The organism is Mycobacterium sp., assembly GCF_965229265.1.
Lineage (GTDB): Bacteria > Actinomycetota > Actinomycetes > Mycobacteriales > Mycobacteriaceae > Mycobacterium.
This window is the reverse complement of record NZ_CBDDIY010000010.1, coordinates 1-115,343: the sequence shown is the minus strand read 5'-3', so window position 1 is coordinate 115,343 and position 115,343 is coordinate 1. Positions and strand designations below refer to the sequence as shown.

Genomic DNA, 115,343 nt, shown 5'->3' with positions numbered 1-115,343 from the left:
GGGCCGGGCAGTTCGGGCATCGCGATGTTGTGCTCGAGGCCCTTGCCGGCGGACAGGTAGGACACCAGCGCGGTGGCCAGCAGCTTGCCGTCCTGTATCGCGTCGACGCGGCGGTTGGCGAAGCGCCGCTCGTCGCGCAGCCGCACCACATGGAACTCGATGTCGGCGGTCGGGTCACCGCCGGCGATGAAGTGCACCGACAGCGCGCTGGGCGGCAGGTCGTGCACCAGGGTGCGGGTCGCCGCGACGTAGGCCTGCGCCATCAGCTGGCCGCCGAAGGTGCGGACCGGGTTCTTGCGGGGATGGGCGCCGGCGAACAGGTCGTCGCCGATCGGGGAAAGGTCGAGAATGGCCAGCAGGTCGTCGAGATCCGCTTTGGCCACGTGCCGTCTCTCCCTTAGTGGTCGTCCTCGCCGATTCGGTGGACGTGAATCAGGTTCGTCGAGCCTACTGTGCCCGGCGGCGCGCCCGCGACGATGACCACCAGGTCGCCCCGCTTGTAGCGGCCCAGCTCCAGCAGCGAGTGGTCGACCTGTCGGATCATGTCGTCGGTCTGCTTCATGTGCGGAACGATGAACGTCTCGGTTCCCCAGGTCAGCGCGAGCTGGCTGCGCACCTCGGGCAGCGCCGTGAACGCCAGCAGCGGCAGCGGGGTATGCAGCCGGGCCAGCCGCTTCACGGTGTCGCCGGACTGGGTGAAGGCCACCAGCGCCTTGGCGTCGAGCCGCTCGCCGATGTCGCGGGCGGCGTAGGAGATGACGCCGCGCTTGGTGCGGGGCACGTGCGTCAGCGGCGGCGCGGCCGTCGAATTCTCCTCGACCGCGGAGATGATTCGGGCCATCGTGCGCACCGCCTCCAGCGGGAACTTGCCCACCGAGGTCTCCCCCGACAGCATCACCGCGTCGGCCCCGTCGAGCACGGCGTTGGCGACGTCGGATGCCTCAGCCCGGGTCGGCCGGGAATTCTCGATCATCGACTCGAGCATCTGGGTCGCCACGATCACCGGCTTGGCGTTCTCCCGGGCCATCTGGATGGCCCGCTTCTGCACCAGCGGCACCTCCTCGAGCGGCAGCTCCACGCCCAGGTCACCGCGGGCCACCATCACGGCATCGAAGGCCAGCACGATCGCCTCGAGGTTGTCGATCGCCTCCGGCTTCTCCAGCTTGGCGATCACCGGGACCCGCCGCCCGACCCGGTCCATCACCTCGTGGACCAGTTCGGCATCGGCCGGCGAACGGACGAAGGACAGCGCCACCAGGTCGACGCCGAGACGCAGCGCAAACTCCAGGTCCTCGATGTCCTTCTCCGACAGCGCCGGCACCGAGACGTTCATGCCCGGCAGGGACAGACCCTTGTTGTTGCTGACCGGGCCGCCCTCGGTGACGGTGCACACCACGTCGTCGCCATCGATGTGCTCGACGATCAGGGCGACCTTGCCGTCGTCGACCAGCAGCCGGTCGCCGGGCTGGGCGTCCTTGGCCAGGTGCTTGTAGGTGGTCGACACCCGGTCATGGGTGCCTACGCACTCCTCGACGGTAATGCGCACCGTCTCGCCGTTGGCCCAGTAGGTGGGCCCCTCGGCGAAGCGGCCCAACCGGATCTTCGGGCCCTGCAGATCGGCCAGGATGCCGACGGCCCGACCGGTGGAATCCGACGCCTTGCGCACCCGCACATACGCGGCTTCGTGGTCGACGTAGTCGCCATGGCTGAAGTTCAGGCGGGCGACATCCATGCCGGCGTCGACCAGAGCTTTGACCGATTCATCGGTGCTGGTGGCCGGGCCGAGGGTACAGACAATCTTGCCGCGTCTAGTCACGACGCCTCAGCATAGTCGCGGTTCATGGGCATCTCGACCGATACAGATGGGGGTGGGTCGCTGTTCACTCAGACGACGGCCAACGGCAATTGGTTCGGCCGTACCGGTTCGGGTAGATCCGAATCACCCATCAGGAACGCGTCGACCGCATGCGCGGCGGCTCGGCCTTCGGCGATCGCCCAGACCACCAGCGACGCCCCGCGGTGGGCGTCGCCGCAGACGAACACGCCGGGCGCGTCGGTCTGCCAGTCCGATCCACAACTGATGACACCCCGCGGGCTCAGGGTGATGCCGAGATCGTCGAGCAGCGCCATGTGCTCGACACCCTCGAAGCCGATCGCCAACAAGGCCAGGTCGCAGGGAAGCTCCAGCGATTCGCCGACCGGGGTGATGACGCGGCGCCCGTCGACCCGCTCCACCTTTACCTCCGCGATCACCATGGCGCGCAGGTTGCCGTCGTCGTCGCCGACGAAACGTTGCACAGCCACCTGGTAGTGCACGGTGCCGCCCTCGGCGTGCGCCGGTGATGGCCGCAGCACCAGTGGCCACGTCGGCCACGGGGAGACCTCGTCGTTGCGGACATCGGGCGGCTGCGGGTTGTAGTCGAGCTGGGTGACCGAGGCCGCGCCCTGCCGGTGCGCGGTGCCCAGACAGTCCGCGCCGGTGTCGCCGCCGCCGATGATCACCACGTGCTTGCCGGCGGCGGAGATGGGCGAGGCGCCGTCACCCTCGCACTCGCGGTTGGCCGGGACCAGGTGCTCCATCGCCAGGTGCACACCGTTGAGATGGCGGCCCTCGACCTCGCTGTCCCGCCCGCGCAGCGCGCCGACGGCCAGCACCACGGCATCGAACCGGCTGCGCAGCTCGTCCACCGAGACGTCCACCCCGACCTCGCAGTCGGTGACGAAACGTGTTCCCTCGGCCCGCATCTGGGCCAGCCGTTGATTGAGGGTGGCCTTCTCCAGTTTGTACTCGGGGATGCCGTAGCGCAGCAGGCCGCCGAGGCGGTCGTCGCGCTCGTAGACCGTGACATGGTGTCCCGCGCGGGTCAGCTGTTGGGCGGCGGCCAGTCCCGCGGGCCCGGAGCCGACGACGGCGACGCTCTTGCCGGTGCCGATGGCGGCCGGTTGCGCCTCGACGATGCCCAGCCGCCAGGCCTGATCGGCGATGGTGTTCTCGATGCGTTTGATAGTCACACTGCCACCGGTCTGATCCTCGGCGATCGACAGCACACAGGCAGCTTCACACGGTGCCGGGCACAGCCGGCCGGTGAACTCCGGGAAGTTGTTGGTGGCGTGCAGGCGTTCACTGGCGGCGTCCCAACGCCCACGGCGCACCAGGTCGTTCCATTCCGGGATCAGGTTGCCCAGCGGACAACCCGCAGTTCCGGAGTGGCAGAACGGGATTCCGCAGTCCATGCAACGCCGGGCCTGCTGCGAGACCTCGTTCGCCCGTTGCTGCGGCTGCTGGCGCTCGTACACCTCGCGCCAGTCGCCGATGCGCTCGTCGACCGCCCGCTTGCTCGCCTCGATTTTGGGGACCTTCAGGAATCCGGTCGGGTCAGCCACGGGTTGCCTCCATGATCGCGGTGTCGACGTCGCGCCCCTCCGCCTTGGCCATCCGGGTGGCCTCCAGCACCCGCTGGTAGTCGGTGGGCATGATCTTGGTGAATTGGGCGCTGCGCCGCGGCCAGTCGGAGAGCACCGACTTGGCAAGCGTGCTGCCGGTGACGTGAGCGTGCCGAGCGACGACCTCGTGCAGCCATGTCAGGTCGTCGGGCTCCAGCTTCTGCAGCTCGACCATCGCGGTGTTCACCATCGCCGGGTTCAGGCCCAGCACGTAGGCGATGCCGCCGGACATGCCCGCGGCCATGTTGCGCCCGGTGCGGCCCAACACCACCACCCGGCCACCGGTCATGTACTCGCAGGCGTGGTCGCCGACCCCCTCGGCCACCGCCAGGGCGCCGGAGTTGCGGGCGGCGAACCGTTCCCCGGCCCGGCCGCGCAGATACACCTCACCGGAGGTGGCCCCGTAGAGCAGGGTGTTGCCGGCGATCACGTTGTCCTCGGGCAGGAACAGGACGTCGTCGGGCGGGCGGACGTACACCCGGCCACCGGAAAGGCCTTTGCCCACATAGTCGTTGGCGTCACCGATGAGTTCAAGGGTGATACCCGGGGGCAGGAACGCCCCCAGCGACTGGCCGGCCGAGCCGGTCAGCGTGATGTGGATGGTGTCGTCGGGCAGCCCTTGGGCGCCGTAGCGGCGGGTGACCTCCGAACCCAGGAGGGTGCCGACGGTTCGGTTGACGTTGCGCACCGGCAGTTCCAGCCGCACCGGGTGCGCGTCCTCCAAGGCACCCTCCGCCAGCGCGATCAAGGTCTGGTCCAGCGCCTGGTCCAGACCGTGGTCCTGGTCGCGCAGCCGCCGGCGCTGGGTCAGCGGCTCGCCGTGGGCGTCGGTGGGCACGGTGAAGACCGGGCTCAGGTCCAGCCCTTTGCTCTTCCAGTGCGCCACGCCGTCGTCGGTGTCGAGCATCTCGGCGTGGCCGACCGCCTCGTCGATACTGCGGAAGCCCAGCTCGGCCAGCATGGTGCGAACGTCCTCGGCGATGAACCGGAAGAAGTTCTCGACGAACTCCGGCTTGCCGTTGAACCGCGCACGCAGTTCCGGGTTCTGGGTGGCCACCCCGACCGGGCAGGTATCCAGATGGCAGACCCGCATCATGATGCAGCCGGCGACCACCAGCGGGGCGGTGGAGAAGCCGAACTCCTCGGCGCCGAGCAGGGCGGCGACCATCACGTCGCGCGCAGTGCGCAGGCCGCCGTCGCACTGCACCGTGATGCGGTCGCGAAGTCCGTTGAGCATCAACGTCTGCTGGGTGTCGGCCAGGCCGATCTCCCAGGGCGCGCCGGCGTGTTTGAGGCTGGTCAGCGGCGCCGCGCCGGTGCCGCCGTCATACCCCGAGATCAGCACGACATCGGCGTGCGCCTTGGACACCCCGGCCGCCACCGTTCCGACGCCGACCGAGCTGACCAGCTTGACGTGGATGCGCGCTTGGGAGTTGGCGTTCTTGAGGTCGTGGATCAGCTGCGCGAGATCCTCGATGGAGTAGATGTCGTGGTGCGGGGGCGGCGAGATCAGCCCGACCCCGGGTGTGGAGTGCCGGGTCTTGGCGATGTTGGGATACACCTTGAAACCGGGCAGCTGCCCACCCTCACCGGGCTTGGCGCCCTGGGCCATCTTGATCTGGATGTCGGTCGCGTTGACCAGGTAGTCACTGGTCACCCCGAACCGGCCGGAGGCGACCTGCTTCACCGCGCTGCGCCGGCGCGGGTCATAGAGCCGATCGGCATCCTCGCCACCCTCGCCGCTGTTGGACCGGCCGCCGAGGTTGTTCATCGCGATCGCCATGGTCTCGTGGGCCTCTTGGGAGATCGACCCGTAGCTCATCGCGCCAGTGTTGAATCGGGCGCAGATCGCGTCGACGGACTCGACCTCGTGCAGCGGGACCGGCGGGCGCAGGCCCTTCCGGAAGGTGAACAGGCCGCGCAGAGCGCCGCCCTCCCGGGCCAGCCGGTTGACCTCATCGGAGTACTTGGCGAACACGTCGTTGCGTCCGGTGCGCGTCGAATGCTGCAGCAGGAAAACGGTTTCCGGGGTGAACAGGTGCAGTTCACCCTCCCGCCGGAACTGGTACTCGCCGCCGACCTCGAGCCGACGGTGCACCCGCTCGGTGGGGTTCTCCGGGTAGGCCCGGCGGTGGCGCTGCTTGACCTCCTCGGCCAGCACGTCCAGGCCGACGCCGCCGAGCTGGCTCACGGTTCCGGTCAGGTATTCGTCGACGACGTCCTTGCTCAGCCCGATCGCCTCGAAAGCCTGTGCCGCCGTGTAGGACCCGACGGTGGAGATGCCCATCTTGCTCATCACCTTCATGACGCCCTTGCCCAGCGCCTTGAGGTAGTTGCGCACCGCCGTTCCGGCCTCGATACCGGTGAGCTCCCCCTCCCGGATCAGGTCCTCGATCGACTCGAAGGCCAGGTACGGGTTGACCGCGGCAGCGCCGTAGCCGATCAGCAGCGCGATGTGGTGCACCTCGCGGGCATCGCCGCTTTCCACCACCAGCGCCACCATGGTGCGCTGCTTGGTCCGCACCAGGTGGTGGTGCACCGCGGAGACCGCCAGCAACGACGGGATGGGCGCCTTGGTGTGATCGGAGTCGCGATCCGAGATCACCAGTGTGCGAGCGCCTTTGGCGATCGCCTCGGAGGCGCGGTGACGCAGCTCCTCGATGGCGTCGGCCAGCCCCTCCCCGCCGCGTTCCACGTCGTAGAGCGCCCGCAGGACCGCAGTCTTGAGGCCGGGCTGCTCACCGTCGTCGTTGATGTGGACGATCCGGTTCAGCTCGTCGTTATCCAGAACGGGCCAATGCAGCAGGATCTGGCGACACGACGCGGCGGTGGGCTCCAGCAGATTCTGCTCCGGGCCCATGACGCGTGCCATCGACGTGACGATCTCCTCGCGGATGGCGTCCAGCGGCGGGTTGGTGACCTGGGCGAACAACTCGACGAAGTAGTCGTAGAGCAGCTTGGAGCGTTGCGAGAGCACGGCCACCGGGGTGTCGGTGCCCATCGAGCCCAGCGGCTCCTGACCGGAGGCGGCCATCGGCGTGAGCAGGATGCGCAGGTCCTCTTCGGTGTAGCCGAAGGCGATCTGACGGCGGACCACCGATTCGTGGTTCGGCGCGACCCGGATGCGTGCGGGCAGGGTCGTGATGTCGAGCAGTCCGGCGTGCAGCCATTCGCCGTAGGGAACCCCAGCGGCGAGCTGATCCTTGATCTCGTCGTCGGACACGATGCGCCCCGCGGCGGTGTCGATCAGGAACATCTTGCCCGGTTCCAGGCGGCCCTTGGCGACGACTTCGCCCGGCGGGATGTCCAGCACACCGCTCTCGCTAGCCAGGATCACCCGGTCGTCGATCGTGCGCCACCACCGGCCCGGACGTAATCCGTTGCGGTCCAACACCGCTCCCACGACGGTACCGTCGGTGAAGGTCACACACGCCGGCCCGTCCCAGGGTTCCATGACCGACGCGTGGTACTGGCAGAAGGCCCGGCGGGCCGGATCCAGCGTCGCGTTGTTCTCCCAGGCCTCCGGGATCATCATCATCACCGCGTGCGGCAGGCTGCGACCGCCAAGGTGCAGCAGCTCGAGCACCTGGTCGAACGATGCCGAGTCGGAGGCGCCCGGGGTGCAGATCGGCGAGAGCCGGCTCAGGTCGCCGGGGATCTTCGAGCTGGCCAGCATGGCTTCGCGGGCGTGCATCCGGTTGCGGTTGCCGCGCACGGTGTTGATCTCGCCGTTGTGGGCCACAAAGCGGAACGGGTGCGCCAGCGGCCAGGACGGGAAGGTGTTGGTGGAGAAGCGGCTGTGCACGATCGCGATCGCACTCATGCAGCGCTCGTCGCGCAGGTCGGCGAAGTATTTGGGCAGCTGCATCGTGGTGAGCATGCCCTTGTAGGCAATCGTGCGGCTGGACAGCGACGGGAAGTACACCTCGCCCTGCTCGGCGCGCTTGCGCAGCGGGTAGACCAGGCGGTCCAGGTCGATTCCACTGGGGCGGTTGCCGTTTCGTTCGAGTGCGGTCACGAAGAGCATCGACATATAGGGCATACAACCCAGCGCGGTCGCGCCGACCTCGGCGCCGTCGGGATCGACCGGCACCGGCCGCCAGCCCAGCACCTCCAGGCCCTCGTCTACCGCGACGCGCTCGACCCACTCGATCGCCGACCGCCGGGCCACCGGGTCCTGGGGCATGAAGCAGATGCCGGCGGCGAAGGCGTTCGCGTCGCCAACCGATGCGGGCAGCTCGAAATCGACGACGGCGCGCAGCAGTTCGACCGGCAGCTGCAGCAGGATCCCGGCACCATCGCCGCTGTTGGGCTCGGCGCCGGCGGCACCGCGGTGCTCGAGGTGCTCCAGGGCGATGAGGCCGTCGGCGACGATCTGGTGCGACCGTCGGCCCTGAATGTCGGCCACCATTGCCACGCCACACGAGTCGGACTCGTGCTGGGGGTCGTAGAGGCCCTGGGCTTCGGGAAGTGCTGAGAACAGCATTCCACGCTCCTCCGCGGTCGGTCATGCGGCGGGAAAGCTGCCTGCGCGCGACGCGCTGGAGAGGTGTGGCCCTGCCGCAGTCTGACGGGTGATGTCTGGGACTGCGCCGGCCCGATGATTCGGCACGAACATCCGTCGCGCCGAACTCCGAGTGTATCAGCGCAGGCGGGCGCCTACTGTCCGAGAAGTGTGGGGACCAGCGGGAAGCCGGGCAGATTGCGGACCACTGTCCAGCCGACGGCGGCGACCGCAATCACGACGATGGCGGGCAGCGTCCATGCCTGCTCGCCGCGTTTGATCCGCCAGATCACCCAGAACGCCAGCAGCGGCAGGCCGACCAATAGGAAGACGTTGTCGACGACGGCGGCAGCCACGTCACCGTGCAGTAGGTCGTGGGTCATTCGGAGGCCGCCGCAGGCTGGACAGTTCCAGCCGGTGAGCAGCTTGAACGGGCAGGGCGGGAACAGCGAGCCGGGTCGGTGCGGGTCGGCCAATCCGATGTAAGCGAGGGCGCCGAGCGTCAGCGCACCCGTGCCTAGAGCAGCGGCACTACGTTCCATCACGCAACGGACGGCCCGCGGGGTCACGCACCTTGTCGGTCAGGATCAGCACCGCATCGACGATGCCCCAGATGACCGCGCCGATGCCGCACGTGACGAGGCCGACGAGCAGCTGCGCGACGCCCAGGCCGGTGTAGCCCAGATAGATACGGCCGATGCCGACGATCCCGAACAGGCCGAGGAGCTGCAGCAAGCCGGCGACGACCTTGGACTTGTCGGAGAAGGGTTCGCCGGTCAGCGGATGGCGGCCGAACGGGGCCGCCGGGTCCAGGTAGGCGCCGGGCGCGGGGTACTGCGGTGGGAGCGGGTACTGGCCGGGCGGCGGGTAGCTGGGCGGGGGCGGGTAGTTGGGCGGCGGCGTGCTGCCTTCGGTGCCTCCGAACTGCGGCTCGGTCATGTGCACAGCATGCCAGAGCCGGCCGCAACCTAGAAGGGCGGCGCGTCGTCGGAACGCGGCGGGCCCGACCCCGACCGGGTCGTTGCCGCCGGAATGCGTTGCGCTCGGTTGTGCGCGCGCTCGGCGGCAATGCGGTGTGCTCGGTTATGTGCTCGGGTGGTCGAACGTTTGGGCATCATGGCCGACCGGTCGGCGTGGTCTTGGGATGAATCCACCACCGCCGTCGGCGCCGCGCCGGTCGGTCTGGCCAGGGTGGGAAACAGCCAGGCGCTACCGGGTGTCGTGACATAGGTGTGCCGATTCGGAAGTGTCCAGATGACGGTGCCGTCGGCGAGCTGCTGGTCCTTCCAGCCCCAGAACGTCTTCAGGATGTGGTGTTCGCGGCAGAGACATTTCAGGTTGGAGGCCCGCGTCGGCCCGTTCGGCCACGGGACGGTGTGGTCGATATCGCAGCCGGTCGCGGGCCGGTCGCAGCCGGGAGCACGGCAGGTGAGATCGCGAGCCCGAACAAAGTCGGCCAGCGCGCGGGAGGGACGGTAACCGGGCTCGGCCGGTGTGTCGGCGGGGAAGGTCAACGGGCGCTTCCGGGCCGTGGCCGCCAGTTGGGCCAGCAGTTCCGGCGCGATCAGTGCACCCGTGTCCAGCAGATACGCCGGCTCGTTGGCCGTGCCATCGAGGGTCGCCTGGCCGGCAACGACGTGGATGACCACCGAGGGGGCCGGCGACTCCGCCGCCGGGCATTCGGCGTGACCGCAGCGGCAGGCCAATCGATCCGCGCCGGTGGCCAGTGCGCCCAGGGCATCGGCCCGGCGCTCGTTGACCGTGCGCGGGTCCGCCTCGCACACCGACTTCGCCATCGCGTGCAGCCGCCTGTCCAGGGCCGCCGCATCGGTGGCGAAGAGCCTGCCGGACACATCGGCACAGCCCTCGGTTGAGGCCCAGACCGTCACCTCCCGGCCGCGGGCGCGCTCCTGCAGGCGGCCCACCGCGTCGGGGTCGTGCTTGCCCACGATGCGGTCGATCTCGGTGGCCAGCCGGCCTCGCGTCATTGACGGCCAACGCGGGACGCGGGCGGCGAGGTCGGCATCGACCGCGGCAGCGGCGCCGGAATCGGAGGTGAGGTGCGTCCGGAAGACGATGGCCTGAAAGACCTGGTAGTCGATGTCACCGGCGGCGAAGACGGCAGAGACCTTGGGCAGCCGACGCATGGCCAGCGCGTAGTTCATGTAGCTGCCGGCCTTCGCCAGGCTGACCCGCAGCGCGGCGGCCACCTCAGCACCCACCGCCGCCCAGGTATCAACCGCCCAGTCTTCTCGTTCGCCCCGTTCGTTTCGGCGTAGCTCGAAGAGTTCGGCGATCGCGCTTAGCCGCCGGGCGGCGGCGCGGTTCTCTTCCCGCGAAGCGGATGCGAGCTGGTCGATCAGATCCCGCGACTGCGCCGTATCGGACGGCTCAAAGTAGTCGCACAGATCATCGAACATGTGTTCGAGTATGCCATTGGCCTACGACATTTCTGCGCGCGCGCAAACCTCAGTCACGGTGGACGTCGACGCCCCAGAGCACTCGCCGCACAACCGCCTGGAAGGAACGGCGCTGCGCTGCGGGTTCGGGCGTGGGCTCCGGCGTGGGCTCCGGTTCCGGCGCGGGCTCCGGTTCCGGCGCGGGCTCCGGCTCCGGTTCCGGCGTGGGCTCCGGCGTGGGCTCGGGTTCGGGCGTGGGCTCCGGCGTGGGCTCGGGTTCGGGCTCGGCCGCCGCCTCGGGTTCGGGCGTAGCCTCCGGCTCAGGCTCGGCTACCGCCTCGGATTCGGGCTCTGGCTCGGCTGCCGCTTCGGGTTCGGGCGTAGCCTCCGGCTCAGGCTCAGGCTCGGGCTCAGGCTCAGGCTCGGGCTCGGGCTCCGGTTCGGGCGTGGGCTCAGGCTCGGCTACCGCCTCCGGCTCGGGCTCGGGCTCGGGCTGAGCCTCAGTCTCGGCCTGCTCCTCTACGTCGCCGACGGCGGCGGCGTCTTCGCTTTCATGCTGACCGGCCACGGTCGCGGCGGCGAGGATCCCGCCGCCGGTGGCCACGGCCACCAGATCCTCGACCATTTCCTCGGCGGGCGACTCGTGCTCGGGCCCTGCGGCGGGCTGGTTGCCGGCCAACGATGCGGGATCTTCGCGGCCCTTGGGCGCCAGCAGGATATAGACGATGGCGCCGATGAACACGAACATCGACGTGAACGAGTTGACGCGGATACCAGCGATATGGGTCGCGGTGTCGTCACGCAGCAGTTCCACCCAGAACCGGCCGACGCAGTAGGCCGCGACGTAGGCCGCGAACAACCGGCCGTGGCCCATCGTGAAGCGCCGGTCGAGCCACAGCAGAAAGACGAACACCAGGACGTTCCACACCAGCTCGTACAGGAACGTCGGCTGAACGACCGCCGCGACCTGGCCGGTGGACACCCCGTCCAAGGAATGCACATCGACCATGCCCGACGAATCGCGCCGGTAGAAGATCTCCATCCCCCACGGCATGGTCGTCTCGCGGCCGTACAACTCCTGGTTGAAGTAGTTACCCAACCGACCGATCGCCTGCGCCAGAATAATGCCCGGCGCGATCGCGTCACCGAATGCCGGCAGCGGAATTCCCCTGCGCCGGCAGGCGATCCACGCGCCGACCCCGCCGAGTGCCACCGCACCCCAGATCCCCAGACCGCCGTCCCAGATCCGCAGTGCCGCGCCCAGACCGGCGCCGCCTTCACCCCAATAGGTTCGCCAGTCCGTCAACAGGTGGTAGAGCCGGCCACCGATCAGCCCGAACGGCACCGCCCACAGCGCGATGTCGTAAATGACGCCGCGCTCACCGCCTCGTGCCTCCCACCGGCGATCCCCGATGACCAGCGCGGCGATGATGCCGGCGATGATGCACAGCGCATACGCCCGAAGCGGGATCGGGCCGAGATGCCACACGCCCTGCGGCGGGCTCGGGAAGTAGGCCAAGACGGTCGTCGTCACGAAGCAGGCACCTTCTGTCGCACACCCACAGCCAATTCTTCGGTCAACGCCCGCACCGCCGACACCCCGTCAGTCAGCGCCGACACCAACGCCGAACCGACGATGACACCGTCGGCAAACGCCGCGATCTCGGCAGCCTGTTCGCCGGAGCGCACACCCAGGCCGACTCCCACCGGGATGTCGGAGATCTCCTTGACGCGGCGCACCAATTCCGGGGCAGCACTGGACACCGCGTCACGCGCACCCGTGACACCCATGGTCGAGGCCGCGTAGACGAATCCCCGCGAGGCCTGCACCGTCTTGGCCAGCCGCTCCGGCGTCGAGGACGGCGCCACCAGGAAGATCCGGTCCAGATTGTGAGCATCGGAGGCGGCGATCCACTGCTCAGCCTCTTCCGGAATGAGATCGGGAGTGATCATGCCCAGTCCCCCGGCGGCGGCCAGGTCACGAGCCCAGGCATCAATTCCGTAGTGCAACATCAGGTTCCAGTAGGTCATCACCACCGGGCTTCCACCCGCGGCGCTGATGGCCTCGACCGCGCGCAAGGTGTCGCGCACCCGCACACCGCCTTGTAGCGCAACGTTGGTGGCGGTCGCGATCACCGGGCCGTCCATCCCGGGGTCGGAGTACGGCACCCCGACTTCGACGATGTCGCAACCGGATTCAGTTAGCGCCACCATCGCGTCGATCGAGGTCGCGACGTCGGGATAGCCGGTGGGCAGATAGCCAATCAGCGCCGCGCGCCCCTGTGCGTGACACGCGCCGAAAATCCCGCCCAGTCGACCAGACTGGCTGTGCTCGACGGTCATGAAGCTCCCGGGCCCGCGTTGTCCATCAGGCCGAACCATTTGGCTGCCGTCTCCACGTCTTTGTCGCCGCGTCCGGACAGGTTGATCACAATGATGGAGCCCGGCCCCAGCTCGGCAGCCAACTTCACCGCTCCCGCGACGGCGTGGGCCGATTCAATGGCGGGAATGATGCCCTCCAGCCGGCACAGCAACCGGAAGGCGTCCATCGCCTCGACATCGGTGATCGGCCGATACTCGGTGCGGCCGATGTCCTTGAGGAACGCGTGCTCGGGGCCGACGCCCGGATAGTCCAGCCCGGCCGAGATCGAGTGCGACTCGATGGTCTGGCCGTCCTCGTTCTGCAACAGATAGGAGTAGGAGCCCTGAAAAGCCCCTGGCGTGCCACCAGCGAAAGTTGCTGCGTGTCTTCCTGTTTCAACACCGTCACCGGCGGCCTCGAAACCCACCAGGCGCACGTCGGCGTCATCGATGAACGGATGGAAGATGCCGATCGCATTGGAGCCGCCACCCACGCACGCAACCACCGCGTCCGGTAGCCGGCCGGCCTGGGCCAGGATCTGGACGCGGGTTTCGAGTCCGATGACGCGCTGGAAGTCACGCACCATCATCGGGAACGGGTGCGGCCCGGCTGCGGTGCCGAAGCAGTAGTACGTGCTGTCCGCGTTGGTCACCCAGTCGCGGAAGGCGTCGTTGATGGCGTCCTTGAGCGTTTTCGAGCCGGACTCCACCGACACCACCTCAGCACCCAACAGCCGCATCCGCGCCACGTTGAGGGCTTGGCGGGCGGTGTCGACGGCGCCCATGTAGATCACGCACTCCAGGCCCAGCAGCGCACACGCGGTCGCCGTCGCCACACCGTGCTGGCCGGCGCCGGTCTCGGCGATCACCCGGGTCTTGCCCATCTGTTTGGCCAGCAACGCCTGGCCCAGCACGTTGTTGATCTTGTGCGATCCGGTGTGGTTGAGGTCCTCGCGCTTGAGGAAGACCCGCGCCCCGCCGAGATGCTCGGAGAGCCGGGTTGCCTCGTAGAGCGGCGATGGCCGGCCGGCGTAGTGCGTCTGCAGGTTGTCGAGCCGGTCCAGGAACTCCTGATCGGTGCGGGCCTTCTCGTAGGCGGCGGTCACCTCTTCGATGACGGCCATCAGCGCCTCGGCCACGTAGCGCCCGCCATACGCCCCGAAGTGACCGCGCGCGTCGGGTTCGTGGGTGGTCGGCTCGGCGACGGCCGCGCTGGTGCGCGGCACGTTCGGAGTGGAGGTGTCAGCCACGACTCAGCGTGCGGGTTTCGGGCACGACGGATGGGCCCCCGCGGTCACCAGGTCAGCCACCGCGCTGCGGGGATCCCCGCTGGTGACCAGGCCCTCGCCCACGAGCACGGCGTCAGCCCCCGCACCGGCGTAGGCCAGCAGGTCGGCGGTGCCGCGCACGCCCGACTCGGCCACCCGGATGATGTCCGAGGGCAGCCCCGGCGCGATCCGCGCGAAGCAGTCCCGGTCCACCTCCAAGGTCTTGAGGTCGCGAGCGTTGACCCCAATCACCTTGGCACCGGCCTGCAGGGCGCGGTCGGCTTCCTCCTCGGTGTGCACCTCGACCAGCGGAGTCATACCGAGCGACTCGGTGCGCTCCAGCAGCGACTCCAGGGCCGGCTGCTCGAGGGCGGCCACGATCAGTAGCAGCATGTCGGCGCCGTGGGCCCTGGCCTCGTGGATCTGGTAGGGCCGCACAATGAAGTCTTTGCGGAGCACCGGGATCGTGACGGCGGCGCGCACCGCGTCGAGATCGGCCAGCGAGCCGTGGAACCGCCGCTCCTCGGTGAGCACGCTGATCACCCGCGCACCGCCGCTTTGGTAGGCGCGAGCCAGCTCGGCGGGATCGGCGATGTTGGCGAGTTGGCCCCGGGATGGGCTGGCGCGCTTGACTTCGGCGATCACCGCGATGCCCGGCGCGCGCAGTGCCGCCAGCACGTCCAGCGGCGGCGGCGCACTCTCGGCGGCTGCCTTCACCTCCGCCAGGCTCACGATCTCCTCGCGGGCGGCAACGTCAGCCCGGACACCCTCGATGATGGAGTCGAGCACGGTTGCCGAACTCATGCCAACCGACTCCCTTCTCCCGCGATGACCATCTCGCTTATGTCTTAGGAAGGGTAGCCGTCCTGTACCGCGCACCCGTCACCGACCCTCGGTGTCGACGGATCGCTCGGTGGGATCGCGCCCCTCGTCGAGGGCGTCCCACATGCCGCGCTCGGAGATCGCTGTGCCAGCGTCTTCGTCGCGCGCGGCACTGCGGCGCGCGGCCGGTGCGGCGTATTTGGCCGCGGTGTGCCGTCCAGAGGCCGCCGAGCGCATCAGCAGCACCGCCGCGACCAGCGCACACACCGCCGCGGCGACCGTCAGCGCCGCGCCGGCGTAGTGCCGCTCGCTGGCGACCAGGGTCATCACCGGGACCTGCGCCAGTTCGGCGGCCCGGGGCCCCACGTCGGGCATCACCATCAGGCTGACCCCGAGATAGCTCAGCAACAGACTGACCAAGGCCACCAGCACGGCCACCACTCGCAGCCCCCAGCCCCGCACGGCCAGCCCGGCCACCGCGGCGGCCAGCACCAGCACCGCCAGCGGCAGCAGCGCGTTGGACCAGCTCGACCCGGTCAATGTCACGGTCTTGGGGTGCCCCAGCCCGTCGAAGGACGTCACCGCCACCCACGGCAGCCGCGAGGCCACCCACAGGCTGAGCGCCGAGACGACCAGCAGCAGTTGCCCGATGCGGATCACGGCGCGCCCAGAGTTTCGGCCGCGGCGATGGCGTTGAGGACCGCCTTGGCCTTGTTGGCGGCCTCGGTGTATTCGTAGGGGCCATTGGAGTCGGCTACTACCCCGCCACCGGCCTGCACGTAGGCGGTGCCGGCTCGCATCAGGGCGGTACGGATGGCGATGGCGAAGTCGGCGTTGCCGGCGAAGTCCAGATAGCCGACGACGCCGCCGTAGAGGCCTCGGCGGGTTTTCTCGACCTCCTCGATGAGCTCCATCGCGCGGACCTTCGGTGCGCCCGATAGGGTGCCGGCCGGGAAGCAGGCGGTGACCGCGTCCAGCGGTGTGCGGCCCTGCGCGAGCAGCCCGGTCACCGTCGAGACCAGATGCATGACGTGGCTGTAGCGCTCGATGTGGCTGTAGTCCTCAACCCGCACCGTGCCCGGGACGCATACCCGGCCGAGGTCGTTGCGGCCGAGATCGACCAGCATCAGGTGCTCGGCGCGTTCCTTCTCGTCGGCCAGCAGCTCCTTTTCCAGCAGCTGGTCTTCCTCCTCGGTGTCCCCGCGCCAGCGGGTCCCGGCGATCGGATGGGTTGTGGCCCAGCCGCCCTTGACCGTCACCAAGGCCTCCGGGCTGGACCCGACAATCGAAAACGCCGTTCCCCCAACCTCATCGGGGATGTGCATCAGATACATGTACGGGCTGGGATTGGTCACCCGCAGCATCCGGTAGACATCGATGGGATCAGCTGCGGTGTCCATCTCGAAGCGTTGCGACGGCACCACCTGGAAGGCCTCGCCGGCCTCGATCTCCTTCACCAGCCGCTCCACCACCGCGCTGTACTCCTGCTCGGTGCGCTGTGCGCGGTGTACCGGGGCGGGTCTGGCGAAGGTGGCCACCGTCGACGGCAGGGCTTGCCCCAGCGCCGTGGTCATGACGTCGAGGCGGGCGACCGCGTCCTCGTAGGCCCAGTCGACCCGCTCGTCGGTGCCGTTCCAGTTCACCGCGTTGGCAATCAGGGTGATGGTGCCCTCGTGGTGGTCGACGGCAGCCAGATCGGTGGCCAGCAGCAGGAGCATGTCGGGCAGTCCGAGATCGTCGACGGCCAACTCGGGGAGGCGCTCGAGGCGCCGGACGAAGTCGTAGGCGAAGTAGCCCACCATGCCGCCCGAAAGCGGCGGAACCCCGGCCAGCGGACCGGTGGAGAGCAGTTCCATCGTCGCGCGCAGCGCCTGCAGCGGATCACCACCGGTCGGGGCGTCCTGGGGAGTGGCGCCCAGCCATACCGCTTCGCCGTCGCGCACCGTCAGTGCTGACGGTGAACCCGCCCCGATGAACGACCATCGCGACCACGAGCGGCCGTTCTCGGCGGACTCGAGCAGGAAGGTCCCGGGGCGGTTGGCGGCCAGTTTGCGGTACGCCGACAGCGGGGTCTCGCTGTCCGCGAGCACCTTGCGGGTCACCGGCACCACCCGGTGCTCGGCGGCCAGCGCCCGGAACTCGTCGCGCGTCGTGGTAGCCGCGAGGTTGGATTGCACGCGTACATCCTCCCAGACCCGTCGACAGGTCTTGACCGGCGTAGCCTGGTGCCCCATGAAACGTGGTGACCGTGTTGCGGACTTCGAACTGCCGGACCAGACCGGCACCGTACGCTCGCTGACCAGCCTGCTCGCCGACGGGCCCATCGTGTTGTTCTTCTACCCGGCGGCGATGACTCCGGGCTGCACTAAAGAAGCCTGTCATTTCCGGGACCTGGCCGCCGAGTTCGCCGCAGCGGGCGCGACCCGAGTCGGTATCAGCACCGACCCGGTGGACAAGCAGGCCAAGTTCGCCGACTCACAGAGCTTCGACTACCCACTGCTATCCGACGCCGACGGCGCAGTGGCAACCGCATTCGGCGTCAAGCGTGGTCTGCTGGGCAAGTTCCTCCCGGTGAAGCGCACGACGTTCGTCATCGACGCTGACCGCACCGTGCTCGAGGTCATCGCCAGCGAGGTCAACATGGACACCCACGCCGACAAGGCTCTCGAGGTGCTCAAGTCGCGACCCGCGTAGGGATCACGACGTTGACCCCCGTTCTACAACTGGACGACGTGACTTTCCGTCGCGACGGAAAGCAGATCATCGACGGCATCTCGCTCACGGTGAATGCCGGCGAGCACTGGGCGCTACTCGGACCCAACGGCGCCGGCAAGAGCACCCTGCTCGGGTTCTGTGCGGCGGTGACCTTTCCGACCACCGGCGCCGTGCGGATACTCGGGAGCCGCATGGGACGCACCGACCTGGCCGCCTTGCGCCGGTCGATCGGGCACGTGAATCCCCGTCACCGGCTGCAGTATTCACTGACCGTGCGCCAGGTGGTCTGCACCGGTATCACCGCCACCATCGACATCCCGATGCGCTGGGCACCGAGCCCCGCCGAGGCAGACCGGGCCGAGGCGATGATTGCCGCGGTCGGCCTGACCCACAAAGCCGACGCCGTGTGGCCGACGCTCTCGCAGGGCGAGCGGGGCCGCACTCTCATTGCCCGCGCGCTGGTTTCGGAACCCGAGCTGCTGTTGCTCGACGAGCCGACCACCGGGTTGGACGTCGCCGCACGCGAGCAGCTCCTCGAAACGATCGACTCGCTCGACCAGACCCACCCCGAGGTGGCCTCGATCCTGGTGACCCACCACCTGGAAGAACTGCCGACGACCACGACACACGCACTGCTGATCGCCGACGGCCGCACGGTGGCCAGCGGCCCGGCCCGCGACACTATCACCACCGAGCACGTCACGGCCGCGTTCGCGCACCCGATTTCGGTCGGCTACGACCACGGGCGCTGGACGGCACGGGCCAAGGCGACGGCAATCGACGTGTAGCGCCTAGCCTTCCGGGCCCAACAGCTGGTCGGCATCGAAGCAGCTGTGATCGCCGGTGTGGCACGCCCCGCCCACCTGGTCGACCTCCAGCAGCACGGCGTCGCCGTCGCAGTCCAGCCGCACCGAGTGCACGTGCTGGGTATGCCCCGACGTCGCGCCCTTGACCCAGTATTCGCCACGCGAGCGCGAATAGTAGGTCGCCTCCCGGGTGGCCAGGGTGCGCGACAGCGCCTCATCGTCCATCCACGCCACCATCAACACCGTGCCGGTGCCGCGTTCCTGGGCGATGGCCGCGAACAACCCGTTGGCGTCACGCTTGAGCCGGCTGGCAATATCGGGGTCGAGCGCGCTCATCGAACGGTGATCCCCTCGGCGGCCATCGCGGCCTTCACCTGACCGATGGTCAGCTCACGGAAGTGGAAGACGCTGGCCGCCAACACCGCATCCGCGCCGGCGGCCACGGCCGGCGCGAAGTCATCCACCGTGCCGGCGCCGCCGCTGGCGATCACCGGCACCGTGACGGCCTTGCGCACCGCCCGCAGCATCGTCAGGTCGAATCCAGCCTTGGTGCCGTCGGCGTCCATCGAGTTGAGCAGGATCTCGCCGACGCCGAGTTCGGCTCCGCGCGTTGCCCATTCGACCGCATCGATGCCGGTCCCCTGTCGTCCGCCGTGGGTGGTGACTTCCCAACCCGACGGGGTAGGCGCCGAGCCTGGGGGCACCCTGCGGGCATCCACCGACAACACGATGCACTGCGACCCGAATTGCCGCGACAGTTCGGCCAACAGCTCCGGGCGAGCGATCGCGGCGGTATTCACCGAGACCTTGTCGGCACCGGCCCGCAGCAGCGCGTCGACGTCGGCCACCGAGCGCACACCACCGCCGACGGTCAGCGGGATGAAGACCTGTTCGGCGGTGCGGCGCACCACGTCGAGCATGGTCGCCCGGCCCGAGGACGACGCTGTGACGTCCAGAAACGTCAGCTCGTCGGCGCCCTCGGCGTCGTAGGCGGCGGCAAGCTCGACGGGATCGCCTGCGTCACGCAGGTTTTCGAAGTTCACGCCCTTGACGACGCGTCCGGCGTCGACGTCCAGGCAGGGGATGACCCGTACTGCAACATCCATTACCGGTACTCCTCCGGTGAGCCGACCCGCTCCAAGATCTCCATCACGTGCTCGTGCACACCGGGCGCGGCGGCCAGCGCCGAGCGCGAGGACGGCGTCCACTGCTGTCCGGACAGGTCGGTGACGATTCCCCCGGCCGCGCGCACCAGCGCGACACCGGCGGCGTGGTCCCAGATGTGGTCGCCGAAACTGATGGCTGCACCGAGGATTCCGGCCGACACATAGGCGATGTCGATACCGGTGGCGCCGTGCATCCGCAGCTTCGAGCAGACCCGGCTCAGGTTCTCCAGCACCGCCAGCCGGTACCGGCCGGGGAAGCGGCCCTTCCAGTCGACGTTGAAGGTGCCGATGCCGATGACACACTGCCCGATGTCGCTGCGGCCGATCGCCGGCTGGGCGACGCCGTTGTAGTACACCGGCCCACCCAGCACCGCGGTGTAGCGCTGGTCGGTGAACGGCAGCCAGGTAAGCCCGGCCACCGGCTCACCATCACGAAGCAGCCCCAGCAGGATCGCGGCCATCGGAGAACCAGCGGCGTAGTTGAAGGTGCCGTCGATCGGGTCGAGCACCCACACCAGCGAGGATTCGATGTCGGCGCCGCCGAATTCCTCGCCGTGCACCCCGATGCCGGTGGCCGACTCCAGCGCCGCAACGACCTGTCGTTCGATGGCCAGGTCCACCTCGGTGGCGAAGTCGTTGCCCTTCTTCTGCACCGCGGAGTCCGCCCGGTGCCCGGCGATGAACGGTTTGGACGCCTCATCCAGGATCACCGCGGCTTGGGCCACCAGGGCTTCGAGGTCTCCCGACTGCACAGCCATCGGCGTTACTGGCTCACCGCGGCCAGCGCCTCCGGCAGCGTGAATCGGCCCGCGTAGAGCGCCTTTCCGACGATCGCGCCCTCCACGCCGCTGTCGGTTAGGGTCGCGATCGCCCGCAGATCATCCAGGCTGGACACCCCGCCGGATGCGATCACCGGCGCGTCGGTGCATTCGGCGACCCCCTCGAGCAGGTCGAGGTTGGGGCCGGTCAACGTGCCGTCCTTGGTGACGTCGGTGACGACGAACCGCGAGCAGCCCTCGCTATCAAGGCGTTCGAGCACCTGCCACAGATCCCCGCCATCGGTCTCCCAGCCGCGCCCGCGCAGCCGGTGCTCGCCCTCGACGATCTGGACGTCGAGACCGACCGCTACCTTGTCGCCGTACTCGGCGATCGCCGCCGCGCACCACAGCGGGTTCTCCAGCGCCGCGGTGCCGATGTTGACCCTGGTGCAGCCGGTCGCCAGGGCGGCCTTGAGCGACTCGTCGTCGCGGATACCGCCGGAGAGTTCGACTTTCACGTCGAGCGAGCCGACCACCTCGGCGAGCAGCTCCCGGTTGGAGCCCCGCCCGAACGCGGCGTCGAGGTCCACCAGGTGGATCCACTCCGCTCCGTCGCGCTGCCAGGTCAGCGCCGCGTCCAGCGCCGAGCCGTACTCGGTTTCACTACCGGCCTTGCCCTGCACCAGACGCACCGCGCGTCCCTCGACCACGTCGACGGCAGGAAGAAGAATCAATGGCACTGTTACAGCCCCTCAACCCAATTGGCGAGCAGTGCCGCGCCGGCGTCACCGCTCTTCTCCGGATGAAATTGTGTCGCCGACAGCGGACCGTCCTCGACGGCAGCCAGGAACCGCACGTGATGGGTGGCCCAGGTCAGCAGCGCATCGGGTGCACCCTCCCACGTCTGCGCGGCGTAGGAGTGCACGAAGTAGAACCGGGTGTCGGCGTCCAGCCCCTTGAACAGCAGGCTGCCCGGGGCCGCCTGCACGACGTTCCAGCCCATGTGCGGGATCACCGGCGCATCCAGCCGGGTGACCGAACCCGGCCACTGGCCGCAACCGGCGGACTCGACACCGAACTCCACCCCGCGGGCGAACAAGATCTGCATGCCCACGCACACCCCGAGTACCGGGCGCCCGGCCGCGACCCGGTCGGCGATGATGCGTTCCCCGCCGATGCCACGCAGTCCGGTCATGCAGGCCTCGAAGGCGCCGACACCGGGGACCACCAGACCATCGGCAGCCAGGGCGCGGTCACGGTCGGCGGTCACCTCGACGTCGGCGCCAACGCGTTCCAGCGCCCGCTGCGCCGAGCGCAGGTTGCCCGAGCCGTAGTCGAGGACCACGACGGATCTAGCTGTCACAGCGAGCCTTTGGTGGACGGCACGCCGGATACCCGCGGATCCGGTTCGACGGCCTGCCGCAGGGCACGGGCCACCGCCTTGTACTGGGCCTCGGTGATGTGGTGCGGGTCGCGCCCGTAGATGGTGCGCACGTGCAGCGAGATGCGGGCGTTGAAGGCCAGTGATTCGAAGACGTGCCGGTTGACCACGGTGTGGTAGGGCACAGCCGATCCGGCGATGGTGAAGTCGACAAGATAGTCCGGTTCGCCGGTGTGCACGAAGTACGGCCGGCCCGAGACGTCGACGGCGGCGTGGGCCAGCGTCTCGTCCATCGGGATGAAGGCGTCACCGAAGCGGCGGATGCCCTTCTTGTCGCCGAGCGCCTGGCCCAGCGCGGTGCCCAGCACGATCGCGGTGTCCTCGATGGTGTGGTGGCCCTCGATGTCGACGTCGCCCTGCGCGCTGATCGCCAAATCGAAGCTGGCGTGCGTGCCCAGCGAGGTCAGCATGTGGTCGAAGAACGGTACCCCGGTGTGCACGCTGACGTCCCCGGTGCCGTCGAGATTGAGCTCGACCACGATGTCGGACTCGCGAGTCTTGCGCTCCACCCTTGCGATGCGGCTCATGTCGCTCCTAGTTGGGCCAGTTCAGCGGGGGCCAGCCGGGCACTGGCAGCCAGGAAGGCGTCGTTCTCGTCGGCCAATCCGATTGTGGTGCGCAGATATCCGGGGATGCCGACGTCGCGGATCAGGATGCCGGCGTTCAGGTAGTGCTGCCAGGCGGTGGCGGCGTCGGCGAACTCGCCGAACAACACGAAGTTGGCGTCACTGGGGATGACCCGGAACCCGAGTTCGCGCAGCGCGGCACTGACCCGCTCCCGCTCGGCGATCAGCGTAGCGACGCTGCCCAGCGTGTCGTCGGCGTGCCGCAGCGCGGCCCGCGCGGCGGCCTGGGTGACCACCGAGAGGTGGTAGGGCAGGCGAACCAGCAGCACGGCGTCGATGATCGCCGGCGCGGCCACCAGATAGCCCAGCCGTCCGCCGGCGAACGCGAACGCCTTGCTCATGGTGCGGGAGACGACGAGCCGGGCGGGATAGTCGTCGATGAGCGCGATAGCGCTGGGCTGGCTGGAGAACTCGCCGTAGGCCTCATCGACGATCAGCACGCCGTGCGACATGGCATCCAGGATGCGCCGCAGGTCGGCCAGCGGAATGCTCTGTCCCGTTGGGTTATTGGGGCTGGTGACGAAGACCACGTCGGGTTGCCGGTCGGCGATCACGGCCTCCGCCGCGGCCACATCGAGGCTGAAGTCGGCAGCCCGCGCCGACTCGATCCACTCGGTCTGGGTGCCTACCGAAATGATCGGGTGCATCGAGTAGGACGGCACGAAGCCGATGGCGCTGCGTCCGGGGCCGCCGAACGCCTGCAGGAGCTGCTGCAGGATCTCGTTGGATCCGTTTGCTGCCCAGACGTTTTCGAAGCCGACCGCGACCCCGGTCTGGGCGCTCAGGTAGGCGGCCAGATCGCGACGCAGCTCGACGGCGTCGCGGTCGGGATAACGGTGCAGGTCGGCCGCGGCCCGCTCGACCGATCGCGCGACGTCGTCCACCAGCGCCTGGCTGGGCGGGTGCGGGTTCTCGTTGGTGTTCAGCCGCACCGGGACATCCAGTTGCGGGGCCCCATAGGGGGATTTGCCGCGCAGGTCGTCCCGCAGCGGAAGGTCGGCCAGCGTTACGCCGGCACCGGGCAGCCTCACCGCTCGAACCTGCGGCGGACCGCCTCGCCGTGGGCCGGCAGATCCTCGGCCTTGGCCAGCGTGATGACATGGCCGGCAACGTCTTTCAGAGCCGCCTCGGTGTAGTCCACGACATGGATGCCGCGCAGGAAGGTCTGCACTGACAAGCCGCTGGAGTGCCGCGCGCAGCCCGCCGTCGGCAGCACGTGGTTGGAGCCGGCGCAGTAGTCGCCGAGGCTGACCGGCGACCACGGTCCCACGAAGATCGCCCCGGCGGCCCGGATGCGGCCTGCCACCTCGTTCGCGTCGGCGGTCTGGATCTCCAGGTGCTCGGCGGCATAGGCGTTGACCACCCGTACCCCGGTGTCGATGTCGTCGACCAGCACGATGCCCGACTGGCGCCCGAGCAACGCCTCGGTGACGCGCTCCCGGTGCTTGGTGGTGGTCAACTGCACGGCCAACTCCGCATCGGTGGCCTCGGCCAGTGCGAGGCTGTCGGTGACCAGGACGCTGGCAGCCATCACGTCGTGTTCGGCCTGGCTGATCAGGTCGGCGGCGACGTGCACCGGGTCTGCGGTGTCGTCGGCCAGGATCGCGATCTCGGTGGGCCCGGCCTCGGCGTCGATGCCGACCTGCGAGCGGCAGATTCGTTTGGCGGCGGTGACGTAGATATTGCCCGGGCCGGTGACCATGTCGACCGGGGCCAGTTCGGCGCCGTCGGTATCGGTGCCACCGAACGCCAGCAGCGCCACCGCCTGGGCACCGCCGACCGCCCACACCTCGTCGACGCCCAGCAGCCGGGCGGCGGCCAGGATCGTCGGATGCGGCAGGCCCCCGAACTGGGCCTGCGGCGGGCTGGCCACCACAAGCGACTCGACGCCGGCGGCCTGAGCGGGCACCACGTTCATCACGACACTCGACGGGTAGACGGCGTTGCCGCCGGGCACGTAGAGGCCCACCCGCTCGACCGGCACCCAACGCTCGGTCACCGCGGCGCCGGAGTCGAACAGCGTGGTGGTGTCGGTGCGACGCTGATCGGCATGCACGGCGCGGGTGCGGTCGATGGCCAGCTCGAGCGCGGTCCGCACCGCGGGATCCAGCGCCGCCAGTGCGGACTCGAGATCACCCACCGGAACCCGGACCGCCGCCGGGCGTACCCGGTCGAACTTCTCGCCGTACTCCAGGGCGGCCACCGCACCCCGCGCGGCGACGTCGTCGACGATCGGGCGCACCGTGGGCACCACGGCGTCGACGTCCACACCCCCGCGCGGCAACGCCGAGCGCAGCTGGGCCGCGGTCAGCGCACGCCCACGCAGATCGATCCGGTTCATCGCGAAGCTGGTCATCGGTTCAATTGTCCCTGATCAGTGCATCCGATTAAAAATCGATTGAACAGGGCTGCGAATCGCCGGGATACTGCGGCCATGCAATGGGACCTGTGGCTGGCCTTCATCGGCGCCTCGATCGCGATCAGCGTCTCCCCCGGCGCCGGTGCCATCCAGTCCATGGCCACCGGCCTGACCTGTGGTCTCCGCCGTGGTTACTGGAGCATCACCGGGTTGGAGATCGGCCTGATGGTTCAACTGGCGGCCGTCGCCGTGGGGCTGGGCGCCGCCGTGGCGCAGTCCGTGGTGGCGTTCACCGTCATCAAGTGGATCGGCGTGGTGTACCTGGTCTACCTGGCCGTGCGCCAGTGGCGCACCGCCCCCGGTGACCTCGGCGAACAACTCAGCGCCACCACCAGCAATGGGCGGCTGGCGCTGCTGATGCGCGGGTTCCTGGTCAATGTGACCAACCCGAAGGGATTGGTGTTCCTGCTGGCCGTGCTGCCGCAGTTCGTGGTGCCGACCGCACCGCTGCTCCCGCAATACCTGGCCATCGCGGCGACCATGGTGGTGGTCGACCTGGTGGTGATGGGCGCCTACACCGGGCTGGCGGCCCGGCTGCTGGGCTGGCTGCACACCCCGCGTCAACAGAGGCTGCTGAACCGGACGTTCTCCGGGCTGTTCGCCGCTGCGGCGGTGGTGCTGTCGCTGGTGCGCCGCGCAGCCACGGCGTAGACCGCCAACACTCGATACAGTTCAACATCGAAAAGCACCACACGATCGAGACCCCGGGGGCCCTCACCGTGTCAACGACCGCCGCAGACGACGTCGAGCACGTTCCAGTACCGAAGCCGCGGCGCCGTCGACGCCTCGTCCAAAAACCTGCGGCCTTCACGATCGGCGCGCTGATGCTCGCCGTACCGCTGGTGCCGATGATCGTCGACGCCGCCCTGCCGGAGCGGCCGTGGAACCCCGCGGAGACCTCCGCGGAAGAGGTCTCCGCCACCACCGACGGGGGCAACGTGGTCGTCATCGAGACCCCTCAGGGCTGGGAGGCGCTGGACCAGGGCGACACCGCGGTCCTGCGGCACGACGGTGCGACGGTTCTGGTCGAGGCGTTCGACCTGGGTGAACGCGACCCCGAGGCGGTGGCCGAAAGACTCATCCGGCTCCATCGCATTCAGGGCATCACTTCGACGCTCGACGGCGGCACCATCGAGACCTCCGACGGCGCCTTCGGCGGCAACACCTGCGTGGTGGTGACGCCGTCCGCTACCGGCACCTGCGCATTCCTGCACGACAACGACGTCATCATCTCGGTGGTGTCGTTGAGCGAGCCGGGGCAGCCGGCACCCCCGATCGACCAGGTGATCGATCTCGTGAGCCGAGGACAGCAATGACCACCACCGTGCACGCGCACCGGACCGCGACACCCACGCGCCGCCCGGTGATCTATCGCCCTGAGTCCGCGGTGTTCTGGCTCTACGTCATCGCCGTGGTCATCGGCACCTTTGGCCTGCTGCTCGAATACGGCGGAGCCGTCCACGAGACGATGGTCGCCCAGACCTTGCTCGGGCCGGTGTGGCTGGCGTTCATCGTGTTCCTGATCTGGCTGATGTACAAGTTCGACCCCTACCGCAGCGTCCGCCACTACCCGCAGGCTCTGGTGGCCGGCACCGCCCTGGGCGGCACGATCGCCTTGCTGATGGCGATGAACGGCAACACGGCACTCGCGTCGATCCTGGCACGCTATATCGACCCCGACACCCTCACGCTGTGGGCGCCGGCCCTGACGGCACCCTTCATCGAGGAGGCGGCCAAAGGGTTGTGCGCAGCGCTGATCCTGGTGTTGTGCGCCGGAACGTTCACCCGGCTCTCGCAGGCATTGCTGGTCGGCATGTTCGTCGGCTTCGGGTTCGACGTGGTGGAGGACGTCACTTACACGACCAACGAAGCGCTGAGCAGCCTGGATTCGGACCTCACCGGGGCGGGCGGCAACCTCGTGGTGCGCATCATCACCGCGGTCCCGGCGCATTGGGCGTACACATCGCTGGTCACGGTGGGCATCTTGATCGTGCTGCCGACCTTCGCTGACCGCGCTACCTGGACGTGGCGGCGGCGCATTCTGGTCGCCGCACTGCTGCTGATCTCCGGGCCGTTCATGCACTTCATCTGGGACGCCCCGGTGCCCGGCATCCTGGCCAAGTTCGCCATCAACATCGCGGTGTTCGGCCTCGCCGTGGCTCTGTTGCTGCGCTACGAGCGGCGCCAGCTCACCGATTTCATCGCCGCCGCGCGCAACGACGAACCGCTGGCCGGCCTCGACCCCGAGCTGCTGGATTCGTTGACCACCGCCCGATCGCGGCGCGCGTTCCGCCGGGCCGCCCGCCGCCGCGGCGGGCGCGCCGCACGTAAGGCCGCGAAGTGGCAGCAGCGCGACGGGCTGGACCTGCTGCAGTCCACGCGGGCCGCCTATGCCGACTCCGCCGCGACGGCATAGGTTTCCACTATGTCGTCGACGAAGGATCACCCCAACAACGCCCCCGGCGTTCCCATGAAATTCCCGGTCTGGTTCGAGAACTTCCAGATCAAGTACTTCAACCCGGCAGTCAAGCCGCTGGCCAAATACATGCCGGGCATGTCGGTCATCTCCCATCGCGGCCGCACCTCGGGCAAGCAGTACGAGACGGTGGTCTCGGCCTTCCGCAAGGGCGACACCCTCGCCGTCATGCTGGGCCACGGCAAGACCAACTGGGTCAAGAACATCCTGGCTGCCGGCGAGGCCGACATCCGCCACGGACGCCACACCCTGCACTTGGTCAACCCGCGGGTGGTGCCCGCAGGCACCGACGATCCGTCCCTGCCCGGGGTGGCCCGCCGGGGCGTCAAGCGCGGAGTCGGCGCCTTCGTGGCCGATATCGCCTAAGCCGCTTACAGATCCAGGCCGATGTCGAGTACCCGGACTGAATGGGTCAAGGCGCCGACGGCCAGATAGTCGACCCCGGTGCCGGCGTACTCCGCGGCCGAGTCCAGGCTCAGCCCGCCGGAGGACTCCAGCTGCACGGCCGGTGCGCGGGAATCACGGCGCTGCACGGCGATCTGGGTCTGCCAGACCGGGAAGTTGTCCAGCAGAACCAGCTGGACATCCTCGGCGAGGACCTCGTCGAGCTGCTCGAGGGTGTCGACTTCGACCTCGCACGGCAGCTCCGGGGCGGCGGCCCGCACGGCGCGCAGCGCCGCGACCACCGACCCGGCGGCAGCCACGTGGTTGTCCTTGATCAGCGCCGCGTCGCCCAGCCCCATCCGGTGGTTGGCCCCACCGCCGACCCGCACGGCGTACTTCTGCAGCGCGCGCAGGCCCGGCAGGGTCTTGCGGGTGTCGCGGACCCTGGCCTTGGTCCCCTCCACGGCCGCTACCCAGGCCGCGGTGGCCGTGGCGATGCCCGACAGGTGACACACCAGGTTGAGCAGGGTGCGCTCGGCGGTGAGCAGACCGCGGGTGGGTGCCTCCACCCGCAGCAGCACCGAGCCGGCCGCCAGCCGGGCGCCGTCGTCCACCCGGTCGACAACCCGGTAGCCGTCGGGGCCGAGCACCTCGTCGAGCACCAGCAGCGCCACGTCGATGCCGGCCGCCACGCCGGGCTCGCGCGCGACCAGCGCGGCCACCGTGTGAGCGTCTTCGGGCACGGTGGCCAGCGTGGTGACGTCGGGTCCGTAACGCAGGTCCTCGTCGAGGCCGCGCGCGATGGTGGCGCGCGCCTCGGCCAGTTCGGTGGCGGTGAGGGTCATCGCAGGCACGCCTCGGCTGCTTCACCGTGCAGGGTCCGACTGAAGGCCTGCGCGGGGTCGGCGTCGGGATAGTCGCCGCGGTGGTGGCAGCCGCGGGACTCGGTCCGGGTCAGCGCGGCGGCTGCTACCGCACGGGCGCTCGCCGTCAGCGCGATGTCCTCGACGTCGGCGCGGGTGGCCATCGCCCGCGGTGCCGCCTCGGCGAGGGTGTCGGCAAGCGCCCGCAATCCGTCGGCGTCGCGGACGACCGAGGCCCAGCGCGTCATCGCGGTCTGCAACCGCGCCCGGTCCAGCGCGGCGTACCGGCGCGGTTCGACCTTGGCCATCGGCGCTGACGAACCGCCGGCGTGCTCGGCGGCGGCGCGGCCGGCGCGCGCGCCGACGACCAAGCCTTCGAGCAGGCTGTTGGAGGCCAGCCGGTTGGCGCCGTGCATCCCGGTACGGGCCACCTCGCCGGCCGCGAACAACCCGGCGAGTTCGGTACGGCCGTGCACATCGGTGCGCACGCCGCCGCAGCTGTAGTGCGCGCCTGGGACGACGGGGATCGGTTCCCGAGTGGGGTCGACTCCCGCGGCGAGGCAGGCGGCGGTGACGGTCGGGAACCGTTGGGCGAACCGGTCGATGGACCGGGCGTCGAGGAACACACACTCGTCGCCGGAGCGCTGCAGCCGCGCCTCGATGGCCGCGGCCACCACATCGCGCGGGGCCAGGTCACCCATGGGGTGCACCCCGGCCGTGACCGACTCGCCCCGGGCATCGCGCAGCACGGCCCCTTCGCCGCGCAGCGCCTCGGTGATCAGCGGCCGGCGACCGGAGCCGTCGCGGTCGAACAGCATTGTCGGGTGGAACTGGACGAACTCGATATCGGTGACCCCGACACCGGCCCACAGCGCCAGCGCGACACCGTCGCCGGTGGAGCCTTCGGGATTGGTGGTGGCGCTGTAGAGATGGCCCAGGCCGCCGGTGGCGAGGATGACCGCGGGCGCGTGCACCACACCCAGCCCGTCCCCGTTGCGGACCAGCACCCCGGTGACCGCGGCCCCGTCGTGCAGGATCTGCAGCGCGACGTGGTTGCGCCGGATGTCGAGGGTGGCCGCGGCATGGTCGAGCGCGCGCTGCACCTCGGCACCGGTGGCATCACCGCCGGCGTGGATGATCCGCCGCCGGGAGTGGCCGCCCTCGCGGGTCAGCGCCCATTGGCCGGGTGCACTCTCGTCGAAGCGGGCGCCGTCGTTGACCAGGTCGACCACCGCACGGTGGCCGTCGGCGACGATTGAGCGCACCGCGTCCGGGTCGCATAGGCCGGCGCCGGCGGCCAGCGTGTCGCGCACGTGGGCGTCAACGGAGTCGTCGGTGTCGGGCAGCACCACCGCGATGCCCCCCTGGGCGTAGAACGTGGCGGTGTCGTCGGCCTTGCTGAGAATGACGGTGCGGCGGCCTTGTCGGTGTGCGGCCAGCGCGGCGGCCAGGCCGGCGACGCCGGTCCCGATCACCACGACGTCGGCGCGCTGCTGCCAGTCCACGCCTGCGGTGTTCAACCCGCAGGCGAAGCGCCGGGTCATTCTCCGCCGCCGGGCTGGCCGATCTCGATCATCCGCTGCACGCTGGCGCGGGCCAGTCGGGCGGTTTCGGGATCGACGTGAACCTCGTCGGCGCCGTCGACCAAGCTGCGCAGCAGCGCGGCCGGCGTGATCATCTTCATGTACCGGCACGATGCCCGGTCGTTGACGGCCTGGAAGTCGATACCCGGCGCGGCACGGCGCAACTGGTGCAGCATGCCGACCTCGGTGGCCACCAGTACCTGCTTGGCGTGGGAAGCCTTCGCCGCATCCAGCATGCCGCCGGTGGACAGGATCTTCACCCGGTCCGCCGGGAAAGCGCCCTCACCGGCCAGGTACAAAGCCGAAGTGGCGCAACCACATTCGGGATGAACGAACAGCTCGGCGCCGGGGTGGCTGCGGGCCTGCTCGGCCAGTTCCTCGCCGTTGATGCCCGCGTGCACGTGGCACTCACCGGCCCAGATGTGCAGGTTGTCCCGCCCGGTCATCCGGCGGACGTGGGCGCCGAGGAACTGGTCGGGGCAGAACAGCACCTCCCGGTCGGCGGGGATGGAGGCCACCACCTCGACGGCGTTGGATGAGGTGCAGCAGATGTCGGTCAGCGCTTTGACGGCGGCGGTGGTGTTGACGTAGGACACCACGACGGCGTCGGGATGCTCGTCCTTCCAGGCCCGCAGATCCTCGGCGGTGATGGAGTCGGCCAACGAGCAGCCGGCGCGCTGATCCGGAATCAGCACGGTCTTGTCCGGGCTGAGGATCTTGGCGGTCTCGGCCATGAAGTGCACTCCGCAGAACACGATGGTGCCCTCTGGAGCCTCGGCGGCGATACGGGACAGCGCCAGCGAGTCGCCGACGTGATCGGCCACGTCCTGAATGGCCGGCAGCTGGTAGTTGTGCGCCAGGATGGTCGCGTTGCGCAGGGTGGCCAGCCGGCGGACCTCGGCGGCCCACTCTTCGTCGCCGATCACGCCGCCATAGCCACCCGGGCCGTCGGTGATGAGCGCGGCCAGGCCGGACCCCACAGCGTCATCGAGGGCATCTGCACGATCCAAGACGGTCATCGCCGGCTCCTGTCTTGCGGAATAGGTTTTCGACTTATAATCGAAAACGTGAGTCATACTAGCACTGAACACGAAGTGCTCGCCGTCGTATTCCAGGTTGGCGACGCACACTCCCGGAAACCCACGCTTAACGTGCTGTTATGGCAACGAGCCCTGGCCCCCGAACGGGGCAGGTGGGCACTGCCCGGGGGGCGTGTACGCACCGACGAGGACCTGACCACTTCGGTCCGGCGCCAGCTCGCCGAGAAGGTCGACGTGCGTGAGATCGCCCACCTGGAGCAGCTCGCGGTCTTCTCCGATCCCGCCCGAATCCCCGGCGTGCGCACTATCGCCTCGACCTTCCTGGGGCTGGTGCCGTCGGTCGCCACCCCGGAGCTGCCGTCCGACACCCGCTGGCACCCGGTCAACGCGCTGCCACCAATGGCCTTCGATCACGGCCCGATGGTCGAGTACGCGCGCACCAGGCTGGTGGCCAAGCTGTCCTACACCAATATCGGATTCGCCTTGGCGCCGCGGGAGTTCGCGCTGTCGACATTGCGTGACATCTACGGTGCCGCACTGGGTTATCAGGTGGACGCGACCAACCTGCAGCGTGTGCTGGGCCGGCGCGGAGTCATCACCCCGACCGGGACGACCGCACATCCGGGGCGCAGCGGCGGGCGACCGGCCGCCCTCTACCGCTTCACCGATTCGCAGTTGCGGGTCACCGACGAGTTCGCTGCATTGCGGCCACCTGGGTGAGCCGACTGGATTCTTAGACCCTTCTTAAGGTATGAAGGGAGCGATGAACCCGCAAAGTGCCGTCGGGACCCCAAGTCCCGAATGGATCGGCGCCGCCCCGCACGAGGAGCTCGAGCGCGGCGCGCGTCCTGTGCTGCCGGCACGAGATCCGTTCTACGAGGCACCCGCGGGCTTCGAACACGCCGAGCCGGGCACCGTGTTGCGCTCCCGCGACGTCGAACTCGGATTTCTGGGACTGATCCCCCAGCGCGTCCGGGCCACCCAACTCCTCTTCCGCACCACCGACCTGAACGGATTGCCGCAGACCACCGTTACGACGGTGTTGCTGCCCGCCGGCCATTCCCCCGACCAGGTTCGCAACGTGGTGTCCTACCAGTGCGCGATCGACGCGCTGACCTCGCGTTGCTTCCCGTCGTATGCGCTGCGCCGGCGCGCCAAGGCCGTCGGCTCCCTGGCGCAGCTGGAATACCTGCTGATTGCCGCGGCCCTGGCCGAGGGCTGGGTCGTCTCGGTTCCCGACCACGAAGGTCCCGACGGGATGTGGGGCGCCCCGCAGGAACCCGGCTACTTCGTCCTGGACGGCCTACGTGCGGCGCTGAGCTTCGAGTCGTTCGGGCTCTCCGGCGACAGCCAGATCGGCCTGTGGGGCTACTCCGGCGGCGGGCTGGCCAGCGCGTGGGCCGCCCAGGTCCACGCCGACTACGCCCCGGAACTCAACATCGTCGGCGCCGTGCTCGGCTCGCCGGTCGGCGACCTGGGCAACACGTTCCGCCGGCTCAACGGCTCCTACCTGGCGGCACTGCCCGCGCTGGTGGTATCGGCGCTGACCAAGACCTACCCGGAGCTGAACCGGGTCATCGAGGAACACGCCACCGAGGACGGCCTGGCGCTGCTTCGCCGGCTGGAGCGAATGACCACTGTCGAGGCCATCATCCGGCTGTTCAAGACCGACATGGACCATCTGGTGCGCCCGCCGCTGGACGAGGTGCTGGCGATGCCCGAGGTGCAGTACGTGTTCGACGAGATCAAACTCGGCGGGGCGGTCCCCACTCCCCCGCTGCTGATCGTCCAGGCGGTGCACGACTCGGTGATCGCCGTCGAGGACATCGACAACCTGGCGCACACCTATTCGTCAGGCGGGGCGCAGGTCACCTATCACCGGGACATGTTCAGCGAGCACATGCTGCTGCACCCGATGTCGGCGCCGATGACGCTGCGCTGGTTGACCGACCGCTTCGCCGGCCGGCCGATCGACGAGCACATCGTGCGGACCACGTGGCCGACGCTGCTCAACCCGATGACCTATGCCGGGATGTGGCGCCTCGGTGGAATCGTGGCCCGGGTCATGTCCGGCGGCCGGGTTCCGTTCCGCCCGCTCTGATCAGGTCGGGACGCGCAGCGGTGCGTGTTCCAGCGGCGGCCAGGCACCCAGGTCGTCACGGGGGGTGGCCACCGCCATCAGCGCATAGACCAGCGCTCCGATCGCGGCCGGGAACAATAGCGTCGTCGCGATCTGCAGCGGGCCGTGCGCGAAGAACGCCGGCGGCGCCTCGGAGTAGTAGAAGACCCGGTTCTGCGGCGTCACCGGGGCGGTGTCAAAGGGGTTAGCCCCGTAGTGCCAGTGCACCAGCGCTGCACCGATGCCGGACGCCGCCGCCGCGGCGGCGACCAGGCCGAGCCAGAGCGCCGTCGCGATGACCGGCCCGCGATGGGCCCGCCACTGCCACACCAGCACGGCGGCCACGACGGCCAGCGACGTCAACAGCCCGATCAGCATCGCCGGCGCGACGAACAGATGGTCGGACTCGCTGCCCAGGTACGCCTGCACGCGCTGCCCGGACTTGGTCAGGGCGACCACCGCATGCGCGGGCGGGGCCATCCAGGACCACAGCACCCCCACCAGCGCGCCCATGAGTGCGAGCCCGGCAACGACGAACACCGCCGCACGCCGCCGAGACAGCCGCGGCTGGGCAGCCGGGATCATCGCTGCGCCTCGAGGTCGTGGGAGTCGACCCGACCGTGCCGGGAACATTTAGCCCACCAGCCGTCCGGCCGAACCTGCACCACCATCCGGCGGCCGCACTCCGCACAGAACCGCGGCGGCTCGAGTCCCAGCTGCGCCGCCGTGGGCACCACACTGCCGGCGGCGGCGCCGGTGTAGACGTTGTAGACCCCGGCACCTACCGGTGCGGGCAGCTGTTCGACCATCACCTTGCCCTTTGTACAGATGATCGGGCTACAGGCTGGCGTTGAGGGCCTTGATCGGCATCTGCAGATCCTCGAGCAATTCGAGGTCCGCCTCAGCCGGCCGGCCCAGCGTGGTCAGGTAATTCCCGACGATCACGGCATTGATGCCGCCAAGGATGCCCTGCTTGGCGCCCAGGTCGCCGAGGGTGATCTCGCGACCGCCGGCAAACCGCAGCATGGTGCGCGGCAGCGCCAGGCGGAAGGCGGCCACCGCCTTGAGCGCCTCGGCGGCGGGCAACACCTCGAGATCGCCGAACGGCGTTCCGGGCCGCGGGTTCAGGAAGTTCAGCGGCACCTCGTGCGGATCGAGTTCGGCCAGGTTCGCGGCGAATTCGGCGCGCTGCTCCAGCGTCTCGCCCATCCCGAGGATGCCGCCGCAGCACACCTCCATGCCGGCATCACGCACCATCTGCAGGGTGCCCCAGCGCTCCTCCCAGGTGTGGGTGGTGACCACGTTGGGGAAGAACGACTTCGCGGTTTCGAGGTTGTGGTTGTAGCGGTGCACACCCATCTCGGCGAGCCGGTCGACCTGCTCCTGGGTGAGCATGCCCAGCGAGCAGGCGATGTGGATCTCGACCTCGTTGCGGATGGCCTCGATACCGGCGGCCACCTGCGCCAGCAGCCGCTCGTCGGGTCCGCGTACGGCCGCCACGATGCAGAACTCGGTGGCGCCGGATTTCGCAGTCTGCTTGGCGGCCTCGACCAGGCTCGGGATGTCCAACCAGGCACTGCGCACCGGTGAGGCGAACAGGCCCGACTGCGAGCAGAAGTGGCAATCCTCCGGGCAGCCACCGGTTTTCAGGCTGATGATGCCCTCGACCTCGACCTCCGGGCCGCACCAGCGCATGCGCACCTCATGGGCCAGCGCCAGCAGCTCGTCGAGCCGGTCGTCGGAAAGCTGCAGCACCTCCAACACCTGATCACGGGACAGGCCTTCGCCGCGCTCGAGCACCTGCTCCCGGGCCAGTGCCAATACGTCCACAGCTGCCTGGGTCACCCGCGGTCCTCCTGAGATGGTCGAACTTGAACAGTGTTCAGGTTAGAGTAACCGCGTGCAGCTGCACAAACGCGACGTGGTCGCCAAGGCCGCGGCGATCCTGGACGACTACGGGATCGCCGATCTGACCATGCGCCGGCTGGCGCGCGAACTCGCCGTCACCCCCGGCGCGTTGTACTGGCATTTCGCCAACAAGCAGGAGTTACTCGGCGCGGTCGCCGATCAGGTTCTGTCACCGGCCTGCGCGGACCTGTCCACCGCCAGCTGGCGGGAACGCATCGACGGGGTGTGCCGGGCCCTGCGGGACGCGTTGCTGTCCCACACCGACGGGGCCGAGCTGGTCTCGGCCAGCTTCGCCGCCGGCCAGTCCCGCGCCGTCGAACAGATCCTGGCCGTCCTGGCCGAGGCGGCCGGCGAGGCCGGTGTCGACGACGAGCACCGGATGCAGGCCGCCCGCACCGTGCTGCACTACGTGCTCGGCGCCACCGCCGACGAGCAGTCCCGGCTGCAATGGGATGCCGCCGGTGCCGCCCTGCCCGAACACCAGTCGGCGCTGTCCGCGCAGCCGTCGGCCGGATTCGCCTTTGGCCTGCGGCTACTCACCGACGGGCTGGCCGCGCAGCGCGCGTTGAGCGACGACCGGCTCAGCTGACCACGAGGCGCTCGACCCGCGCGTCGCCGTCCCAGCGGCGCAACCCAACCACGGTCGCCTCGATGTCGGCGGTGATCCCGTCGACCCGGGCCAACGCCTCCCCGACCTCGGCCGGGGTGAACCGCCGCCCCAGCGTGACATGCGGGGTCCAGTTGCCGGGCCGGCTGTGGGCGAACAGGCCCGACACGAACGGCCGGCACAGTCCGTAGATCTCGTCGTGCAGGGCCAGCAGGGTCTTCGAGGCGACGACCAGGCGGGCCAGAGTCAGGCGCCCGCCACCGAAGACCAGCGGGGCTCCCAGCGGGGCACGCAGGGGAAAGTCGTCGACCAGCCCAGCCAGCCGGCCGTCGACGGCAGGGGCGATCCGTTCGGCGGCGACCAGCGTGATGTGCGGACGGTTGGTCTCGGACTGCACCCGCAGCTGGCTGGGCAGCCCGGCCGCGGCCAGGGCCTGCCACAGCTGCCGGATCGCGGTCTCGCCGCGATCGTCGAGGAGCAGCTCAACCGAATGGGCCATCTCAGATCAGGCCGGCGACCCAATCCGGGTCGAACGCCCGCGCACTGAACAGCTCGAAATCAACCGGCGACACCGCGGCGACACCGGATGGCAGCGCGGCGCGCACCGCACCCAGCCGGGCCAACGCGTCACGGTTGGACTTCTCGGCGGCGCCCGGCTGCGCCGGCCAGCTGCCGATCACCAGGCCGGCGCACGGAACACCCTTGGCAGCAAGGCCTTCCAGCGTCAGCGCGGTGTGGTTGAGGGTGCCGAGCGCGGCCTCGGTGACGATCAGCACCGGCGCGGACAGCGCCACCGCCAGGTCGCGCAGCGTCACCCCGCCCGCGGCGAGCTCCACCAGCAGCCCCCCCGCGCCCTCGACCAGCGTCAGCCGGCCGGGCCGATCGACGGCGCGAATGGCCTCCAGCAGCTCGTCGGCGCTCGGCAGCGGCAGGCCGGCGAGTTCGGCGGCGGCCGCCGGGGCCAGCGGCTGCGGGTATCGGGCCCCGCCGACCAGTTCGGTCACCCCGGCGAGCCGACCGATCTCGGCCAGATCGTCATCGCCCTCCGCGGTTCCGGTCTGCACGGGCTTGCACACCGCCACGTCGTGCCCGTTCACCCGGGCGTGGCAGGCCAGCACCGCGGTCGCGACGGTCTTGCCGACGCCGGTGTTCGTTCCGGTGATGACCAGGACGCTCATCGCGACGGCCCGGACAGAACGGCGGTCAGAACGTCGCGCGCGGTGTCCATCTCCAGATCGGTGAGCGACGCCCGGGCGGTCAGCCGCAGCCGCGACGTGCCCGCAGGCACCGAAGGCGGGCGGAAACAGCCCACCCGCACACCGGCGTCGAGGCACGCGGCCGCCGCGGCCACCGCGATCTCCGGATCGCCGAGGATGACCGACACCACCGCCGACTCGGGCGCTTCGGGAACGTCGCAGATCTCGGCGAGCTGGCGGGCCCGCTCGATCACCGCGGCGGCCCGGGACGGCTCGTCGGCCAGCACTCGCAGCGCGGCCAGCGCCGCGCCGACGGCGGCCGGGGCGAGGCCGGTGTCGAAGATCATCGTGCGCGCGGCGTCGATGAGGTGGTCGCGCACCGCGGCGGGCCCGAGCACCAGGCCGCCTTGGCTGCCCAGCGACTTCGACATGGTGGTGGTCATCACCACGTCCGGCGCCCCGGCCAAACCGGCCTCGTGGATCAGGCCGCGCCCCCCTGCACCGCGCACGCCGAGTCCGTGAGCCTCGTCGACCAGCAACACCGCCCGGTGCCGACGGCACACCTCGTGTAAGCGTCGCAGCGGCGCCAGCGCGCCGTCGGTGCTGAACACCGACTCGGTGATGACCAGCGCACGCTCTTCGCCGCGGGCGGCCAGCGCGGCCTCTACAGCGTCGACGTCGTTGTGCGGCGCGACGACCACCCGGGCCCGCGACAACCGGCAGGCGTCGACCAGGGAGGCATGCGAGAGAGCATCGGAGACCACCAGGGAGCCCGGCCCCGACAGTGCGACGACCGCGCCGATATTGGCGGCGTAGCCCGAGGAGAACACCAGGCCCGCTTCGGCGCCGACGAACTCGGCCATCGCCGTTTCGAATTCCTCGTGCAGTTCGGTGTTGCCGGTGACCAGCCGCGAACCGGTCGAGCCGGCACCCCAGGTGCGCAGCGCGGCCACGCCACCGTCGATGACCGCGGGATGCTGCGACAGGCCGAGGTAGTCGTTGGAGGCCAGATCGAGTTCGGTGGCCACCGCCGGCCGTACCCGAAGCGAGCGGCGTAGGCCGGCCTGCCGGCGCTGCTGCTCGACGGCGTCGAGCCAGGCCAGCGGTGAAAGACCTACGCGGGTCACAGGCGCTCCTCTGCGGGGGACTTGAACACTGTTCAGGTTAGTGCACGGGCGACGGCGACCATCGCCGAGGTGATCTGGGCTATCTCGCCGGGAGTGCAGATGAACGGCGGCATGGCGTAGATCAGATTGCGGAACGGGCGCAGCCAGACGCCGTTGTCCATGGCGACCGGGGTGGCGATCGTCAGGTCGACGGGCTGGTGCATCTCGATCACACCGATCGCGCCGCAGACGCGGACATCGGAGACCCCGGGTAGGGCCCGCGCGGGGTGCAGGCCCTCGGTCAGTCCCGCGCCGATCTCGGCGACCCGGCCGCGCCAGTCCTGGGCGAGCAGCAATTCCACCGAGGCCACCGACACCGCGCACGCCAGCGCGTTGGCCATGAACGTTGGGCCGTGCATGAGGGCGCCCGCGTCGCTGCCGCTGATCGTCTGCGCGATGCCCAGCGTGCACAGCGTCGCCGCCAGCGTGACGTACCCGCCGGTCAACGCCTTGCCGACGCACATGATGTCCGGACTGACGCCGGCGTGATCGGCCGCGAACATCTCACCGGTGCGCCCGAACCCGGTAGCGATCTCGTCGAAGATCAGCAGCACGTCGGCGCGGTCGCACATCGCGCGCAGGTCGGACAGGTAGCGCGGGTCGTGGAAGCGCATGCCGCCGGCACCCTGCACCACTGGTTCGACGATCACGGCGGCCAGCTCGTCGGCATGCTCCACCAGCTGCGCCTCGAACGCCGCCACGTAGGCCGGGTCGTAGCGCGACGGCACCGGCGGGGCGAACACCTGCGGGGCCAGCACGTCGGTCCACAGCGCGTGCATGCCGCCGTCGGGGTCGCAGACGCTCATCGGGGTGAACGTGTCGCCGTGATAGCCGCCGCGCCAGGTCATCATGCGGTGCTTGCCGAACCGGCCCAGGCTGCGCCAATACTGCAGTGCCATCTTCACCGCGACCTCGACGGCCACCGAGCCGGAGTCGGAGAAGAACACGGTGTCCAGCCCGGGCGGGGTGATATCGACCAGCAGCTGGGCCAGCCGCGCGGCCGGCTCGTGGGTCAACCCACCGAACATGACGTGGTTGAGCTCGGAGAGCTGGCGGGTCAGCGCCGCGTCGAGGACCGGATGTCCGTGTCCGTGCACCGCTGTCCACCAGGACGCCATCGCATCGAGCACCCGGACCTGCGCGCCGTCGCGCACCAGGGTCAGCCAGGCGCCGTGCGCGCCGACGGCGACCACCGGGGCCATCGCCTCGGCGCCGATCGTGCTGTACGGGTGCCAAATGTGCGCGGCATCGATCGCACCGATCTGTTCAGGGGTCAACGCCGACACGTGGAGTCAGCGTAATCGAGGTCGGCCCCGCCACCGCCCCGGTCCGCCGCGGCTTTGCTCACCGCGATCGCGACCCGGGCCTGACGGTTCGCTGGAGATGAGCTGCATAGCGGAATTGGGTAGATTGTGACTCGATCATGTTGACCCTCACCCCGACCCGTCCGTCGGTCCCGACCGGTACGGGTGCTGCGCAACGCGCGGAACTGGGGTCACGCAAGTCCGGGTTCTACCGCCACGACCTCGACGGTCTGCGCGGTGTCGCGATCGCACTCGTGGCCATGTTCCATATCTGGTTCGGCCGCGTCTCCGGTGGCGTCGACGTATTCCTGGTGCTGTCCGGATTCTTCTTCGGCGGTTCGCTGTTGCGCACCGCGCTGAACCCGGATTCCTCGCTGTCCCCCTGGCCGGAGATCCTTCGACTGGTCCGGCGCCTTTTACCCGCGCTCGTGGTGGTGCTTGCCGCGGCCGCCGTCCTCACCATTCTGGTGCAGCCGGAGACCCGCTGGGAAACGTTTGCTGATCAGAGCCTGGCCAGCCTCGGCTACTACCAGAACTGGGAACTGTCGGCGACCGCGTCCAACTACCTCCGCGCCGGTGAAGCGGTCTCTCCGCTGCAGCACATCTGGTCGATGTCTGTTCAGGGACAGTTCTACATCACGTTCCTGATCCTTGTCTTCGGGTTTGCCCACCTGCTGCGCCGCCGCCTGGGTTCCCGGCTGCGGGCGACATTTGTGGCGTTGCTGACCGCCTTGACGGTGGCGTCATTCGTCTTTGCCATCTTCGCCCACAGCGCCGATCAGACCAGCGCCTACTACAACAGCTTCGCCCGCGCCTGGGAGTTGCTGCTCGGCGCCCTGATCGGCGCGCTGGTGCCCTACGTCCGGTGGCCGATGTGGCTGCGCACCGTGCTGGCCGCAGTCGGGCTGGCGGTCATCGCCTCCTGCGGTGCGCTCATCGACGGCGTCAACGAGTTCCCCGGCCCGTGGGCGCTGGTGCCGGTCGGCGCCACCGTGCTGATGATCCTGGCGGCGGCCAACCGGCAGGCGCATCCGTCGACCAGCGACCGGCTGCCGCTGCCGAGCCGGCTGCTGGCCGCCGCTCCGCTGGTGACGCTCGGTGCGATGGCCTACTCGCTATACCTGTGGCATTGGCCACTGCTGATCTTCTGGCTAGCGTTCACCGGTGAAGCCCACGCCGGCTTCCTCGACGGCGCCGCAATCCTGGCGATCTCCGCTGTGCTGGCCTACCTGACCATGCGGTTCATCGAAGAGCCGCTGCGCTATCGGCGGTCTACGGCCGCGGTGGCACCCCAACCGGTCGCCATCCCCTGGCGCACCCGACTGCGCCGGCCCACCATCGCCCTGGGCACCACGGTCGGCCTGCTCGGGGTGGCGCTGACCGCGACGTCGTTCACCTGGCGCGAGCACGTGACCGTGCAGCGGGCCAACGGCAAGGAACTGGCCACCCTATCCCCCGTCGGCTATCCGGGCGCCCGGGCCCTGACCGAGCACGCCCGCGTCCCCAAACTGCCGATGCGGCCCACCGTGCTGGAGGCCCAGAACGACCTACCCGAGTCGACCAACGACGGCTGCATCAGTGATTTCGACAACGTCGGCGTCATCAACTGCACCTACGGCGACCCGGCCGCGACGCGGACCATCGCGCTGGCCGGTGGGTCACACGCCGAACACTGGATCACCGCGCTGGACGTGCTGGGCAAGATCCACCACTTCAAGATCGTGACCTACCTGAAGATGGGCTGCCCGCTGACCACCGAGCAGACCCCACTGGTGATGGGCGACAACCGGCCCTACCCGCAGTGCCACACCTGGAACCAGCGGGTGATGGCGAAGCTGATCAGCGACCACCCCAGTTTCGTGTTCACCACCTCGACCCGGCCGTGGAACATCAAGCCCGGCGACGTCATGCCCGCCACCTACATCGGCATATGGAAAACCCTCTCGGACAACAACATTCCGATCCTGGCCATGCGAGACACCCCATGGCTGGTGCGCAACGGCCAGCCGTTCTTCCCGTCGGACTGCCTGGCAAAGGGCGGCGATGCGGTGTCATGCGGCATCAAACGATCCGAGGTGCTCTCCGACCGCAACCAGACCCTGGACTTCCTCGGCCAGTTTCCGCTGATGAGGGTCCTGGACCTCAGCGATGCGGTGTGCCGACCCGACTGGTGCCGCGCGGTGGAGGGAAATGTGCTGCTTTACCACGATTCTCACCACCTGTCCGCGACCTATATGCGCACGCTGATCCCGGAGCTGGCTCGGCAGATGGGTCCCGCGACCGGCTGGTGGTGACAACCCGCGCGTCCCGCTTCCCACGTCGATAAGGTCGAGAGATGTCATCGAGCGAACCAACGCTGACCACCGTGTGGCCAGGCACCCCCTACCCGCTCGGGGCCACCTATGACGGCGCAGGCACGAATTTCTCGCTGTTCTCGGAGGTGGCCGACAAGGTCGAGCTGTGCCTGATCGCCAAGGACGGCACCGAGACCCGCATCGAACTCGACGAGGTCGACGGCTTCGTCTGGCACGCCTACCTGCCCACGATCACCCCGGGGCAGCGCTACGGGTTCCGAGTCCACGGCCCGTGGGATCCGGCCGCCGGCCACCGCTGCGACCCCAGCAAACTGCTGCTCGACCCGTACGGCAAGTCGTTCCACGGTGACTTCGAGTTCACCCAGGCGCTGTACTCCTATGACCTGGGCGCCGAGGACCTGGCCACCGGCGGTACCCCGCCGATGGTCGACTCGCTGGGCCACACCATGACCAGCGTGGTGATCAACCCGTTCTTCCACTGGGGCTCCGATCACCCGCCGCGCACCCCGTACCACGAGACGATCATCTACGAAGCCCATGTCAAGGGCATGACCCAAACCCACCCCGGCATCCCCGAGGAGCTGCGCGGTACCTACGCCGGGCTGGGGCACCCCGCGGTGATCGAGCATCTCAAGAGCATCAACGTCACCGCTATCGAACTGATGCCGGTACATCAGTTCCTGCACGACCACCGGCTGCTGGACCTCGGCCTGCGAAATTACTGGGGTTACAACACCTTCGGCTTTTTCGCCCCGCACTATCAGTACGCCGCCACCCAGCACGCCGGCGGTGCGGTCGCCGAGTTCAAGACCATGGTGCGCTCGTTCCACGAGGCGGGCATCGAGGTGATTCTCGATGTGGTCTACAACCACACCGCCGAGGGCAACCACCTGGGTCCGACGATCAACTTCCGCGGCATCGACAACGCCGCCTACTACCGGCTGCTCGATGACGACAAGCGGTTCTACAAGGACTTCACCGGCACCGGCAACAGCCTCAATGCCCGCCACCCGCACACCCTGCAGCTGATCATGGATTCGCTGCGCTATTGGGTGCTGGAGATGCACGTCGACGGATTCCGTTTCGACCTGGCCTCGACGCTGGCCCGCGAGTTCTACGACGTCGATCGCCTGTCGGCGTTCTTCGATCTGGTCCAGCAGGATCCGGTGATCAGCCAGGTGAAGCTGATCGCCGAACCGTGGGACGTCGGCGAGGGCGGCTATCAGGTCGGCAATTTTCCCGGCCTGTGGACCGAGTGGAACGGCAAGTACCGCGACACGGTGCGCGACTACTGGCGCGGGGAGCCCGCCACCCTGGGCGAGTTCGCCTCCCGCCTGACCGGCTCATCGGATCTCTACGAGGCCACCGGCCGGCGGCCCAGTGCCAGCATCAACTTCGTCACCTGCCACGACGGTTTCACCCTGGCCGACTTGGTCTCCTACAACGAGAAGCACAACGAGGCCAACGGTGAGGACAACCGCGACGGCGAAAGCCACAACCGCTCGTGGAACTGCGGTGTGGAAGGCCCGACCGACGACCCGGACATCGTGGCGCTGCGCCACCAGCAGATGCGCAACATCGTGGCCACTCTGATGCTCTCCCAGGGCACCCCGATGATCGCCCACGGCGATGAGATCGGCCGGACCCAGCAAGGCAACAACAACGTCTACTGCCAGGACTCGCCGCTGTCGTGGATGGACTGGAGCCTGCGCGAGGACAACGCCGACCTGCTCGAGTTCACCCGTAAGGTCAGCGCCCTGCGCAAGAACCATCCGGTGTTCCGCCGCCGCCGGTTCTTCGAGGGCGAGCCGATCCGCAGTGGTGACCAGATGCGCGATATCGCCTGGCTGACCCCGTCCGGGATCGAGATGACGCACAACGATTGGGGCTCGGGATTCAAGTTCGTCTCGGTGTTCCTCAACGGCGAGGCCATCACCGCCCCGAACGCTCGCGGTGAACGCGTCGTCGACGACTCGTTCCTGCTCTGCTTCAATGCCCACAGCAAGCCCGTCGACGCCGTCACACCCGATGGCGACTACGCCGAGGAATGGACCGCGGTGCTGTCCACCGCCGAGCCCACCGGCAGCACCGATCTGGTCGTCACCGCCGGCGAGAAAGTGACCCTGCCCGCTCGATCGGTGCTCGTGCTTCAAAAGACCGCCTAGCGGGAACAGGCACAGCTATGGCCTACCCGGTGCTGTCCACATATCGCCTGCAACTGCGCGGCGCTTCCGCGGGTGACGCGTTCACATTCGCCGACGCCGAAAAACTGGTCGACTACCTCGATGGGCTGGGGGTCAGCCACCTGTATCTGTCGCCCATCCTGACCGCCGCGCCGGGCTCTGCCCACGGCTACGACGTCACCGATCCGACCACCGTGTCCGAGGAACTCGGCGGTGCCGACGGTCTGGCCCGGCTGGCGGAGGCGGCCAACGCCCGCGGCCTCGGGCTGATCGTCGACATCGTGCCCAACCATGTCGGGGTCGACGCTCCCGAGCGCAACCCGTGGTGGTGGGATCTGCTGCGCCACGGACGCGAATCGGCGTTCGCGTCATTCTTCGACATCGACTGGGAGCTGGATCCCGACGGCCGAATCCTGTTGCCGGTCTTGGGTTCCGACGACGACGTCGCACAGCTGGCGGTGGACGGCGACACCCTGCGGCTCGGCGGCCTCGCCTTCCCGATCGCCCCCGGCACCGGCGCGGGTAGCGGACCCGAGGTACACGCCCGGCAGCACTACAAGCTGATCGGCTGGCGCAACGGGGTGTGCGGCTACCGGCGGTTCTTCTCGATCACCTCACTTGCCGGTCTGCGCCAGGAAGACCCGCAGGTGTTCGACACCAGCCACGCTGAGGTGGCCCGCTGGTTCACCGAAGGGCTGGTCGACGGGATCCGCATCGACCACCCGGACGGCCTGACCGATCCGTCCGGCTACCTGGCTAGGCTGCGCGAACTGGTCGGCCCGCAGGCCTGGATCGTGATCGAGAAGATCCTGTCGCCCGACGAGGCGCTGGATCCGGCGTTGCCGATCGACGGCACCACCGGCTATGACGTGCTGCGCGAGGTGGGTGGGGTGTTCGTCGACCCGACCGGCGCACAGGCGCTGACCGAGTTGGTGGGCAGGGCTGGATTCGACTACGTGGCCGCACCGGACCTGTTGCGCGAGTTGAAGATCGGAGCCGCGACGACCACCCTGGCCAGCGAGCTGGCTCGGGTGCGCCGGTCGATCGTGGCCGCCGCGGGTGCCGATCACCCGCAGCTGCCCGACGCGGTGGCCGCGTTGCTGACCCACATCGGCGTGTATCGCTGCGACTACCTCAACCTTTCGGCGGTGCTGTCCACCGCGATCGCCCACACCGTCGCCGACCAGCCGGCGTTGGCCGCACCGCTGGAGCTGGTGTCGGCGGCGCTGGCCCGCGGCGGTGAGCCGGCGGCCCGCCTGCAGCAGCTGTGCGGCGCGATGACCGCCAAGTCGGTGGAGGACTGCTACTTCTACCGCGATGCGCGGTTGGTGTCGCTCAACGAGGTCGGCGGGGAACCGGAGCGCTTCGGTGTGAGCACCGCCGAGTTCCACCGCAGCGCGGCGGTGCGCGCCGAGCTGTGGCCGAGATCGATGACCACACTGTCCACCCACGACACCAAGCGCGGCGAGGACGTGCGGGCCCGCATCGGGGTGCTGTCTCAGGTCCCGTCGCTGTGGGCGGAGTTCGTCGACAGCTGGGCGACCACGACCCCCGCACCGGATGCCGCGACCGCACAGTTTCTGTTGCAGAACATCTTCGGGGTGTGGCCGGCCGACGGGGCGGTGACATCGGAGTTGCGTGAGCGGCTGCACGCCTACACCGAGAAAGCCATCCGCGAAGCCGCCTGGCACACCTCGTGGAACGACCCGGACACCGGCTTCGAGGACGCCGTGCACGCCTGGCTGGACGCCGTGCTCGACGGGCCGGTCGCCACCGAGCTGACCGGGCTGGTGGTGCAACTCGAGCCGCACGCGCACAGCGACGCGCTCGGCCAGAAGCTGCTCGCGCTGACCGTTCCCGGTATCCCGGATGTCTACCAGGGCACCGAGCTGTGGGAGGACAGCCTCGTCGACCCGGACAACCGCAGGCCGGTCGACTATTCGGCGCGCGGAGCCGAGTTGGAACGCCTGTCGCACAGCAAGATCCGGGTGGTCACCGCGGCCTTGCAAGCGCGCCGCGACCGCCCCGATACGTTCCTGTCCGGCGGCTACGTCCCGGTGCTGGCGGCCGGCAGCGGGGCCGGGCACGTTGTGGCCTTCCGCCGCGGTGCGGACGTGCTGGTGGCGGCCACCCGGTGGACGGTGCGGCTGCACCACGACGGCTGGGGTGACACGATCGTGCCGCTGCCCGAGGGCAGCTGGACCGACCGGCTGACCGGCGCACGCTGGACCGGCCCGACCCCGGCGGGCGACCTGTTCGCCGAGTTGCCGGTCGTTCTATTGGAGAGATCAGATGCCTGAATTCGCGGTATGGGCGCCCCTGCCGAAGCTGGTGCGGCTCGACGTCGAGGGCCGGCGCTACGACATGGCCCGCAACGACGAGGGGTGGTGGCGCGCCGAGGTGGAGTGCGCGCCGGACGCCCGGTACGGCTTCGTGCTGGACGACGCCGATACGGTCCTGCCCGATCCGCGCTCCCCCCGCCAGCCCGACGGAGTGCACGAGCGGTCCCAGCTATGGGACCCGGCCGCCGTCCGGTGGACCGACCAGGGCTGGACGGGCCGCTCGATCGAGGGCTCGGTCATCTACGAGCTGCATGTGGGGACCTTCACCGACGCGGGCACCTTCGACGCCGCCATCGACAGACTCGACTACCTGGTGGACCTCGGTGTCGATTTCGTCGAGCTGATGCCGGTCAACGCCTTCAACGGCCCGCACGGCTGGGGCTATGACGGCGTGCTCTGGTACGCAGTGCACGAACCCTACGGCGGCCCAGACGGTTTGGTGCGTCTGGTCCAGGCCTGCCACAACCGCGGACTCGGCGTGCTGATCGACGCGGTGTTCAACCACCTCGGGCCGTCCGGCAACTACCTGCCCGAGTTCGGACCATATCTGTCCACGGCGAGCAACCCCTGGGGCGAGGGCATCAACGTCGCCGGCCCGGACGCCGACGAGGTGCGCCGCTACATCATCGAGTGCGCGCTGCGCTGGATGCGCGACTTCCATGCCGACGGCCTGCGCCTGGACGCCGTGCACGCGCTGGCCGACAACACCGCGATCCACATCCTCGAGGAGTTGTCCGCCGAAACCGACGCCCTCTGCGCGGTATTGGGCCGGCCACTGTCGCTGATCGCCGAGAGCGACCTCAACGATCCGCGGTTGATCACCCCGCGTGATCGCGGTGGGTACGGGTTGACCGCCCAGTGGGACGACGACATCCACCATGCGATCCACACCGCGGTATCCGGTGAACGCCAGGGCTACTACGCCGATTTCGGCACCCTGGGCGCCCTGGCCAGCACACTGCGCAACGGCTACTTCCACGCCGGCACCTACTCCTCGTTCCGGCACCGCAGGCACGGCCGGCCGCTGGACAAGTCGCTGATCCCCGCGACCAGGCTGATGGCCTACACCTGCACCCACGATCAGGTCGGCAACCGGGCGGTCGGCGATCGCCCGTCGCAGAACCTGGACTACGGGCAGCTGGCCATCAAGGCCGCGCTGGCGCTGGGATCACCCTATACCGCAATGCTTTTCATGGGCGAGGAGTGGGCGTCGTCGCGACCGTTCCAGTTCTTCAGCTCACACCCCGAACCGGAGCTGGCGATCGCGACCGCCGAAGGCCGCAAGGCGGAGTTCGCCGACCACGGCTGGGACGCCGACGATGTTCCCGACCCGCAGGATCCGCAGACGTTCCTGCGGTCCAAGCTGGACTGGGACGAAGTCGAACAGGGCGCGCACGCACAGCTGCTGGCCTTCTACCGCGGGCTGATCGCGCTGCGGCACCACGAGCCCGACCTGGCCGATCCGTGGCTGAGCCACCTGGTGGTCGACTACGACGAGGACCAACGCTGGATCGTCATGCGCCGCGGGCATTTTGCCGTCGCCTGCAATCTCGGCGAGGACCCCGTCCAGGTGCCGGTCACCGGGGAGGCGGTACTGGCCTGGGGCGAGCCCGACGTCGGACCCGACAACACCGGTCTGCCGGGCCACTCGGTCGTGGTGGCCCGCTCCTAGGTCAGGTAGCGATACGCCGGCGAGCCGGGTTCCAGCGCTTCGACGTGCAGACCCGAGACATCCATCCGGGCCCGCAGCCCATCCAGCCCGTCGGCCGAGCCCAGTTCAATACCGACCAGCGCCTCGCCGGTTTCGCGGTTGTTGCGCTTGACGTACTCGAACAGGGTGATGTCGTCGCCTGGTCCGAGCACCTCGTCGAGGAAGCGGCGCAGCGCACCCGGCTCCTGCGGGAAGTCGACCAGGAAGTAGTGCTTGAGACCCAGGTGCACCAGCGAGCGTTCCAGGACCTCGCCGTAGCGCGACACGTCGTTGTTGCCACCGGAGATCAGGCACACCACCGTCGATCCCGGCGCCACATCGGCTTCGAGCAGGCCGGCCACCGACAGCGCCCCGGCCGGCTCGGCGATGATGCCCTCGTTCTGGTACAGGTCGAGCATGGCCGTGCAGATGGCACCCTCGTCGACGGTGGTGACCGACACCATGTCGCCGGCCGCGGCCAGCGCCTGATAGGTCAGCGAGCCCACCTGTTTGACCGCGGCGCCATCGACGAACTGGTCGACGTGGTCGAGGATCACCGGTCCCCCGGCGGCCAGCGCGGCGATCATCGAGGCTGCCCCGGCTGGCTCGACACCGAGCACCGAGGTGCTGGTCGTCCGCTCGGCCAGGTAGGTGGTGATCCCGGCGATGCAGCCGCCGCCGCCGACCGGGATGACCACCAGGTCGGGCTCGTCGTCGAGCTGGTCGAGGATCTCCACGGCGATGGTGCCCTGCCCGGCCATGGTGCGCGGGTCGTCGAACGGCGGCACCAGCGTGGCTCCGGTGCGGGCGACGTCGTCGAGGGCGGCGGCCGCGGCCAGGTCGTAGGTGGCCCCGCCCACGATCAGGTCGATGAACTCCCCGCCGTGGTAGCGGATCCGGTCGCGTTTCTGCTTTGGCGTCTTGGCCGGCACGTAGACCCGGCCGTGCACCCCCATCGAGCGGCAGGCCAGCGCGAAACCCTGGGCGTGGTTGCCGGCCGAGGCGCACACCACACCGGCGCGCAGCTCGGGCTCGGACAGTTGCATCAGCAGGTTGTAGGCGCCGCGCAGTTTGTAGGACCGCACACTCTGCAGGTCCTCCCGCTTGAGGTAGACCTGCGCGCCGGTGATCTGGGAGAGCCGATCGCTGTGCTGCAGCGGGCTGCGGGTGACCACGCCCGAAATTCGCCGTGCGGCCTCATCGATGTCAGCCGCGGAAAGCGGCGACGTTCGAGGGCTCTGGCTCAGGTCGGTGGACACCGTTCAATCGTGCCACCAGCTGGCCCGAATCAGTGAATCGGGACCGGAGCGGTGAAGCGGCGGGCCAGCAGCGTGATCAGAGCGGGGTGGGCGCCCAGCGGCGCGGCGACGGCGTCGGCGCCGCACCCGTCGAGCTTGGTGTGGAAGATCCCCGGTGCCAGCAGGTAGGACGCCACGAACACCCGGCGCCGGCGGCCACGTCTGAGCCGCTGCACGACGTCGGTGACCGTCGGCGCGCCGGTGGCCACGAAACCGAGGTGCACCTGCCCGACACGGCTGGCCAGCAGCGCCGCTGCCCGGTCCAGATCGCGCCGGGCCGCCGGATCCGAGGAGCCCGCCGCCGCCATGACCACCGCGTCACCGGGCGACCAGCCGACGGCGATGAGCCGGGCATGCATCACCTCGGCCAGGATCGGGTCGGGCCCCAGGGCGGGGGTGATGGTCACACCCCGGTGCCCACTCTCCCACACCCGGGCCGGCAGGTCGGAGTTGACGTGGTAACCCGAGGCCAGGAACGCCGGAACCACCACCGCTGGGGTGGCCGAATCGGCCAGCAGCTCACGGGGATTGGGCCCGAGAACGTCGACGAAGGCGGTCCGGACCGGCCCGACGTGCGCGCTGACGGCCGCGGCGATCTCGGTGATGGTATTCAGCCCGTGCGGGTTTCGGGTGCCGTGTGCGACGAGGATCAGGTCGTGGGTCATGGCGCCGCGGGGTCAAGGGCGAGTCGGTAGCCGCGCTTGACGACGGTCTGCACCACCCGCGGGGCGCCCAGCGCCGAGCGCAGCCGCGCTATCGCGGTCTCCACCGCGTGGGTGTCGTCGCCGCCGCCGGGCAGTTCGGCCAGTAGCTCTTCGCGGGACACCACCAGCCCGGGTGCCGCCAGCAGCCGGCGCAGCAGCGCCATCGCGGCGGGCGGCAGCACCTTGAGCTCTCCGTCCACCTCGACGCTCGTGCTGCGCACGCTGATCTGGTGCCCGCCGGCACGGTACTGCCGTGCCAAACAAGGCAATTCGTCGGTGATCAGCCGGGCCAGCGCGCCCAGCCGATAGCGCACCGGGTGACGCGGATCCACGCCGAGGCGGATCAGCGGGGTCGCCGTCACCGGTCCGACGCAGAACACCGCCACGTCGGTGCGCAGGGCGGCGACCAGGGATTCCAGCGCCCCCAGGGCTTTCGCGCGCTCCAGCAACGAAGCGACGGCGGGTGCACTGGTGAAGCTGACGGCATCGACGTCGGCGTTGACGATCATGGTGATCAGCTGGTCGATCCGTCGCGAGTCGTCCGGGGGTTCCCAGCGGTACACCGGCACCTTGACCACCTGCGCGCCGGCTCGGGCCAACGCCTCGCAGATGTCGGTGTCGGGTTCCCATTCGCTGGCAGCGCCGTGAAGCTGAACGGCGACCCGCAGCTGCTCCACCCCCTCGGTGAGCAACCGCTCCAACACCTCGACAGAGGATTCGGACTCCGGGCTCCACTCCTCGCACAGCCCGGCCTGGCGGACCGCCCCGCGGGCCTTGGGCCCGCGGGCCAGGATGCGGGTGGATTCCAGTGCCGCGGTCAGCTCGTCGGAGACGTCCCAACCGTGGGCGGCCTCGACCCAGCCCCGGAACCCGATCCCGGTCGTCACCACAACCAGGTCAGGCGGTTCGGCGATGAGCTGGGCGGTCACCCGGCGCAGTTCCACGTCGTCGACCAACGGCACGATTCGGATCGCCGGGGCGTGCACGACGGCGGCGCCGCGACGTTCCAGCAGCGTGATGAGCTCCTCGGCCCGGCGTGCCGCCGTCACCCCGACGGTGCACCCGGCCAGCGGCTCAGTGGCTTCTGATATCGATGAATCCATCGACCACCCTGACGTCGTAGACCGGCAACGCGTGGGACTCGTCGTCGAGGCAGCGGCCGTCGATCAGGGAGAACACCTGTTTTCCCAGCGGCGATGCGACAGTCGGTTCGCCACCGCGGTCGCCGACGATGCCGCGCGACATCACCGCGGCACGACCGAATGGGTCGATGTTGCCGACCGCCGCCAGCGTGCCGTCAGCCAGCAGGAACAGCGCGACCTGCTCGGCGCCGGGCAGCAGCACGGCCACGCCCCGCCCGGCGAGCAGCGCACTGCGCGCGCAGGCGGGCGTCCAGCTGCCCAGGTCGACCCCGGCACGTCGATCCGCGAGAACGGTCATGTTTGCAAGCCTCCAAGCTCTTGATAGAGGGGTGGTGTTTCGCCGCTGTTACGGGCGGCTTTCCGCCGCGTTGACGCTGCCGGGCATGCCTAGCAGCAGCGGCACTTTGCGCGGGCCGCTCTCGTCGAAGGCGACGGTGGGATCGGGCTGGTCGGGGGCGTTGACGAAGGACACGAACCGGGCCAGCTTGTCCTCATCTGCCAGCACCCCGGCCCACTCGTCGGAGTAGCCCTCGACATGGCGGGCCATGGCGTTATCCAAGTCGGCGCCGATGCCCAGCGAGTCCCCGCACACCACCGCCCTGATGTGATCGAGGCCGCCCTCGATGCTGTCCTGCCAGACCGCGGTGCGCTGCAGGCGGTCGGCGGTGCGGATGTAGAACATCAGGTAACGGTCGATGTAGCGGACCAGGGTGTCGGAGTCGAGATCGCCGGCCAGCAGCTGCGCATGCTTGGGCGTGGCCCCGCCGTTGCCGCCGACGTAGAGGTTCCAGCCCTTCTCGGTGGCGATCACCCCGACGTCCTTGCCGCGGGCCTCCGCGCATTCGCGCTGACAGCCCGACACGCCCATCTTGATCTTGTGCGGTGAGCGCAGGCCGCGATAGCGCAGTTCCAGGTCCACGGCCATCGCCACGGAATCCTGGACACCGTAGCGGCACCACGACGAGCCGACGCAGCTCTTCACGGTACGCAGCGATTTGCCATAGGCGTGCCCGGATTCCATCCCGGCGTCGACGAGCCGCTTCCAGATCAGCGGCAGTTGTTCGACCCGGGCCCCGAACAAATCGATGCGCTGGCCGCCGGTGATCTTCGTATAGAGGCCGAAGTCGCGGGCCACCTCGGCGATCACCATCAGCTTCTCCGGAGTCACCTCCCCGCCGGGAAGTCGCGGCACCACCGAATAGGTGCCATTGCGCTGGATGTTGGCCAGGAAGTGGTCGTTGGTGTCCTGCAGGCCGGCGGCCTCGCCGTCCAGGATGTGGTCGCAGGACGTGGAGGCCAGGATCGAGGCCACCACCGGCTTGCAGATATCACAACCGGTGCCGGTGCCGTATTCGGCGATCAGGGCCGAGAAGGTGCGAATCCCGGTTGCCGCGACGATCTGGAACAGTTCGGCGCGGGTCTGCTCGAAATGCTCACACAGGGCCGCCGACATGGCCACGCCCTCGGCGTGCAGCAGCCGCTTGAGCATGGGAATGCAACTGCCGCAGGATGTTCCGGCCGCGGTGGCGCACTTGATGGCCGGGACGTCATGAGCGCCCTGCGAAATAGCGCTGCCGATGGCCCCTTTCGACACAGAATTGCAGGAGCAGATCTGCGCGTCGTCGGGCAGTGCGCCGACTCCAACTTCCGCACCGGCCGGCGAGATCAGCGACGCCGGGTCGGCCGGCAGCGGCCGGCCCACCAGCGGGCGCAGCGTCGCGTATGCGGTAGCGTCGCCGACCAGGATGCCGCCCAGCAATGTCGACACGTCATCGGAGACGACGAGTTTGGCGTAGGTCTGGTTGACAGCGTCGTTGAGGACGACCTCCAGTGCACCCGGTGTCGTGGCGTGGGCATCGCCGAAGCTGGCGACGTCGACACCGAGCAACTTGAGTTTGGTGGACAGATCGGCACCCGGGAATTCGGCCGTGCCGCCGAGCAGCCGGTCGGCCACCACCTCGGCCATCGTGTAGCCGGGGGCCACCAGCCCGTAGCAGCGGCCCTCGACGGCGGCGACCTCGCCGATCGCATAGACCCGGGGATCGGCAGTGGCACAGCTGATGTCGGTGAGCACACCGCCGCGCTCGGCGATCGGCAGGCCACATGCGCGGGCCAGCTCGTCGCGGGGCCGGACCCCGGCGGAGAACACCAGCACCGCCGCGTCGAGCCGTTGGCCGTCGGACAGGAACACGCTCAAGCCGTCTCCGGTGTCCAGGATGTCGGTGGTCGACACCTCGGTGTGCACGGTGATGCCCAGTGCGGTGATCAGCCGGTGCAGCAGCGCTCCGCCGCCATCGTCGACCTGCAACGGCATCAGCCGCGGGGAACGCTCCAGCACGTGCGGGGTCAATCCCAACAGCCGCAGGGCATTGGCCGCCTCCAGGCCCAGCAGGCCGCCGCCGACGACGATGCCGGCCGCACCCGGCTCGGCCGCCGCCGTGACGGCCCGGATGGCGTCCAGGTCGTCGAGGGTGCGGTAGACCAGGCAGCGGTCCAGGTCGCTACCGGAGATCGGCGGGACGAACGGGTAGGAGCCGGTGGCCAGCACCACCGCGTCATAGCCGACCCGCTCCCCCGTCGAGGTAAGGACGGTGCGCGCGGCCCGGTCGATGTGCACGGCGGCCTGGCCGACCCGCAGGTCAACCAGATCGTCTGCGGCATAGTCATTTCCGGCTAGGGCCAGCGCGGCGCGGTCCCAGGTCTGGATGTAGGAGGAGAGTCCGACCCGGTCGTATGCGGCCGTCGCTTCCTCGCACAGCACGATCACCCGCCAGGATCCGGCGCGGTCGCGGTCGCGCAGTGCCTCCACGAAGCGGTGCCCGACCATGCCGTGGCCGACCACCACGACGGTCTTGGGCGAGCCGGTCATACCGGCGCCGCGGCACGGTCGGCCGCCGTGGTGCCGGTGGCGGCCACCGTCTTGGGTCTGCGCACATAGGCGAACCAGGTGATGGCCGCGCACAGCACGTAGAAGCCGAGGAAGACCCAGAAGGCCATGGTGGCCGACTTCGCCGGTGACAGATACGAGGCCCGCAGCGCGACGTTGACCCCGACCCCGCCGAGCGCACCGATCGCCCCGGCGATGCCGATCAGCGCGCCCGACATCCGCTGGGACCATGCCCGTTGTTGCCGGGCCTCCAGTTGGTGCAGGCCGCGCGACTTGGCTTCGAAGATCGACGGAATCATCTTGTATGTGGACCCGTTCCCCATTCCGGACAACACGAACAGCGCGATGAACCCGGCGATCACGGCGGCCATGGCGGCACCGGTCGGGGGTCCGGCGGTGGCATCGTCGATCTCGCCGGCCACCACCAGCCAGCCGGCGGCCGCAATCATGGCGCCGAACGTGTAGAGGGTCACCCGGCCGCCGCCGAACCGGTCGGCCAGCCAGCCGCCCAGCGGCCGGGACAGCGACCCGAGTACCGGCCCGAGGAAGGCGATCTGGGCGGCGTGCAGCGACGCCTGGGCCGACATGGCCGGGGTGACCGGCCCGCCGTGGGAGAGCCCGGCCAGGAAGCTGATCTGGAGCACCTGGCCGAAGGCGAAACCGAACCCGATGAAGGACCCGAAGGTTCCGATGTACAGCAGCGAGATCAACCACGAATCCCGGTGCGCCAGAACCTCGATCATCGATCGAGCGTCGGTGCGCTGGTTGGTGAGGTTGTTCATGAAGGCCGCGGCGCCCAGGGCGGCCAGGGCGATGAGGACCAGGTAGACGGCGCACACCAGGTGCGGCGAGCGGTTCCCTGCGGTTGCGATGACCACCAGACCGATGATCTGGATCACCGCGACCCCGATGTTGCCGCCCCCGGCGTTGAGGCCCAGTGCCCAGCCCTTGTACCGCTGTGGGTAGAAGGCGTTGATGTTGGCCATCGACGAGGCGAAGTTGCCGCCACCGAGGCCGGCGAAGGCGGCCACGATCAGGAACGTGGTGTACGACGTGCCCGGGTGGGCCATGAAGTACAACGTCAGGACGGCCGGCACCAGCAGCGCCACGGCGGACACGATCGTCCAGGTGCGTCCGCCGAACCGGGCGACCGCGAACGTGTAGGGGATGCGCAGCACGGCGCCCACCAGCGTCGGGACCGCCACCAGGAAGAACTTTCCGGCGGCGTCGATGTGGTAGACGTTCTGCGGCATGAACAGCACCATCACCGACCAGATCGACCACACCGAGAATCCGACGTGTTCGGCGAAGATCGACCAGATCAGGTTGCGGCGAGCGATGGCGGCCCCGCCGTTGTTCCAGGCATCGACATCCTCGGGGTCCCAGTCGTCGATATCGTGGCGACTGCGGGTGGTGGAAGGCTGCATGGGTTCACGCTAGGAACTCTTTGTTGCGACCTCGCTGCAGGCGGTGATCGCAGTGTCACAACCTGCTCACTTCGGCCGAGGGGCGACCGTGAGGTCAGTAGACGTCGCGCAGATAGCGCTTGGCGGCGACCAATTCGCGCTTGTAGTGATGGGCGGCCTCGGCATCCAGGCGACCGTGGGTGGTGATGATCGCACCCAGCGCCGAGTCGACGCCGGTGGCCATGCCGGCCGCGTCACCGCAGACGTAGAGGTGGGCGCCGTCCTGCAGCCACGCCCACAGTTGCGCGCCGTTGTCGATCATCTTGTTCTGCACATAGATTCGCCGGTCCTGATCGCGGGAGAAGGCGAGGTCGAGCCGATTCAGCAGACCATCGGTGACCATGTCGGTGAAATCGTCGCGGTAGTAGAAGTTTTCGCTGCGATGCTGGTCGCCGAAGAACAACCAGTTGCGGCCGGGGTGGCCGAGCGCGCGGCGTTCCTGCAGGAAACCGCGGAACGGCGCGATGCCGGTGCCCGCGCCGATCATCACGATCGGCGCGCAGCGATCCGCGGGCGGGCGGAAGTGCGGTGAGTGTTGCAGGAAGATCGGGGTCGGGGTGTGCTCGGCGCGGTCGGCCAGATAGGTCGAGCACACTCCCCCACGCCGGGATCCGTCCGGGCCTCGGTAGCGCACGACCGACACCGTCAGTTGCACTTCGTTCGGGCTGACCAGTGGGCTCGATGAAATCGAATAGGACCGTGGGGTCAGGCGCACCAGCACCTCTTGCCACTGCTGGACGTCGGCCCGGATCCTGACGGCGCGCACCGCGTCGAGGCCGTTGCGGGCGGCGCGCAGCGCCGCAGCGTGCGCCTTGTCGGCCGACGCAGCGCAGAGGAACGCGGTCAGGTCCGGGGTGAGCCGGCAGATGTCGTAGCTCGTTCGCAGCGCGTGCCACAGGCTGCATTCCGTCCCGTCGACCTCGATGACCTCGTCACCACGTAATCCGGTGGCCGACAGCCATTCCGCGATGTCGGCGTCGCTATTGATGGGCATCACCCCGAGCGAGTCGCCGACGGCATAGGTCACATCGTGCTCGGAGATGTCGAATCCGATCTGCCGCACCTCCTTGGCCGCCGAGGCCGGAGTGAGCCGAACGTTGCGGCTCAGCCGGGCGGTGATGGGCTTGGCCCGGGTGAATGGCCGTGCCGCTGGCCGCACCGCCTCGGCGGCGGCCGCCTCAGGGTTGACCAAGGCGACAACCCGCCGATTCCATTGCGCCAGGGCACCCTCGTCGTGGATCTCACAGTCGTGGCGGTCCAACAGTCGGGCGCCGCCGAGTTCGGCCAGCCGCGTGTCGATGGCCCTGGCGTGCCCGCAGAACTGCCCGTAGGCGCGATCACCGATGCCCAGCACCGCGAACCGGACGCCGTCGAGCGCCGGAGCGTTGGGTGCGCGGAGCTGATCCCAGAAGTCGGAGCCGTTGTCCGGCGGCCCGCCGTCGCCGAAGGTGCTCGTCACCACGAACACTTCGCTCGCGCTGACCAGCTGGCCCGGCATAACGTCGGACATGGCGGCCATGTTCGCCGGAACACCCTGCCGGGCAATGCTTTCGGCGAGCTGGGCGGCCAGGTCCTCGGCGTTTCCGGTCTGCGATGCCCACAGCACCAGCGGTGCACCGGCGGGAACGAGCGGCCCGGCGGCATCCGGTCCGGCGGTGGTGGCGGCGGCGCCGACCGGGCGTAGCCGCACGGCGCACACCTTCAGCTCGGGCTGCAGTGACTCGCGGTCCACCGCGTCGCTGGTCACGGCGTTGACGGTCAGGTTCTCACCGTGCTCATCGGTCCAGTGGAACGGCGCAAAGCAGCTGCCCGGCCGGACCCGGTCGGTGACAACGGCCGGCAGCACCGCCCGTCCACGCCGGGGACGCCACCTCCACCGGCCTGCCATCGGAGATGCCGAGGCCCACGGCGTCAGCGGGGTGGACCTCGACGAACGGCCCGCCGTCGAGTCTGGTCAGTTTGTCGATCCGGCCGGTCTTGGTCATGGTGTGCCACTGATGGGCCAGCCGGCCGGTGTTGAGGACCAGTGGATAGTCGGCGTCCGGGCTTTCGTGGGGCTCCCGATGCGGGCGCGGGTGGAACACCGCTCGTCCGGATGGGGTGGGGAAGGCGAGTTCGCCGTCGCTGACGTAGCGGATCGGGTGGCGGGTCGCCCCGTCACCGGGCGGGCACGGCCATTGCAGCGGCCCCTCGCGCAGCCGCGGGTAACTGGCGCCTCGAAGGTCATAGCCGGTCCGAGAATTGGCAAAGTGGCGGATCTCGTCGAACACCTGCTCGCTGGAGCAGTAGTCGAAATGCTCGCCGAAGCCCATGGCGCCGGCGACCTGGCAGATCAGTTGCCAGTCCGGCCGAGACTGCCCGGCCGGTGAAACACATTGCCGGACAAGGGTGAGAGTGCGCTCGGAGTTGACCATTACCCCGTCGGCCTCGGCCCACAGGGCCGCGGGCAGCACCACGTCGGCGTAGCGATTGGTCGCGGTGTCGGCGTAGGCGTCCTGGGTGACGACGAACTCGGCGGCGCGCAGGCCATCGATCACCGTGGCCCGGTTCGGCACCGTCGCGACCGGGTTGGTGCAGATGATCCAGCAGGCCTTGATATCTCCGGCGGCCATCTTCTCGAACAATCCGATGGTGCCGCTGCCACCGTCGGCCCGGATGGTCCCGGGTTCCAGTCCCCAGACCGATTCGACGAACGCCCGGTCCTGTGCGGAGCTCACCGACCGTTGCCCGGGTAAACCCGGCCCCAGGTAACCCATCTCGCGGCCCCCCATCGCGTTGGGCTGCCCGGTCAGTGAGAGCGGTCCGCTTCCGGGTCGGCAGATGGCTCCGGTTGCCAGGTGCAGGTTGCAGATGGCGTTGGTGTTCCAGGTCCCGTGGGTGCTCTGGTTGAGTCCCATCGTCCACAACGACATCCACTCGCCGGCCTCACCGATCATCGTTGCGGCGGTGCGAATGTCGGTTTCGGCCAGACCGGTGAGCGCGGCGACCCTGGCCGGCGGATAGTCGGCGAGGAATTCGGGCATGCCCGCCCAGCCCTCGGCGTGTTCGGCGATGAACGCGGTGTCGATGTCACCGGCGGCGACCAGCAGATGCAGCAGCCCGTTCAGCAGCGCCAGGTCGGTACCGGGACGGATCTGCAAGAACAGGTCCGCTCTGGCGGCGGTCGCCGTGCGCCTTGGGTCGACGACGATCAGCTTGGCCCCGGCCCGCAGCCGGTCGGCCATCCGCAGGAACAGGATCGGGTGACAGTCGGCCATGTTGGAGCCGATGACGAAAAACAGGTCGGCGCAGTCAATGTCGTCGTATGAACCGGGCGGGCCGTCGGCGCCGAGGGATTGTTTGTAACCCGACGCGGCGCTGGCCATACACAGCCGCGAGTTCGACTCGAGGTGAACCGTGCGCAGGAAGCCCTTTGCCAGTTTGGTCGCCAGGTACTGGGCTTCCATCGACATCTGGCCGGAAACGTAGAGCGCGACCGAATCCGGCCCGTGCCGTTCGCTGATCGCACGCAACCGGTCGGCCACCGCGGTGACGGCGTCATCGACCGGGACGGGGACCAGCGCCTCGCCGCGGGCGGGGCGCATCAGGGCACTGCTCGCGCGCGCGTCGGTGCTGCCCATCAGTTCGGCGTGCGTGGCCCCTTTGGTGCACAGCCGGCCGCGGTTGGCGGGATGGAGCCGGTCACCGACGACCTTGGCGATGACCGGACCCTCCGGGCCGATTCGGGTGTGCACCTCGATGCCACACCCGACACCGCAGTACGAACACGCGGTGCGGGTGGGTACATCGCCGCTGTCCCCGGTAGCCACGGACATCACCGTGCCCGGCCGAGATTACGGCCGGGCACGGCGCGCGTTATGACCGCGAAACAGCAGGCTCACCGCGGCGCGGGCGGCGCTGTGAGATGCGGTCAGGCCGGGTTCAGCAGTCGGCGTTCCAGCAGCGCGGAGTCCTTCATCCGGTGCAGGCCCTTGGCGGCGGCCAGCACCCCGAGATCGGCGAGCGGCTCGACGATGATGACCGTCAGGTAGGCCGCACCGAAGGTGGCGATATCGGCGACTGTCTGGCCGGCGAAGCCTTCGCCGTAGAGCGCCCAGAACGCCACCCACGACACGATCCCGGCCTGGTAGGTGGTCGACAGCGCGAGGGCCTGACGGTACTTCAGCTGAATGTAGGGCGTCTGCGGGGCGATGACTCGGCGGGCGACGAACTGCAGCGCGAACAGCGGCACCAGCAGCGTGGTGACGTTCATCCCGTATTGCGGCAGGTCGAACGGGGCGAAGAACAACCCCTGCAGCAGCAGGCCCCCGGCCAGCCCGATCGCGGCCGGAGCGGCTCCGAACACCAGGAACAGCGTCGACCCCAGAATCAGGTGCACTTCGGAGATCCCGACCGGGTAGTGCGGGAAGACCTGGAAGAACACGAACACCAATGCGGTGGTCGCCGCGCTGCGCATCAGCAGGGCGGCGACGCCGCGCTCCTTGATCAGCTGCCAGGCGGCGTATGCGGCATAGCCGCCCGCTCCGCCGGCGGTGAGGTAACTCAGAACGATCTTGGGACCTTCGACGATCCCCGGCTCGATATGCATGGCCGTTCCCCAATCCACGAGGCAATGAACCGCCGGGTGCGGCGCACCCGGCGCGGCCGGCAGGTACTCGGACTCGCAGACACTGCTGCACACCGTTGCGGGACAGTCCCGGACTTCCACCGGGTTCCCCTGACGACTGCAGCAGTACGTTACCCGGCCGCGGCCAGCGGTGCCGGCCCGGCGCGCTGTTCGCGCTGGCAGTGCTGCCGGCGCAGCGCGGGCCAGCCGGGCCTCAACCCAAAGTTTGGCTGGCCGAAAAGAAAATTCCGAGCTATCGTGAAACGATGACGAGCGTCGAAGAGGTGCGTGCGGCCCTTGCCTCGTCCGGCTCGGAGGTCCGGATCGCCGGCGTGCCCTGGCCGCTACACAAGCTCGCCGCGCTGGTGACCGGTCTGCTGGTCTTCGCGGTGGCGGGCATCGTCACCGCCCAGGTCGGCCCGGCCGTACTGGTCGCCGCGGCGACGTCCACGGTGATCTGGCTGGCCTTCGGCCTGCGCCGCCGGCCCCGCAGCTAACGCTCGAGAATTCGCTTCAGGGTGGCCAGGTCGGCCGCCACCGCGGCGGCGTCCGCGGCATACTCCTGCTCGGACATGCCCGCCCTGCGCCGCAGCGTGAAGATCACCTCGCTCCACTCCTTGCCAGCCGGAACCACCCGCAGCGGGTTAAACACCGGCTCGCCGGAGGGCATCGTCACCACATGATCGAGCACCCCAAGGTCATTGGCGGGGGTGAACTCGATGGCGATCTCCCCCATCGGCGACTGCACCACCCAGGTGTCGCCGACTCGGGTCAGCTCGCCGCTGGCCAGACCGGCCGCCCACTGCGGTAGGTGCACCGGATCGGCGGCGTATCGGTAGACCTCGGCCGCCGGCCGGTTGATCCACGCGCTGATGTGTCGAGACTCGCCCAAAGCGTCGTCGTCCATGACTCCATCCTCGCCGAGGCACCGTCGGGACGGGCACGGTTTGCCGCGGACCCAGCACGACACTGGCTGGTGGACAAACTGCGGCGGCACAGTGACAATCTGGCCGTGCAGACGGGGGAAACACGGACGTTGCGCCAAGTTGCGCTGGCCAGCTACGTCGGCTCGGCGATCGAGTTCTACGACTTCTTCATCTACGGGACGGCCGCGGCGATCGTATTCCCGAGTGTCTTCTTTCCACACTTGGGCCACGTGATGGCCACCGTGGCCTCACTGGGCACCTTCGCGTCGGCGTTCGTGTCCCGTCCCGTCGGCGCCGTGGTGTTCGGGCACTTCGGTGACCGGATCGGTCGGCAGCGGACGCTGGTGGCCACCTTGTTGCTGATGGGGATCTCCACCGTCGGGGTGGGCCTCATTCCTAGTACGGCCACGATCGGCATCGCGGCACCGCTGTTGCTGACCTTCCTACGGCTCCTGCAGGGGTTCGCGGTCGGTGGCGAGTGGGCGGGCTCGGCCCTGCTCAGCGCCGAGCACGCGCCGGAACACCAGCGGGGACGCTTTGGGATGTTCACCCAGATGGGTTACGGCACCGCGCTGGTGCTGGCGAACCTGGTGTTCCTCATCGTCTACCTCACCTGCGGCCAGGCCAGCCCGGCGTTCCTGGAGTGGGCATGGCGCATTCCGTTCCTGTTCAGTGTCGTCCTGATCATCACCGCTCTGCTGGTGCGGATGAGTGTGAAGGAAACGCCCGCGTTCGCCGCGGCGGCCGACGCCCCCCACAGCGAGGTACCGCTGGCCGCCCTGGTCCGCGATCAAGGCCGTCAACTGCTGTTCGCAGCGGGCGCGGTTGCAGGCGTTTTGGCCCTGGTGTACGAGACCGGCACCTTCTTCACCCACTACGCCACCGAACATCTGCGCTACTCCACCGACTTCGTGCTGCTCGTCGGCGCGCTGGGCGGCGTGTGCACGGTGGTGTTCGTCATCGCGTCGGCCATCCTCAGCGACACCTACGGCAGACGTCCCCTGCTGACCATCGCCTACCTGCTCGCGGTGCCGTGGTCGCTGGTCGTTTTCCCCTTGATCGAGACCCGCAACCCCCTCCTCTTCACGGCCGCCATCATCGTGACCTACGCGATCATCGGAATCGCGATGGGCCCGCTGGCGTCCTTCATCCCGGAGACCTTCGCGCTCGCCTACCGCTATACCGGCGCGGGCCTGGCGCACAACATCGGCGGAATCGTCGGCGGCGGAATTCCTCCGGTGATTTCGGAGTACCTTCTCGACACCTACGGCAGCTGGAGCATCGCGGCAATGCTCGCCGGCCTGACGTTGGTGAGCCTGATCAGTGTCCGTGTGTTGAAAGAGACTGCGCAACCGCGCTACTCGCGCTCAGGGCAGTGAATCCCGCAGGTGCACGCATCGATCGACGGGCAGGTGCACGCCATCCCCCACTCGATGATCTGGCGGGCCCGCGCCAGGGTAGCGATCTGGTTGTCGATCTCGACGAGCTTGGCGTGCGCCAGGGCACGGCTGGCCGGGCGCCCCGGCGCCTCGTCGCCGAGCAGCACAGCGATCTCGTCGAGCGTGAACCCCGCGGCCTTACACAGCCCGATCAACTCGAGGCGGGTCAGGACGATGTCGTCGTAGCGGCGCTGCCCACCGGCTCGGGCCGGCGCCGGCAGCAGGCCGATCTTCTCGTAGTAGCGCAGGGTGGTCGGTGCGACACGCGCCCGATCCGACACCTCCCCGATGGTGAGCGCGGCACCCATGACGACCCTCCCGGACGGACACTTGACTTAGAGCCAACTCTAAGTCCTTCACTATCTCCTATGGACACCCTGCACACCAGCCGCTACGCGCTGCTGCGGACCTACCGCCGCGACGGCACCGGAGTCGACACCCCCATTTGGTTCCACCTCGACGGAAACACGCTGGTGTTCCGCACCAAGGTAGGCCCCAAGACCCGCCGGATCGCCACCGATCCGCGCGTCGAACTGCGGGTCTGCGACTACCGGGGCCGGGTCCACGACTCGGCCACCCCGGTCGGCGGGCGGGCCGTCGTGCTGTCGGGCGAGGCCGCGGAACGGGCCAACCGGCAGCTGCATGCCCGGTACGGCTGGCAATACAACCTCGTACCCCTGCTACGCCTGCCCGGCGTCACGAACGTCGACGCCGGCCTGCCGTGGCGGGAGAAGTGGCAGCGCTTCCGCAACCGCAACCTGTGGCCGGACAGCGCGATCGTGCAGGTGTCCCTAGCCGCCTAGGCAGCCCGGCCCCAGCAGCGCCTTGAGGTCACCCATCAGGGCCGAGGACGGCGTCACCCGAAGCTTCTGGTCGAGCTCGAGAGTGGTGATCCGGTCCCCGCTGATCAGTCGCAGATGCACCTGGGAGGTCCCGGGGTGGCGGGCCAGCACCTGCTTGAGCGCGGTGACCTTGTCGATGGTGCACTGCCGGGTAGGCAGACTCACCGCCAGCGGCCGGTCCGGCTGGGCGTTGGAGAAGTCCGGCACCACCAGCTCATTGGCGATCAGTGAGATCCGGTCATCCTGGATGCGCACCTTGGCGCCGATCAGCACCACCGCGTCGTCGGCTATCTCGGCGCCGAACATCGAATAGGTCTGCGGGAAGAACATCACCTCGATGCCGCCGGTGAGATCTTCCAACTGCGCTGAGGCCCAGGGCATTCCGTTCTTGTTGACCCGCCGGTTCACCGCGGCGAGGATGCCGCCGACGCGGACCTGGGTGTCGTTGGCGACGTCGCCATCGAGGATGGCCGGGATCTGGGTGTCGACCTGGTTGGCCAGCAGGTGTGCCACCCCGTTGAGCGGGTGCCCGGACACGTAAAGGCCCAGCATCTCCCGCTCGAGGGCGAGCTTGTGCTTGTCGTCCCACTCCTCGTCGGGCACCCGGATGGTGAACACCGCGTCGGTGACCGAGTCGTCGCCGCCGCCGAAGAGATCGAACTGGCCCATCGCCTCGGCCTTCTTGGTGCCGAGCACCGAGTCGACCGCATCGGTGTGCACCAGGAACAGGCCCTTGCGCGGATGCTTCAGCGAGTCGAAAGCCCCTGCCTTGATCAACGATTCGGTGACCTTCTTGTTGCAGGCCCCGATGTCGATCTTGTTCAGGTAGTCGGAGAAGTCGGTGAACCTGCCCTTGTCGGTGCGGGTGGCGATCAGCGAGCTGACCACGTTGGCGCCGACGTTGCGGATCGCGCCCAGCCCGAACCGGATGTCGTTACCCACCGAGGCGAAGTTCTGCACCGACTCGTTGACGTCGGGCGGCAGCACCGTGATGCCCAACCGGCGGCAGTCGGCCAGGTAGACCGCGGCCTTGTCCTTGTCGTCACCGACCGAGGTGAGCAGGCCGGCCATGTACTCGGCCGGGTAGTTCGCCTTGAGGTAGGCCGTCCAGTACGACACCAGCCCGTAGCCGGCGGCGTGCGACTTGTTGAACGCGTACCCGGCGAACGGGAGGATGGTGTCCCACAACGCCTTCACCGCTTTTTCGGAGAACCCGTTGGCGGTCATCCCCTCCTTGAAGCCCTGGTACTCGGCTTCCAGGACCTCAAGCTTCTTCTTGCCCATCGCTTTTCGCAGCGCGTCGGCCTTACCCATCGAGTAGGAGGCGACCTTCTGGGCGATGAACATGATCTGCTCTTGGTAGACGATCAGACCATAGGTCTCGGAGAGGATCTCCTTGAGCGGCTCCTCCAGCTCGGGATGGATCGGCTTGATCGCCTGCCTGCCGTTCTTACGATCGGCATAGTCATTGTGGGCGTTCATGCCCATCGGGCCGGGGCGGTACAACGCCAGCACGGCGACGATGTCGTTGAACTCGGTGGGCTGCATGCGCCGCAGCAGGTCGCGCATCGCAGCGCCGTCGAGCTGGAATACCCCCAAAGTGTCGCCGCGGCCGAGCAGTTCGTAGGCGGCCGGGTCGTCCAGGGGCAAGGTGTCCAGGTCGAGTTCGATGCCGCGGTTGGCCTTGATGTTCTCGATCGCGTCGCCGATGATCGTCAGGTTCCGCAGGCCCAAGAAGTCCATCTTCAGCAGGCCGATGGCCTCACACGACGGGTAATCCCAGCCGGTGATGATCGCGCCGTCCTGCGGGCGCTTCCAGAGCGGAATCGCCTCGACCAGCGGCTCGGAGCTCATGATCACCGCGCAGGCGTGCACGCCGGCGTTGCGAACCAGGCCCTCGAGACCACGCGCGGTCTCGTAAATGGTGCGCACATCGGGATCGGTGTCGATCAGCCCGCGAACCTCGGCGGCTTCCTTGTACCGCTCGTGGCTGGGATCGGTGATCCCCGACAGCGGGATGTCCTTGGCCATGATCGGCGGCGGCAGCGCCTTGGTGATCCGGTCGGCGATGGCGAAGCCGGGCTGGCCGTAGTGGACGCGAGCCGAATCCTTCAGCGCTGCTTTGGTTTTAATGGTACCGAAGGTGATGACCTGGGCGACCCGGTCGCTCCCCCACTTCTCGGCGGCGTAGCGCACCATCTCGCCGCGGCGGCGGTCGTCGAAGTCGATGTCGATATCGGGCGCCGACGGGCGTTCCGGGTTGAGGAAGCGCTCGAACAGCAGGCCGTGTGGGATCGGGTCGATGTTGGTGATACCGAGTGCGTAGGCGACCAGCGATCCGGCCGCCGACCCTCGGCCGGGACCCACCCGGATGTCAATGGAGCGCGCGTAGTTGATCAGGTCGGCGACGATCAGGAAGTACGACGGGAAACCCTTGCCGCAGATGACGTCGATCTCGAAGGCGGCCCGCTCGGTGTACTCCGGCGGTACCCCGTCCGGGAACCGCCGCCGCAGACCGGCCTCCACCTCGTGGCGCAGCCATGAGCCCTGATCATGGCCCTCGGGCACCGGGAAGATCGGCATCCGGTCCAGCGGGGTCCAGACATCGGCGTAGGACTGCACCCGCTCGGCGATCAACAGGGTCGAGTCACAGGCGCCGGGCACTTGGTCGTCCCACAGTGCCCGCATCTCGGCCGCCGACTTCAGGAAGTAGCCGTCGCCGTCGAATTTGAACCGGTTGGGATCGGACAGGGTTTTGCCGGTCTGCACGCACAGCAAGGCCTCGTGGTTGTGCGCGGCCTCGCGGGTCACATAGTGGCAGTCGTTGGTGGCCAGCGGCCGGATGCCCAGCTTGCGGCCGACCTCGAGCAGCCCTTCGCGGACCCGGCGCTCGATCGAGAGGCCGTGGTCCATCAGTTCGAGGAAGTAATTGTCCGGTCCGAAAATCTCGCGCCACTTGGCGGCCGCCTCGACGGCCTCTCGCTCGTGGCCGAGCCGGAGCCGGGTCTGCACCTCACCCGATGGGCAGCCGGTGGTCGCGATGATGCCCTCGGCGTGCTCGGCGATGATCTCGGCATCCATCCGGGACCACTTGCCCAGCTGGCCTTCGAACGATGCCCGCGACGACAGCTTGAACAGGTTGCGCAGACCGGTGGCGTTCTCGGCGACCATCGTCATGTGGGTGTAGGAACCGCTGCCGGAGACGTCGTCGCTCTTCTGCCCGGGATCGCCCCACAGGATCCGGCGGGTGTCGAACCGCGAACCGGGAGCGATGTAGGCCTCGACACCGATGATCGGCGTGATCCCGACCTTGGTGGCTGCGTTGTAGAACTCGCTGGCCCCGAACATGTTTCCGTGGTCGGTCATGCCGATGGCGGGCATCTCCAGGCGCTGCGCCTCGGCCAGCATGGGCGTGATCTTCGCGGCACCGTCCAGCATCGAGTATTCGGTGTGGTTGTGCAGGTGCACAAAAGAGTCGTTCTTACCCATAGGCTCGTCAGTCTAGGGCCGCCGGCCGACACCCTTCGGCGTGTCGCGCGACGTGTCTGGCGGGCATACCGGATTCCCGCCGGACACCGACCAGAGAGGTGCGGATGTTCACACGCAAACCGCCGGTGCGCAGCGTCGGTACCGACCCGGACTACCGGTTCACCCTGGCCAACGAACGGACCTTCCTGGCCTGGTTGCGCACCGCGCTGGCGCTGCTCGCCGGCGCCGTGGCCCTGGCCAGCCTGGTCCACGACTTCGGGCCGCGCGCATTCCGGCTCACCATCACGATCCTGCTGCTGGCGCTGTCATTGATCGTCACCGCCGGGGCCTACCTGCGCTGGGACCGCACCGAACGGGCGCTACGGGAAGATCGGCCGTTGCCGGAGGACCCGATGCCGCGGATCATCGTCGGCGGGCTGGGCATCATCATCGTCGCCACCGCCGTCCTCGTCTTCCTGGCCGAGTTCAGATAGTGGACCCGCAATCCGACCTACTCGACGCCCAGGCCGTGGCCGAGCGGACGGCGCTGGCCTGGCAGCGCACCTTCATCGGGGCGCTGGCCGTCGGCGCGCTCGTCGTGCGCTGGAGCTTCACCCAGCACTTCCCGCCCTGGCCCGGCATCATCGTCACCGCGCTGGCCGCGCTGGCCAGCCTCGTCCTGGTCCGCTGGCGCTACCAGCGGGTGCGCGACGCCGTGCGCGACGGGCAGACACCGCTGTCGCGCTACCTGGTCCCGGGGGCCACGGTGTTCATGGTGATCGTCATCGTGGGTGTTGGCGCGGGTGCACTCGCCGAGTACGCCCACCTGTCCTGACGGGTCAGGTCTCGTCGCGCAGCATCCGGGCGATCTCGCTGGCCTGCTCGGCCGTGACATCTCCGGACAGCTGCAGAACCTCACCGTCGATCGGCTCGGTGATCTTCGGCGCCCACACCACCACACCACCGCGGACGAACGCCACCTGCTGGCCCACGTGGGCCGCGGTGTAATCGGCGAACGCGCGCGCGGATTCGCTGGTCAGCGTCATCTGCACGAGCTGCTTGCGGGTCAGCGGGTTCAGGAAGGAGTCGACGTCGGTCAGCTGAACGCGCAGCGCTTCCGGCTGCAGCTCGTACACCGCGCTCTTGAGGATGTCGCAGGTACGCAGCGGCTGGTCCGGCGGGGTCGGCGGCGGCGGCACGCAATCTTCGGGTTTGGTGACGAACGCCCCGGTGACCGGGCGCAGTGCCACCGGCTTGATGGTGAGCACCGGCGGGGCCGTGGTAGTCGTCACGATCGAACTCGGCTGGGCCTGCTGCTTGTTCAGGACGCCGGGCGCAAGCAGGACACCGAGCACCGGGACCACGATCGCCGCCGCGGCCAACGCGGCCGTCAGAGCTATCAGCAGTCGCCGGTTGCGGCGGGCGGGGTCGGTCATGGACTCCTCGATTCGGCCTTTGTCGTTGGGCTGGTCACATGGGAACCGGCGCGCCGAACCCAGGGATGATGCCGATCGGGATCACCGCCAGCAGGACGGCTCCGACGGCAAAAACGATCAGGGTTCGCCGGGTCGTCGGTTGGTCTACCTCGGGCTGCCGGCCGGCATAGAGCAGGAACACGATGCCGACGTCGAAGGTGATGATGACCCACCAACGGATCCAGTCCACCCCGGTCACGAAGATCGGCAGCACGAGGATCAGCCCGATCAGCAGCGCGACCGGCCGTCCCCGCAGGACAGCGGCGAAGCGCTGAACCGGAACCCCCGACACGTGGCCGATGGCCAGCATGCTGATGGCCAGGACCGCGATCCCATAGACGGTGGACCCGGTCAAGGCCGCGACGCCGATGCTGCCGACGAATCGGACCGCGTCACCCAAGGTCTGGTCGAATAACGGCAGGATGGCCCGGCAGATCCAGTCGTGATAGTCGACGTAAAAGTGGAAGCCGCTCAGCAGTTGCCCCATGGTGGGCTTGCCGGCCAGCGGGTGATTGGCCGGCCCGTGTGGCACCAGCTGGCACAGCTGCCCCGCCATGCCCCGCCTGCCCAGCACCGCAACCGCCAGCGCCGTCACGATCCCAGGTCCCAGCGCACACCCGGCACTGACCCGGAAAGTCTTGGCGTCCAGCTGGCCGGGCAGCACGGTCAGGGCGGCCAGCGCACCGAGCCCGAACAGAAACGGGGTGGCCTCGTGGATCAGGGTCAGCACGACGAGCACCACACCGTAGACGGCGCTGGCGATCACTGTCGCGCGGGCGGTGGCGGCCCGGGTCAGCGCGATCGCGAACGCCATCAGCGCGGCCGCCCCGAACAGGTCGGTGCGGGCCGAGAACAGGCCGAAAGCGAATCCGAACGGCAGCACCGGGATCAGCAGGGCCATCAGCCGCCGGCGGTCGGAGCGGCCAAATCGCACGGCCACCGACCAGGCCACCGCGGCGAGGCCGATGACGAAGAACGCGGTAGGAAGCCATCGCAGCACCCCAAGCGCGCCGAAATAGTGGGCCCGCGGAAACAGGCCGAGCAGTTCGCCCGCCAGACCGCGCCGGATGAACCCGAGCGTGTAGTCGACCGAGTAGTAGGAGTACCAGTAGGCGTCCGGGATCACCGTCAGCGCGATCGTCATCAGCACCGCGGCCCACACCACCAGCAGCGCCGTGAGGGCGATGTAGTAGCCGCGGCCGGGCCGGTCGCTCATCGCTGAACTCGACATGCAACGAGTACCAGAGCCATCGTCGGCCACCTCCCTACGCCCCCACCCGCCGGCAGCATCCGCCGGGTACCGTGCAGGTATCCGGCGGAGGCAATGCCTGGCACTCTAGAGCACGTCTTCGACGTGTCGTGCCCCGTCCCATCGAGGGCGGCGTCAGTTCGGTGCCGCCGGCTCCTGACGAGCTGCCCGCTCTCGCCGGGCTCGCCGCAGCGCGTCGCCGCTGAACACCAGCAGGGCCAGCCAGATCAGTCCGAAGCCGACCCAGCGGGCCGGCGGCATCGGCTCATGACCGACCAGCACACCCCAGGTCATCTGCATCGCCGGGGTGAGGTACATCAGTAGACCGAGCGTCACCAGCGGCAGCCGCTGGGCGGCGGTGGCGAACAGCAGCAACGGGATCGCGGTGATGGGACCCGACAGGACCATCAGCGCGATATGGCCCGCGCCGTTGTTGACGAACTGGCCGTGCCCGGACAGCTGGAGCACGGCGACGTAGACGAGGGCGAACGGTGCGACGATCGCGGCCTCCAGGCCCACGCTCACCCGCGGATCGACCGGCACTACCTTCTTGACCGCACCGTAGAGACCGAAGGTGAAGGCCAGACCGAGCGCAATGACCGGCGGGCCACCGACTTCGATGCCCAGGAGCAGCACCGCTGCCAGGGCGACCAGCAGCGCGGCGACCTGGGCTCGATTGAGCCGCTCCCGAAAGATCAACACACCGAGCAGCACACTGACCAACGGGTTGATGAAGTAGCCGAGCGCGGCGTCGACGACGTGGCCGTTGTTGACCGCGTAGACGTAGATGACCCAGTTGCCCGAGACCAGCACCGAGGCGCAGGCCAGCAGCAGCCACGTGCGCCGGGTGAACGACCGCAGGTCCGACAGCCGATGCATCGCGACGATGACGCCGGCCATCAACACCATGGTCCAGATGATGCGGTGAGCCAGAACCTCAAGCGCCCCAGCCGGTTTCAGAAGCGGAAAGAACGCCGGGAACAACCCCCACGAACCGTAGGCGCCGATGCCGAAGAGCAGCCCACCGGTCTTGGTCGCGCCACGCTGGGGTGTCCCGGTCACGATTCGGTGCGCAACACATCCAGGGCGTGCTGCAGATCGGCCGGGTACGGGCTGGTGATCTCCATGCGCCGGCCGTCGGCGGGATGCGCGAAGGCCAACGAACGCGCATGCAGCCACTGCCGCTCCAGGCCGAGCCGCTTGGCCAGGACCGGATCGGCACCGTAGGTCAGGTCACCGGCGCACGGATGGTGCAGCGCGGCGAAGTGCACCCGGATCTGGTGGGTGCGGCCGGTCTCCAGGTGGATATCGAGAAGGCTTGCCGCCCGGAACATTTCGAGCGTGTCGTAGTGGGTGATGCTGGGCCGGCCGCCCTCGGTGACGGCGAATTTCCAGTCGTGCCCGCGGTGCCGGCCGATCGGGGCGTCGATGGTGCCGCTGGACGGGTCGGGATGGCCTTGCACCACAGCGTGATAGCGCTTGTCGACGGTGCGCTGCTTGAACGCCCGCTTGAGCAGGGTGTAGGCCCGCTCGGACAGGGCGACGACCATCACCCCGGAGGTGCCGACGTCGAGGCGGTGCACGATGCCCTGCCGTTCGTGGATGCCGGAGGTGCTGATCCGGAAACCCGCCGCGGCCAGCCCGCCCAGCACGGTGGGGCCGTGCCAGCCGACGGTGGCGTGGGCGGCCACGCCCGGGGGTTTGTCGACGGCGACGATGTCGGCATCCGAGTACAGGATCGTCATGCCCTCGATCTCGACCGGGGTGTTCTCCGGCGGCGGGGCGGCCTCGGGGATCCGGACCAGCAACCACGCGCCGGCCTCGAGCCGATCGGACTTGGCGGCCACGGCGCCGTCGATCTCGACCCCGCCGTCCTCGGCGATGGCGGCCGCGGCGGTCCGCGACAAGCCCAGGAGCCGGGCCAGGCCGGCGTCCACGCGCATGCCGGCCAGCCCCTCGGGGACCGGCATCGACCGTTCCGCCATCAGGCGGTCTCGGCGTCGTCGCCGGGCCGCTGCTCGGGTCGACGACGCCCCTCGGCGTCGAAGTCGTAGCCGAACAGCGACAGGCCCACCAGCAGGATGGCCCCGCCGACCACCGCCGGGTCGGCCACGTTGAACACCGGCCACCAGCCGATAGACAGGAAGTCCACGACGTGACCGCGCAGCGGCCCCGGCGAGCGGAAGAATCGATCGACCAGATTGCCCAGCGCACCGCCGAGGATCATCCCCAGCCCGACCGCCCACCACGGCGACACCAGCCGGCGCCCCATCCAGAAGATCCCGACCACGACGCCGGTGGCGACCAGCGTCAACACCCAGGTGTAGCCGGTTGCCATCGAGAACGCCGCGCCGGAATTACGCACCAGCGTCCAGGTGACGGTGTCGCCGATGATGGACACCGGCTGGCCCGGGGTCAGCAGCTTCACCGCCAGCACCTTGGTGATCACGTCCAGGGCCAGCACCACGCCGGCCACCGACAACAGCAGCCGCAGCCGACGTGGGGCGGGCCGGCCGGCCTGCTGGTCGCCGGCGTCGGTCACCGGGTCGGCGCTTCCCCTGGTTTCGTCGGTCACTCCCCCATCATTCCCTAGTCTGATCGACACACCGCTTCGGCCAGTGCTGCATGATGGCGGGCATGCCCCGACTCGTCGTCGTCACCACCGGCGGGACGATCGCCACCAGCGCCGATACCGACGGCGTGCTGCGACCGGCACGCGCCGGCGCTGAACTGGCGGCCGGCCTCGACGCGCACGTGGTTGACCTGTTCGCGCTGGACAGTTCGCAACTGACCCCCATGCACTGGGTGCGCATCGGTGACGCGGTCGCCGCCGCCGCCCGCCAGGCCGACGGGATCGTCGTCACTCATGGCACCGACAGCATGGAGGAAACCGCGCTGTGGCTCGAGCTGACCTATGACGGTGTGGTGCCGGTGGTCGTGACCGGGGCGGCCCGCTCGGCCGACGACCCCGACGCGGACGGGCCGGGCAACCTGCGCGACGCACTGGCCGTGGCAGCCAGCCCGCAGGCGCGTGGTCTGGGTGTGCTGATCAGTTTCGCGGGCGCGGTGCGGCCCCCGCTGGGCACCACGAAAGTGGTCGAGTCGGCACTGTTCGGCGGCCGCCCGCCGGTCGGGGCGGTCGCCGACGGCACGTTCACGCTCACCGGCGCCAAGGAGCGGGCCTATCTGGGCGCCGCGACCGAGGTCCCCCGGGTGGACATCGTGGCGGCCTACCCGGGCGCGGACGGGACGGCCATCGACGCGCACGTCGCCGCGGGTGCCCGCGGTCTGGTGCTGGAAGCAATGGGTGCGGGCAACGCGGGAACACCGGTGGTCGAAGCGGTGCGGCGGGCCGTTGCGCGCGGCGTGGCCGTCGCGGTGACGACCCGGGTCACCGGCGGTCGTACCAGCGCCACGTATGGGCCGGGGCATGATCTGGTAGGCGCCGGTGCGGTGCTCGTGCCGGGGTTGCGCAGCAGTCAGGCCCGGGTGCTGACGATGGCCGCGCTGGGGCTGGGGTTATCCGTCGGCGACACCGTCGCCCGCTGGGGCTGACCGCAGCGACTCGTCGAGGTAGTCCGGCCAGTCCAGGCTGTCGACCGGGTTCGCCCGGACGAGGGCGGGGTTGTCGGCGGCGAACGTTCGCGTCGGCCCTGGGCCGCTACTGCGGGTCTCGAAGCGCACGCTCACCACGCCGTGGCCAGCGCCCTGCACCCAGCCGTGGCCGAAATCGGGGTGCTCGACGTCGTCGCCGATGCGCCAGCCGCCGGCATCGGGGGCCGGCTCGGGCACCGGCACGTGGGTGTCAGACATTTCGGCCTCCTGCTGCTCGAGGTCAGGGAACAGCGATTCCTGCCGAACATCGGACAGCCCCGAAAAGCCAACGCCGAGAAGTCGAATCGGCCCCACCTCACGAGGGTCGAGCAGCAGCCTGCGGGCCGTTGCGGCCAGGGTGCCGGAATTGCCGGTGGCGTAGGGCAGGGTCGCCGAGCGAGTCAGCGTGGTCATGTCGGACTTCTTGAGTTTCACTGTGACCGTCCGGGCACCGCGGCCGTCGCGCTCCAGCCGGCGGTGGGCGTGCTCGGCGATGGGCCCCACGGCGTCGCGAAGCTGCTCGATGGTGGTCAGATCGGCAGCGAAGGTCGACTCGGCGCTGATCTGCTTGGCTTCGGCCCGTTCCACCACCGGGCGATCGTCGATACCGCGGGCCAGGCGGTGCAGGGCGGGCCCGATCGTGGCGCCCAGAATGCTGGCGACTTCGGTGTCGGATAGCGCGGCCAGTTGCCCGACGGTTTCGATCCCGAGCCGGTGCAGCTTCTCTTCGGCCACCGGCCCGATGCCCCACAGCCGGCGCACCGGCAGGCCCTCGAGCAGCGGGCGTTCCTCGTCGCGGCGGATCACCCGCAGCCCGTCGGGTTTGGCCAGTTCCGAGGCGATCTTGGCGATCTGCTTGCCGGACCCCGCACCGACCGAGGCCACCAGGCCGGTCTCCTCGCGGACCCGCCTGCGTAGCCGGGCACCGAATCGCTCGACATCCTCGGCGCTGGCCCCAACAAGTTCGGCCGGCTCGCCGAACGCCTCGTCGAAGGACAGCTGCTCCAGTACCGGCACCATGGTGCGCACGGTGTCCAGTACCCGACGGCTGGCCAGGCCGTAGACGATGCCGCGGGGTGGCAGCACCACCGCGCTGACACCGACCATCCGGCGGGCCTGATGCATCGGCATCGCCGAGCGGGCGCCGAACACCCGGGCCTCGTAGCTGGCCCCGGCCACCACCCCGCGGCCGCCGAGACCGCCGACCAGGACCGGGCGGCCCCGCAGGGTCGGCCGGGTCAACTGCTCGACCGATGCGAAGAACGCGTCCATGTCGAAATGCAGGACCCAGCGCTCCACCGGTCAATGGTAGAGCCTGCCTATCGGCCCGTTATGAACCTGCGCGGCCGCGAGATTGACCTCAGGGTTGTGGTCGGACACCGGATCACGACCCTGAGGTCAATTTCGCGCAGTGACCTTTCTCAGCTTGTACGGATAGCCCGGAGCTACGGTTCCCGTCATCCACCCGTCGGAGTCGATGTGCGTAGACCCGGCACCGCTAGCCGCATCGGAGCCCGAATCGTCGAGCTCATCCAGTCGCAAGGCGTTGTCGGTCTTGAGGGTGAAGTTCACCGCCAGGAGTTCGCCCGCTACCAGGTCTTCGAGCCCGTCGCGCCAGCCCGCGGGGCGCTGCTGAATAGTCAGCTCCAATTCGATGCGATCACCGACGTTGAGCTCCCACTGTCGCCGGACCTCTTGGAATTGCCGAATTTGGTCGCGTGCCCAGCCTTCGGCTTCCAGCTCTGGGGTGACGGCGCCGTCGAGGACCACCAGACCGGTGCCGTCGGGCAGTGCGGCGGTCCACTGCGGATCGGCCGCAACCAGTTTGGACGTGAACTCCTCGGCCTGTAGCACCGCCGGGCCGGCCGTCAGCGTGCCGTCGGAATTGAGCACATAGTCGCCGGCCTTGACCGCCTTGATCGCCGCCTGCACATCCTTGCCGATGCGTGGGCCGGCGACTCGTGCGTTGACCGCGAGTTCGAAACGGCCGTATGCGGGAACATCGCCGGTGAGCTCGACGGCCTTGACGTTCAGCTCGTCGGCGATCAAGTCCGTGAACGGTTCGAGTGCCGACGAGTGCTCTACCGCCACAGTCAATTTCGGCAGCGGTAGCCGCACCCGCAGCTTGTTGGCCTTGCGCAGCGAGGACGCCGTGGAGCACACCTCGCGGACCTGGTCCATGGCGGCCACCAGGTCCGGGTCCCGGGGCAGCACACCGGCTTCGGCCTCTCCCGTCGCTTCGCTCGCCCCGACCGGCCAGTCGGCGAGGTGGACCGACCGTCCGCCGGTGATGCCACGCCAGATCACCTCGGCGGCCATCGGCAGCAGCGGCGCGGCCAGCCGCGTCGTCACCTCCAGCACTGTGTGCAACGTGTCGATGGCGTCGGGATCCTCTTCCCAGAACCGCGAGCGTGAGCGGCGCACATACCAGTTGGTGAGCGCCTCGGTGAATTGCCGCAGCTGCTCACAGGCGCCGGAGATGTCGCAGACATCCATCGCCTCGGTCAGCCCGTCGCGCAACTCGGCGAGCTTGGCCAGGATGTAGCGATCCAGCACGTTCGTCGAATTAGTGCGCCAGGTACCGACTTTCGGTGCATACAGGGCCAGGAAGCTGTAGGCGTTCCACAGTGGTAGCAACACCTGGCGGACGCCCTCGCGGATGCCCTGTTCGGTGACGACCAGGTTACCGCCGCGCAGGATCGGCGATGCCATCAGGAACCAGCGCATCGCATCCGAGCCGTCCCGATCGAACACCTCGTTGACGTCGGGATAGTTGCGCAGCGACTTGCTCATCTTCTGACCATCGTTGCCCAGCACGATCCCGTGTGAGACACAGGTTTTGAAGGCCGGACGATCGAACAGCGCGGTGGCCAGCACATGCAGGGTGTAGAACCAGCCGCGGGTCTGCCCGATGTACTCCACGATGAAGTCGCCGGGATTGTGGGTCCTGAACCAGTCCTGGTTCTCGAACGGGTAGTGCACCTGGGCGTAGGGCATCGAGCCGGAGTCGAACCACACGTCGAAGACGTCCTCGATGCGACGCATCGTCGACGCGCCGGTGGGGTCGTCGGGGTTGGGCCGGGTCAGCTCGTCGATATAGGGCCGGTGCAGGTTGTCCGGGCGCACCCCGAAATCCCGCTCGAGTTCGTCGAGGCTGCCGTAGACGTCGATCCGGGGGTATGCCGGGTCGTCGGAGAGCCAGACCGGAATCGGGGTGCCCCAGTAGCGGTTTCGCGAGATCGACCAGTCGCGCGCGCCGGACAGCCACTTGCCGAATTGGCCATCCTTGACGTGCTCGGGATACCAGGTGATCTGCTGGTTGAGTTCGACCATCCGGTCCCGGAACTCGGTGACCTTGACAAACCACGACGAGACCGCGCGATAGATCAGCGGATTGCGGCACCGCCAGCAGTGCGGGTAGGAGTGCTCGTAGGTTTCGTGCCGGATCAGCACCGGGGAATTGACCGCCGCCGCCCCGGTGCCGTTCTTGAGGTCCCGGATGATCTGCGGGTTGGCGTCGAAGACGTGCTGGCCCTGGTAGTCGGGAACCCGCGCGTCGAAGCGACCCTTGGAGTCCACCGGGGTGACCGGGACGATGCCGACGGTGTCGGTGGTCGCCTTGTCGTCCTCGCCGTAGGCCGGCGCCATGTGTACCAGTCCGGTGCCGTCTTCGGTGGTGACGAAGTCGCCGCGCAACACCTGAAACGCATTGGCGGAGTCCGCGAAGTACGGGAAGGGTGGCAGATACCGCACACCCAGGAGCGCTTCGCCGGGCAGCGTTGCCAGGATCTCGGGCTCTTCGCCGAGTTCGCGCGCGTAAGCGGCCAATCGGGGCTGGGCCAGCACGTAGCGCTTGTCGTCAACGCGCACAACGACATATGTGACCTCGGGGTTGACCGCCACCGCCTGATTGGACGGCAGGGTCCACGGCGTGGTGGTCCAGATCAGCAGGTGCGCACCGTCCAACTCGGATCCCGGCGCGGCGATCCGGAAGCCGACGGTGATGGCCGGATCCTGGCGGCTCTGGTAGACGTCGTCATCCATGCGCAGTTCGTGGCTGGACAGCGGGGTCTCGTCGTTCCAGCAGTACGGCAGGACCCGCACGCCCTCATAGGCCAGGCCCTTGTCCCAGAGCTGCTTGAACGCCCAGATGACCGACTCCATGAACGACAGGTCCAACGTCTTGTAGTCGTTGTCGAAGTCCACCCAGCGGGCCTGGCGGGTGACGTAGTCGCGCCATTCGCTGGTGTACTTGAGCACCGATGCCCGGCAGGCATCGTTGAACTTCCCGATACCCATCGCCTCGATCTGGGCCTTGTCGGTGATACCGAGCTGGCGTTGCACCTCGAGTTCGGCCGGCAGGCCGTGGGTGTCCCAGCCGAACCGGCGCTCCACCTTGTACCCGCGCATGGTGCGATAGCGCGGCACGATGTCCTTGACGTAGCCGGTCAGCAGGTGACCGTAGTGCGGCAGGCCGTTCGCGAACGGCGGGCCGTCGTAGAACACGTACTCCTGCGCCCCGTCGCGATGGGCGATGCTGGCGCGGAAGGTGTCGTCGGTCGCCCAATAGTCCAGAACCTCGCGTTCGAGGGCGGGAAAGTTGGGTGAGCCGCCGGCCGTCTTCGGGTAGCCATTCTCGGTCACGCGCGTTCGTCTCCTGTGCCAACTATCTGGGCACGGGGACGACGACGCGCCGGTGCGCGAGCGCCGCGGTACCACCCCGCTTACGCACGCCGCCGTGCGTCGCTCATTGCGGGCTGTGACGGGCCCAACCGTTCGGCTCTACTGGGCCCCCTGAATCGCGGGCCGTTCTTCCGAAGACTCCCCGGTGATGGCCGGATCGATGCCGTTGCCGACGATTCTAACGGGTCAGACGGCGAGGTTGACCGGGGTCGCCTCGGAGGTCAAGCCGATGAGGCCGAGGCGGAACTGGGCCGCCAGTTCTTCGACCGTGCAGCCGTGCAACCGACGAGCGTCGTACCACCAGTCCATCTGCAGCGCCCCATCGAACCGGTAGGCCAGGACGCCCAGCGCCGGCCCGTCCGCGAGGTGCAGCGGTCCAAACGACGGCTCCGGCGGCAACCCGAGGAAGGAGAACACCACATCGGCCGGCAACTGCGCGCCGTGGCGAGCGGGACTCATCGCGTCGCGGACGTCGGCCAACAACGCGTTGGCATCCATACCGCTTTCGATGGCGCAGCAAAGTTTGATCGGTTGGACCGTGGTCAAACCGCTCACCGTCGCCACACCAACGCCGATGGCCCGGGCGATAGCTCGGGCCAGCGCGGCCAACAGAAATTCCTCGACACCGAAGTCGGCCGCTTGGACGGCCCCGTCGAGCTCGGCGGTCAGGTCGTGGGATAGCGGCACCGACAATCGGGCCAGATCCTCTGGCCGTGACGGGCCGGACATCATCTCATCGTCGACTACCCGCACATTGCTAGACGGGTAGGTCGCGGGAGGAGCAACCATGCCCAACACCGTAGCGGGCGTTTCCCAGAATTGGGAGATCAATCCCAAAACCGTGACGACTGTGTCAATAAGTTTGTCGCTTTCTCAATAAAAGTTGCCCATACCCAATACCGGGAGTTCGGGTTATCGTGAACCGTGCCACGGACCGATGAAAACGGGCGTCAGCTCAAAACCTTGCTCGACTACCTGCTCGACGGAGATATCGAGGCCAGGGACATCTACGACGCGCTGGGCATCTCCAGCAGCACCTATTACCGCAGGGTCAAGGAGCGCGACTACCCCAATGCCGAAGAGTTGCGTTTGGTGGCAGCACGTTTCGGCCTGAGCTACCCCGACCTTCAAGTTCGCTTCGGCCTCATGACCGTCGACGAAGTCAGGCAATACGTCGAGTCGGCACCATTTACGGTGGCGACAATTGGCACGACAACAGCCACCCACATTCCACCGAAACTTTCGCAATGGCGCCCACGCGAGGACGCTCCCCCGCTGTAGTATTTGCTGAAGCAATTCGGGGGTTTAAGGCATCGGCATGGCTGTTTGCGCACTCATCACGATCACACTGGCCTGCATCGCATGGAGCCTATGGATTCGGCGGCTCACCTGGTCGTGCCGATGGGAAATCGCGGCCACACTGAACATTGCCCTGCAGGGCGCCGCCGTGCTGCTCATGTCACCGCTGGCTTCCGAAACCGTCGGGCAGCTGCTGCATTCGCTGACCGGGGTGTGGAACCTCGAGGACTACATCGGCCACGACTGCTATGTGGTGGCCGCTTCCGCGATCGTCTACAACGCCCTGGGCCGATTGCAGGATGACGCTGCCCTGCAGAGCTCATTCAAGCAATACGTTGAACGCCCCTCAACGGTGTGCATACCCGTGCTGCTGGCAACGTTCTCGGTGGGCAACGGGGCCGCGATCTACCGGCCGGACTTCTTCACGGTGCCCACCGATTTCTGGTTGTCGACGTACTGGCTGGTGCTGTGCGGAACCCTGATTTATCTGCTCGGCTATGGCGCCCGCGCCATGCTGGTGCTCCGCCGGGACCCCCGGTCCCGACGGATCGCCAACGTCTACCTCGCCGCATCGGCCTGCGGGATCGTCGCCTGCACGGTGCGGATCATCACCGCCTACGTGCCGCCCATCCAGGCGCTCGAGGGTGGCAGCCTGGTGTGGTTCTTCGCCTGCACATGCGGAGCAGGGTTTGCGCTGGCCTCGGCGCACTCATGGCGGATCAAGACGAAGTGGTTCACCCGGGCCTCACAGTGAACCGGCCCGGCCACACCCAGCACGGCGCTATAAAGTTTCTGCCGTGAGTTCCACTCCGCCGACCGATGTGATGACCGAACTCGATGGTGGCGTGCCGCAGCGGGAATCCACCTTCTTCACCTATCTCCCACTACCCGTCGCGCGTGCTCGCCTCTACTACGGCGCCGCGATCGGGCTCGCGCTGTGGTTCGTCGGCTACGTCTTTCTCCTTGCCAAAGTCCTACCGACCGCCATCTACTGGCTCTCCTACTACGCGGTGAACTACAGCGCCGGCTTCGTCCGTCGCGGACTCGCCGGACATATCACCGCGCTGTTCCCCGAGAAGTACTACTTCCCGATCGTCTACACGCTGATGTGGGGCTCGTTCGCGGTCTACTGCGCAAGCCTCGCGCTCGTCGCGCGACACATTCTGCTCAGCGGAGCCAGGTCCGAACGGCGCATCGTGGTGTCACTGCTGATCCCCGTGCTGCCGTTTGCCGTCACCTTTGCGATTTTCGGCCCGCGTCCCGAGTTATTCGCTGCCAGTGCGCTTTTGGTGTTCGGTCTCGCGCTTGCCCGCCAACGCCCCGTGGTGATCACCAGCGCGGTGTACGGAATGGTGATCGCTGCCCTGGCTTTCTTCCACGAACTGATCCCCATCCAGTTCACACTCGGCGCCGTACTGGCGATCGCTGTCCTGTCACCCTCGGCGACACCAGCGGCCAAACGGTTGGGCATGCTCGCCGCCACCTGCCCCGGTCTGGTGGCGACGGCGATCATCGTCGCGTTCGGGCGCCGCGACGTGGGGCCACAACTGTGTGCTCAGGTGCCGCACCATCTGATCCAGAACCCATTCCAGGTCCCGCCCGACAAGATCGTCGACTACGCATTGGGCCGATACACCAGCGTCTCGGACTATCACGACTGGGTCTGCTCCAACATCCTTCCGTACTTCAGCGCCGACGTGTCGGCGTGGCTCAGATCCGTGACAAGCCTCGGCGCGGGTCCGCTGGTCGCAGGATTCGTGCACGGCCTGGTGGTCTGCGTTGTCACGCTCTGGCTCATCGGTTACTTCACCGGTGTGCGGTGGCGGTCTTTCCTCGAACACATCCACGGCGGCATCTGGCTGCCGCTCGTGGCGCTGGCGATGATGATCCCGATATTCGCAACTGGCGTTGACTGGATCCGGTGGTGGACCATCATCCTGATCAACGTGGCAGGCATCTACCTGATCTTTGCCGCAGACCGGGCAGAGATCGAAAAGGCAGTCTCAGCGCGGCAGGTCAAAGTGTTCGCGGCGGTCCTGATCGTGTTGGCATTTCTGCCCGTGTCGGCCGGCCCCGGATACTTCAGCGGCTGGATCAAGGTGTAGCAGCGGCTCAACGGCTCGACCTGTCGCAAGCGGTAGAGTCGTCTGGGTGTGGTCGGCCGTGCTGCTGTTCGGAATCGCGGTCAACTTCGAACCTAACCGGCTTGGCCTGATAGCCCTGATGCTCACGAGAGCCCGGCCGATTCCCCATCTGGCGAGTTTTCTCGGGACGGCTTTCCTCGTCAGCGGCACCGTTGGTCTCCTGGTTCTGTTCGTCTTCCACAACGGGCTCTTCGGCATGGCGAACCTGAATGGTCCCTTGATTCAGTTGGGCATCGGAATCGTCGTCCTCCTCTTGGCGGCGACGCTGGCCGTGAAGCCCTCGTGGCTTCCCGATCCGCGACGAGCATCGGCTCAGGCGGGCAGCGCCGAGGACGGGTCCCCCGGCACGGCCCGGCCACGGCGGATGGACCTGCTCGCCACCCGGGTGCGCGACGTGGCCCAGGGTGAGTCACGGTGGTTCTCCGGTGCGGCGGGCGCCGGGATGGCGCTGCCGACCATCGAATACATGGCACTTCTGGCCCTCATCATCGGCTCGCAGACCTCGGCGCTCACCCAGGCCGCCGCCCTGTTCACCTTCTTGCTCTTGGGCAACGTGATCGGGCTGATCCCGATCGTCGGCCTTCTGATCGTCCCGGACAAAACTCGCCAGATGGTGCAGAGATTCAACGCCTGGATCCGGTCACGACGGCGACGCGACGTCGTCGTGCTGCTCGGATTCATCGGGGCCGCGCTGGTGGTGGCTGGGGCCACCCAGCTCTGATCCCCTATTCGACGATGCCGGTGACGCCGAACTCATCCAGCGTCTCGGCGGCCAGCCGGCGCAGCCGCGACTTGCTGTTCTCCGCACCGATCTCGTAGGCCTCGACCGAGATCACCACCTTGCCGTTGATGCGGGCCGAGACCACCACGAGCTGGCCGTGTGAACGCTGCATCTCCTGCAGGGTCACGTTCTGGTCCAGGGCTCGGACGAAGACGTACTCGGCGCTGGTGCCGTCGACCTGGGCAAGCTGCGGGGGCAGGTCACCCAGGTTGGAGCAGGACACCGGCAGGTCTTCGGAGTAGGCGAACAACAACTCCGCCACCCCCTTGACGGCCGGCTTGGGCAGCCACGGCATCAGCGGTAGCAGCTCCAGGGTCGGATCGGGCTGATCCTTGGCCGCCTGCCGAGCCTCCCTGACGGCGGTGCGTGCCTCGGACAGATCGGTGGTCACCTTCTCGGGATCGACCGTGGCGTTGGCGAAGGCCATCGCCAGGGCACGGTCGTCCTCCAGGCTCTCGCGCAGGTTGATCGCGATCACCAAGGTGACGGCACCGTCGGAGGAGCGACGCCGGCCCAGCCGCTCGGCCATCTTCGCGGTGAATCCGACCAGCAGCGAATAGCTGTTTCCACCAATACTTTTGGCCTGCTTGTCCCATTCGTCCACATCGACGAAGACCGCGATCGACGGCACCACGACCAGCTGTTGTCCCGCACCGCTGCGGTCGGCGGCCCGGGTCTTGCGCGACTGTGCGAGCTCTCGACGCTTGCCGTACACCAGCTTCGCGCCCTTGACGAAGGCCCGGCCGGTCTCCGGTAGATCGCGCACCACCTGCCGGATGTCGGAGGCCAGTGCCTGCCTGCGGGTCCGCTCCCCCGGCTGGTCATAGCCGGCGTCCCGAATGCTGCCGGTCACCGCTTCGAAGATCGCCAGCCCGGCACCGAAACCGTCACCGATCACGTGGGAACCCACCATGCTGATCGCGGTGGCACCGTCGGTGAGCGGCTGGACCACGAGGTACCAGGTCGGGCCGTGTTCGGGGTCGATCGGCAAGCTGGCCAGCTCGTCGGCCCAGTCCATGAGTTCGGCACGCGGCCTAGGCGTTTCGTTGATCCGGATCTCCGAGGGAGCATGCCCGGGCTTGACCCACCTCGGCCGGCCGAACGGCAGGACCGAGCGCTCGATGTGACGCCCGCCGTGCGACTTGGCGAAGTTGCGATGGAAACGCTCGAGGCCCTCGAAATCGACGGGATGCTCGTACACCCAGACACATTGCATCAACTGGCCGCGCCCGGTGGCGCGCATCAGTTCGAACGCGGTCTGGTCGAGGAACTCGAGCCGATGTTCACTGGCTTGTGTGGTCACTCATCACCTTCACTCGATCACACCGGTCAGCTCAAACTCTGCCAAGGTCTTGGCGACAACCTCACGCAGACGCGCCCGCGAGTTGTCGGCGCCGGGTTGATAGCTCATCACGGGGACGATGACCTTGCCGCCCAGGCGCGCCGACAACACCGACAGCAGGCCGCGCCGTCGCTCCAGGACCTCACGGGTCAGGAGACGGTCCAACCCGCGAAAGTACAGTCGCTCGGCGACGGTGCCATCCAGGGTCAACAACACGTCGGGGACCTCGCCCATGTTCGAACACGACACCGGAAGGTCGGCGGAGAAGGCGAACGCCATGTCCGCGATTCGTCCCATCGCCCGTCGCGGAAGAAACGGGATCAGCGGCAGTAATTCGACCATCTCGTCGGGCTTCTGCCGTGCCGTGGTGATCCCCTGCTTGATCGCGGCGCGAGCACCCGAGAGATCCTTGGCGACGGGGACAGGGTCGAAGCTGACGTGGGCAATGGTCACCATATTGCCGCCGGTGTCTTCCAGGTCGCCGCGTTCACTGACCGGAATCATCAATGTCACCGCGTCATCGGTGGCACGGGTCCGGCCCAGATTCTCGGCCAACTTGCCCGCGAAACCCGCGATCAGCGAAAAGCTGTTACCGCCAAGACTGTTCGCCCGCTCATCCCAGTGCTCGATGTCGACGATGGCCGTCGCGGACGCCGTGGTGACGCACTCCCCGCGCCCACCGGTCCCCTTCGGCGCCGGCGCTCCGGGAGCAACGAGCTCGTCGCGGCGACGGGTCGCGACCTTGGCGGCCTTGACCAGCGTCCGCCCGATCTCGGGAACATCGGCGGCGAACTGGCGCAGATCCTCCAGCACGCCGCGCGGGACGGTCCGGGAGCGAGCCGGCGGATAATCGAAATCCCGTCCCTGGCCAGTGATCGCGGCGATCACCGACGCGACGAGGCCACCGCCGTCGGCGACGGTATGCGAACAGACCAGACTGACCGCGCTCGTCCCGTCGGTGAACGGCTGGACACCCAGCCGCCAGCCTGGTCCCCACTCGGGATCCAACGGCAGCTCCACCTGCTCGTCGGCCCAGTCATAGAGCTCGGTGCGGGGCCGCGGGTTCGTGGCAATGTCGAGACCGGTCTGCGGGCCTGGCGCCGAGACCCATCGATGCCGCCCGAACGGCACCGGCGAACGCTCGATCAACCGGCCGACCAGACCACGGCCGAAGTCGCGGTGAAAACGCCGCACGCCGTCGAGATCGACGGCGTGATCGTAACCCCAGATGATCTGGATGACGGCCTCTTGACCCGCGCCGCGCAGCGCAAGCAACAGCGCCTGATCGGTGTAGGGCAGGACGTTGTCCGGACCTGACCGGGTGGCCCGGCGCCGGATGCGCGCGAGCCGACGACGATCGTCGCCCACCGGTATCAGACCGTCGCTTTGGGCAGCCGCGGTGACGAGACCAATTCGGAGCGACCGTCGGCCACCCGCAGATACATGCACTTCATCTGTTCGACGAACTGCGCCACCGACTCCCGGGCGATCGGGTTGTCCGGGTAGGCCACCGTGATAAACGTGCCGTTCGCGCGCCGGTTGACCCACATCCCCACCTGATTGGCGGCGCCCAGGTCGGTGTAGATGTGCCCATTGAGCGCATACCACTGGGACATGATGACCGGATTCAGCGGCGGCAGGCCCACGTCGAGGTAGGACAGCATCGGAACACCGGGGCCGGGAGCCTTGATGCTCGGGACCGATTCGGCCAGCTCGTAGACGCGTTCGATCGGCACGTTGGCGGTCGCCATGCCCGAGTCGAACGACTGCTGGGCAGCGCGCGCCACCTCCGCAAAGGACCGGGCGGCGACGGGAACCGACAGCGGGACCACACCGGTGAACCAGCCGGTGGTCATGAACTCGGCTGGGGTGCTGCGGGTGGTGGTCGGCGTGATGACGTAGTAGTTGTCGTCACCGGTCAACTGGCGGTGCGCGATCGCGGCACAGGCGAACACCCCGCCGATGAACCGGACACCGGCCGCCGTGCAGGCCGATTCGAAGCGGTCCGTCTCGTGGTCGTCCATCAACTCCAGGGTGAGCAGGTCGCCGGTGCAGTGCACGGACGGATCACCCAGCGGCAGCGGGAAAGTCGGCATGGTGCCGCCGTTGCTCTCCAGGAACTCCAGCCAGCCGCGCACATCAGGAGACTCCAGCGTCAGCTGCGAGGTGTAGTCGTGCTGGCGCACGCAGTAGTCGTGGTAGCTACCGGCTTCCGGCAGGCGGATCGGTGCGCCACCACCGGCCAGCGCCTCGTAGTTCATGTGCATCTCCACGAACAACGCCACCATGAACATGGCGTCGGCATGCAGATGGTCGACACTGACGTAGAACGTGAAGTGATCGGCACGCTGGATCACGCCAAACCGGAAGCAGTCCCACTCCAGTGGACTGGGCGTGTCCAGGACGTGCATGCGCCACTGCGCGGAGTTCATCTCCCCGTGCTTGGTGGCCACGAACTGAATGTCGTTGGGATTGCTGATCGTGTGCCGAACCACCTCGTCGGCATCATTGAACTCGAACCAGCTGTGGTAGGTGTCGTGGCGCCGCAGATAGGAGTTGATGACATAGGTCATCGCCCGGACATCGCAGCGACCCGGCATGTTCCAGGCCGGGATCAGCAGCCGCGCCATCTCGAGCCCGTTGGCCGAGTGGTTGCGGTAGCTGCGGATGTGCTGAGCCTGCTGATAGCTGGCAGGCACCCCGCTGGCCGGCGCATCCTGAACTTTCTTCAGGCAACCCGGCGACGGACTCCAGGACACGACAGTTCCCGGCGTATCGACCCAATCATGGATCGCAGTGAGCGAAACCACCCTTGATTCCCCTATCGACCTATCAGCGGGATGGAACTGACGTGATGACGCCGGCCAAGGTTTCACACAGTCCCTCGGCCAACGACCGCACCGTCGTTATGTCCATCGATCGCACACGTATTCCTGTTTCAGTTTCGATGCGGGTTCGCAGCTCCAAGTTGCCCAGCGAGTCCAGCCCGTACTCCGAAATCGGCCGGTCGGGGTCGATGGAGCGACGCAGGATCAGGCTGAGCTGCTCGGACACCAGACGCCGGACCCGGGTGGGCCATTCGTCGCGCGCCAGCTCGTGCAGCTCGGCCCGGAAACTGCTGGTGTCGGCCGGCCGGTCACCACTGGACTGGAATGCGTCGGCGAACGGGCTGCGTGCGGCCAGGTCGGTCAGCCACGGCGTCCCAATGATCGGCGCGTAACCGCTGTAGGCGCGATCGTGGCGCAGCAACGCCTCGAAGGCGTTCGCGCCCTCTTCCGGGCTGATCATCGTGGTGTCGCCGGAGGCCGCCAGGTGCTTGCCTGCGCCGATCTCGTCCCACGCCGCCCAGGCGATGGCGGTGGCGGGCAGTCCCTGCGACCGACGCCAGTGGGTGAAGCCGTCGAGCCAGCTGTTGGCCGCCGCGTAGGCGCCCTGGCCGGGCGAACCCATCAGCGACGCCGCCGACGAGAACGAGCAGAACCAGTCGAGCGGTTGCGCCGTGGTGGCCCGATGCAGGTGCCAGGCGCCGTAGACCTTGGGCGCCCAGTCCCGATCGATCAGCTCGTCGCTGATGTTGGGCAGGATGGCGTCCTCAACGACCGCCGCCGCGTGCAGGACACCCCGCACCGGCAGGCCCGTCGCCGTGGCCACGGTCACCAGGCGGTCGACCGTCTCCGACAGCGCAATATCCCCGCTGACAACCTCGACCTGGGTTCCGCCGGCCCGCATCCGCCCGATTTCCTCGAGCGCTTCGGGCTTGGGCTCGGAACGCGAGTTGAGCACGATGCGCCCGCACCCGGCCGCGGCCATCTTCGAGGCCAGGAACAAGCCCAGCCCGCCGAGGCCGCCGGTGATGATGTAAGAGCCGTCCCGGCGGAAGACCTTGGCCTGCTCCGGCGGCACCACCACATTGCTGTGGCCAACCTTCGGCACCGACAACAGCAGCTTGCCGGTGTGCTCGGCGGCACCCATCACGCGGATGGCGGTCGCCGCGTCGGCCAGCGGGTAGTGCGTGGTCTCCGGCTGAGGCAGCACACCCTCGGCGGTGAGCCGGTACACGGTGTCGAGCAATTCGCGGATCTGCTCGGGATGCGTGCTGGCCATCAGGGCGAGGTCAACCCCGTAGAAGGACAGGTTGCGACGGAACGGGAACAGGCCCATCCGGGTGTCGCCGTAGATGTCCTTCTTGCCGATTTCGACGAACCGACCACCGAAGGCGAGCAGTTCCACACCGGCCCGCTGCGACGCACCGGTCAGCGAGTTGAGCACGATATCAACGCCGTAACCGTCGGTGTCCCGGCGGATCTGCTCGCCGAAGGCCGCGGTCCGCGAGTCGTAGACATGCGAGATGCCCATGTCGCGCAGCATGTCGCGACGTTCCTCGGTGCCCGCCGTCGCGTAGATCTCAGCGCCGGCAGCGCGGGCGATCGCAATCGCGGCCTGGCCGACACCGCCGGTCGCGGAGTGGATCAGCACCTTGTCGCCGGCCTTGATGTGCGCCAGATCGTGCAGGCCGTACCAGGCCGTGGCCGACGCGGTGGTCACCGCGGCCGCCTGATCGTCGCGCAGGCCCGCCGGCAGGGTCACTGCCACATCGGCGTCGCACGTGACGAACGAACCCCAGCAGCCGTTCGTCGACATGCCGCCGACATGGTCGCCGACCCGGTGCGCAGTCACCTGCGGGCCGACCGCGGTCACCACACCGGCGAAGTCGAGACCCAGCTGCGGTTGCAGACCTTCGAAACTCGGGTAGCGACCGAAGGCCAGCAGGACGTCGGCGAAGTTCAGGCTCGACGCCGTGACGGCGACTTCGATCTGTCCCGGTCCCGGCGGGATGCGGTCGAAGGCAGCCAGTTCCAGGGTCTCGATGTCGCCCGGTGTGCGGATCTGCAGACGCATGCCGTCGCGGGCATGGTCGACGACCGTGGTGTAGCGCTCGTCGGGCCGCAGCGGGCTCGGGTACAGATGCGCGGTGTACCACTCACCCTTGCGGAAGGCCGTCTCGTCTTCCTCGCTGCCGGTGAGCAGTTGCTGAGCCACCAGCTTGGCGTCGGTGTCGTCATCGACGTCGATCTGGCTGGGCCGCAGCTGCGGATACTCGGCACCGATCACCCGGAGCAGACCGCGCAGGCCGGCTTGCTCGAGGTTGGGCCGGTCCTCGGCCAGCACCGTCTGGGCGTTGCGTGTGACCACGTACAGCCGCGGCGCCTCCCCCTCGGTGTCGGCGAGTTCACGGGCGATGCGCACCAGGTGTCGCACGTGCTCCCCGCCGCGATGGGCCAGCTGCTCCTCGGGGCAGCCGTTGCGGGCGGCGCTGACCACCACGACGTTGTCGAAGGCACCCACCGCGAAGTACGACGCGAACCGCTCGGCGGTCTCGGCGTGATCGGCGTGCTGCGGCCACGACATGGTGGTGACGTCGGCGTCGTTGAGCTTGAGCGCGTCGGTCAGCGCCGAGGTCAGCAGGTCGGCAGCATCGGAGGTGCTGACCAGCAGCCAGGTCGCGGAGTTGGCGTGGGTGATCTCGGCGAGCTGATGCTGGCGCCACTCGACGGCCAGCAGACGCTCGTTGAGCACCCGGTCGCCCTCGTGAGCCTCCGACATGCCGCTGCCCATCGACAGACCCTGCACCGAGAAGAGCACGGTGCCGTAGTCGTCGAGCAACTCGATGTCGGCCTCCACCGAGGAACCGTCCAGCGAGGTCACCCGGGTCAGGCTGTAACGGGCGTTGCGGGTCGGACCGTACATCCGCAGCCGGCGCACACCGAGCGGCAGCAACAGCCCGCCGGTACCGGATGCCTGCACACCGGGATGCGCCGCGACCGACTGGAAGCAGGCGTCCAGCAGCGCCGGGTGCACGCCGTAGGCGCTCTGCTGATTGCGGATCGCCGTGGGCAGGCCGATCTCGGCCAGCACGGTCTCGGAGTTCTCCTCGGCGGCGTTGACGGCGATCAGAGCGGTGAATGCCGGGCCGAACTGCACGCCACGACCGTCGAACCACTGCCGGACACCGGCGCCGTCGGCGCGGTTGGGATGCGAAGCGAGCAGCTCATCCATGTTGTAGGACTTCGGCTGCTCACCGGCCTCGGCGGCATGCAGCACCGCGCTGGCGCGACGTTCACGCTCGCCGTCCTGGTCGGTCTCCACGACGAAGTCCAGGGCGCCCGACGTTCCCGCCGCGGCAACCGCGCTCACCGGGGTCTCGTCCTTGAGCAGCAGCATCGCCTCGAATGCGACGTCGCGGACTTCCGCTTCGTCACCGAAAACGGTGCGGGCGGCGGCCAGCGCCATCTCGCAGTACGCCGCACCGGGCAGGGCGGCGACGTTGTTGATCTGGTGATCCACCAGCCACGGGTGCGCCGCGGTGCCGACCTCGGCCGCCCAGGCGTGCCGCTCGGGCTCCTCCAGGAGCCGCACATGCGAACCCAGCAGCGGGTGGGCGGCGATCAGGTGGGCGCCACGCGTCTGGTGGTCGGTGCCCTCGGGGGTCAGGATCAGGCTGCGGTGCGTCCACGTCGGCAGCGGCGCATCGACCAGCTCACCGGCTGGGAACAGCACCGAGAAGTCCACCTGGGCGCCCGCGGAGTACAGGTTGCCGAGGAACTCGCCCAGACCGTGCGGAACCTCCTGGCCACGCCGCATGCCGGCCAGGGCGGCGACGGTGATGTCCAGGGTGCTCGCCGTCTGGTCGACGGCGCGGATCAGCAGCGGGTGCGGAGACAGCTCGGCGAACACCCGGAAGCCGTCCTCGAGCGCGGTCTGCACCGCAGCCGAGAAGCGCACGGTGTGGCGCAGGTTGTCCACCCAGTAGTCGGCGTCGCAGTAGGGCTGCTCACGCGGATCGAACGACGTCGCCGAGTAGTACGGGACCTCGGGGGCCATCGGGGTGATGTCGGACAGCATGTCGGCGAGCTCGTCGAGGATCGGATCGACCTGCGGCGAGTGCGACGCCACATCGACGTTCACCTCGCGGGCCATGATCTCGCGCTGCTCCCAGGCGGCCACGATCCGGCGCACCGTCTCGGTGCTGCCGCCGATGACCGTCGACTTCGGGGAGGCCACGACGGCGACCACCACGTCCTCGATGCCCTGCTGCTCGAGCTCTTCGCGCACTTGCTGGGCAGGCAACTCGACCGAGGCCATCGCGCCGCCACCGGCCAGGCGCAGGCACAACAGCGAGCGACGGCAGATGACCTTGACGCCGTCCTCCAGGGACAGCGCGCCGGAGACGACGGCCGCGGCGACCTCACCCAGCGAGTGCCCGATCACCGCGCCCGGCGCAACTCCGTAGGCCTTCATCGTCGCGGCCATCGCGACCTGCATGGCGAAGATGGCCGGCTGGACCTGGTGGATGCCCTCGACGGTCTCGGGGGCGGTGATTGCCTCGGTGACCGAGAAGCCGGACTCGGCGGCAATGAGCGGCTCGATCTCGGCGACCTTGGCCGCGAAGACCGGCTCGGTGGCCAGCAGGCCGGTGCCCATCGAGGCCCACTGGGAGCCCTGTCCGGAGAAGATCCACACCGGTCCGCGGTCGTCGTGGCCCACCGCGGGCTGGTAGGGCTCATCGCCGCCGGCGACCTGGCGCAGCCGCTCGACCAGCTCGGAGCGATCGCCGGCGATGACGGCGGTGCGCACCGGGCGCTGTCCGCGACGCCGGGTCAGCGTGTAGGCGAGGTCGGGCAACGACAGTTCGTCGGCGGCGTTTTCCACCCAGTCGGCCAGCCGCTCGGCGGTGTGGCGCAGTTCCTCGACGGATGTGGAGGACACCGGGACGACCAGAAGGTCGGTCGCGGCGTCGGCCGGGGCCGCGCCAGTGGCCAGCGGCTCGGGTGCCTGCTCCAGTACCGCGTGCACGTTGGTTCCGGACATGCCGTAGGAGGACACCGCCGCGCGACGCGGGGCTCCGTCCTGGCTGACCGGCCACGGGGTGGCCTCCTGCGGAACGAACAGACCGGTCTGCACCTTGGCCAGCTTCTCGGGCAGCTGGTGGAAGTGGAGGTTTTTGGGAATGACTCCGTGATGGACGGCGAGGACGGCCTTCATCAGGCCGAGGACACCCGCGGCCGACTCGGCGTGCCCGAAGTTGCTCTTCACCGAGGTGAGTGCGCAGGGCCCCTCGGCGCCGTAGACCCGCGAGATGCTGTTGAACTCGATGGTGTCGCCGACCGGCGTTCCGGTGCCATGGCCTTCGACCATGCCCACGGTGCCAGGTTCGACGCCGGCCACGGCCAGCGCGGCATTGAACACCTTGACCTGCGCCTCTTCGGACGGGGTCAGGATGTTGCCGGTGCGTCCGTCCTGGTTGGAGGCAGTGCCGCGGATGACGGCCAGCACGCGGTCGCCGTCACGCTGGGCGTCGTCGAGCCGCTTGAGAACCACGACGCCGCAGCCCTCGGAGCGCACGAAGCCGTCGGCAGCGACGTCGAAGGAGTGGCAACGCCCGGTGGGAGACAGCATGCCCTGCCCGGAAGCCGAGGCGTAGAGACGCTGGTCGAGCATCAACATCACGCCGCCGGCGAGCGCCATGTCGCTCTCGCCCTCGTGCAGGCTGCGGCAGGCCTGATGGACCGCGACCAGGCTGGACGAGCAGGCGGTGTCGGTGGTCAGCGCCGGGCCATGCAGGCCGAGCGCGTGCGAGATGCGACCCGAGGCCATGCTGTACGGGTTGCCGGTGAACGCATAGGCCTGATCGAACGCGCCCGCGTCACTGGTGACCATGGCGTAGTCGTCGTGCGACATACCGATGAAGACGCCGGTGGAGGTACCCGCCAGCGCGGAGGGCTTGAACCCGGCCTGCTCGGTCGCCTCCCAGCAGGTCTCCAGCAGCACCCGGTGCTGCGGATCCATCGCAGTGGCTTCCCGCTCATTGATGCCGAAGAACTCCGGATCGAAACCCGTGACGTCATCGACGAAGGCGCCCCACTTCGACACCGAACGCCCCGGCACGCCTGGCTCCGGGTCGTAGAGGTCGTCAGCGTCCCAGCGATCCGCGGGGATCTCGGTGACCAGGTCGGCACCCTCGAGCAACGCTTCCCACAACTTATGGGGGGAATCGATACCGCCGGGCAGCCGGCAAGCCATGCCGACAACGGCGATGGGAGTCACAGGAGTCTCACGCACGTCCGCTCACACCTCACTTCTTGACGCGGGGCAGGGCACTCGACCTGACCTGACTAGTGGAACCACCAGACCGAAGTTGCCAATGTGGTCGGTAGCTTAGCCGTTTTTGGTTACTTCCGCGAGAAATGTTTCATGATTTTGATTAGGGATTGGGCAATGTTACCGTGCGCGCCGCCCATAACCGCCGGTCAGGCGAATATCCGATAGCTGAGCCAGCCCCGTGTGGCGCAGAAGAGATGGCCATCACAATTCCCGGGCGGGGCAAGAAATACCTCTGACCAGGTCTTTTCTGACGCCAGCGGCCGCGCGGCCCGCCATGATCCGCCTCTCGCGGCGGTCACTACAGGACCGGCGACGAAGTTGCAGAGTGTTTAACATCGCAATTGGACAAAAAATCCATATTGGCGCCTCGCTAGCAAATAGCGGTAACGACCTTAATTCGTGGCCCCAAACGGCACATCGTTATCCGCACCCGGGCGGTGGGAAATATCGATTATCGGCACCGGCAAGCGCCTCGCCGACCGCCACTAGCGCACCGACTTCCTGAGAATTTCCGCTATCGCACCTCAGGTACATAAATCCCTCTCACCAGCGAATATCGTCACCTCGCACAGGTAATGGCAACCAACCTGAGAGTAGGCTGAGATTTTCTCATGACGCTCTAAGCACACGTGATCTAGAGCACATCGCGGACGATGCGGAGACGTCGATTACCGGTCAATTCCTATTGCAAGACACTGGTCAGCAAACGCTGCAGGATAATTGACCGGCTATTTGCCCTAAATTGGCGAAGTTTCCTTCCGAAAGGAAATTTAGAGTGGTTCAACGGGCTTCCAGTGACATTTATCACCCGCTTTGCGGGGTCTTGTGAACTCCCTGTGAAAGTTAGCTGGAAGCGTGTCGCGGGGCCGTAGAACGGTCGGATGTCAGGCCTGCGGGCAGGCGACACGCCCGAGATCGCGCCATGGCGCCGTGGCGGGCCCCGCCCGGCCTGGGGCGCGGATCAGCCCGCAACCACGCCCGAGGGCTGGGCCGCGAAGGGTGCGCCGAACTCGGTGACCGGCTCGAAGCCGTGCTTGCGGGCGGCGGCCGCACCCCGGCGGATCAGGGCCGCGGTGGCAACGAAGCCGGCCTGGTCAGCGACCATGAGCGGGGTCAAGAGCCGGTTGTGGACAAAGCCGAACGACAGTCCGGCCTCCGGGATGGCCCAGCCGAACGACCCGCCCAGTCCCACGTGGCCGAATCCGGGCAGCACACCGGGGATCGGCAGCGCGTGATAGCCAAGATGGAACGCCAGCGGCATGATCAGGTTGCGGTCCGGGGTGAGGTTGCGCCTGCCGGTGAGGCCGGCGACCAACTCCCGTGACAGGTATCGCTGGCCATCGATCTCGCCGCCGTTGGCGATCGCGCCATACATACGGGCCAGGCTGCGCGCGGTGGCCACCCCATTAGCCGCGGGCAACTCGCTGTCCAGCAGCGGCATGTCGCCCTGGACCACCGCCTTCATCCCCGGGAAATACATCGAGCCGAAGATCGCCGACACCTCCAGAGCGGCGATGCGTGGCGCCACCGCATTGAAGACCGGGTTGGGAATGTTGAGCTGCGGGCCGATGATGTGCGCAGCCTTCGTCGGTGCGCCGGCCGGCGGCCGGCCGAGATGAATCCCGTCGGTGTCCAGCGGCTCGGCCACCTCGGTGCGGATCAACTCCCGCATCCCCGTCCCGGTCACCGCACGAGCCAGGCCGGACAACAGCCAGCCGTAGGTGAGGGCGTGGTAGGCAGGCTTGCCGAAGTGCCGGCCGACCGGTGCGGCGGCGATGCGCTCCTCCATGTGGAGATGGTCGAGCAGCTCGCGGGTGCGCACTCCGCGTAGGTGCGCCAGACCGGCGCGATGGCGCATCACGTCCCTGACCGTGATCTCCGCCTTGCCGTTGGCGCCGAACTCGGACCAGTACTGCGCCACCGGCGCGTCGTAGTCGATCAGGCCGCGGTCGACCAGGCGGTGGATGACGGTCGACGCCACCCCCTTGGTCGCCGAGAACACCATCGCGCCGGTGTCCGCCGACCACCGAACCCGGCCGCATCGGTCGGACCAGCCGGTCCACACATCGACCACGGGGCGGCCGTCGAGATAGACCGCCAGCGCACCGCCCCCGAACCGGGGATGGGGGAACAGTGCCGCGAAGCTGCGCACTGCGCAGGCGAAGTTGGGGTCGGCGGCGCCCTGCACCCCGTGGGGCAGCCCCGTTTCCCGCTCGCGAATCGCCTGAGTCACAGAAGGAAATTTAATCCGTCTAACCACAACTGCAACAGATTGTTGCCAATTCGTTAAGTTGGCTACGGCCCGTCAGGTTGACTGGTCGGCCGCATCCAGGATCTGCTGGGCCGCCAGCGTCGGGGTGAGCCGACCCTCGCGGACCTGCCGCTCGAGCTCGGGCCGCAGCCGTCTAACCGCGGGATGGGTGAGCACCCGGTCGAGCACCGCGTCGCGGACCATCGACCACGTCCAGTCCACCTGCTGGGCCCGCCGGCGGGCGTCGAACTCGCCGGCCCTGGTCAGGACGTCACGATGCTTCTCGACGGTATCCCACAACTCCGATAACCCACTGCCCTCCAGCGCGCTCATCGTCAAAACCGGTGGACGCCAGAGTGTTTCGCGCGGATAGATCAAACGAATCGCCGCCGAGAGCTCCCGCGCGGCGGCCTTGGCCTCGGTGGCGTGCGCACCATCGGCCTTGTTGACCACCACGATGTCCGCCAGCTCCAGCACACCCTTCTTGATGCCCTGCAGCTGGTCTCCGGTACGCGCCAGAGTGAGGAACACGAAGGTGTCCACCATGTTGGCGACGGTCACCTCGGACTGCCCGACGCCGACGGTCTCGACCAGGATCACGTCGTAACCGGCGGCCTCGAGCAGCACGATCGTCTCGCGGGTCGCCTTGGCCACCCCACCGAGGGTTCCCGAGGTCGGCGAAGGCCGGATGTAGGCGTCAGGGTGCACGGCGAGCTTGGCCATGCGGGTCTTGTCGCCCAGGATCGAGCCACCGGTCCGCGTCGAGGACGGATCGACGGCCAGCACCGCGACGCGATGCCCCCGCTCGATCAGATACATACCCAGCGCCTCGATGGTGGTCGACTTCCCCACCCCCGGGACGCCGGTAATGCCGACATGCAGGGCCGATCCCGCATCAGGCATCAGCTCCAGCAGCAGACGCTGGGCCTGTTCGCGATGATCGGCACGGGTCGACTCGACCAGGGTGATGGCCCGGGCTAACGCCGCGCGATCACCGCTGCGGATCGCTTCGGCCAGCGCGGCGACATCAGGCATCAGGTGAGGTCGTAGCCGAGCCGCCCGGCGAGCTTGTGCAGTAGGTCCACCGCGGCGTCGGCGATCACCGTGCCGGGCGGGAAGATCGCGGTGGCCCCGGCGGCATACAGCTCCTCGAAGTCACCCGGCGGAATCACCCCGCCGACGACGATCATGATGTCGGGACGCCCCACCTCGGCCAGGGCGTCGCGCAGCGCGGGCACCAACGTCAGGTGCCCGGCGGCCAGTGACGACACCCCGACCACGTGAACGTCGTTGTCGGCGGCCTGCCGGGCCACCTCCTCCGGGGTGGAGAACAGCGAACCGACATCCACGTCGAAGCCGATGTCGGCGAACGCGGTCGCGATGACCTTCTGACCGCGGTCGTGGCCGTCCTGCCCCATCTTGGCCACCAGGATACGGGGCCGACGACCGTCGGCCTCGGCGAACTTCTCCACCAATTCCGTTGCGGCAGTCACATTCTGGGCCTTTCCGACCTCATCTCGATAGACCCCCGCGATGGTTCGGATCTCAGCCTGGTGGCGACCATAGACCTTCTCCAGCGCGTCGGAGATCTCACCGAGGGTGGCCTTGGCACGCGCGGCGTTGATCGCCAGTGCCAGCAGGTTGTTGCCCAATCCATCGTCGGCTGAGTCGATTCCCGGGTCGCTTCGCTCCTGCCCACCGGCATCGCCCGACTCCCCTGCGGCGCGGGTCAATTCATCCAGCGCCGACTGGCAAGCCGCCTCATCGCGGTCGGCGCGCAGCTGGGCCAGCTTGGCGAGTTGCTCGGCCCGTACCCGGCTGTTCTCGACCTTGAGGACTTCGATCTCCTGGTCCTCGGTGGCCTGGTACTTGTTCACCCCGATCAGCGGCTGGGCACCGGAGTCGATGCGTGCCTGGGTGCGCGCAGCGGCTTCCTCGATGCGCAGCTTGGGGATGCCCTCGCCGATGGCCTGGGCCATGCCGCCGTGCTCGGCGACCTCGGCAATATGCGCGCGGGCCTTCTCGGCCAGCTGATGAGTCAGCCACTCCACGTAATAGGAGCCGGCCCATGGGTCGATAGGCCGCGTCGTGCCCGACTCTTGTTGCAGCAGCAGCTGGGTGTTGCGAGCGATGCGCGCCGAGAAATCGGTGGGCAGGGCCAGCGCCTCGTCGAGGGCGTTGGTGTGCAGCGACTGGGTGTGGCCCTGGGTCGCGGCCATCGCCTCGATACAGGTCCGCGCCACGTTGTTGAACACATCCTGAGCGGTCAGCGACCACCCCGAGGTCTGCGAATGGGTCCGCAGGGACAGCGATTTGGCATTCTTGGCACCGAACTCGGCGACCAGCTCACTCCACAGCAGCCGGCCCGCCCGCAGCTTGGCGACCTCCATGAAGAAGTTCATCCCGATGCCCCAGAAGAAGGACAGCCGCGGTGCGAACTTGTCGATGTCGAGCCCGGCATCCCGACCGGCCTTGAGGTACTCCACGCCGTCGGCCAGCGTGTAGGCGAGCTCGAGATCGGCTGTGGCACCGGCCTCTTGGATGTGGTAGCCGGAGATCGAGATGGAGTTGAACTTCGGCATCTTGGCGCTGGTGTAGGCGAAGATGTCCGAGATGATCCGCATCGACGGCTTGGGCGGGTAGATATAGGTGTTGCGGACCATGAACTCTTTGAGGATGTCGTTCTGGATGGTCCCGGCCAGCTTCTCCGGCGGCACCCCCTGCTCCTCGGCCGCCACCACATAGAGCGCCAGAATCGGCAGCACCGCACCGTTCATGGTCATCGACACGCTGACCGCGGAAAGGTCGATGCCGTCGAAGAGCTGGCGCATGTCCAGGATGGAGTCGATGGCCACGCCGGCCATGCCGACATCGCCGGCCACCCGCGGATGGTCGGAGTCGTAACCGCGGTGGGTGGCCAGGTCGAAGGCCACCGACAGGCCCTTCTGGCCGGCTGCCAGGTTACGACGGTAGAACGCGTTGGATTCGGCAGCGGTGGAGAACCCGGCGTACTGCCGGATGGTCCACGGCTGGTTGACGTACATCGTGGGGTAGGGCCCGCGGATGAACGGCGGTTCACCCGGGAAGCTGTCCAGCGGATATCCCGCAGCGACGAGGGCATCCCGATCGGCGCCGACGTAGACCGGCTTGACGGCGATCCCTTCCGGGGTCTGCCACTGCACCTGCTCGGCGGTGTACCCGTGGGCACCCGCGGCCTCGGCGATGTGTTCGTTGGCGGCGGCCTCGGTGGGGGGCGTCGCGCTCTGTTCGCCGTGCAGCGGGACGTCGGCAAAGCTCGGTACCGTGCCGGTGGTGCTCGCGGTCATGGGTCAGGCCCCCAATCGGGTGAGTAGGGACGAAAGCGCTTCGACTGCATCGATTTTCGCGGTCAGATAGCCGTCAGGCCGAGAGTCGGCAGCGGTGTCGGCGACGGCCTTCTCCGGGCCAGCGAGCAGGATCTGCTCGAGGCCCGCCGCCCGTGCCGCGTCGACCACGCCCGCGGCGTCGGTGCCGTAGCGGGCGTCGGTGCCACAGATCACGGCAACCGGCGTGCCGGCGTCGGCGACCACATCGGCCAGCCCCGCGGCATCCACCGTGCCCGGATTGACCGCCTCGATCCCCCCGGAGGCCAGCAGGTTGGCCGCGAACGACGCCCGGACGTTGTTCTCGGCCAGCGGCCCCAGTGGCAGCAGCAGAACCCGGGGCCGGAAACCGGTCCGGCCCAGGTAGGCGTCTGAGCGGTCGCGCAGCGCCTCGAAACCGCCCGCGTAGCGCCGGACCGTTGCCGAAGAGTCATGGTGTGGCAGCGGGGGTTCGGACAGGTTCGGGAACTCATTGACCCCGGTGATCGCGGTGCGGCGGTGGGCGATATCGTCGGCCCGGCGGGCCCGGACCTGCTCGATCTGCTCGCCGACGTGATCGCGCGCGGCGACGAACCCGCCGCGGGCCTCGATGTCCTGGAAATGCGACCAGGCCTGGGCTGCAAGGCTTTCGGTGAGATCCTCGACATACCATGAGCCACCGGCGGGATCCAGCACCCGGCCGATGTGGGACTCCTCGAGCAGCAGCAGCTGGCTGTTGCGCGCGATCCGCCGGGCGAAGCCGGCGGAGACGCCGGGGAACCCGCCGGGGATCGCCACGTCGAACGGCAGCACAGCCACCGTGTCCGCTCCCCCGACCCCGGCACCGAATGCGGCCAGCGTGGTGCGCAGCATGTTCACCCAAGGGTCGCGCTGAGTCATCATCGGCAGCGACGTCACGGCGTGCACTGTCGCCGCGCCGCTGTCCGGATGGCCGAGGACATCAGCGACGCGGGCCCAGAGTTGGCGGGCAGCACGGAATTTGGCGATCGTCATGAACTGGTCGTCATCGGCGACCAACCGGAAGCTGAGCTGACCCAAGGCCGCGGCGACATCGACGCCGGCGTCGACCAGCAGCCGCACGTAATCCACCGCCGCAGCCACTGCGCCGGCTAGTTCCCAGGCCGCATTGGCACCCCGGTTGTGGAACGCCGCCCCGTCAACGGTGATGGCGCGAACACCGGGCTTGCCGGCCAAGCTCGCCGCGACCCGCAGTACATCCTCGACGGCCGAAGCTTCCCGTCCGCTCAGCGCAGCGGTCAGCGGGTCGGCGCCGAGGTCGATCGATATCGTCGCGCGCTGGTTGTCGTCCGCACCGGCGACCAGGGCCAGCACTGCGTCGGCCGCCGCACCGAACTGTGTGCCGGCCTCGAGGATCACCGGCGCCAGTTCCAGGTACACCCCCTCCAGCAGACGGTCCAGCTGCCCGGGGTCGACGCCGGCCGGGCCGACACGCAACACCAGCGCGCTGACCCCGTCGGCGAGCGCTCCCAGCACCGCGGCGTTGCCGTCGGCGACGGCACCACCGAAGTCGGGGCCCGGGAAGACCTCGGCGACCTTCCATCCGGCGATCACGTCACGGTGGGCGTCCCCGCCGCGGATGAACGGCCACTGCCCGGGGAGCGGGGGTTCGGGCAGCGCGTCCAGCGCGGTGTAGAGCGGCCGGATCGGAAAGCCTTCGTAGGTGGGCGAGTCCAGCAGTTGCTCCGGCTCGGCGGGCAGATCTGCCGGATCGCGCCGGCTGCTCTTGGCCAGCACGCCGGCCACCGCGGTGCGCCAGCGGGCGCGGGCCTCCTCCACCTCTACTGACACCGGCAACTCCTGTTGTCGCAGCATGTGGCAACCCGTGCGGGACACGCCATCAAACCAACAGGCTAAATGATGGCGTCGGGCGCGACGCCGCCGACCACGCGGCGCGGCATCGCGGGGCCGTAATCTTGATAAACGTGACGTCGAAGAGCCGCAGCACATGGCGCAATGTGAGCTCAGCGGTGGTCTCTGCGGCCCGGCAGGTGTCCCGGACCCGCATCATCGTCACCGCGACCGCCACTGTGATTCTCGTCGCACTCGCCGTCCTGGTGCCGCTGCCCACCGCCCTGGAGCTGCGCGACTGGGCGACCTCGGTCGGTCCCTGGTTCCCGTTGGCCTTCCTGGGCGCCCACATTGTGTTGACCGTCTTCCCGTTCCCCCGTACCGCGTTCACGCTGGCGGCCGGGCTGCTGTTCGGTCCCGCGCTCGGGGTGTTGATCGCCGTGGTGGCCAGCACGCTGAGCGCGGTCATCGCGCTGCTGCTGGTGCGTGCCCTGGGTTGGCAACTGAGCCGGCTGGTCAGCCATCCCGCGGTGGAGTCGGTGGATTCCCGGTTGAGCGCACGGGGCTGGCCGGCCATCTTCTCGTTGCGGATGATCCCCGCCGTGCCGTTCTCGGTACTCAACTACGCCGCCGGGGCTTCGGCGGTGCGGGTGCTGCCCTACCTACTGGCCACACTGGCCGGGTTAATACCGGGGACCGCCGCGGTGGTGTTCCTCGGCGACGCACTCACCGGCAACATCAGCCCGCTGTTGGTGCTGGTGTCGCTGTGCACCGCCGCCGTTGGGGTGGCCGGGCTGGTCTACGAGGTGCGTATGCACCGCCGCCAGCGCCCGCCAATTACGACGGGGACCGATGCGAGCCCGGAGGCTGCAGGTCACCGTATTGCGACGGCGGAGCCTGCTGCTCGGACAGCGGCGGATATTCCAGCGGGGGCGGCAGGCTCGGGCGAGACGGCGCACTGAGCCCGTCGACCGGGGTGCGGGCGTCGGCCACCGCGGCCGCGACGGCTTGGGCGATCTCCGGATCGGTCTTGGTGTTGAACCAGTCGGCGACTTCGGCGCTGTCGTCTTCGGGTTTGGGCAGGTCTGCTTCCACCGGCGACGGCTGGTAGCGGTACACCCCGTCCTCGCCGGGTGCGCCGAGCAGTTTGGTGAAGCCCTGCAGGGCCGACCCGAAGTCGCTGGGCACCAGCCACACCTTGTTGGCCTCGCCCTTGGCCATCTGCGGCAGGGTCTGCAGGTACTGGTAGGCCAGCATCTCCGGGGTGGGCCGCCCGGCCTTGATCGCGGCAAACGTCTTCTCGATGGCCTTGGCCTGACCCTGGGCCTGCAGGTAGGAGGCGGCCCGTTCGCCCTGGGCACGCAGGATCCGGGACTGGCGGTCGGCCTCGGCGGCCAGGATCGCGGCCTGCTTGGCGCCCTCGGCGGCCAGGATCTGCGCCTGCTTCTGACCCTCGGCCTGCTTGATCGACGCCTCCCGGCTGCCTTCGGCCGTCAGGATCATCGCCCGCTTCTCACGGTCGGCGCGCATCTGCTTTTCCATCGAGTCCTGAATCGACGGCGGCGGGTCGATACTGCGCAGCTCGACGCGCGCCACCCGCAGGCCCCACCGGCCGGTGGCCTCGTCGAGCACGCCACGCAGCTGCCCGTTGATCTGGTCGCGGCTGGTCAGGGTCTGCTCCAGGGTCATCCCGCCGACCACGTTGCGCAGCGTGGTGGTGGTGAGCTGCTCGACACCGACGATGTAGTTGCTGATCTGGTAGACCGCGGCCTGCGGGTTGGTGACCTGGAAGTAGACGACGGTGTCGATGTTGACGGTCAGGTTGTCCTCGGTGATCACCGGCTGCGGCGGGAAGGACACCACCCGCTCCCGCAGGTCGACCCGGGCGCGGATCTTGTCGATAAACGGGATGAGCAGCGTGAGCTGTCCCGAAACCGTCTTGCTGTAGCGCCCGAGCCGCTCGATCACAGCGGCCTCGGCCTGCGGGATCAGCGCGACGGACTTGGCGACGACGATGATGGCGAAGATCACCAGCACCGCCAGCAGAACTAGACCGGCGATGGCACCGTCCATGTCGCAATCTCCTTAGATGTTCTTCCAGACGACCGCGGTGGCACCGTCGATATGCATGACGGTGACCTGTTCGCCGGGTTCGTACACATCGTTGTCGTTGTAGGGTCGCGCCGTCCAGATCTCTCCGTCCAGCTTCACCTGGCCTTCATGACTTGCCACCCGGTCCAAGACGAGGGCGTGCTTTCCTTCCAGCGCCTTGACCGGTTCGGGCAGACCTTTGCCCGCGCTGAGCTTGCGGCGCAGCGCCGGGCGCACCAGGGCCAGCAGCAGGACGGATACCACCAGGAACACGGCGCCGTCGACCCACACCGGCCAGTCCAGCAGCCAGCTGGATCCGGCCGCGGCCAGGGCGCCACCGGAGAGCATCAGCAAGAACATGTCGCCAGTCAGTGCCTCGGCACCGGCCAGACCCAGGGCGAACACTAGCCAAATCAGCGCCGCGGGCATACCGCCACAGTACTGCGGTCCGCGACCACGCGGTTGCAGAAAGCCGGTTCGGAGCTCAACCATTACACTGCGAGCATCATGTGGTGCCCTAGTGTCTCCCTGTCGATGTGGGCCAACGCCTGGCTTGCCGGCCAAGCCGCGCCCGACGACGTCCTTGACGCGCTATCAGCATGGGCTCCAACGCATTCGGTGACCGCCTACGACTCGGTGGCGGCCGGCCACACGGGCCTGCCGTGGCCGGATGTCGACGATGCGGGGGCCGTATCACTACTGCAGACGTTGCGCACCGTGGGAGGGCGGGCCTCCGGTTCCGACTGGCCCGGTCGCCCGGCAATCAGTGTCGTGCTGCCCGTGCCCGGTGACGTGCGCGGCCTGGCACCGGGAACCCAGTTCCAGCGCGACGCGCTGGCCGCCGGTGAGGCCATCATCGTCACCAACGCGGCCGGCGACACCATCGGGTTGGTCCCCGACTTCGAGTACGACGACGGCGAAGACGAACTTGCCGACAGTGACCGGGTGCCCGAGCTGTGCGCGCTGGCCTGGACCGTCTACTCACTGCCCGCCAGCCCGGGCCTGGACCACATCGACCTCGGCGAGGCGGAGTACGCCCTGCGCTCGGCGGTGCGCTCGGCCGCCGAGGCGCTGGGCGCGTTGCAGCTGGGCGCGGCCGGCGGCGTCGACGATCCGCGCGGGCTGGTCGAGCAGGTCCTGGAAGCCAACCGGCACCACAGCGCTCCTGATCACGCCCCGACCCGGGCGCTTCGGGTACTGGAGAACGCTGCCCACGTCGACGCGATCATCACGGTCAGTTCCGGACTCATGCCAATCGGCACCCAGAGCGCGTCGGAGGCTCAGATCGCCAACGATGCCCTGCGGCCGCTGACATCGGTGGTGCGCTCGGCGCGGATCGCGGCGGTCACTGAGATCCTGCACTCGGCCTGGCACCGCTGACCTGGCATTCAGCCGTGCAGAACTGGCCGTTGACGTTGAACCCGTAGCCCGGAACTGGCTGGGAACCAACCACTCTCGCGGGTTCGCGACCTGTGTCGGCTTCCTCGACAAGATCGAGCACCAGCTGGGCGAAGCGCCGCTGGGCGTTGGGGGTGGACGCACGGGCCAGCGCGATCCCGAGGGCGTCGGCCTGTTCACGTAGCTCGTTGTCCAGATCCCAGATCACTTCGATGTGGTCGGAGACGAATCCCACCGGGCACACCACGACGGCGGTGGCGCCCGCTTCGGCCAACGCCGAAAGATGTTCGCCGACATCGGGTTCCAGCCACGGCACCTGGGGCGGCCCGGACCGGGACTGCCACACCACATCGTAGTCGTGGTAGCCGGCGGCCGCGGCGACCAGGCTCGCGGCGTAGCCGACCTGGCGGGCGTACAGATTCGGCCCGCACCGGTCGGCGGCGCGCAGCGGGATGGAATGCGCGGTGAAGACCAGCCGCGCCTGGCCCCGAACAGGTTCGGGCAGGGTGGCGACGGCCGACTCGATGGCGCCGGCGAACATCTCGATCAGCAAGGGATGGTCGAAGAACTGTCGCAACTTGGCGAGTTCGGGTGCCTCCTCGCCGACGGCGGCGCGCGCCCGGGCGATGTCCTCGTGGTACTGGGCACAACCGGAATAGCCGCCCCATGCCGATGTCGCGAACACCGCGGCGCGGCGCACACCGTCGGATTGCATTGCCGCCACGGTGTCTTCGATGAGCGGATGCCAATTGCGATTGCCGAAGTACACCGGCAGCTGTTCACCGCGCTCGGCCAGTTCCGCGCGGATCTGTTCGATCAGGTCGCGATTGATCCCATTGATCGGCGAGACCCCGCCGAAGTGCAGGTAGTGCTCGGCGACGCTGGCCAGGCGCTCCGGCGGTATGCCCCGCCCACGGGTGACGTTCTCCAGGAACGGCATCACCTGATCGGGGCCTTCCGGGCCGCCGAAGGACAGCACCAGCAGCGCGTCGAAGTTCTCGGCCATTCGCTAGAGCAACTGCGTGCTGGCGCCGCCGTCGGCGTAGATGATCGTCCCGGTGGTGGCGGGCAGCCACTCGGAGATGAGCGCGCACACGGTCTTGGCCACCGGGGTGGGATCCTTCATGTCCCAGCCCAGCGGGGCGCGCTGATCCCAGCCCTCCTCGAGCAGCTGCATCTGGGCGCCGGCCTCATCACCGAGGGCGCCGCCCACGATCGCGCTCATCGCCAGGGTCCGGATCGGCCCAGCGGCAACGAGATTGGAACGCACGCCGTACGCGCCGGCCTCCCGGGCCACGAAGCGGTTCACCGATTCCAATGCACTCTTGGCCACCGTCATCCAGTTGTAGGCCGGCATCGCGCGGGTCGGGTCGAAATCCATGCCGACGATCCCGCCGCCGCGGTTGATGATCGGCAGCGTGGCCTTGGCCAGCGAGGCATAGGAATAGGCCGAGATGTGAATGCCCTTGGCGACGTCCTCGTAGGGGGCGTCGAAGAACGGGTTGACCCCCATGCCGGTCTGCGGCATGAACCCGATCGAGTGCACCACGCCGTCGAGCTTGTTGCCCTCGCCGATCACCTCGGTGATCCGGCCGGCCAGGCTGTCCAGGTGCTCGGAATTCTGCACGTCGAGTTCGAGCAGCGGCGCCGGGCTGGGCAACCGGTCGATGATGCGCTGGATCAGCCGCAGCCGGTCGAACCCGGTGCAGACGATCTCGGCGCCCTGCTCCTGGGCGACCCGGGCGATGTGGAAGGCGATCGACGAGTCGGTGATGATCCCGGTGACCAGGATGCGCTTGCCTTCGAGCAAACCTGCCATGTGAAAGTCCTTCTCTCTCTAGTCCTGATGTCGGTGGGCCGTGCTGGGCTCAGTGCCCCATGCCCATGCCGCCGTCGACCGGGATCACCGCACCGGCGATGTAGCTCGCGTCCTCGGACGCCAGGAAACTGACCGCCCCGGCGACGTCCTCGGCTGTACCGACCCGCTTGGCCGGGATGAAGTCCAGGGCTCCGGCCTGGATCCGCTCGTCGAGCGCGCGGGTCATCTCGGTGTCGATGTAGCCGGGGGCAACCACATTCGCGGTGACGCCGGCCTTCGACAGCTCGCGCGAGATCGACCGGGCCATGCCGATCAGGCCGGCCTTCGCCGCCGCGTAGTTGGCCTGGTTGCCGATCCCCCACATGCCCGAGACCGAACCGATGAAGATGATCCGGCCGAATCGGTTGCGCTGCATGTTGCGGCATGCACGCTGGGCCACCCGGAACGCTCCGGTGAGGTTGGCGTCGATGACGTCGGTGAAGCGCTCCTCGGTCATCCGCATGAGGAACGCGTCCTTGGAGATGCCGGCGTTGGATACCAGCACCTCGACCGGACCCTGGTGCTCCTCGACCTCTTTGAAGGCACGATCGACGGCGGCGCTGTCGGTGACGTCGCAGACGACGCCGAAGAGCCCTTCGGGGGCCCCCGAGCCGCGGTGGGTGACGGCCACCTTGTGTCCGTCAGCGGCCAGCCGCTGGGCGATGGCCAGGCCGATGCCCCGGTTGCCTCCGGTGACCAGCACGGAGCGGGAGACGAACGGGGGTTTGCCCCCCGCAGCGGTTTCGGTCATGCCCGTCAACTTAACGCCTCGACTCGCTTTCCTTGAAATTGGCGATTTCGGCGCGCTGACCGTCGCGCAGCGAACGAAAGCGCGCCGAAATCACTGAAAAATCAGCCAGGCAGGCGGCGGTTGATCAGCAGCGCAGCCAGCGCGGCCAGCGCCAGCACCAGTGCCCCGAGCCGCAGCCAGCCGGTGCTGGCCTCGCCCTTGATGGTCTCGTAGCCGATCTGGTCCTGCAACGAGGTGAACACCTCCTTGAGCTGCTGCAGGCTCGACGCGGTGTAGGCGTTGCCACCGGAGAGTTCGGCGATCTTCTTGAGCATGTCGTCGTCCACCGGGACCGGCTGCCGCTGGTCGTTGATCTCGACGTAGCCGTACGGCGTACCGAAGGACACCGTGGAGATCGGCACGCCCTGGTCCTTGGCGGTGCGCGCGGCCGTGAACGCGCCCTTGGGGTTGTCGGGGTTCGACGGCACGGTTTCCTTGCCATCGGACATCAGCACGATGCGCGCCGGCGGCGGGGTGTCACCACCGCCGATGACGGCGCCCACCGTCGCGATGGCCTGCAGCGAGGTGAAGATCGCCTCGCCAGTGGCGGTGCGGTCGGCCAGCTGCAGCTTGTCGATGGCGGCCTTGGTAGCTTCCCGGTTGGTGGTCGGCGAGACCAGCACGGTGGCTGTGCCGGCGTAGGCGATCAGGCCCAGGTTGATCCCGGGGGTGAGCTGGTCGGCGAACTGCTTGGCGGCCTCCTGCGCGGCGGCCAGGCGGCTGGGCTCGACGTCGGTGGCGCGCATGGACTGTGATACGTCGATGGTCAGCATCACCACCGCGCGGTTGCGCGGGATCCGCACGTCGTGCGTAGGTCCGGCCATCGCTACCGTCAGCAGCAGCAGGGAGGCGACCAGCAGTACCGCTGGCAGGTGCCGCCAGCGGTTGGGCCGTTTGGGCGCAACGGTCTCCAGCAGCTCCATGTTCGCAAAGCGCAGGACACGTCGCTGGCGGGCGAACTGCACGATGACGTAGAGCCCGACCAGTCCGGCGATGACGAGCAGGAATAGAAAGAACCACGGGTGTTCGAAGCCGGACAGCGTCATCGGCCCGAGTAACGGCAATGTCATAGCAGACCTGTCATTTCGGTTTCGCTTATTGGCTGCCTGCGAAGGCGCCGCGGCGACGGGACGCGACGAACCGCACGATGTCGGCGATCCAGTCGCGGTCGGTGCGCAGTGTCATCAGCGGTGCGCCGCAGCGGCGCAATGTTCGGGCGACCTCGGCATGGTGGGCCGCGGCGGCCCGGGCGAAGTCGTCGCGAAGCTGCGCGTCGATGGTGAACTCGCGGGTGATCCCGGACTCGGTGTCCTGCAGGATCACGTCACCGACGTCGGGCAGCTCGACATCGCGCGGGTCGAGGACCTCCACCCCCAGCACCTCGTGCCGGGCGGCGATCGCGCGCAGCGGGCGCATCCAGTCGATCGGGCCGAGGAAGTCGCTAATCACCACCGCCATACCGCGCCGACGCTCGGGCCTGCGCAGGGCGTCGATGGCCCCGGCCAAGTCGCCGCGCACCCCCTGTGGCGCCCGCGGTGCCGTCGCGATGGTGCGCAGCAGGGTCTGCTCGTGCTGGCGGCCGGACCGGGCCGGCACCCGCACGATCGAGTCGCCGTTGGCGATCAGCGCACCGATCCGGTTGCCGCCGCCGCTGTTGAGATAGGTGATGGCCGCCGCCGCCGCGACGGCGAGGTCGCGCTTCTCGCAGCCGGTGGTGCCGAAGTCCAGGCTGGCCGACATGTCGACCACCAGCCAGGTCTCCAGCTCGCGGTCGGCGATCATCTGCCGCACGTGTGGGTGGGTGGTGCGGGCGGTCACTGACCAGTCCATCCGGCGCACATCGTCGCCGGGCTGGTACATGCGGGACTCCCCCGGCTCCGAGCCGGGGCCGGGGATCAGGCCGAGGTGGTTGCCCTGCAGCACCCCGTCGAGCTTGCGTTTGACCGTGAGCTCCAGGGTGCGCAGCGCGGCCGACAGCTTGGCGTCACCGATCTCACCGCGCTGGAACGAGGGCGGGTGGACGGCTGCGGAATCGCTCACCGACCGTTGGCGCCTGCCGCGGCAGGAACCGCCGGGGGCACCGAATGTCCTTGCTGCGAAACGGCGTTCACCTGGGGCAGCCCAACCGTCTGGAGGATCCGGTTGATCACCGTCTCGGCCTTGATGTCATCGGCCAGTGCGTCGTAGGTCAGCACCAGGCGGTGGCGCAGCACGTCGGGGATCACATCGATCACGTCCTGCGGGATCACGTAGTCGCGACCGCGCACCAGCGCCAGCGCCCGAGCGGCGGCGATGATGCCCAGCGATGCGCGCGGAGACGCCCCGAACGCGATCCAGGCCTTGACGTCGTTCATGCCGAACTGCTCGGGACGGCGGGTGGCGGTGACGACCCGGACCACGTAGTCGACCAGGGCGTGGTGGACGAAATTGTTGGCGGCGACGTTCTGCAGCCGCAGCAGGTCCCCGGTGTCGAGGATCTGCTTGGGCTCCGGCGGGGTCACGCCCATCCGGTAGATGATCTCGCGCTCTTCCTCCGGCGATGGATAGTCGACGTTGATCTTGAACAGGAAGCGGTCGCGCTGGGCTTCCGGCAGCGGGTAGACACCCTCGTTCTCGATCGGGTTCTGGGTCGCCATCACCAGGAAGGGCTTGGGCAGCGGGTAGGTCTTGCCGCCGATGGAAATCTTGCGCTCGGCCATGACTTCCAGCAGCGCCGACTGGACCTTTGCCGGGGCGCGGTTGATCTCGTCGGCCAGCAAGAAGTTGACCACGACGGGGCCGAGTTCGATGTCGAACTCCTCGCGGCCCTGCCGGTAGATGCGGGTACCGATGATGTCGGTGGGCACCAGGTCGGGGGTGAACTGGATGCGGGCGAACGTGCCGCCGACCACCTTGGCGAAGGTCTCCACCGCCAGCGTCTTGGCGACACCGGGCACGCCTTCGAGCAGCACGTGCCCCTTGGCCAGCAGACCGACCAGGATGCGCTCGACGAGCTGATCCTGACCCACGATGATGCGCTTGACCTCGAAGATCGCCCGTTCCAGGGTGTGCACGTCGCCGGCCAGCCCATTACCGCCGGGCTGCGGGGTTGCCTGGGCTCCGCTAGGCCCGGCAAAGCCCCCGGGGCCCGTAGAACCCATGGTCGGCCCACCTGGTGACGTCATCGACTTCCTCCACAGCTGTTGGTTTCGTCGGCCTCCGCCGCTGCGCGCGGCGGTGTCCTGCCACAACTATTCCAGGCGTTCCGAAATCCGTCGACGTGCCCCGGTTCGCTGGCGCGTCGGTGGGCGGCCCGGATCAGGTTTCGATGATGCGGGTCAGATACGGCGTCATGCCGGCCGTGCGCACCGGACTCACTGTCACCTGTCCGGCCGCGGACGAGGCTTCGAGCATCTGTCCGTTGCCGAGGTAGATGGTGACGTGTTGGGCGCCGTCGGGCCCGTAGAAGATCAGATCGCCGCGTTTGGCCTCCGACGGCGACACATGCCGGCCAGCCTTGTACTGGTCGCCGGAGTACTTCGGCAGCTGAACGCCGACGCCGGCGAAGGCGTACCGGACGAAGCCCGAGCAGTCGTAACCGATCTTGCCGGCGTCCTCCTCGACACCGGCGCTGGGCCCGTTGATCGCACCGCCGCCCCACGAGTAGGGCACGCCGCGCTGGGAGGCGCCGCGGGCGATCACGTACTCGATGGCCTGCGGTCCGCGCACTCGGCCGCCGGGCAGTGCCGACGACCCGCCGCCGAAGCCGAGGCCGGCCAGGAATTTGCGACCCAAGTCCATGGTCGCCTGGGCGGCCTGCTGGGTGACCTGCAGCGAGGCGTTGGCCATCGCGACGGGATCACCGGGGGCCCCCGCGCTCAGCAGTTTGGGCAGCGTCGGATCCCACTGACCCGGGTCAGCATTCGCGGGCGCGGCGAAGCCGAACGTCAACACCAATGCGGTCAAGACAGTCCCGACGGTGAACCGCCGAGAAGCTTTGCGAGACATGGAAACAACTCCGTCAGTATTCGATGTAGCGGATGACGTACGGTGTCATGCCACTCGTGCGTACCGGCGAGATCTTGACCGACGAGCCGGTGTAGGGAGCCTCGAGCATTTGGCCCTGGCCCAGGTAGAGGGTCACGTGCTGGCTGCCGCCGGGCCCGTAGAAGATCACGTCGCCGCGGCGCATCTCGGCGGACGGGATTTTGCGGCCCAGGTTGTACTGCGACCCCGAGTAGTGCGGCAGTTTGATCCCGACTCCGGCGAACGCGTAGAGGATCAGGCCCGAACAGTCGAACCCGACCGTGCCCGCACCGCTGTCGATGCCGTTGCTGGGGCCCGTCGCGGTACCGCCACCCCACGAGTACGGCACACCCATCTGCGACATCGCCCGGCGGATCACGTATTCGGAGGCCTGCGCGCCGTGCACGTAGGGAATCGCACCGTTGGTGATCCCGGTGTCATCGGGCTTCAGGATGCCCAGCTTCTGCAGGAAGCTCTTGCCCATCTCCTTGGTCGCGTTCAGCGACGACGACGAGATCTGCAGGACCGCGTTGATGATCTGGATCGGGTCGCCGGAAACGAACGCGCTGGGCACCATCGGCAGCGTGGTGTCCCATTCGGAGGCCTTGCCGAAGGGCGGGACCTTCCCGGAAGCGGGCGCGGCCGCCGAACCGGGGGCGGCCGGGTCCCAGCGATCACCCGAGGCGGAGACGCCAGGTGCGGCCGACTGCGGCACGGCTGCCGGCGACCCGGCCGGCGCCGACCACTGACGGGCGGCATCGAGCTTTTCCTGGGCGGTCTTGCGCTCGGCGGCCAGCCGGTCGATTTCGGCCTGCTGGTCGCGGAAGGTGCTCTGCGCGTTGGTCAGAGCCGCGACCGCCGACTGCTGGCTGGCTTCGGCATCGATGACGGCCTGGTCGGCCTTCTGCTTGGCCAACCGGGCCGCGGACTCCTTGTTGACCTGTTCGGTGCGTGCGCGCTGCAGATCGGCCATCACCTGCTGGGAGCTGACCGCCAGAGTCTGGCCCGCGCTCGCGCTGGACAGAATCTCGTCCGGGTTGGCCGCCAGCACCAGTGCCGCCGACGGCCCGTTGACGTAAGTCGAGGCGGCGAAGACGTCGAACCGCTTCTGCGCGTCGGCGATCGCGGCGTTGGCGTCCTTGACGGCCTGAACGCTGGCGTCGACCTGCTCACCCGCGGCGCTGGCCGCGTCGCGGGCGGACTGCACGTCCACCAGCGCCTTGTTAACGCTCTCCTGCTCGGCCTGCACCTTGGCACCGACGTCTTGCAAACGCTGATTGGCTTCAGCAACATCGGCGATGAGGGCGGCCAGGCTGTTGGGCGCGCGATCCGGCTCGGCGTGGGCCACGCCCGGCATGGAGAGCGTCAGGGCGACACTGAGCGCGAACGGGCACATCGGCTTGGCGATGCGAACGGCCGGCCGGAAAAGAGAGCCGCGAAGGGAACTTCTCATTCGACTCTGGACTCCTCTGCTCCACGTGCAGTAACGCCAGTAACAGATGTCACATCAGTCACATCAATAACAATGGCGACAGTTGCACCGTACGTCACATTTGTCGCAGAGGAAACTTCCGGCAAGAATTACATGTTTGTCATTTACGGGTTGTTGCCGAAAAGTAATCTTATTGATCTGCCAGAATAGGCTATTTGGCCAGCTCAGAGGTAGTTTGGCTATTTGGCGTCCGGCGGGCCCAACGCTGCAGAACTCGGGTCAAAACAGCCGCTGCAGCCACCCCGATGACGAGCGCGATGGTTAATCCCATCCAGGGAAAGTCCGGCGTTTCCAACTGGTCCACGAATGCCTGCGTGCCGACCACCGGATTGGGGGCCGTCTTGGCCACGTCCTGGCCCGCCTCGAGGATGACCCGGTCATAGCCGGTGCTGTACGTCCCGGCCCAGCCCGGACTCAGCACCAGCACGGTGGAACCGGGGTTGGCGTGACCGATCTCGGTGGCGATGTCGCGCAACGGAGTGTCGATCGGCGGGCTCTTCTCCATCACGATGACCTTGAGGTCGATGCCGTGCTGCTTGGCGTCGGCCACCACATTCTGCAGCCCGGCGGTGTCGGCGGCGGGTGCGGCGACACCGTCCTTGGCGACGTCGGCCTGCACTGCGGCCATGCACTGATCAATCGGTGTCGACGGGTCCAACCCGATACTGCTGCACACCTCCACCGGGATGAACGTCGGCGCGTGCGGAATCGTCACGATTGCTGACCGTACCCCCAGCCGGCGACCCGGGGTGGCACCACGCGCCGAGGAAGACAAGACTGACGGGTGGAGCCGTCGGCCTCGCACGGAACGGCATCCGCCCGCTTTGCAGGACAACCGTACTGTTAATATCAAGACTGATGTCGACACAGCCCGTCGGCATCGAGCACAACGCCGGGAGTTGATGTGAGCAGCAATGATTCACTGAATTCGTTTGGAGCGCGCGCCACCCTGGAGGTGGGCGACAACAGCTATCAGATCTACCGCCTCGACGCGGTACCCGGTACCGAGAAGCTTCCCTACAGCCTCAAGGTGCTCGCGGAGAACCTCCTGCGCACCGAAGACGGCGCCAACATCACCAAAGACCACATCGAGGCCATCGCCAATTGGGATCCCTCGGCCGAGCCGAGCATCGAGATCCAGTTCACCCCCGCCCGCGTGCTGATGCAGGACTTCACCGGCGTGCCCTGCATCGTCGACCTGGCCACCATGCGTGAGGCCGTCACCGCACTCGGCGGCGACCCGGACAAGGTCAACCCGCTCTCCCCCGCCGAGATGGTCATCGACCACTCCGTGATCCTCGACTTCTTCGGCGGCCCCGAGGCCTTCGAGCGCAATGTCGCGCTGGAATATGAACGGAATGGCGAGCGCTACCAGTTCCTGCGCTGGGGCCAGGGCGCGTTCGACGACTTCAAGGTGGTCCCCCCCGGCACCGGCATCGTGCACCAGGTCAACATCGAATACCTGGCCCGCGTCGTGATGACGCGCGGTCGGGCCGGCGGAGCGGGGCGGGAAGAGATCCAGTTCGCCTACCCGGACACCTGCGTCGGCACCGACAGCCACACCACGATGGAGAACGGCCTGGGTGTGCTGGGCTGGGGCGTCGGCGGTATCGAGGCCGAAGCCGCCATGCTGGGCCAGCCAGTGTCGATGCTCATCCCCCGCGTCGTCGGCTTCAAGCTGACCGGCGAGATCAAGCCGGGCGTGACGGCCACCGACGTCGTGCTCACCGTCACCGACATGCTGCGTAAGCACGGTGTGGTCGGCAAGTTCGTGGAGTTCTACGGCAACGGCGTGGCCGAGGTGCCGCTGGCCAACCGCGCCACGCTGGGCAACATGAGCCCCGAATTCGGTTCGACGGCCGCGATGTTCCCGATCGACGAGGAGACCATCAATTACCTGAGGCTGACCGGGCGCACCGAGGAGCAGCTGGCCCTGGTCGAGGCGTACGCCAAGGAACAGGGCATGTGGCACGACCCCGACAAGGAGCCGGTGTTCTCCGAGTACCTGGAGCTGGACCTGTCCACCGTGGTTCCCTCCATCGCCGGGCCCAAGCGTCCGCAGGACCGCATCGAGCTCACCGACGCCAAGACCGCGTTCCGCAAGGACATCCACAACTACGTCGAGGAGAACCACCCGGCGCCGGAGACCAAGCTGGACGAGGCCGTCGAGGAGTCGTTCCCGGCCAGCGACCCGGTGTCGCTGTCCTTCGCCGACGACGGCGCGGTCGACGCGCGACCCTCGGCCGCCAACGGGGCCTCGGGCCGGCCGTCCAAGCCGGTCTTCGTGAAGACGGCCGAGCACGGCGAGTTCGTGCTCGACCATGGCGCGGTCGTGGTCGCCGGCATCACCTCGTGCACCAACACCTCCAACCCGTCGGTCATGCTCGGCGCGGCCCTGCTGGCCAAGAAGGCCGTCGAGAAGGGGCTGACCAGCAAGCCGTGGGTCAAGACCAACATGGCACCGGGCTCGCAGGTGGTCACCGACTACTACACCAAGGCCGGCCTGTGGCCCTACCTGGAGAAACTGGGCTACTACCTGGGCGGCTACGGATGCACCACCTGTATCGGCAACACTGGCCCGCTGCCCGAAGAGATCTCCAAGGCCATCAACGACAACGACCTCTCGGTCACCGCGGTGCTCTCGGGCAACCGCAACTTCGAGGGCCGCATCTCCCCCGACGTCAAGATGAACTACCTGGCCTCACCGCCATTGGTCATCGCCTACGGCATCGCCGGCACCATGGACTTCGACTTCGAGTCCGACTCGCTCGGCAAGGACACTGACGGCAACGACGTGTTCCTCAAGGACATCTGGCCGACGCAGAAGGAGATCGCGGACACCATCGCGTCCTCCATCAACCGGGATATGTTCACCAGCAGCTACGCCGACGTGTTCAAGGGCGACGAGCGGTGGCGCAACCTGCCGACGCCGTCCGGCAACACCTTCGAGTGGGACGATGCCTCGACCTACGTGCGCAAGCCACCGTACTTCGACGGCATGCCGGCCGACCCCCAGCCGGTCACCGACATCACTGGGGCCAGAGTCCTTGCCCTGCTGGGCGATTCGGTGACTACCGACCACATCTCGCCGGCCGGCAGCATCAAGAAGGGCACACCTGCCGCTCAGTATCTCGAGGCCAACGGTGTGCAGCCGGCGGACTTCAACTCGCTGGGCTCACGCCGTGGCAATCACGAGGTGATGATCCGCGGCACCTTCGCCAACATCCGGTTGCGCAACCAGCTGCTCGACGATGTCTCGGGTGGCTACACCCGTGACTTCACCCAGCCCGACGGCCCGCAGGCGTTCATCTACGATGCGGCGCAAAACTATGCGGCGCAAAACATTCCACTGGTGGTGCTCGGCGGCAAGGAATACGGCTCCGGCTCGTCACGCGACTGGGCGGCCAAGGGCACCAGCCTGCTGGGCGTGCGCGCGGTGATCACCGAGTCCTTCGAGCGCATCCACCGCTCCAACCTGATCGGCATGGGTGTGATCCCGCTGCAGTTCCCGGCCGGCGAGTCGGCGGCATCGCTGAAGCTGGACGGCACCGAGGTCTACGACATCACCGGGATCGAGGACCTCAACAGCGGCAAGACGCCGAAGACGGTTCACGTGAAGGCGACCAAGGCCGACGGTGGTGCCGTCGAGTTCGACGCGGTGGTGCGCATCGACACCCCCGGCGAGGCGGACTACTACCGCAACGGCGGCATCCTGCAGTACGTGTTGCGCAACATGTTGCGGGCCGGCTAGCCGGACGGGGTCGCACACGACATGCCCCGGGTCAGCGAGGATCATCTGGCGGCCCGCCGCCGCCAGATCCTCGACGGCGCACGGCGCTGTTTCGCCGAGTACGGCTACGACAAGGCAACCGTGC

General features: G+C 68.3%; 94 protein-coding genes, 5 pseudogenes and 1 riboswitch (1 of these 100 running past the window's edge). Of the genes and pseudogenes, 27 read left to right on the top strand and 72 right to left on the bottom strand.

The features are described 5' to 3' along the window. From ADBZ9K_RS02750 to ADBZ9K_RS02690, 13 genes are all read right to left on the bottom strand, one after another. On the bottom strand, positions 1-383 hold the 5' portion of the coding sequence (locus ADBZ9K_RS02750) for an acyl-CoA thioesterase (RefSeq protein ID WP_526618355.1). It extends 484 nt beyond the left edge of the window; the window shows 383 of its 867 coding nt (coding positions 1-383); the start codon lies at positions 381-383; its stop codon lies beyond the left edge, outside the window. A gap of 14 nt (positions 384-397) precedes the next feature. Continuing rightward, positions 398-1,816, bottom strand: coding sequence for a pyruvate kinase (gene pyk / locus ADBZ9K_RS02745; RefSeq protein WP_526618353.1), 1,419 nt, complete (start codon positions 1,814-1,816; stop codon positions 398-400). Between the two features lie 68 nt (positions 1,817-1,884). After that, positions 1,885-3,384 carry a glutamate synthase small subunit gene (gene gltD / locus ADBZ9K_RS02740; protein WP_526618352.1) on the bottom strand — a complete coding sequence of 500 codons (1,500 nt, stop codon included), beginning with the start codon at positions 3,382-3,384 and terminating at the stop codon, positions 1,885-1,887. After that, positions 3,377-7,930 (bottom strand): glutamate synthase large subunit, encoded by a 4,554-nt coding sequence (gene gltB, locus ADBZ9K_RS02735; RefSeq protein WP_526618351.1) that lies wholly within the window; start codon positions 7,928-7,930, stop codon positions 3,377-3,379. The genes gltD and gltB overlap by 8 nt, the downstream gene beginning before the upstream one ends. 173 nt (positions 7,931-8,103) lie before the next feature. Continuing rightward, positions 8,104-8,490: a DUF2752 domain-containing protein gene (locus tag ADBZ9K_RS02730; RefSeq protein WP_526618350.1), complete on the bottom strand. Its 387-nt coding sequence runs from the start codon at positions 8,488-8,490 to the stop codon at positions 8,104-8,106. Then, complete coding sequence (locus ADBZ9K_RS02725) at positions 8,480-8,887, bottom strand: NINE protein (protein WP_526618349.1); 408 nt, start codon at positions 8,885-8,887, stop codon at positions 8,480-8,482. The genes ADBZ9K_RS02730 and ADBZ9K_RS02725 overlap by 11 nt, the downstream gene beginning before the upstream one ends. A 29-nt stretch (positions 8,888-8,916) precedes the next feature. Then, entirely contained in the window at positions 8,917-10,368 is a 1,452-nt protein-coding gene (locus ADBZ9K_RS02720) for an HNH endonuclease signature motif containing protein (protein ID WP_526618348.1), read from the bottom strand. Between the two features lie 49 nt (positions 10,369-10,417). Further along, positions 10,418-11,881, bottom strand: a complete 1,464-nt coding sequence (locus ADBZ9K_RS02715) for a prolipoprotein diacylglyceryl transferase (RefSeq protein WP_526618347.1) — start codon at positions 11,879-11,881, stop codon at positions 10,418-10,420. Next, entirely contained in the window at positions 11,878-12,690 is an 813-nt protein-coding gene (gene trpA / locus ADBZ9K_RS02710) for a tryptophan synthase subunit alpha (protein WP_526618346.1), read from the bottom strand. Before trpA ends, ADBZ9K_RS02715 begins: the two co-directional genes overlap by 4 nt. After that, entirely contained in the window at positions 12,687-13,958 is a 1,272-nt protein-coding gene (trpB, locus tag ADBZ9K_RS02705; RefSeq protein ID WP_526618345.1) for a tryptophan synthase subunit beta, read from the bottom strand. Before trpB ends, trpA begins: the two co-directional genes overlap by 4 nt. A gap of 3 nt (positions 13,959-13,961) precedes the next feature. Next, on the bottom strand, positions 13,962-14,780 hold the full coding sequence (gene trpC, locus ADBZ9K_RS02700) for an indole-3-glycerol phosphate synthase TrpC (RefSeq protein ID WP_526618344.1): 819 nt from the start codon (positions 14,778-14,780) through the stop codon (positions 13,962-13,964). A gap of 78 nt (positions 14,781-14,858) precedes the next feature. Then, on the bottom strand, positions 14,859-15,458 hold the full coding sequence (locus ADBZ9K_RS02695) for a TIGR02234 family membrane protein (protein WP_526618343.1): 600 nt from the start codon (positions 15,456-15,458) through the stop codon (positions 14,859-14,861). Further along, positions 15,455-16,975, bottom strand: a complete 1,521-nt coding sequence (locus ADBZ9K_RS02690) for an anthranilate synthase component I (RefSeq protein WP_526618342.1) — start codon at positions 16,973-16,975, stop codon at positions 15,455-15,457. The genes ADBZ9K_RS02695 and ADBZ9K_RS02690 overlap by 4 nt, the downstream gene beginning before the upstream one ends. Before the next feature lie 55 nt (positions 16,976-17,030). Between ADBZ9K_RS02690 and ADBZ9K_RS02685 the strand changes: the two genes are divergently transcribed. Then, the gene (locus tag ADBZ9K_RS02685) at positions 17,031-17,492 is read left to right on the top strand and encodes a peroxiredoxin (RefSeq protein ID WP_526618341.1); all 462 of its coding nucleotides are present in this window, start codon (positions 17,031-17,033) and stop codon (positions 17,490-17,492) included. Positions 17,493-17,503: 11 nt separating this feature from the next. Continuing rightward, a complete protein-coding gene (locus tag ADBZ9K_RS02680; protein ID WP_526618340.1) occupies positions 17,504-18,301 on the top strand; it encodes an ABC transporter ATP-binding protein in 798 nt (265 codons plus the stop codon). A 3-nt stretch (positions 18,302-18,304) separates the two neighbouring features. Here ADBZ9K_RS02680 and hisI read toward each other — a convergent pair whose 3' ends face one another. From hisI to hisD, 8 genes are read right to left on the bottom strand one after another with little or no spacing between them, the layout of a single operon-like run. Continuing rightward, the gene (gene hisI, locus ADBZ9K_RS02675; RefSeq protein ID WP_526618338.1) at positions 18,305-18,655 is read right to left on the bottom strand and encodes a phosphoribosyl-AMP cyclohydrolase; all 351 of its coding nucleotides are present in this window, start codon (positions 18,653-18,655) and stop codon (positions 18,305-18,307) included. Next, positions 18,652-19,425, bottom strand: a complete 774-nt coding sequence (gene hisF / locus ADBZ9K_RS02670) for an imidazole glycerol phosphate synthase subunit HisF (RefSeq protein WP_526618337.1) — start codon at positions 19,423-19,425, stop codon at positions 18,652-18,654. Before hisF ends, hisI begins: the two co-directional genes overlap by 4 nt. Further along, positions 19,425-20,243, bottom strand: a complete 819-nt coding sequence (locus tag ADBZ9K_RS02665; RefSeq protein ID WP_526618336.1) for an inositol monophosphatase family protein — start codon at positions 20,241-20,243, stop codon at positions 19,425-19,427. Before ADBZ9K_RS02665 ends, hisF begins: the two co-directional genes overlap by 1 nt. Positions 20,244-20,248: 5 nt before the next feature. Then, the gene (gene priA / locus ADBZ9K_RS02660) at positions 20,249-20,983 is read right to left on the bottom strand and encodes a bifunctional 1-(5-phosphoribosyl)-5-((5-phosphoribosylamino)methylideneamino)imidazole-4-carboxamide isomerase/phosphoribosylanthranilate isomerase PriA (protein ID WP_526618334.1); all 735 of its coding nucleotides are present in this window, start codon (positions 20,981-20,983) and stop codon (positions 20,249-20,251) included. Between the two features lie 2 nt (positions 20,984-20,985). Beyond that, a complete protein-coding gene (gene hisH / locus ADBZ9K_RS02655) occupies positions 20,986-21,606 on the bottom strand; it encodes an imidazole glycerol phosphate synthase subunit HisH (RefSeq protein WP_526618333.1) in 621 nt (206 codons plus the stop codon). Beyond that, complete coding sequence (gene hisB, locus ADBZ9K_RS02650) at positions 21,603-22,211, bottom strand: imidazoleglycerol-phosphate dehydratase HisB (protein WP_526618332.1); 609 nt, start codon at positions 22,209-22,211, stop codon at positions 21,603-21,605. The genes hisH and hisB overlap by 4 nt, the downstream gene beginning before the upstream one ends. Next, on the bottom strand, positions 22,208-23,341 hold the full coding sequence (locus ADBZ9K_RS02645) for a histidinol-phosphate transaminase (RefSeq protein ID WP_526618331.1): 1,134 nt from the start codon (positions 23,339-23,341) through the stop codon (positions 22,208-22,210). The genes hisB and ADBZ9K_RS02645 overlap by 4 nt, the downstream gene beginning before the upstream one ends. Then, on the bottom strand, positions 23,338-24,666 hold the full coding sequence (gene hisD, locus ADBZ9K_RS02640; RefSeq protein ID WP_526618330.1) for a histidinol dehydrogenase: 1,329 nt from the start codon (positions 24,664-24,666) through the stop codon (positions 23,338-23,340). The genes ADBZ9K_RS02645 and hisD overlap by 4 nt, the downstream gene beginning before the upstream one ends. A gap of 78 nt (positions 24,667-24,744) precedes the next feature. On the opposite strand from hisD, the gene ADBZ9K_RS02635 reads away from it, so the two are divergent. The 4 genes from ADBZ9K_RS02635 (at position 24,745) to ADBZ9K_RS02620 (ending at position 27,571) form a co-directional block, all read left to right on the top strand. Then, positions 24,745-25,380 (top strand): LysE family translocator, encoded by a 636-nt coding sequence (locus ADBZ9K_RS02635; protein ID WP_526618329.1) that lies wholly within the window; start codon positions 24,745-24,747, stop codon positions 25,378-25,380. Positions 25,381-25,553: 173 nt separating this feature from the next. Further along, positions 25,554-26,045, top strand: a complete 492-nt coding sequence (locus ADBZ9K_RS02630) for a hypothetical protein (protein ID WP_526618328.1) — start codon at positions 25,554-25,556, stop codon at positions 26,043-26,045. After that, positions 26,042-27,145 (top strand): PrsW family intramembrane metalloprotease, encoded by a 1,104-nt coding sequence (locus ADBZ9K_RS02625; RefSeq protein WP_526618327.1) that lies wholly within the window; start codon positions 26,042-26,044, stop codon positions 27,143-27,145. Before ADBZ9K_RS02630 ends, ADBZ9K_RS02625 begins: the two co-directional genes overlap by 4 nt. A 9-nt stretch (positions 27,146-27,154) precedes the next feature. After that, complete coding sequence (locus tag ADBZ9K_RS02620) at positions 27,155-27,571, top strand: nitroreductase family deazaflavin-dependent oxidoreductase (RefSeq protein ID WP_526618325.1); 417 nt, start codon at positions 27,155-27,157, stop codon at positions 27,569-27,571. A 5-nt stretch (positions 27,572-27,576) separates the two neighbouring features. Here ADBZ9K_RS02620 and nadC read toward each other — a convergent pair whose 3' ends face one another. Genes nadC through nadA form a run of 3 tightly spaced genes read right to left on the bottom strand, consistent with a single transcriptional unit; the run spans position 27,577 to position 31,054 of the window. Continuing rightward, positions 27,577-28,434: a carboxylating nicotinate-nucleotide diphosphorylase gene (nadC, locus tag ADBZ9K_RS02615; RefSeq protein WP_526620674.1), complete on the bottom strand. Its 858-nt coding sequence runs from the start codon at positions 28,432-28,434 to the stop codon at positions 27,577-27,579. Next, entirely contained in the window at positions 28,431-29,996 is a 1,566-nt protein-coding gene (locus ADBZ9K_RS02610; protein WP_526618324.1) for an L-aspartate oxidase, read from the bottom strand. Before ADBZ9K_RS02610 ends, nadC begins: the two co-directional genes overlap by 4 nt. Continuing rightward, the gene (nadA, locus tag ADBZ9K_RS02605) at positions 29,993-31,054 is read right to left on the bottom strand and encodes a quinolinate synthase NadA (RefSeq protein ID WP_526618322.1); all 1,062 of its coding nucleotides are present in this window, start codon (positions 31,052-31,054) and stop codon (positions 29,993-29,995) included. The genes ADBZ9K_RS02610 and nadA overlap by 4 nt, the downstream gene beginning before the upstream one ends. Positions 31,055-31,102: 48 nt before the next feature. Here nadA and ADBZ9K_RS02600 point away from each other — a divergent pair, with 48 nt between their 5' ends. Together ADBZ9K_RS02600 and ADBZ9K_RS02595 are read left to right on the top strand one after the other, a co-directional pair. Continuing rightward, positions 31,103-31,795 (top strand): NUDIX domain-containing protein, encoded by a 693-nt coding sequence (locus ADBZ9K_RS02600; protein ID WP_526618321.1) that lies wholly within the window; start codon positions 31,103-31,105, stop codon positions 31,793-31,795. A gap of 43 nt (positions 31,796-31,838) precedes the next feature. After that, positions 31,839-33,176, top strand: coding sequence for a lipase family protein (locus ADBZ9K_RS02595; protein ID WP_526618319.1), 1,338 nt, complete (start codon positions 31,839-31,841; stop codon positions 33,174-33,176). On the opposite strand, the gene ADBZ9K_RS02590 is transcribed toward ADBZ9K_RS02595, so the two are convergent. Genes ADBZ9K_RS02590 through bioB form a run of 3 tightly spaced genes read right to left on the bottom strand, consistent with a single transcriptional unit; the run spans position 33,177 to position 35,039 of the window. Continuing rightward, on the bottom strand, positions 33,177-33,779 hold the full coding sequence (locus ADBZ9K_RS02590) for a DUF2567 domain-containing protein (protein ID WP_526618318.1): 603 nt from the start codon (positions 33,777-33,779) through the stop codon (positions 33,177-33,179). It abuts the gene before it with no gap. Next, complete coding sequence (gene bsaP / locus ADBZ9K_RS02585) at positions 33,776-34,003, bottom strand: biotin synthase auxiliary protein BsaP (RefSeq protein ID WP_526620672.1); 228 nt, start codon at positions 34,001-34,003, stop codon at positions 33,776-33,778. Before bsaP ends, ADBZ9K_RS02590 begins: the two co-directional genes overlap by 4 nt. A 28-nt stretch (positions 34,004-34,031) precedes the next feature. Then, positions 34,032-35,039, bottom strand: a complete 1,008-nt coding sequence (gene bioB, locus ADBZ9K_RS02580; RefSeq protein WP_526618316.1) for a biotin synthase BioB — start codon at positions 35,037-35,039, stop codon at positions 34,032-34,034. A 55-nt stretch (positions 35,040-35,094) separates the two neighbouring features. On the opposite strand from bioB, the gene ADBZ9K_RS02575 reads away from it, so the two are divergent. Next, positions 35,095-35,691 carry a TetR/AcrR family transcriptional regulator gene (locus ADBZ9K_RS02575; protein WP_526618315.1) on the top strand — a complete coding sequence of 199 codons (597 nt, stop codon included), beginning with the start codon at positions 35,095-35,097 and terminating at the stop codon, positions 35,689-35,691. Here the strand turns inward: ADBZ9K_RS02575 and ADBZ9K_RS02570 are convergent. The 4 genes from ADBZ9K_RS02570 to bioA are packed head-to-tail and all read right to left on the bottom strand — an operon-like array spanning position 35,684 to position 39,357. Continuing rightward, positions 35,684-36,208, bottom strand: coding sequence for a 2'-5' RNA ligase family protein (locus ADBZ9K_RS02570; RefSeq protein WP_526618314.1), 525 nt, complete (start codon positions 36,206-36,208; stop codon positions 35,684-35,686). The two genes, ADBZ9K_RS02575 and ADBZ9K_RS02570, sit on opposite strands and share 8 nt — an antisense overlap. Before the next feature lies 1 nt (position 36,209). Further along, positions 36,210-36,887: a dethiobiotin synthase gene (gene bioD, locus ADBZ9K_RS02565; protein ID WP_526618312.1), complete on the bottom strand. Its 678-nt coding sequence runs from the start codon at positions 36,885-36,887 to the stop codon at positions 36,210-36,212. Further along, on the bottom strand, positions 36,884-38,032 hold the full coding sequence (gene bioF, locus ADBZ9K_RS02560) for an 8-amino-7-oxononanoate synthase (RefSeq protein ID WP_526618311.1): 1,149 nt from the start codon (positions 38,030-38,032) through the stop codon (positions 36,884-36,886). The genes bioD and bioF overlap by 4 nt, the downstream gene beginning before the upstream one ends. Before the next feature lie 32 nt (positions 38,033-38,064). Beyond that, on the bottom strand, positions 38,065-39,357 hold the full coding sequence (bioA, locus tag ADBZ9K_RS02555) for an adenosylmethionine--8-amino-7-oxononanoate transaminase (protein WP_526618310.1): 1,293 nt from the start codon (positions 39,355-39,357) through the stop codon (positions 38,065-38,067). 137 nt (positions 39,358-39,494) lie between these two features. Here bioA and sucT point away from each other — a divergent pair, with 137 nt between their 5' ends. From sucT to treZ, 4 genes are read left to right on the top strand one after another with little or no spacing between them, the layout of a single operon-like run. Then, complete coding sequence (sucT, locus tag ADBZ9K_RS02550; protein WP_526618309.1) at positions 39,495-41,669, top strand: acetyltransferase SucT; 2,175 nt, start codon at positions 39,495-39,497, stop codon at positions 41,667-41,669. A gap of 41 nt (positions 41,670-41,710) precedes the next feature. Further along, positions 41,711-43,855: a glycogen debranching protein GlgX gene (gene glgX, locus ADBZ9K_RS02545; protein ID WP_526618308.1), complete on the top strand. Its 2,145-nt coding sequence runs from the start codon at positions 41,711-41,713 to the stop codon at positions 43,853-43,855. A 17-nt stretch (positions 43,856-43,872) separates the two neighbouring features. Further along, complete coding sequence (gene treY / locus ADBZ9K_RS02540; RefSeq protein ID WP_526618307.1) at positions 43,873-46,173, top strand: malto-oligosyltrehalose synthase; 2,301 nt, start codon at positions 43,873-43,875, stop codon at positions 46,171-46,173. Next, the gene (gene treZ, locus ADBZ9K_RS02535; protein WP_526618306.1) at positions 46,166-47,887 is read left to right on the top strand and encodes a malto-oligosyltrehalose trehalohydrolase; all 1,722 of its coding nucleotides are present in this window, start codon (positions 46,166-46,168) and stop codon (positions 47,885-47,887) included. Before treY ends, treZ begins: the two co-directional genes overlap by 8 nt. On the opposite strand, the gene ilvA is transcribed toward treZ, so the two are convergent. The 11 genes and pseudogenes from ilvA to ADBZ9K_RS02480 all read right to left on the bottom strand — a co-directional run bounded on the left by ilvA (position 47,884) and on the right by ADBZ9K_RS02480 (position 59,990). Continuing rightward, entirely contained in the window at positions 47,884-49,164 is a 1,281-nt protein-coding gene (gene ilvA / locus ADBZ9K_RS02530) for a threonine ammonia-lyase IlvA (RefSeq protein WP_526618304.1), read from the bottom strand. The two genes, treZ and ilvA, sit on opposite strands and share 4 nt — an antisense overlap. A 29-nt stretch (positions 49,165-49,193) precedes the next feature. After that, on the bottom strand, positions 49,194-49,868 hold the full coding sequence (locus ADBZ9K_RS02525) for a sirohydrochlorin chelatase (RefSeq protein ID WP_526618302.1): 675 nt from the start codon (positions 49,866-49,868) through the stop codon (positions 49,194-49,196). After that, the gene (locus ADBZ9K_RS02520; protein WP_526618301.1) at positions 49,865-51,010 is read right to left on the bottom strand and encodes a uroporphyrinogen-III synthase; all 1,146 of its coding nucleotides are present in this window, start codon (positions 51,008-51,010) and stop codon (positions 49,865-49,867) included. The genes ADBZ9K_RS02525 and ADBZ9K_RS02520 overlap by 4 nt, the downstream gene beginning before the upstream one ends. Then, complete coding sequence (gene nirD / locus ADBZ9K_RS02515; RefSeq protein WP_526618299.1) at positions 50,982-51,347, bottom strand: nitrite reductase small subunit NirD; 366 nt, start codon at positions 51,345-51,347, stop codon at positions 50,982-50,984. The genes ADBZ9K_RS02520 and nirD overlap by 29 nt, the downstream gene beginning before the upstream one ends. Positions 51,348-51,395: 48 nt before the next feature. Then, positions 51,396-53,918 (bottom strand): nitrite reductase large subunit NirB, encoded by a 2,523-nt coding sequence (gene nirB, locus ADBZ9K_RS02510; RefSeq protein ID WP_526618298.1) that lies wholly within the window; start codon positions 53,916-53,918, stop codon positions 51,396-51,398. Beyond that, positions 53,915-55,363, bottom strand: a complete 1,449-nt coding sequence (locus ADBZ9K_RS02505) for a nitrate/nitrite transporter (RefSeq protein ID WP_526618296.1) — start codon at positions 55,361-55,363, stop codon at positions 53,915-53,917. The genes nirB and ADBZ9K_RS02505 overlap by 4 nt, the downstream gene beginning before the upstream one ends. 94 nt (positions 55,364-55,457) lie before the next feature. Beyond that, positions 55,458-57,248: a flavodoxin domain-containing protein gene (locus ADBZ9K_RS02500; protein ID WP_526618295.1), complete on the bottom strand. Its 1,791-nt coding sequence runs from the start codon at positions 57,246-57,248 to the stop codon at positions 55,458-55,460. Next, positions 57,178-57,369: pseudogene (locus ADBZ9K_RS02495) on the bottom strand (molybdopterin dinucleotide binding domain-containing protein); the annotation flags it as partial. The pseudogene ADBZ9K_RS02495 and the gene ADBZ9K_RS02500, both read right to left, overlap by 71 nt. 411 nt (positions 57,370-57,780) lie before the next feature. After that, positions 57,781-58,986, bottom strand: a pseudogene (locus ADBZ9K_RS02490) (molybdopterin-dependent oxidoreductase); the annotation flags it as partial. A 93-nt stretch (positions 58,987-59,079) separates the two neighbouring features. Then, positions 59,080-59,217, bottom strand: a pseudogene (locus ADBZ9K_RS02485) (molybdopterin-dependent oxidoreductase); the annotation flags it as partial. A 95-nt stretch (positions 59,218-59,312) separates the two neighbouring features. Then, complete coding sequence (locus ADBZ9K_RS02480; RefSeq protein WP_526618293.1) at positions 59,313-59,990, bottom strand: energy-coupling factor ABC transporter permease; 678 nt, start codon at positions 59,988-59,990, stop codon at positions 59,313-59,315. Between the two features lie 41 nt (positions 59,991-60,031). Next, positions 60,032-60,163, bottom strand: a riboswitch (cobalamin riboswitch). A gap of 111 nt (positions 60,164-60,274) precedes the next feature. On the opposite strand from ADBZ9K_RS02480, the gene ADBZ9K_RS02475 reads away from it, so the two are divergent. Then, entirely contained in the window at positions 60,275-60,505 is a 231-nt protein-coding gene (locus ADBZ9K_RS02475) for a hypothetical protein (RefSeq protein ID WP_526618291.1), read from the top strand. Here ADBZ9K_RS02475 and ADBZ9K_RS02470 read toward each other — a convergent pair. Further along, positions 60,502-60,915, bottom strand: coding sequence for an SRPBCC family protein (locus ADBZ9K_RS02470; RefSeq protein WP_526618290.1), 414 nt, complete (start codon positions 60,913-60,915; stop codon positions 60,502-60,504). The two genes, ADBZ9K_RS02475 and ADBZ9K_RS02470, sit on opposite strands and share 4 nt — an antisense overlap. A gap of 105 nt (positions 60,916-61,020) precedes the next feature. On the opposite strand from ADBZ9K_RS02470, the gene ADBZ9K_RS02465 reads away from it, so the two are divergent. Next, complete coding sequence (locus ADBZ9K_RS02465; RefSeq protein ID WP_526618288.1) at positions 61,021-62,313, top strand: MFS transporter; 1,293 nt, start codon at positions 61,021-61,023, stop codon at positions 62,311-62,313. On the opposite strand, the gene ADBZ9K_RS02460 is transcribed toward ADBZ9K_RS02465, so the two are convergent. Next, complete coding sequence (locus tag ADBZ9K_RS02460) at positions 62,292-62,681, bottom strand: MerR family transcriptional regulator (RefSeq protein WP_526618287.1); 390 nt, start codon at positions 62,679-62,681, stop codon at positions 62,292-62,294. The genes ADBZ9K_RS02465 and ADBZ9K_RS02460 overlap by 22 nt on opposite strands. Positions 62,682-62,741: 60 nt before the next feature. On the opposite strand from ADBZ9K_RS02460, the gene ADBZ9K_RS02455 reads away from it, so the two are divergent. Then, a complete protein-coding gene (locus ADBZ9K_RS02455; protein WP_526618285.1) occupies positions 62,742-63,176 on the top strand; it encodes a PPOX class F420-dependent oxidoreductase in 435 nt (144 codons plus the stop codon). Here ADBZ9K_RS02455 and dnaE read toward each other — a convergent pair. Next, positions 63,165-66,704 (bottom strand): DNA polymerase III subunit alpha, encoded by a 3,540-nt coding sequence (gene dnaE, locus ADBZ9K_RS02450; protein ID WP_526618284.1) that lies wholly within the window; start codon positions 66,702-66,704, stop codon positions 63,165-63,167. The genes ADBZ9K_RS02455 and dnaE overlap by 12 nt on opposite strands. A 104-nt stretch (positions 66,705-66,808) precedes the next feature. Here dnaE and ADBZ9K_RS02445 point away from each other — a divergent pair, with 104 nt between their 5' ends. Continuing rightward, positions 66,809-67,177, top strand: coding sequence for a DUF202 domain-containing protein (locus tag ADBZ9K_RS02445; RefSeq protein WP_526618283.1), 369 nt, complete (start codon positions 66,809-66,811; stop codon positions 67,175-67,177). Then, positions 67,177-67,518 (top strand): DUF202 domain-containing protein, encoded by a 342-nt coding sequence (locus ADBZ9K_RS02440; RefSeq protein ID WP_526618282.1) that lies wholly within the window; start codon positions 67,177-67,179, stop codon positions 67,516-67,518. Before ADBZ9K_RS02445 ends, ADBZ9K_RS02440 begins: the two co-directional genes overlap by 1 nt. 4 nt (positions 67,519-67,522) lie before the next feature. Here the strand turns inward: ADBZ9K_RS02440 and ADBZ9K_RS02435 are convergent, their stop codons facing one another. The 5 genes from ADBZ9K_RS02435 to lspA all read right to left on the bottom strand — a co-directional run bounded on the left by ADBZ9K_RS02435 (position 67,523) and on the right by lspA (position 71,982). Continuing rightward, complete coding sequence (locus ADBZ9K_RS02435) at positions 67,523-68,119, bottom strand: SecDF P1 head subdomain-containing protein (RefSeq protein WP_526618281.1); 597 nt, start codon at positions 68,117-68,119, stop codon at positions 67,523-67,525. 34 nt (positions 68,120-68,153) lie between these two features. Further along, positions 68,154-69,374, bottom strand: coding sequence for an Rv1490 family membrane protein (locus ADBZ9K_RS02430; protein ID WP_526618280.1), 1,221 nt, complete (start codon positions 69,372-69,374; stop codon positions 68,154-68,156). A 168-nt stretch (positions 69,375-69,542) separates the two neighbouring features. Beyond that, a complete protein-coding gene (gene rarD, locus ADBZ9K_RS02425) occupies positions 69,543-70,469 on the bottom strand; it encodes an EamA family transporter RarD (RefSeq protein ID WP_526618279.1) in 927 nt (308 codons plus the stop codon). Continuing rightward, complete coding sequence (locus ADBZ9K_RS02420) at positions 70,466-71,392, bottom strand: RluA family pseudouridine synthase (RefSeq protein WP_526618277.1); 927 nt, start codon at positions 71,390-71,392, stop codon at positions 70,466-70,468. The genes rarD and ADBZ9K_RS02420 overlap by 4 nt, the downstream gene beginning before the upstream one ends. Next, positions 71,392-71,982, bottom strand: a complete 591-nt coding sequence (gene lspA, locus ADBZ9K_RS02415) for a signal peptidase II (protein WP_526618275.1) — start codon at positions 71,980-71,982, stop codon at positions 71,392-71,394. Before lspA ends, ADBZ9K_RS02420 begins: the two co-directional genes overlap by 1 nt. A gap of 62 nt (positions 71,983-72,044) precedes the next feature. Here lspA and ADBZ9K_RS02410 point away from each other — a divergent pair, with 62 nt between their 5' ends. Beyond that, a complete protein-coding gene (locus tag ADBZ9K_RS02410; RefSeq protein ID WP_526618273.1) occupies positions 72,045-72,962 on the top strand; it encodes an asparaginase in 918 nt (305 codons plus the stop codon). Here ADBZ9K_RS02410 and ADBZ9K_RS02405 read toward each other — a convergent pair. The 3 genes from ADBZ9K_RS02405 to ADBZ9K_RS02395 form a co-directional block, all read right to left on the bottom strand. Then, positions 72,927-74,273, bottom strand: a complete 1,347-nt coding sequence (locus tag ADBZ9K_RS02405) for a DNA polymerase IV (RefSeq protein WP_526620670.1) — start codon at positions 74,271-74,273, stop codon at positions 72,927-72,929. The genes ADBZ9K_RS02410 and ADBZ9K_RS02405 overlap by 36 nt on opposite strands. Positions 74,274-74,399: 126 nt before the next feature. Next, positions 74,400-77,645 carry an isoleucine--tRNA ligase gene (ileS, locus tag ADBZ9K_RS02400; protein ID WP_526618271.1) on the bottom strand — a complete coding sequence of 1,082 codons (3,246 nt, stop codon included), beginning with the start codon at positions 77,643-77,645 and terminating at the stop codon, positions 74,400-74,402. Between the two features lie 225 nt (positions 77,646-77,870). Next, positions 77,871-78,473: a hypothetical protein gene (locus ADBZ9K_RS02395; RefSeq protein WP_526618269.1), complete on the bottom strand. Its 603-nt coding sequence runs from the start codon at positions 78,471-78,473 to the stop codon at positions 77,871-77,873. 135 nt (positions 78,474-78,608) lie between these two features. Between ADBZ9K_RS02395 and ADBZ9K_RS02390 the strand changes: the two genes are divergently transcribed. From ADBZ9K_RS02390 to ADBZ9K_RS02375, 4 genes are read left to right on the top strand one after another with little or no spacing between them, the layout of a single operon-like run. Further along, complete coding sequence (locus tag ADBZ9K_RS02390) at positions 78,609-78,965, top strand: helix-turn-helix domain-containing protein (protein ID WP_526618268.1); 357 nt, start codon at positions 78,609-78,611, stop codon at positions 78,963-78,965. Positions 78,966-79,002: 37 nt separating this feature from the next. Next, positions 79,003-79,737 (top strand): hypothetical protein, encoded by a 735-nt coding sequence (locus ADBZ9K_RS02385; RefSeq protein WP_526618266.1) that lies wholly within the window; start codon positions 79,003-79,005, stop codon positions 79,735-79,737. Positions 79,738-79,780: 43 nt separating this feature from the next. Further along, the gene (locus tag ADBZ9K_RS02380) at positions 79,781-81,088 is read left to right on the top strand and encodes an Rv1490 family membrane protein (protein ID WP_526618265.1); all 1,308 of its coding nucleotides are present in this window, start codon (positions 79,781-79,783) and stop codon (positions 81,086-81,088) included. Positions 81,089-81,134: 46 nt separating this feature from the next. Continuing rightward, positions 81,135-81,848, top strand: a complete 714-nt coding sequence (locus ADBZ9K_RS02375) for a GAP family protein (protein ID WP_526618264.1) — start codon at positions 81,135-81,137, stop codon at positions 81,846-81,848. Between the two features lie 4 nt (positions 81,849-81,852). Here ADBZ9K_RS02375 and ADBZ9K_RS02370 read toward each other — a convergent pair whose 3' ends face one another. From ADBZ9K_RS02370 to mutA, 8 genes are all read right to left on the bottom strand, one after another. Next, the gene (locus ADBZ9K_RS02370; protein WP_526618263.1) at positions 81,853-83,211 is read right to left on the bottom strand and encodes a hypothetical protein; all 1,359 of its coding nucleotides are present in this window, start codon (positions 83,209-83,211) and stop codon (positions 81,853-81,855) included. A 9-nt stretch (positions 83,212-83,220) separates the two neighbouring features. Further along, a complete protein-coding gene (locus ADBZ9K_RS02365; protein ID WP_526618262.1) occupies positions 83,221-84,618 on the bottom strand; it encodes a hypothetical protein in 1,398 nt (465 codons plus the stop codon). Positions 84,619-84,623: 5 nt separating this feature from the next. After that, positions 84,624-86,060 (bottom strand): condensation domain-containing protein, encoded by a 1,437-nt coding sequence (locus ADBZ9K_RS02360; protein ID WP_526618260.1) that lies wholly within the window; start codon positions 86,058-86,060, stop codon positions 84,624-84,626. Positions 86,061-86,082: 22 nt separating this feature from the next. Beyond that, positions 86,083-92,370, bottom strand: a complete 6,288-nt coding sequence (gene pks2 / locus ADBZ9K_RS02355) for a sulfolipid-1 biosynthesis phthioceranic/hydroxyphthioceranic acid synthase (protein ID WP_526618259.1) — start codon at positions 92,368-92,370, stop codon at positions 86,083-86,085. A 1,003-nt stretch (positions 92,371-93,373) separates the two neighbouring features. Next, positions 93,374-94,645, bottom strand: a complete 1,272-nt coding sequence (gene lipL / locus ADBZ9K_RS02350; protein WP_526618257.1) for an esterase/beta-lactamase LipL — start codon at positions 94,643-94,645, stop codon at positions 93,374-93,376. A 72-nt stretch (positions 94,646-94,717) separates the two neighbouring features. Then, positions 94,718-95,698 (bottom strand): methylmalonyl Co-A mutase-associated GTPase MeaB, encoded by a 981-nt coding sequence (gene meaB, locus ADBZ9K_RS02345; protein WP_526618255.1) that lies wholly within the window; start codon positions 95,696-95,698, stop codon positions 94,718-94,720. After that, positions 95,698-97,989 carry a methylmalonyl-CoA mutase gene (gene scpA / locus ADBZ9K_RS02340; RefSeq protein WP_526618254.1) on the bottom strand — a complete coding sequence of 764 codons (2,292 nt, stop codon included), beginning with the start codon at positions 97,987-97,989 and terminating at the stop codon, positions 95,698-95,700. The genes meaB and scpA overlap by 1 nt, the downstream gene beginning before the upstream one ends. A 3-nt stretch (positions 97,990-97,992) precedes the next feature. Beyond that, on the bottom strand, positions 97,993-99,858 hold the full coding sequence (mutA, locus tag ADBZ9K_RS02335) for a methylmalonyl-CoA mutase small subunit (RefSeq protein ID WP_526618253.1): 1,866 nt from the start codon (positions 99,856-99,858) through the stop codon (positions 97,993-97,995). Positions 99,859-99,968: 110 nt separating this feature from the next. Between mutA and ADBZ9K_RS02330 the strand changes: the two are divergent. Further along, positions 99,969-100,544: pseudogene (locus ADBZ9K_RS02330) on the top strand (TVP38/TMEM64 family protein); the annotation flags it as partial. A 127-nt stretch (positions 100,545-100,671) separates the two neighbouring features. Here ADBZ9K_RS02330 and ADBZ9K_RS02325 read toward each other — a convergent pair. Together ADBZ9K_RS02325 and ADBZ9K_RS02320 are read right to left on the bottom strand one after the other, a co-directional pair. After that, the gene (locus ADBZ9K_RS02325; protein ID WP_526618252.1) at positions 100,672-101,907 is read right to left on the bottom strand and encodes an SPFH domain-containing protein; all 1,236 of its coding nucleotides are present in this window, start codon (positions 101,905-101,907) and stop codon (positions 100,672-100,674) included. Positions 101,908-101,919: 12 nt separating this feature from the next. Next, positions 101,920-102,354 carry an NfeD family protein gene (locus ADBZ9K_RS02320; protein ID WP_526618251.1) on the bottom strand — a complete coding sequence of 145 codons (435 nt, stop codon included), beginning with the start codon at positions 102,352-102,354 and terminating at the stop codon, positions 101,920-101,922. Positions 102,355-102,432: 78 nt separating this feature from the next. On the opposite strand from ADBZ9K_RS02320, the gene ADBZ9K_RS02315 reads away from it, so the two are divergent. After that, positions 102,433-103,305: an Rv1486c family protein gene (locus tag ADBZ9K_RS02315; RefSeq protein WP_526618250.1), complete on the top strand. Its 873-nt coding sequence runs from the start codon at positions 102,433-102,435 to the stop codon at positions 103,303-103,305. Here the strand turns inward: ADBZ9K_RS02315 and ADBZ9K_RS02310 are convergent. From ADBZ9K_RS02310 to ADBZ9K_RS02270, 9 genes are all read right to left on the bottom strand, one after another. Next, entirely contained in the window at positions 103,271-104,329 is a 1,059-nt protein-coding gene (locus tag ADBZ9K_RS02310; protein ID WP_526618249.1) for a ferrochelatase, read from the bottom strand. The two genes, ADBZ9K_RS02315 and ADBZ9K_RS02310, sit on opposite strands and share 35 nt — an antisense overlap. 3 nt (positions 104,330-104,332) lie before the next feature. Beyond that, positions 104,333-105,142 carry an NADH-dependent enoyl-ACP reductase InhA gene (inhA, locus tag ADBZ9K_RS02305; RefSeq protein WP_526618248.1) on the bottom strand — a complete coding sequence of 270 codons (810 nt, stop codon included), beginning with the start codon at positions 105,140-105,142 and terminating at the stop codon, positions 104,333-104,335. Positions 105,143-105,191: 49 nt separating this feature from the next. After that, positions 105,192-105,932 (bottom strand): 3-oxoacyl-ACP reductase FabG1, encoded by a 741-nt coding sequence (gene fabG1, locus ADBZ9K_RS02300; RefSeq protein ID WP_526618247.1) that lies wholly within the window; start codon positions 105,930-105,932, stop codon positions 105,192-105,194. Positions 105,933-106,033: 101 nt separating this feature from the next. Further along, positions 106,034-107,041, bottom strand: a complete 1,008-nt coding sequence (locus ADBZ9K_RS02295) for a vWA domain-containing protein (protein ID WP_526618246.1) — start codon at positions 107,039-107,041, stop codon at positions 106,034-106,036. Between the two features lie 25 nt (positions 107,042-107,066). After that, positions 107,067-108,011, bottom strand: coding sequence for a DUF58 domain-containing protein (locus ADBZ9K_RS02290; RefSeq protein WP_526618245.1), 945 nt, complete (start codon positions 108,009-108,011; stop codon positions 107,067-107,069). Continuing rightward, complete coding sequence (gene moxR1, locus ADBZ9K_RS02285; protein ID WP_526618244.1) at positions 108,008-109,135, bottom strand: chaperone MoxR1; 1,128 nt, start codon at positions 109,133-109,135, stop codon at positions 108,008-108,010. Before moxR1 ends, ADBZ9K_RS02290 begins: the two co-directional genes overlap by 4 nt. Before the next feature lie 133 nt (positions 109,136-109,268). After that, entirely contained in the window at positions 109,269-109,958 is a 690-nt protein-coding gene (gene ripB / locus ADBZ9K_RS02280) for an NlpC/P60 family peptidoglycan endopeptidase RipB (RefSeq protein ID WP_526618242.1), read from the bottom strand. Positions 109,959-109,971: 13 nt separating this feature from the next. Next, positions 109,972-111,429, bottom strand: a complete 1,458-nt coding sequence (gene ripA / locus ADBZ9K_RS02275; RefSeq protein WP_526618241.1) for an NlpC/P60 family peptidoglycan endopeptidase RipA — start codon at positions 111,427-111,429, stop codon at positions 109,972-109,974. Positions 111,430-111,619: 190 nt separating this feature from the next. After that, positions 111,620-112,183 (bottom strand): Rv1476 family membrane protein, encoded by a 564-nt coding sequence (locus tag ADBZ9K_RS02270; protein ID WP_526618240.1) that lies wholly within the window; start codon positions 112,181-112,183, stop codon positions 111,620-111,622. Between the two features lie 189 nt (positions 112,184-112,372). Between ADBZ9K_RS02270 and ADBZ9K_RS02265 the strand changes: the two genes are divergently transcribed. Then, positions 112,373-115,219: an aconitate hydratase gene (locus tag ADBZ9K_RS02265; protein ID WP_526618239.1), complete on the top strand. Its 2,847-nt coding sequence runs from the start codon at positions 112,373-112,375 to the stop codon at positions 115,217-115,219. 21 nt (positions 115,220-115,240) lie between these two features. After that, positions 115,241-115,343, top strand: a pseudogene (locus ADBZ9K_RS02260) (TetR family transcriptional regulator); the annotation flags it as partial.

Excerpts from the sequence above, each read along its gene's own strand:
- nadA (WP_526618322.1), bottom strand. The coding sequence starts at position 31,054 with ATGACCGTCTTGGATCGTGCAGATGCCCTCGATGACGCTGTGGGGTCC.
- scpA (WP_526618254.1), bottom strand. The coding sequence starts at position 97,989 with ATGACCGCGAGCACCACCGGCACGGTACCGAGCTTTGCCGACGTCCCG.
- hisF (WP_526618337.1), bottom strand. The coding sequence starts at position 19,425 with ATGGATGTTGCAGTACGGGTCATCCCCTGCCTGGACGTCGACGCCGGA.
- sucT (WP_526618309.1), top strand. The coding sequence starts at position 39,495 with ATGTTGACCCTCACCCCGACCCGTCCGTCGGTCCCGACCGGTACGGGT.
- ADBZ9K_RS02445 (WP_526618283.1), top strand. The coding sequence starts at position 66,809 with ATGTTCACACGCAAACCGCCGGTGCGCAGCGTCGGTACCGACCCGGAC.
- ADBZ9K_RS02720 (WP_526618348.1), bottom strand. The coding sequence starts at position 10,368 with ATGTTCGATGATCTGTGCGACTACTTTGAGCCGTCCGATACGGCGCAG.
- ADBZ9K_RS02295 (WP_526618246.1), bottom strand. The coding sequence starts at position 107,041 with ATGACATTGCCGTTACTCGGGCCGATGACGCTGTCCGGCTTCGAACAC.
- ADBZ9K_RS02525 (WP_526618302.1), bottom strand. The coding sequence starts at position 49,868 with ATGACCCACGACCTGATCCTCGTCGCACACGGCACCCGAAACCCGCAC.
- ADBZ9K_RS02325 (WP_526618252.1), bottom strand. The coding sequence starts at position 101,907 with ATGGACGGTGCCATCGCCGGTCTAGTTCTGCTGGCGGTGCTGGTGATC.
- ADBZ9K_RS02590 (WP_526618318.1), bottom strand. The coding sequence starts at position 33,779 with ATGATCCCGGCTGCCCAGCCGCGGCTGTCTCGGCGGCGTGCGGCGGTG.
- hisD (WP_526618330.1), bottom strand. The coding sequence starts at position 24,666 with ATGACCAGCTTCGCGATGAACCGGATCGATCTGCGTGGGCGTGCGCTG.
- trpC (WP_526618344.1), bottom strand. The coding sequence starts at position 14,780 with ATGAGTTCGGCAACCGTGCTCGACTCCATCATCGAGGGTGTCCGGGCT.
- bioD (WP_526618312.1), bottom strand. The coding sequence starts at position 36,887 with ATGAGCGTCCTGGTCATCACCGGAACGAACACCGGCGTCGGCAAGACC.
- fabG1 (WP_526618247.1), bottom strand. The coding sequence starts at position 105,932 with ATGACCGAAACCGCTGCGGGGGGCAAACCCCCGTTCGTCTCCCGCTCC.
- ADBZ9K_RS02505 (WP_526618296.1), bottom strand. The coding sequence starts at position 55,363 with ATGCAGCCTTCCACCACCCGCAGTCGCCACGATATCGACGACTGGGAC.
- ADBZ9K_RS02725 (WP_526618349.1), bottom strand. The coding sequence starts at position 8,887 with ATGACCGAGCCGCAGTTCGGAGGCACCGAAGGCAGCACGCCGCCGCCC.
- ADBZ9K_RS02435 (WP_526618281.1), bottom strand. The coding sequence starts at position 68,119 with ATGACCGACCCCGCCCGCCGCAACCGGCGACTGCTGATAGCTCTGACG.
- dnaE (WP_526618284.1), bottom strand. The coding sequence starts at position 66,704 with ATGGGTAAGAACGACTCTTTTGTGCACCTGCACAACCACACCGAATAC.
- ripA (WP_526618241.1), bottom strand. The coding sequence starts at position 111,429 with ATGAGAAGTTCCCTTCGCGGCTCTCTTTTCCGGCCGGCCGTTCGCATC.
- ADBZ9K_RS02310 (WP_526618249.1), bottom strand. The coding sequence starts at position 104,329 with ATGGCCGAGAACTTCGACGCGCTGCTGGTGCTGTCCTTCGGCGGCCCG.
- moxR1 (WP_526618244.1), bottom strand. The coding sequence starts at position 109,135 with ATGACGTCACCAGGTGGGCCGACCATGGGTTCTACGGGCCCCGGGGGC.
- ADBZ9K_RS02385 (WP_526618266.1), top strand. The coding sequence starts at position 79,003 with ATGGCTGTTTGCGCACTCATCACGATCACACTGGCCTGCATCGCATGG.
- ADBZ9K_RS02460 (WP_526618287.1), bottom strand. The coding sequence starts at position 62,681 with ATGGGTGCCGCGCTCACCATCGGGGAGGTGTCGGATCGGGCGCGTGTC.
- ADBZ9K_RS02405 (WP_526620670.1), bottom strand. The coding sequence starts at position 74,273 with ATGGACGCGTTCTTCGCATCGGTCGAGCAGTTGACCCGGCCGACCCTG.
- ADBZ9K_RS02610 (WP_526618324.1), bottom strand. The coding sequence starts at position 29,996 with ATGACCCGGCGCTTCGCCTGCGGGTTGAACACCGCAGGCGTGGACTGG.
- ADBZ9K_RS02730 (WP_526618350.1), bottom strand. The coding sequence starts at position 8,490 with ATGGAACGTAGTGCCGCTGCTCTAGGCACGGGTGCGCTGACGCTCGGC.
- nadC (WP_526620674.1), bottom strand. The coding sequence starts at position 28,434 with ATGACCCTCACCGCCACCGAACTGGCCGAGGCGCGCGCCACCATCGCG.
- hisI (WP_526618338.1), bottom strand. The coding sequence starts at position 18,655 with ATGAGCGCGCTCGACCCCGATATTGCCAGCCGGCTCAAGCGTGACGCC.
- ADBZ9K_RS02685 (WP_526618341.1), top strand. The coding sequence starts at position 17,031 with ATGAAACGTGGTGACCGTGTTGCGGACTTCGAACTGCCGGACCAGACC.
- ADBZ9K_RS02455 (WP_526618285.1), top strand. The coding sequence starts at position 62,742 with ATGGACACCCTGCACACCAGCCGCTACGCGCTGCTGCGGACCTACCGC.
- treY (WP_526618307.1), top strand. The coding sequence starts at position 43,873 with ATGGCCTACCCGGTGCTGTCCACATATCGCCTGCAACTGCGCGGCGCT.
- ADBZ9K_RS02470 (WP_526618290.1), bottom strand. The coding sequence starts at position 60,915 with ATGGACGACGACGCTTTGGGCGAGTCTCGACACATCAGCGCGTGGATC.
- trpA (WP_526618346.1), bottom strand. The coding sequence starts at position 12,690 with ATGACCGTCGAGCACAGCCAGTCTGGTCGACTGGGCGGGATTTTCGGC.
- inhA (WP_526618248.1), bottom strand. The coding sequence starts at position 105,142 with ATGGCAGGTTTGCTCGAAGGCAAGCGCATCCTGGTCACCGGGATCATC.
- mutA (WP_526618253.1), bottom strand. The coding sequence starts at position 99,858 with ATGCTGCGACAACAGGAGTTGCCGGTGTCAGTAGAGGTGGAGGAGGCC.
- ADBZ9K_RS02625 (WP_526618327.1), top strand. The coding sequence starts at position 26,042 with ATGACCACCACCGTGCACGCGCACCGGACCGCGACACCCACGCGCCGC.
- ADBZ9K_RS02520 (WP_526618301.1), bottom strand. The coding sequence starts at position 51,010 with ATGGATTCATCGATATCAGAAGCCACTGAGCCGCTGGCCGGGTGCACC.
- ADBZ9K_RS02430 (WP_526618280.1), bottom strand. The coding sequence starts at position 69,374 with ATGAGCGACCGGCCCGGCCGCGGCTACTACATCGCCCTCACGGCGCTG.
- glgX (WP_526618308.1), top strand. The coding sequence starts at position 41,711 with ATGTCATCGAGCGAACCAACGCTGACCACCGTGTGGCCAGGCACCCCC.
- ADBZ9K_RS02620 (WP_526618325.1), top strand. The coding sequence starts at position 27,155 with ATGTCGTCGACGAAGGATCACCCCAACAACGCCCCCGGCGTTCCCATG.
- ADBZ9K_RS02315 (WP_526618250.1), top strand. The coding sequence starts at position 102,433 with ATGTGGTGCCCTAGTGTCTCCCTGTCGATGTGGGCCAACGCCTGGCTT.
- ADBZ9K_RS02475 (WP_526618291.1), top strand. The coding sequence starts at position 60,275 with ATGACGAGCGTCGAAGAGGTGCGTGCGGCCCTTGCCTCGTCCGGCTCG.
- ADBZ9K_RS02480 (WP_526618293.1), bottom strand. The coding sequence starts at position 59,990 with ATGCATATCGAGCCGGGGATCGTCGAAGGTCCCAAGATCGTTCTGAGT.
- nirD (WP_526618299.1), bottom strand. The coding sequence starts at position 51,347 with ATGACCGTTCTCGCGGATCGACGTGCCGGGGTCGACCTGGGCAGCTGG.
- ADBZ9K_RS02410 (WP_526618273.1), top strand. The coding sequence starts at position 72,045 with ATGCCCCGACTCGTCGTCGTCACCACCGGCGGGACGATCGCCACCAGC.
- ADBZ9K_RS02630 (WP_526618328.1), top strand. The coding sequence starts at position 25,554 with ATGCTCGCCGTACCGCTGGTGCCGATGATCGTCGACGCCGCCCTGCCG.
- ADBZ9K_RS02395 (WP_526618269.1), bottom strand. The coding sequence starts at position 78,473 with ATGGTTGCTCCTCCCGCGACCTACCCGTCTAGCAATGTGCGGGTAGTC.
- ADBZ9K_RS02420 (WP_526618277.1), bottom strand. The coding sequence starts at position 71,392 with ATGGCGGAACGGTCGATGCCGGTCCCCGAGGGGCTGGCCGGCATGCGC.
- ADBZ9K_RS02570 (WP_526618314.1), bottom strand. The coding sequence starts at position 36,208 with ATGGCCCATTCGGTTGAGCTGCTCCTCGACGATCGCGGCGAGACCGCG.
- ADBZ9K_RS02665 (WP_526618336.1), bottom strand. The coding sequence starts at position 20,243 with ATGGCTGTGCAGTCGGGAGACCTCGAAGCCCTGGTGGCCCAAGCCGCG.
- hisB (WP_526618332.1), bottom strand. The coding sequence starts at position 22,211 with ATGAGCCGCATCGCAAGGGTGGAGCGCAAGACTCGCGAGTCCGACATC.
- ripB (WP_526618242.1), bottom strand. The coding sequence starts at position 109,958 with ATGTCTCGCAAAGCTTCTCGGCGGTTCACCGTCGGGACTGTCTTGACC.
- nirB (WP_526618298.1), bottom strand. The coding sequence starts at position 53,918 with ATGACCGGCTCGCCCAAGACCGTCGTGGTGGTCGGCCACGGCATGGTC.
- ADBZ9K_RS02635 (WP_526618329.1), top strand. The coding sequence starts at position 24,745 with ATGCAATGGGACCTGTGGCTGGCCTTCATCGGCGCCTCGATCGCGATC.
- ADBZ9K_RS02595 (WP_526618319.1), top strand. The coding sequence starts at position 31,839 with ATGAACCCGCAAAGTGCCGTCGGGACCCCAAGTCCCGAATGGATCGGC.
- meaB (WP_526618255.1), bottom strand. The coding sequence starts at position 95,698 with ATGCCTGATGTCGCCGCGCTGGCCGAAGCGATCCGCAGCGGTGATCGC.
- ADBZ9K_RS02320 (WP_526618251.1), bottom strand. The coding sequence starts at position 102,354 with ATGCCCGCGGCGCTGATTTGGCTAGTGTTCGCCCTGGGTCTGGCCGGT.
- gltB (WP_526618351.1), bottom strand. The coding sequence starts at position 7,930 with ATGCTGTTCTCAGCACTTCCCGAAGCCCAGGGCCTCTACGACCCCCAG.
- bsaP (WP_526620672.1), bottom strand. The coding sequence starts at position 34,003 with ATGGTCGAACAGCTGCCCGCACCGGTAGGTGCCGGGGTCTACAACGTC.
- treZ (WP_526618306.1), top strand. The coding sequence starts at position 46,166 with ATGCCTGAATTCGCGGTATGGGCGCCCCTGCCGAAGCTGGTGCGGCTC.